Source organism: Halorubrum sp. GN11_10-6_MGM, from assembly GCF_005435165.1.
Classification (GTDB): domain Archaea; phylum Halobacteriota; class Halobacteria; order Halobacteriales; family Haloferacaceae; genus Halorubrum.
In genome coordinates this window covers 1-84,214 of sequence record NZ_SGUC01000014.1, presented here as the reverse complement: position 1 = coordinate 84,214, position 84,214 = coordinate 1, and the positions used below count along the sequence as shown (strand labels likewise).

Below are 84,214 nucleotides of genomic sequence, written 5' to 3'. Positions count from 1 at the left end.
TACTGTTTCGGTAGCCGCCGCATTCAAGAAGTCGTCTACCGAAGCCACATTTTGCAGGGTTGCGCTGGTGTTGGACACACTTTCCGCACCCTGCCGCTTCGTACGTGACGCTTTCTATGACACGCTCTTAATAGGATGCCACCACGATATACTACAGATAGGGCAATCGATATAGGGCGTGAGATTGACGCTAATCGATTCATTATTCACTACATGTATCCCCATGCGCCATATCCGCTGGCGGAAGAGGATTTACAATCCCCATTCGCGAAGGTCACCAACGGGGAGTTATCCCAAGAAACTATCTGGGAACTTTATGTCGAAAATCTCCGGTATGTGCTCGACGATGTGGAGCTTCTACTCGACAATATAGATGCAGAACGGGTTGTCATTACCGCTGACCACGGGGAAGCATTCGGAGAGTACGGATTCTATTGGCACAAAGTCGCTTGTCCATTACCGATTGTCCGCCAAGTGCCGTGGATCGAGACAACTGCAGAAGATACAGGCGGGTATGAGCCCGACGGGTGGGACAAATCTGAGAAAAAAAATGAAACTTGTATAAACGAACGCTTGAAGGCGCTTGGTTACGCTGAGTAATTATATATCGCTCTTGATGGGATGAAAGCCTGCTAAGTCCCCAGCGCATGGAGTAAGAATGGGGTGGTCAAAGGCCGATGCTACGCAAAGGTCTTCGAACGCGTGCTCTTGATTGGTCTACGTGCCAAGGAAGCCGCATCATGGGACGCCGCCCGTCTGTCGGACCGACAGACGGGCGGCAAGCCCGAATAGGTGTGTCTCTACTCCATGCACTCCCACTCCAGAGGTTGCCATGTACTACCTCGGAATCGACCTTCACAAGGACGAATCACACGTCGCTGTTTTGGACGACGATGCCGAGGTCGTCGAAGAGATTCACGTCCCAAACGCGAATCTCGACGAAGTCGCCGAAGAATACGCTGGAGCCAAAGCCGCGATCGAAGCAACCAGCAACTACTACACGGTCTACGACACCCTCGACGAACATCTCGACGTGGTTGTCGCAGATCCGAGCCAAACCAAGGCGATCGGCTATGCTGAGGTGAAAAACGACCGGCTCGACGCGAAGTTGCTCGCGCAACTTCGCCGAGCCGGCATGATCGCTGAGAGTTACGTTCCGCCCGAAGAATTGCGTGAGCGCCGCGCACTCGTGCGCGGCCGGAAACGACTAGTCGAAAAGCGGACAGACTTCAAAAATGAAGTCCACGCCGTTCTCGACCAACACGGGATCACCTACGACTGGGATCCGTTCAGCGTGAACGGGCGCGAAATCCTCGCCGGCGAGGATTTCTCGCTCGGTGTGGTCGGCGATCAGTTGATGGAGTCGTTCCTTTCGATCATTGACGAGCTCACTGCTCAGATCAAGGAACTCGAAGAGATGATCGAAGAGACCGCTGCGTCTCTCGAGGAGACGCAGCTGTTGATGACAATTCCTGGCGTGAGTTTCTACTCATCGTTGCTGATCACCTCGGAGATCAGTGAGATCGACCGGTTCGACGAGGCGGATCAGGTGGTAAGCTACGCGGGATTGGATCCGGTCGTCCGCGAGTCAGGCGACTCGCGGACTGAGGGATCGATCTCGAAGCGTGGGAAGGCAGACTTACGCTGGATCCTCGTCCAATGTGTCCAAACGGCGGTTCATCGGTGTAACGATCCGTATCTTGGACGCTTCTACGCTCGGTTGAAACAGCGGAAGAACCACCAGATAGCGATCGTCGCAACGGCGCGGAAACTGCTCGTGTCGATCTTCCACATGCTTGATCGCAAGGAGGTGTACGATCCACCAGAGGTGAGTGCCTGAGGGCCGCCGAGCCGGCGGCCCTCATCGGCGGATCGCAGCGGGCGTGAGCCACAGCTAACGCCTTCACGTTGTGACTGCCTGCCGGCTGGTTCCTGAGCAATCACCGTGACTGCTTGCGGTTTTCTCTCCGTGGAAAAGATCGGACCGATCCCGGCGAAAAATATAGTATCGCAGACGTGGTTTGTTGCGCTAGCAGGCTTTCATAGGTGTAGCACATTATTGGTTTCAGAGAGTCGCTTTGACAGCGTGTTTGGGCGCTTTTCGTCCGGGTTTGCGGTAAAGTTCTCGTCTGAGTTGGAACGCTCGGAGATACTGTGTGAGACAATCTTTTGAGATGCCTCGATGCGGCGAGAGCCACCGTTGCGCCAGCGACGCGTGGCTCTCGCAGGTGTTCACGTGGACCGTCTCGTCGGCGTACTCACCATCTCCGTGAACGACGTATTCGCGGTCGAAGCTCTCGGCTTCCTCAAGCGGATCGTACGCGCAAAATCCGTCGGTATAGACGGTGAGAGGCTCCTGCTGGCGGTCAGCCAGCAGGAGCCGGATCGTCGATTCGTTTGCGGATTTCGCCGGCACGACGTACCGCTGCTCGGTGCCGCGATCCACGAGGACGAACACCGGCGGTTTGTCCTGTTCATACGTCCCGCGCCCCCGTCCGGAGAGGCCGCGAGAGCGCGACCGCTGGTCGCGCTCGCGGCCTTTCAGGCCGGCAGAGACGTAGAACTCGTCGATTTCGACCGGGCCACGGAGATCGAGTGACGGCGCGTCGAGCGCTTCGACGAAGCGCTCGACACGCCTGTGGATCGTTTTGTAGGTGACTTCGATTTCACACTGTAACTGCCTGAGACTCGTGTTAAACCGCAAAAAGGCGTAGATCGAGAACAACCATTTGCAGAGCGCGATCTTCGAGTGAGCGAAGATTGTGCCGGTCTTATCGTTGAATGTGCGGCCGCAATCCTTACAGAGATACCGCTGAAAGTGCGCGTAGCTGCCGTTTCTGACCGTTCGGTCAGAATGGCAGCGAGGACAGGCAACACCGTCACGCCAGCGAACCTGTTGGAGCAGGTCCGCTGCGACCGATTCCGACCCAAACACATCGAGCGGAATCATTCGTGTCGGACACCGCTGACGCGGTGTCCTTGTCCTCTTCGACTCGATAGCGACAGCTCAGCAGTATCAACAATCTCCTACAGAAGAGCGTTATATATACTTACCAATCAGTTTGACACACTATCCGTGGAATAAAAATGGTAGCATTCTAAATTCAGTACCTCACAAAGCCGGTTAGTTAGAACGTCTGCTTGCTGTTGTTGTGCCTAAACACCAGCAGCAAGCAGACAGTGAAATCCACGAGGACCAACTCCTTAACTTCCTCGTCAATCAGCTTGACGAGGAAGTTCCTCTCAACCTCGCAAACAACGCTGAAATCGGTGCAGAGGACATTTACGAGGTCCTCGTCAGCGCGACCGCCGACAGGACCTCGATCTCCACGCTGTACAACTCCAGCGAAGACTCGCCATCGCCGAACACGATTCTCTATCACCTACGCACGAAGTTCGAGCCGGAACGGCTCGAACGAGTCGCTAACACGCTTCTTCGGCGAGATATCGTCGAACTGCTCCCCGAACAGGTGGAGGTCTGCGCAGACCTCCACCTGCGACCCTACTACGGTGACGAAGACGACACAGACGCTCTCTACCACTCGGAGGCGAAGCGTGGAACCACCGCATTCCACGCTTACGCGACACTCTACGTACGCGTGCGGGACAAACGGTATACGCTGGCGGTGCGCCGTCTCGAAGACGGCGACACTGCCAGCAGCGTCCTCGCCGAGTTCTTCGGAGTGCTCGACGGCCTTGACGTGGAGGTCAAGGCCGTCTACCTTGATCGCGGATTCTACGACAGCAAGTGTCTCACGCTACTACAGGCGCACAACTACGCCTACGTGGTACCGATCATTCAGTGGGGTGAGGCGATTCAGCAGGAACTCTCGGAAGGGTGGAGTCGCATCATTCAACACGACTTGACAGGGAAACTCGACGGTCACAGCTGGACCGTCGAGTTTCCCGTCTACATCGACTGTACGTACCTGAATGGACGATATGACGACCATGGCGTGGCGCGTCACGGCTACGCCGCTGACGCGCCGTTCATCGAGTGTCCACGCGACGCACGATACCACTACTCGAAACGGTTCGGTATCGAGTAGAGCTATCGGTTGTCCGAGCAAGCGATAGCGACGACAACGACACGAGACGCGACGGTGAGGCTGCTGTACGTCGTGGTGAGTCTCCTGTTGCAGAACACCTGGCGGTATCTGCACTACGAATACGTGGCGACGCCCCGCCGCGGGGGGCGTCGCCTCTGGTGGTGGCCGTACAAGCAGTTCGTCAATATGGTTCGGCGGGCTGCGTGGACGGCCCTCGCGGTGCGTCGGGCCGTCCCCGCGAACCGACCACCTGACGGCCGGTTCCACCGGTAGTCACCGACCGGGAACGCCGTTTCGTGAGTGGCTACGCTGTCGCGTCGGCGGCTGACCGCCGCCGACAGCGACAGCTCCGTCTCCGATCAGCGTTGCTCGACCGTTATCGACGACTCGTCACAACAGAACAGGTAGCTCAGATCAGGCTAACTGGCGATGCTTTGTGAGGTACTGAAATTGGTGCTCAGTATTCAACACGATGTTCTTGTCATGTACGGTAATTAGCGTTGATGTGTCGATCTCTGATTTTGTACGACCATTCTGAGACGCGATATGTGAAATCAGTGTTGAGGCTGGTCGTTCATCACGCCGGTCACACCGGGGATCTACCTGGACCCGTATTTATATACACGGGCGGTTTGAGCCACCAACTTAGACTCACTTATTAAATCCTGCTAGCGCAACAAATCACATCTTCGATACTACATTTTTCACCGGGATCGACCAGATCTTGTCCACAGAAAGAAAATCGTACGGAGTTACAGCGATAGCTCAGGAAACAGCTGGCGGGCAGTCACAACATGAAGACGCTAAGAAGATGGGTAAGCTCAACTGAGAGTTGAAATTTCATCGACTCCAGCTACAAGAAGCAGTATTGCGATCCAACACAGCCTGTTTGATTTAATACGACGAGTAAGTTCGTACTGTTCTTGAGTAATTTTAATGATCAACTAGTAAAGTGAATCCCGATATTTTTCGATGTCCGACTAATGAATCGTCCTCATTATTTTGTGTGTACTATTGACCAAACATTTTCTTAAATATTTTTGACACTATTGTGGAAAATCTCTCTTCCTGAATCAATCTCCGCAAGCGGAAAAATAGGCCTTCCCTGTGTGTGGTTACGGAGATCTTCTCACCTCGAATCTTCCAAATTCGATTATCTGCCTCACGATTCAATTGACTAGCAAACTTAGAATAAACGCCGGAATCGCGTCGACCGTGTAATATTTTTGCTTTGCCGCCAAGGTAGCCGACACTTACATCACCAAATCGAACATTATATTCGGGAGGTAGTACTGAATGTGAGATGTCTTCGGAAAAGAGTGCCTCTCTAAATGACGGCTGATCAAATTGAATACCGGCTTCTCTGTGCGCTAGGTACAGATCTTGCCACCGGTTGAACAACCGTTTCGTACCGTTCGTATCTTTGAACAACAGGATACCTGTGTTTAACTCAGGGAACCCGTCTGGGATCGGAGTTAGTGGCTCGTCAACCACGCGATTTGGGGCATATGGAGCGGCAAGCTCGTATGTGTCCAACAGCTCAAATATTCCGCTAATATCAGTACAGACATACGTATCTGTGTCAAGGAACAATGTTCGCTCAAAAGGTGTTTCTTGAATCCATCTGACCTTATCCCCTGAATCATTCCTCGGTTATGTGAGCATAATAACATGATCAAAATAGTCTGAATTGAGGTCACAGTCCGTGATTATCGCGGTAGCAAGATCCGTATGATCTGATACGCTTTCGGCTGACTGGACGGCCTCACGGCAATAATTCCGACCAGTAGCAATGTAGAGTATACCAGTATTCATGCTTGAATTGTATGAATTGGCTAATTTTGCTCTCTAAGGTGTCTGTGAAGATGCTAATACAGTGGGTAATACACCCCGGATTGTATAGGTGTGACCAGTTTCACCCACTGGGATTGAAGAGTCATATTCAGACAGTTTGGTATCTTCAATATCGACCCAACGTCCGCCTTTCTCTCGATGATCGCCAACTTGGAGAGTGTAGCCGGCCTCTGTGAGTCGAGAGATGAGTTCTTCAACCGAACTATCGAAAATTGGGAGATGTTGGGGATGTACCTCAATATAAATATCTGGCCCATCTTGATTGAGGACATCAACCATCCCGTCTAATACCGTGAGTTCTGCCCCCTCAACATCTATTTTTACGACCGAAGGTGAGAGGTGACGTTCAGCAAATTCATCAATTGTAATTATGTTTGATGAGGATACATCCCCGACACGCGCCGCAGTAGCCATGATTCCGTCGGTTTCGGGGATAGTATTAAATGTTGTGATCCTGTGTTCGTCCGCATCAAATGCAAAGATATTGTCTGTCGGAACGCCTGCTTGGCGGGCGAGCTGCGAGAAGTGTCCATAATAACAGCCGATGTCGTAAAAAGTATCTTCAGATGATAAGGAACGGTATAGTGATTCTGCGAGTAGTGGCTCATACGATCATAGTTGTTTGGAATTTTCGGTGCTGGTATGACTCTCGAGGAACAGTGATTGGTACCTTCTTTCCGTCGAACGTATAATTAACTTTGACGGTCGAGACAGCTTTCGCTTCTGCGTCTAAGATCCAATCATGAACGAATGTTGCTTTCACGAATTCTTTCACCGGTTGGGGGAGTATTTGCCTTGCCCAGTCAATTGAGCTTTGGAACAAGTCTAACTGCATTGAATACATAATTATGTATAAACTCATCTATATATGCCTGTTCATCGGTATCGAAAAACACTGAATGGTCCCTACGCCCCATATCTTGTTTCACGCTCTCATAGAGTAGTACCGTGTCCATCAAGTCAACAGAGCCAGAGATTATTCGAGATAGCCGAGATCTTTTAAATTTTCTTCTAATTCTTGAGCTTCATTGTTATTCCATTTGTGCTCGTCAGACTCAAAGTAACCATACTTATTTGTTCGGAGAATATCTTTTGAATCAAAATATTTTTGATCAAAAAGATTACTCGGGAGTGAACCGTCGATATGATTTGGTATAGGAGTATCATTGACAAACAACAATATTGGTAGAATATCTATAACTGTGAAATCCAATATATCAGAAACATTGTTATTAAATGCAGGTCCCTGAGCAATAAATATTCCTGCCATCCTATGATCACCAGATCGATCTCGTCCATGTTGGGTTGATTTGGTTAAGAGATGCTCACTTGGCCCACCAACAATCGCGTAACGGTCTGAAACATTAAGAATGATATCAGGCGCTTCAGATGTTGCCCAGCCATGATACATCTCATCAGCTCGAATAACGGTATCCAACAATTGCTTATCCGTATTTGGATGAGTCAGTGAACGGAATTTTTGAACGAGCTGGTCAACGATTGTATCATATTCTTCAGTTTCTACTGATCCTTCCTGAAATTTTGACTCTAGATTAATATAGATCGATTGTCCAGAGACAGTACTAAAGAACGCGATTGTGTTTTCCCAATCATAGTTTGACTTTTTAAATGAAGACAAATCTTTACCATACTTATATACATTATCAGGAGTAATGGATCTAACATACTCTTCAGCACCTGTCTTTTTTATAGCAGACCAGAGTATCCAAGTAATGTTCCCCACTATGGATCTCTTCTGAGATGATTCCTGAGATTTATCTTTCCACTCAAGATAGCCATTATTCGAAAGATAATACTCGACGTTTATATCTGATTCAAGAGGACCAAACCCATGATCGGAAATCAATACTATATTCGTGTTCTTTGAGGTTCTTTGAAGAATTCTTCCCAATTCACGATCAAATAATTCATAATATCTATAAATGGCATCTTGGAATTTCGAGGGATCATGACGTGAGTGAGATGAGTCCATATACTTCCAGAAGAAATGTTGAATCCGATCTGAGCCATCATAAACAGTCATGACAAAGTCTGTATCGTGAGATTCGAGGCAAGATAATAGCATATCAGTTTGGTATGTAACAATATGGTGGAGATTATCGCGTAGCCGTTCGAAATTTCCATCCGAGATCAAATGGCTATCTTCAAGAAGATCGGCTGGTCTTCCGACTGTTTTTCGTAAATCATCAGGATAAACAGATTCAGATCCCGATCCTGGAGCCGGGAATCCACTGATAAAGAATCCATCAACTTCTGGGACGGGATATGTAAATGGTAATTTGAATAATCCCGTAGAGATACCGTGATCGTTCAGTATCTTCCAAAAAGGAGTTGCTTTTCTATCACGTGAATTGATTGAACGACGACTATAATCTTCTTCGAACGTACTAAAATCAAATATCCCGTGTTTTCCGGGATTCACACCAGTATATATTGAGTTCCAGGCGAGCGGAGAAACTGGAGGCATCGTAGACTGGAGGTTCCCGCGACATCCATCTTTGATCAGTGAGGCTGTATTGGGCATACGCCCTTCCGATATCAGGTGATCGATAATGTTCCATTCGCCTCCGTCGAGACCAACTACTATCGTATCCATAGTGTATTCTTTAGTGTTATCTAAGAGTTATGTATTTCTTCCAAATACAGTTCAACATACTCGTACAAACCCTCCAGGAGTGACTAAAAAATTTCGATGTCTTCATGTTGCAGATCATTGTGAATGTCTGTGTGATCAGACCACGTATAGAACCCGTGTGCGACATAGTGCTTTTCGTTTCCGACATCGGAGGTACTGTAGAAATGTTCAAATGCTCCAAGCGATCGTCGTATCTCGATATCTAATCCGAGTTCCTCGTTTGCGATCCAATGAGTTGCTTCCTCTAGTTTCTCACCTTTCTGAACCCGCCCACCCGGAACGAACCACTCGCCTTTCGCCGGTTCGTTCGAGCGCTTCCCGAGTACGATTCCGTCCGGACATTCGACGACGAGGTCGACCGACACAATCGGCACGTTACGGACGATCGTCTCCCACTCGTCCTCCGGAATCGACTCACTCATGGAGCCCCCCCGGTTCGCTTCGTACGACTCGATAGTTTCTCGGAGGCTTTCCCAGAACTCGGACGAGGCCTCCCAGTCGAAACGCTCCTTCGCCCGAGAGGTATCCAATTTCCGTCGCGGTTGCCCGTCCGGCTTCGACGTGTCCCACTCGACATCACCTTCGAATCCCGTTTCCTCGACAATAACGTCGATCAACTCCCGGATGGAGATCTCCTCGCCGCTGCCGAGGTTGACCGGTTCCGAGGAATCGTATCGTTCGGTCGCGTCCAGAATACCTTCGGCGGCGTCTTTCACGTAGAGGAACTCCCGAGTGGGTTCCTCAGTTCCCCACGCAGTGATCAACTCGTCACCCCGTTCTCAAGCCTCGATACACTTCAGGATGATGGCCGGAATGACGTGGGCGGTCTACAGATCGAAATCGTCACGCGGCCCGTAGAGGTTCACTGGGAGAAGATAGATGTGTTGAACTCCTACTGCTTGCGATACGCGCGCGACTGCGTGAGCAACGCCTTCTTCGCGATCCCGTAAGGCGCGTTCGTCTCCTCGGGATACCCGTCGAAGAGGTTCTCCTCTTTGAACGGGATCGGGGTGTGATTGGGATAGGCACAGATCGTTCCGAGGATCGTGAACTTCCCGACGTCGAACTGCCTCGCCTGTTCGATCAGCTCGATACCCATGACCGCGTTGTCGTAGAAGTACGACCCAGGTTCTCGCGGTTCGCTCCAATACCGCCGACGGTCGCAGCGAGGTGGATGAGGATGTCCGCGTTCGAGTCCTCGAACGCTCGCTTGATGTCGTCTTTCTCTCGGAGGTCGTACTCGTCGCTTCGTGGGACAAAAACGTCGACGGTGTCGAATCGAGATTCGAGGTCCTCAACAAGATGGCTTCCAGGGAAGCCCGCACCGCCGGTCACCATCACGGTCGTGTCGTCCCAGTAGTCGTGTGTGCCGGCACTCATCGCCAGTCCACCCGTCCGTACCAACTGTCGGGATTGTTCGCGTACCAGTCGATGGTCCGTCGGATCCCCTCACGCCAGGGGACTTCGGGTTCCCATCCCGTCTCCTCGTGGAGCTTCTCGTATCCGACGAGTAGTTCTTCGACGTCGCTGTCTCCGGGACGGAAGCGATCGTCGTCCTGGACGATCTCGGGGGAGTCCCAGTACCCGTGTTCGGCACCGACGTCGAAGATCGTCTCCGTCCACTCGCGCATCAAGACGTTTTCGCCGTACCCATAGACGTACTGCTCGCCAGGGTTTCCTTCAAGGGCGACGTTAATGTGTCCACGGACGCTGTCGGTGACGTAACACATGTCTCGTTTGGGCGTGAGATTTCCGAGTTCGACGATGTCGCGTTCGAGTGCCTGCGTGATGATCGTCCCCGTGATGTACCGAGGGTTCTATCGTGGCCCGTAGTTGTTGAACATCCGCGTCGTGACGGTTGGCAGTCCGTACGCGTCGTGGAAATTCATCGTGAGGAAGTCCGCCGCGAGTTTGGACGTGGCGTAGACGCTTGTCGGGTTGACCGGTGACCGCTCACTGAGGAGCACGCGCTCGTCGCCGTCGAACTGGTGTTTCTCGATCATTTCCTCTTTGACGTTGCCGTACTCTTCGCTCGTGCCTGCGGTGTCGAACTTGGCGATGTCGAGATCGAGGTTGACAATGGACTGTAACAAGTTTAGTGTTCCAGTGATGTTGGTGTCAACCGTTTCGTACGGTCGTTCCCACGACTCGCCGACGTGCGCTTGCGCACCGAGATGAAATATCAGGGAATCACTATGTGGTTCGAGTGCTTTGAGGGCTGTTTCCACGGAGTGTTTATCACGGATATCGCCGCGGTGGAGGGTGATATCGTCGGCGTGTTGGCGAATGTTTTGAGTTCGACGCTGGAGGTCGCCCTGACGAACGCGTGGACATCCGCGTTCGCTTCGATCAGCCTATCAACGAGATGAGAACCAACGAATCCGTCAGCCCCAGTGATGAACACGGGGCGTTCGGCGAGTTTTAGACCGATATCCATAAAAGTAGATAAATTTTATTAGTTAATTTAATCTTTCTATCTATGAGTATCTATTATCTATATGAAGATATGTGGATCGTACTTGATAACCGAAATGCTTTTTATTATCAATAGTATTCCACAATTGTGTACAATCCGTTGCTGTCAATCATTACTCCATCATACAATCAATCTAACTTTATAGAGCAGAACATACGTTCTGTGAAACAACAAACCGAGGATCTAAATGAAGAAGTTGAGCATATCGTTGTGGATGGTGGTTCTACTGATAGTACCATCGACATCCTCGAACAGTATGAGGACGATTATAAACTTCGATGGGTATCTGAGCCAGATAATGGCCAATCCCACGCGATAAACAAAGGAATCAAGATGGCGCGTGGAGAATGGCTGGGCTGGCAAAATTCGGATGATTACTATCTGGAAGGATCTTTTGAAGCTTTGCGAAACGCTATACAGAGTTCACGACAGATTGATGTACTGTATGGTGATGTTCTGATCGTTGACGAGGATGGTGCGGTAATAGATAGACGCTACATGACTAAACCATCAAAATTTGTACAACGCTATTGGTCGTTGTTTGCTAGGAATCAGGCAACGTTTTTTCACAGAAATTGTTTCAAGAAACTTAATGGGCTCAATGAGACATTAGAATACACTATGGACGCTGAGTTATTCTGGCAGATACTCAATACCGATGTCGACGTGACGCATGTGCCACGATTCTTGGGAGCATTTCGGATTCAAGAAGATGCAAAAACAGCAGGGAAGCTCTCAAATGACCATATAGAGGAGCGAAAAAAAATATACGGCGAACCTTGGTACGAAGCAGTTGTCCCTCAGCGAGCTTTGCAGACGGCAGCACGTGGATTAAAGCTCTGGTACCTTCTGACCGAACAGAGGTGGGAGCCCATTAAATATAATTTGGTAAATTCGATCCAAGGATAATAAATGACACATAATTACCAGCACAGATCGGGGATATTCACTTCATGGATACGAAAACTCAGCCACATACTAATAGCGTTACTAGTGCTAAATACGTTCTTTTTGAGGGGATATAAGCTACCCGAGTATATTCCTTTTCTCACAACTACATCGTACGGAATTCCGATTCTGATACTTCTTCTCACCAGTGTTACTTTCTTTTCTGTAACACTGCAACAAGTAACAATACCGAGACATATAGCAGTCTGTACTTTTTTACTAATTTCATTACCAATAGCTTCACTAGCTCTAAATACAGTAGTGTATACTCGCCCCGATGCCGTTATTATTTTTTTCTTTGAATATTATCTAAATATTGTTTTGTTCCTATCAGTCGTCGTAGCCGCGAGACACATAGACGAAGATATTATTCTAAATATACTTTTAATACTCGGTATTGTTCAATCGCTGGTACTCATCGATATTGCACTTGGCATGGATGCTATTCGTCGAATAGGTAATACAGAACTGCCTATCGGTGTTAATCACCTCTCTCATGCGTTAGGTGCTGCGTTCGTGATCGGAATTACGAAATATCAATATAATAAACATCACAAAAAACTAATTATCTTGTCGCTTTTGATTCTTGCTCTCGGGATAGCATTAACCGGATCTCGTTCTAGCATTATAGGAGTCTCCCTTGCAATTGTTGCTCTGTTCAGTTTACAGAACAAATCCACAATCATCAAGAATATCCAAGTAGTCACTATAATCCTGTTTGGAGTAACTGTATTCGGGGTGGTTTTTGTCAACTTCAGTGGAGGCGGTATAAACCGCTTCACTGAAGGGATTTTATCGTCCCTACTCGGTCGCTTCGATTTATATTTGGAAGCGTTACGGGAACTATCCAGTGGACCCATAGCGTCACTAATAGGTATCGGAGTCTCTAATTACGGACACACACCTGGCGGATCACTAGTCGGAGATCCTCACAACTTTTGGATCAGTCTGACTCTCTATCTCGGAATCCCAGTTGGCTTGGCGTTTCTTTTTTTACACCTATTAATTGGGAGACAACTAATTCAAGTGATTATCAATCAAACAGATCAAAAAGAGACAGAGATCGCAATATTCCTTATGCTAATCGTCGTATCAACGTATATTTTTTTCTCGGGTCGTGTGACACGTATATATACAATTTGGATCGTACTCGGCCTAGCTGTCAGCCGTTATACCCAGTATCTGAACTGCTCGTGACTCCCAAGTATGGTTTTCAATTACGTATTTACGTCCACGCTCACCCATAGCTTTGCGCTGAGAAGAGGAAAGATCCTGTATATCAACTATGTTATCACATATCTCACTGGGAGTATGATCAGATAAAAGTACACCGCACTGAATCTTATTTATGAATTCAAACTCAGAGGATCTTGTGACAATAATTGGCTTTGCACAGGCCAAGTATTCGTAGCATTTTATTGGGTTGGACGGGCGTGCTGAATCTATACCAGCATAAAGAACATCACATATATTCATATATTCTTGTACTATCTCATGCTCTACATAGCCTGTGAAGGTGATTTTATCATTAATACCAAGGTTACGCGCTATGTTTTTCAGATGAGAGATTCTGGGTCCATCTCCAACTAATAATAAATGGACAGAATCCGAAGATTGTTGAACCAGATTAAATCCTTCTATCAACTGTGTAAGCTGATGTCGCTTTCGAAAGCTTCCAACAAAACCAATAACGAATGTAGAGTCAGAGATGTCGTACTGAGAGCGAATATCCACATTCGAGATTGGTTTGAATTTTGTTGGGTTGACAGCATTTGGGGCAAGAGACACATGTCGTGTCGATAGAAGTGGGAGGTTGTCTATACCTCTTTCAATTTCTGTATACGCTACTAAGACCTCCGTACTAGTCAATACGTTCATATATATATTTACAACTGCCATCGGTAAAATCCACGTGGGGATTCCTGTTTTAAAATGCCCACGTACTAAAAATACGTGGTCCGTTTGAACCAAATAGCTGAGAATTCCAGGAAATAATAATGTAGGATGATATCGTGTTACTACGAGATCTGGTCGATGAGTTAGTACTAGTGATAGGAAGTGGATGACGAGCAAAGGTTGTGCGATTATGTGAAATAGATAAGGATGTTCGGTTTTTGAAGGTAATTCTTTGTGTGATACTGCTTTCTCGTAAGTACTCGTTGGAGAAACAATCCTAAGATGAGAACGATCAGAGAGGGATTCCACTAAATTCCGGGTAGCAATATTAGCTCCAGAAGTCCCGTTCAAATCGACATGAGTTAACAATATAACAGATTTGTCATTCATGATAGGGCGTTAGGGAGTTTTCTACATCTATCGCAATCAGTATACCGATTACTACTTGAAACAGAAGAAGTTAAACTACACCAGCAATCAAAAAAGACCCAATGACCAAAACTATTATAATCGGACTTGACGGAGCGACTTGGGATATTATCCATACATTACTAGAAAACAATCGTTTGTCAGAGTTAGCGGCTATTATTGATCAAGGGAGGACAGGTACACTCGAAAGCACCTTTCCACCCATCACCGCCCCTGCCTGGCTCTCGATGGCGACGGGCCAAAATCCCGGAAAGACCGGCGTCTTCTATTTTCTCAACCGTGACGATCCGGACTCGTTCGACTTCGAACCCCTAGGCTCGGACAAGTTCCAAGGGCAGAGCTTCTGGGACGTGCTCGCCGCACGCGATCAATCGGTCGGGATCTTCAACTACCCGATGCTGTATCCCCCCTACGAGACGGATGGCTTCATGGTGAGCGGGCTCGGGTCGGATGCCGAGGACACGATCACGTATCCGGAGTCACTCGGAGCAGAACTCGACGAGGTGACGGACGGGTACCAGGTGAAAGTGCCATACGCCGATCCGAAGTATCAGGGACGACCCGACGAACTCGAACGAGACCTGCTTGACATCGTCGATAAGCGCGAACGGGCGATCGAGTACCTCTTGACCGAAAAGGATCCGGACCACTTCTTTGGAGTCATCAGCGCGACCGACTGGGCACAACACTACTTCTGGCGGTACCACGATGAGGATCACGTGCTCCACAAATCCGGAACCGAGTTCAGAGAAACACTCACTCGAGTGTGGAAACGCGTCGACGAGACGGTGGGAAAGATCGCCGAGCGAGCAAAGGAAGACGATGCCCGGCTCTTCCTCGTTTCCGACCACGGCTTCGGGCCGGTAAATCGGACGTTCAACTCAAATAACTGGCTGAGACGCGATGGATTCGTGCAGGAAGCGGACGAGTCCATGCTGACCAAAGCTCGAACCCAATACTTCCCGTATCTACGACGGGTCGGCGAGGGGATCGTCAGCGTCGTCCCGCAGCTCAACGACTTCGCGAAGTCGATTGGAGAATCGATACGAAAAACTCCAGGGGAGAACGTCGATTTCGATTCGAGCGTCGCGTTCGCTCCACGCCAGAACCTCACGTGCGGAATGATCTACATGCTCTCGGATCGAGAGGCGGACAAACGAGAGGTGATCTCGAAACTCGAGCAGGCCGTGGCAGAAGATTCCGTAGCAAAAGACATCCAGATATACGAGCCCGACGATCTCTATGAGGGCCCGAAAACCGATCTCGCCCCAGACCTGTTGTTCGAGATCGACGATTTCGAGTGTGCGGTCGATCCGCGATCCACCGCCGGTGACGAACTGTTCTCCACGGGACCTCCCTCAAAGGCACGAAACGGCGGGCACAACCGCGATGGGATATTCATCGCATCCGGGCCCGATATCGAGTCTGGATCGGATCTCGAGGCACGGATCTACGATATCGCGCCGACGCTTCTCTATCTCCACGATCAGCCGATCCCGGAAGAAATGGACGGAGACGTGCTGTTCGACGTCTTTGAGTCGGGCGAAATCGACGGGCAAACGGAGAGAGTTCCGATCGACACGCTCGTAGAGAAGGGAGACGACGTCGAACGTGATGACGACGAGGAAGTCCAACAGCGGCTCGAAGATCTTGGATATATATAAGCGACCGATAAAATCGAGACAGAGCCGATCCCTCGACCCATGACCAATATCGCCCTCATCGTGATGGACACCGCCCGGTACGACTCGATACTGGATACCCGGGCGGAGCTATCGACCTTCGAGACGCTCCGGGAGGAAGGTACGACGTACACCTCCGCGTTCGCGAGCGCCCCGTGGACGCTCCCCTCACACGGAGGGATCTTCTCCGGGCGGTACTCGTCGGGACACGGCGCGAGTGCGGCCGCGAAACGATTTCCAGAGAGCGTTCCCAGCGTCGTCGAATCGTTCGCGAACGCCTCCTACGAGACGGTCGCCGTCTCGAACAACACCTGGATCAGCGACGAGTTCGGGTTCGCCCGCGGCTTCGACACCTTCCGGAAGAACTGGCAGTACATCCAGTCGGACGTCGACTTGGGGAAGATCGCCCGGGAGGAGGAGGGCTTCGACAAGATACGAGGCGTTGCGAGACAATTGTTTGACGGGAATCCGATCGTCAACGCCGCGAACGCGGTGTACGGACAGTTCGTCAGGAAGCGCGCTGACGACGACGGAGCGAAAAGTACCAACCGATGGGTGGTGGATTGGCTCAAAGACCGCGACGACTCGAATCCATTCTTCCTGTTCATCAACTATCTTGAACCACATCTCGAATATCGGCCACCCGAGGAGTACGCGGAAGAGTACCTCCCCGAAGGTGTGAGCTATGCGGAGGCGATGGAGGTCAATCAGGACGCCTGGACGTACATCGTGAACGAGGTCGAGATGACCGAGCGGGATTTCGAGATCCTCGAAGGGCTCTACCACGCGGAGATCGCCTACCTTGACGAGCAGATCGGCGAGCTCCGCCGTCTCTTGGAGGACGCGAATGAGTGGGAGGACACCGTCTTCGTCGTCACTGGCGATCACGGGGAAAACATCGGCGATCACGGTCTCATGGACCACCAATACAGCCTCCACGACACGCTAATTCACGTGCCGCTAGTGATCCACGGTAGCGCGTTCACAGGTGGCGAGACGGTCGATGGTCTCGTTCAGTTGACCGATCTCGCACCGACTCTCCTCGATGCGGCCGGAATCGAGAACGACGAGTTCACTGAACAGTCGCAGGGACGGTCATTCCATCCGGACACTGAAACCGAACCACGTGAGTACGCATTTGCCGAGTACTTGGCTCCACAACCCTCGATGGAGGCGCTCGAAAAACGCGTCGGCGATCTCCCCGAGGAAGTGTACGAGTACGACCGATCGCTCCGAGCTATTCGGAGCGAAGACTGGAAACTGATCCGGGGTTCGGATGGATCAATCGAACTCTACCACGTCGCCGAGGATCCCGACGAACTTCAGAACCTCGCTCCGGATCGTCCTAAGAAAGTCTCCGAACTCGGATCAGAACTCGACACGTGGCTCGACTCTTTCGACCATGCCGACACCGCAGGCGACGTCGACATGAGCGACGAGACCAAAGATCGGCTGGAGGACCTCGGCTACCTTCAGTAGACGATCGACTCCAGATAGGCGGTCGTCTTCTCGACAGTCGATCGCCATCGATGGCTTCTGACTCCCTGTCCCCCATCAGTCACGGTCTCGTCGAGAGATTCCACGATCGCTCCCGTAAGTGCCCCGTCCGAGGTGGATTCCACCGTTCGACCACCAGCGTCCACGATGTCCTCGATCTGTTCGAGTTGACTCGTGACGGTTCGTGTCCCGCTCGCCATCGCCTCCAACACCGTCCGCGGCACCCCCTCCGCCCGACTCGGCAACACCAACACGTCCCCGCTCCGGTACACCTTCGGCATCTCGTCGTAGGGCACGTGCCCGAGGAATGTCACCGGCTCCCCGATTCCCAACTCGCTCACCTGCGTCTCCAGTTCTTCACGTAACCCACCCTCGCCACACAGATACAGCTCCGCGTTCGGGTACTCGTCTAACACCTCTGCAAACGCCTCGACAGCCAACCACGGCCGCTTCCCGTCCGTGAACCGCCCGACGAACAACACCACCGGGCCCTCGGCGTCGATCAGCTCGCTCTTTGGCCCCTCCGGCGTGAACCGCTCCGTGTCGATCCCGTTCGCGACGACCTCGATCCGCGAGCTCACGCCTAGGTCGCGCACGCGTTCCTTGTCCACGTCCGTATAACAGAACACCACGTCCGCCTGATTGAACGTCCACCGCCCGACCGTTTTCAGATACAGCGTGAACAGTCGCTCCGGCGCGTTCTGCGTGTACAAGCCGTGGTTCGTGATCGCCAACGGAATGTCCCCCAGACGCCGTTTCAACGCCGCAAGGTTCGTCACGAAGTAGCAGTGCGAGTGCGCGTGCATCACGTCGAATCCCTCGCGGTCGGCGTGCCACAGGAAGCGGGCCACCGCGGGCGAGACGTCGTTGCCCAGTAGGGTCACGCCGGGGTCGACCCGGTAGATCGTGTGCCCGTGCGTCTCCTCGACCCGCGGCAGCGAGTCGTCCTCGCGCGTCGTGAGTACCGTCACGTCGTGGCCCATCGCCGCCTGGTCGCGACTCATCGCGTGGACGTGATAGTCGCCGCCGCCCTTCGTGTCGGGGTAGATCCACGGTGTGACCCGGAGGATTCGCATTCGATCACGTGATTCCGCGTCGGGGTACAAGAACACCCCGACTTCCGGCCGGAGCCAGTCCGAATCGAACGTGACTGGTGGTGGATATACTGGTCGCTGACACAGACACTCCACTGTGTCGAGTGTTCTACCGACGGTACGATCGTACCTTGATCACGGAGTGCTATCTGTTTCCCACCCCACGCGTCGAGTGTTCGCTCGGTTTCAGAGCAGGTGTCGCACGCGCTGTGGCAGCGCGAGTCCTTCCGAGTCAGGACCTCTTGAACGGTCCGCAGATCAACGCTGAACTCGTGCCCGTAGTGCTGTCCGCCGCGTCTCCCCTCGTTGCGCGACTGTCGGTCGAGAATGCCGAGTATGGCGAGGTCGACAAGGTGGTCGTACATCCACCGCCGGACCAGTAGATCGATCGCCGAGTGACCGGCGATCGTCCGGTAGCGGGGGTATATGTCTGACCCGAGCGGGGGTCTCTTCTTCAGGCGCGATCTGAAGCGTGGCCACGAGCGCGAGATGCCCGTGCTGGGTCAGTTCGCTCATCCCGTGTTCGATCCGGCTCTGTTCGATTTCGTCGTGAGCGGCGTGAGCGTGCGACTCCGTGATCGTCGAGTCATCTCCCTGTCTAGCCAGTTCGCCCGCGTTGTACATGATGTTGAGCGCCTGCCTCGCGTTCCCGGTGTCCTGTGCGGCGAGCACCGCACAGAGTGATCTCATGCCCGTCTCGGCCGCGACATCGAACAACGTCCCGTCATCGCGATCGACGAACAGAACCTGACGGTGGTCACCGCTGCTCTGGGTATACTCGATACTGATCGTCTCCGGATTGAGATTGTGGCCGACCCCTCGGCACGGTGTGGTTGTGTTAGTGTCCTCATCCGTCTCGTCAGCGATCCGTGCGGGTCACTGCCGTCAGTAGCCGCCGCCGTGGGTGGCATCGCCTCGTCGGCAGCGCGTTCACTATCGTAGGTCGTCTTGGTTGGCTCGTCCATATGTCATACATTTTGACGTGATCTTGTCGTCACCGAAGAACTACTCTGTCTGTCAAGTAGCGCTGCGGTCAGACTTCTCGTGGATCAGTAACTAATTCATATAATCCGCCTCGATTCAATTGCGTTACCCACCCGGCGGTTTTCAGATTTCGAAGGGCATACTCTACCTGTCCCTTATCGAGATCTGAATGCTCTCGGAGGTAGAGTGGATTTACTCGACCCCATGGTCGATTGCCATCTCTTCCCTGCTTGAATAATTCAAGAATGACCTCCTCGCGCTCGTTCGGTTCATAGTTTTCGTTCACCATCTCTTGGTTCGGAGTTCTACATCGCGCAATATAATCCTCAGCAATACGATTTCCCAATGCCAACCGATTGCTAAGCATTTTGTTTAGCAAAATATTAAGTACCACCAAGTCATAGAGGAGAACAGGAAGTACGGGACACCGGTCGTAAGTTGGCCGGGACGTGTTGGAGCACGTCCGACCGTGCTGCCTGGAGCCAGACAGCATGTGTAACTCAACACGCAGTCCGATTGAACGCTGCGATCCCCTGCCAGCGGCAGTGGCGGGTGTACCAATATCGTGTGACACCTATCGTCGGTTGTTCACTCACGCCGAGTCCCTGAGGTTGTCACGACTCTCTACGTACAAGCAGCACATCCTCACAATAGCCCGTCGGCCACTGTCTTCGTGGCAAGTACGGCAATCCAATCACTCCGACGATACTACTGTCGGAGGCGACAGCTAATGCAGCGACATCGCAGCAGCAGATCGGTCGCACATCTTCAGCAACTCACACGCATCTCACTCAACACAGAACAACCAGCTTGCCAAGTGTGTAAGCAACCCTTCCGGGAAGGCGACGATATCACCGCCTACGCCTATCGGGCTGCGGGCGAGCCCACGTACGCGATCGGCTACATCATGTGCGGCTTCGACAGCCACGAACACCCGACAGTATTCACACGTGGCGTTCGTGAATACGTCCTCACAGGCCACATCGGAACGTGTGCTGACACCCGCGCACAATCGACGACATACGTCTTACTCGATCCGACGATCGTCGTCACCAGCCCCACGGCAACCTCAAGCGCACACGTCCACCCGAATGCCTCGACGGAGCGGCTACCAACCCACCAACACCAGCGGGAACCAATACCGCTGCTCACCGTTATCCAGCACCACGCCCGCCCGGATGACGACTCCGCATGCGAGACTGAGTGGGTGTCAAAACTGCCCACCGCCTCGGATCGCCCTAACGCGAGCAAATCGGACGCCGACTACCAGCAGACACACCGACACGATGATTGACGACATCAGCCGTGACGTGTTCGTTCGCATCCAGACTGACCTGTTGGTGGTCAATGACTCGATCATAACTGACCGCCATCACGCCTCAAACGGCAACTATAACGACGACGACCCACAGAACCAGATCGGCGGCATCATCCCTGCGTTCCCGCTTTCGGGCTGGCTCCGTCACGGGATGGAACGCATCGTCACCGAGTACGACGGCACCGCTTGCCACCCCGGCGAGGCCAACGCGAACTTCATGAAGGACGATGTCTACGAGCGCGATCTCGAAGATGGCTACCACGAGAAGGGCGCATGCATTGACGATCCGGAGGACGACCACGGCTGCGTGGTCTTCGACCTCTTCGGCGGCTTCGACAACCAGCCAGGGAAAGTGATGCGTCGGCCGATCAAGTTCAACCCCGTCCGCTCCAGCGTGGACTACACTCGCGGACAGGCCGAAGGCCACTACCGGCGACTCAACCGGAATATCGTCTCCCGCAATCGGGAAGACAACCGCGAACCGCTCCGGAACGCCGAGGTGGACGCTGTCGCCAATCTTGACGGCTGCTGGCACCTCTCCTTCCGGGAGGTGAAACCGGAGTTCATCGGCCTGCTCGCAGAAGGGATTGACTTCCTCGATGGACACAAGACGGACTTCATGCACCAGCTGGGCGGCGCGCGGAACTTCGGCGCGGGAATCGTCGATTGCTATCTCATCAATCCGCTCTACGAGGAACGCGAACTGAAGCGCGTCTTCGACCGCGGGAAGGGCAACACAAACGCGATGGACGAAAAGGACAACCAGTGGGCCGCAACGTACCGCCCGACGTTTGTGGAGGCACTGGAAGAACGCATCGAGGAGGGACCGTAGATGGGCAAGAACGCCACTCCCAGCAACTTCCAAGGCGACGGCAGTCAGGACGTGATGGTCGCGGCCTATCGACATGATGCCCACAAGCTGAACGGCAAGACGCATGACGCGGCACCAGACACCTTCCACGGTATCTCAGTGAACCAGACTGTCCCGCACGGCGCGGACGGCAACGCGGCGGCGCTCTCACGACCCACTGGGAAGCCCGAGCAGACGGTGGACACCCATGAGACGCACCACCGACTCTCGCTGCTGACGGGCGAGTCCTATTACCACTCCAAGAAATTCTCCCGCCCACGCCTCTCTGAGGCCATCACCGATCTGTTGACGGGCTCCGATCCTGAAACGATGCATCGGGCGTGGCTCATGTCAGACGTAGCGAGCGGCTTCAACGAGAGTATCTACTACCCCTACACGAGTCTGAAGTACCACACGCTGCTCGTGGCAGCGCTCTTGTACAACTACCGCGCCGGTCACGAGTTCGCCGATCTCCTCTTAGTCGTGGACGACGCCGAGGAGATCGTGTCCCACCGGACGGTCTACGCAGGCGACCGCTTCGCGCTCCGGATTGACGAGAACACGAACGGGCAACCGTGGGCCCGCCTTGGAAGCCGTCCGTGGCGGTCGTGGGCGTCGGCATGGAAGCGTCTCACCGCACACCCGCTCGACGTCAACCACGACAAGCATGACATGATGCTCGATGCGAACCTCCGGCGAATTTGGAGTTGGAGCACGGCGCTCCAGTATCTCGAAGATCTCGAAACTCGGAGGGCGAATGCGTGACCCGCATCCAGCAGGTTCATTGGGAACTCGATATGGACTACCTCGGGCATCCCTACTACGTCTCGGGGAACGCAATCTCCCACGCGCTTGGGATGTACTTAGAACACGACATCCACCAGCACATCAGCGCCAGCCACGGGATGTTCGTCCCCGGCCAGTTCGGGAGGTTTCCTGAGGAACACTCAACGAGCGGAACGCGCCCGTACATGGGATCGTCGCTTCCCGACGTGGAGAGCTACGACGACTTATTCCTCTTCCGACACCCCGACCATCCGTGGCTACTCGATACGCGTCCCCGTGACGGGCTGAACGCTCATGACATCCGGTTCCAGAGCGGAATGCCGGCGCTAGCTCACGAGACAGTCATGGGCCAGCCCGCTGACGCTCGGAAACAACAACAGACCACACGCTGGTACGTGAATGCCTACTTGCACGCCGATGATCCGGACGTTCTGCCCCTCGGTGAGGACGTGCTAGAGGGCCTCCAGTTCGGCGGCAAACGGAACTACGGCTACGGGACGACCACGCTGAAAGATACGCAGGTCGTTGACCTGGAGGCTTTGGACTACTCGCGTCTCGAAGACAGTGAGGCGCTCATCCTTGAACTCGTGACGCCATTCGTCCTTCGGTCGGAGTACCCGAATGCGAACAACGTGAACGTGCCTTGGTGGTGGAGCGTAGATGACGAAGCACACCTGCGCCACCGACTGGAGAAGGTCATCGAGGGTGACGATGTCTACGAGTTGGAGACGGTCGATCACGGCGTCGTCGTCGGCTATGGCGGTGATCGTCCGGTGGAGACCGCGATCTCCGGGGTCACCCGCGTCGGGACCCACTCGAAGTACGGCTTCGGAGAGCTTCGAGTGACACCAGTCACTCCGGATGAAACGAACGCTAAGAAACGCCTAGCAAAGCCGACATCGGAGTACTGACAACAGAACAATGACCGGCAAGGGCTCTGAAGTGTCTCGTTCGGTCAATTCATATAAAGTAGATCACATTGTAACAACAAGGAAACAGTCCGTCTACGGAATCCACTCGGGGTACCGCATGTTGTTCGAAGACCGGCCCGCTAAGCTGTGCCGGCGACTCCCCTACGAGGTCGAGTCCGACACACAACTCGATCTCACGATGTCGTGGGTCATCGCCGGCCCGACGGCGACGACACTCCGCGATGAGATCACCACGGCGCTGAGCGAGGAACTCGCTACCGTCCGCAACGCAATCGCCGACGGAACCGAAGCCGCACCCACACTCGAGATCCCCGTCGTCGACGGTACCACCTACCCGGCCATCCGACGGGTGATCGACGAGATCGCGACGGCCCACGACGTCCAGTGGACTCCCAAGCAAAAACACCGGCTCGTCCGGCTGTGTCTCAGGTCGTTCGGCCCGTCGGACACGCCACAACAAGCGTGTCCCTACGACGTCGTGGGAAGCCTCTTGCGGGCGCGAGCCGAATCCCGAACGCCAACCCCAGCCGACGTCGAACGCGCCGCAGCAACCCTCAAAGCGACACGCTTCCGGCCGGATCTCACGCCGACAGCGACCAAGCTGTACGCCACACTACTCAGAGCCGACAACCCGCTGGGCCGTACCGAAATACTCGAACGAGCCGACATTTCTGCGAGTAGCTACGATCGTCGACTCGAAGATGTCCGCGCGCTCGACCGTGTTCACGCCGTCCAGGTGAACGGCCACCGCCGGTGGACGACGACGGAGTCAGTCCACCCAGACATAAGGACACCACCGGTAACGGCGTGGCTCTCGGACCACAGCGACCAGCCCACACCATCGTCGTCGACGAACCGACACCCAGCCACCGCTACTGGACCGACGACTCCAGCCAGTGGCCACACCCGATGGCACTCTCACGCCGAGTGGGACAGACGCCCACCCATCTCACTCGCCACCAATCCCAGCGACACCATGTGTCCAATAAACACACCCACCGACAGCCGACAGCCGCACAGCCACCAGCAACGCCACCAGACCCACCCAATGTCACCAACTATCACCCCCACGACAGCAGCTACACCACCACAACCACCCCAACGTGACGGAGGCTCCCACCAATGAGCGAACCAGCCCTCGATCTGGAGACGGTCATCAGACGTGACCGCCCGCCAGAGGTGCTCGGCAGCATCCAAGTCGATACAGTCGCCGACGACACGCGGGTGACGCTCAGTTTCGGCGACGACCGTGATATCATCTACGCAGTGCTGTCCCCAACAGAAGCCAAGACGATCGCCACCGCTCTCAAAGAGACAGCCGTCGACGCTGAAGCAGCTGCCACTGTGGAGGAACAAACTGATGAGTGACAACACTCGCGATCTGACAGACAGAATCGACACTGTCGGCACGCCCGACGATACCAGCGATCCGGATCACGACCCGACAAACGGGCGCTGGTTCGAAGAGGAAGTCGCCGACACGCTCGAGGAGTGGGGGTACACCACGGCCCGCAACGAGCAGCTCTTCGGGCTCGAAACCGACGTGATCGCGCGCCGCGACGAGTTCCGTGGTGAGCCCACAGATTTCCTCGTCGTCGAGTGTAAAGACTGGCACACCACCCCCGTCCAGCGTGACGCTGTCGAAGCGATCGCCCTCCGGGCCGCCCTCGCGAGAGCGATGCCCGTGCTCGCGATCGCCTGCTACGTGACCGCCGGTGCGTGGGAGTTGGCCCAGCAACTTGATGTGCGAATCCTCACCGAACAGGATCTCTGGAACGACCGTCTCCGACCGCTGACCAAGCGCCGGCCCCCACGCGGGACCCTCTACGCACGGCGGGAACCGCTTATCCAAGATTTACGTGATCGGTTACCACTCTTGCTCCACCGGAAAACGCGGCTCGACATTGAGGCTCCAGTGTTCTACACCGCCGGCGACGGCCCGTGTTATGTCCCAGATCGCGAGGGGAACACGACGTACGTTAATGCCCGCGAGAGTGAGTACGACTTCAGATAGGGTAGAGTCACAACGAGGGTGTAAGCTAACCCACCGCTTTAGGTGTGGGTCCAAGCGACAATCCGTCACTCAAATTCGTCTCGAGCGGACTCGATCTGTGTGGTCAAGTTCGGAATCTCTTCTTGGATGGTTGCCCAGACGATCTGTAGTTCGACGGTTGCGTATCCGTGGATCAGCTTGTCGCGCATCCCAGCCATTTCTGACCATGGCACATCATCATACTCTTGACGGATATTATCAGGAACGTTCTTCGCTGCTTCGCCGATCACCTCAAAATTTCGGAGTACCGCGTCGACTGTCTTTTGATCCTCGGTGAACTCTTCGTAGGTCATCCCTCGTGTATATCGCTTGATCTTCTTGACGCTGTCAAGAATATCATCGAGATAATCCAGAACCTCAGTCATACCAAGACGAGATCGTCACTCACGCGAGTCTCAACCTGTGGCTTCAACGAATCTTTTGTCACAAGATCGACCTCGATACCAAGCTTGTCTGTCAATTCGTTTTCCAACCGAACGAGATCGAACAACGTTACTGGTTGCTCGAAGGCGACGAGTATATCGAGATCGCTGTCAGGCTGTTGTTCTCCACGCGCGTACGACCCAAAGATACCTAACTCGCTGATCGGATACTCCTGCTCAAGTTTCGGCTTAAGCTGTCCGAGTCGGGCGGAGATGTCTTCGGTTGCCATGGGACATCTACGATTGTGCTGGTTAATTACTTTGGGCGACAAGTGACACTTCAGGCTCACGTTATTATATCGGGGTTCGATGTCGTTGTGGTCCGGTGGCATCTCTATACCCCTCCTTGAGACTGAGCATAGATGTCTTGCCGCAGCTCCTGTAGTTGGGGCGACGTGGTGAGTACCAATCCCTCATCGAAGAGCTCTGAAAGTTCAGCTCCGTGTGAGATCGCTGTTTCCGGCGTTTCAACGAGAACCTCAAACTCGTAGCGATGACCGTCAAATGATTTGTCTTCAATCTCACGCGCGAGCGATGTACAGATGCGCCGTCCGTAGGTGAGATCCCCATCAACGATGACAAGCAGGTCAATATCACTTCGGCGGTCTGCTGTTCCGCGAGCGACACTCCCGAAGAGAATGGTCCCGAGGAGTTCATCAATCTCCTCATCGTCTTGAATGCGGCTCTCGAGATCATCAAGATAGGACCGGATTGGCGTCCGGAACTTCGGCTGTGGTATCGAAAAAACAGGATCTGATCGCTGAAGATGATCGGCATCAACTGTGATCTGAGCAGGTCGTTGATCACTCACAGCGATTACACCGAGCTTCTCAAGGAGCGTGACTGACCGGGAAACCGATGAGACATCCGACCCTGTAATCGATGCGAGTTCTTGCTGTGTAAACTCCTCGAATGGATTGTTCACGAGGTGATGAAGAATATCCTGCATTGCCTGATAGCGGAAAACCCGCTCTTCGGGAAATGGGAAGTCCAAAATCACTCCTGTTCTTTTCATGATACGCAATTATTTGTACAATGTGAAAACTTTTCGGGTAGGCTTTTGAGTTAGCTACGCAGAATTTTCAGTAACTCCACACAGACAAAAATAAAATCGATTCAACACTTACGAGACCGGTTGCCACTTTTGCTCCACCGGAAAACACGCCTCGACATTGAGGCTCCAGTGTTCCACACCGGCGGCAATGGCCCGTGTTACGTCCCTGATCGAGAGGGCAACACGACGTACGTCAACGCCCGCGAGAGCGGGTACGACTTCAGAGAGTAGGGTTCTAGAGAGTCCGTAAGAAGTGGTCGTAGCGTCTCGTCTCGGTACGTCCGACCGACTGGATGGTTTGGTGGGTAGCCCGCGTTTCACGCTGTTAGAGCGACCCGTGTCGCTTCTCGAACTCGTGGTGCCAGTGATTCAACTCCAATCCGTTCCAGAAGGTGCCTGTTGACGTGACGGCGGCATTTTCGATCCGGGGTCAACGCTGAGGACTGTGCTGTGTCCGCCGTTGCCTTCGTCGGCAGTCTCGAATTCCACGTCCGCCTTTGTTCGGACGTGAAGGTAGCACTCGCCGTCGCGGTAGTGGAATTCTGCGCCCGTCCCTTCGTAGTCGTCAGTACACAGATACTCTGAGTGGGGCGTCTCGCGGTTCCCGTCGGGGAAGACGTACTCGGCGGTGATGCGCCGTTCAACGGTTGGGAGTGTCGCGTGGTCATTGTTGAACGTCGCACACCGCTTGTCGTAGACGAGCGTCGGCGCGAAGAAGTACGGCTTTCCACCGCGCTCGCGTACTACCACGAACACTCCTCAGAAATGTGCACGCTTCGTCGCAACCGTGAGGAGACGAAACGAACGCTCGCGTCAGAAGCGCTTGTCCCGCTACACACTGTCTAGTGCGGTTTGTTTCTGTAGTGACAAACACTTCTACTCGTGTTCGTCACAGCACTGCTCGAAAGAGCGAGACATATGCTTCGGCGTTCCCGTCACTGATCGCGGAGTCGATCCCGGACAGCTGTGAAGCGAACAGGACCTGTTTCGCCCGCTGCGGCCAGCTCATTTGCCGACTGGAGTTGAGAGTTAATCAGCAGATTCTGTTGACGTGACCACTCTTCATCATCGTGGCTACGGACGTACTCGGCCCAGCGCTTGATCATCGCCCGCCGTTGCTCCCTGTTCTGACGGTAGGCGTCCTCAAACTTGTCTGAGTTCATCATAGTAGTCCTCAACTCCAAGTTCTGTAACGTATTGTTCGAGTGCTTCCATATTAAATCGTTCCTCGAAGGTGAGATATAGGTGGAGCGCATCCTCGAAATCCTTCCCGCTGAGACTGTTCGCCGTTTGTGCGAGTCGAAGTTTGTATGCGATCTGGAGTTCGAGTGGGCTAATCTCGATCTGACTGTCATCGAATTCGACGGTAAGTTGGTTCGAAAGTGCCTCACGCTCAACGTCGTTTGAGACGAACCACGTCTCGAAGTTCGGGTACATCTCCCCTTCCTCTGCAATCCGGATCCGATCTCCATCACGCAACATCGAATACATTTCAGCAAGTGGCATCGCCATTCCCCAGTATCCTCGGTCTTCAACTTCGGTGACCAGCTGTTCAGTCTCCGTTTCAGAAAGGGCCTCGAGAATGATGTCGATATCCTCTGTTGATCGGGAGCGACCATTGACATCCTCCCCGCGCTGAAGCGCGAGGATTCCCACGGCACCGCGCCGCTGGGTTGGGATATTGTGGTTTACGATGTTACCTGTTCTTGAGGCGCGAATGCGCCAGTTTCCTTGTCAAACAGGAACGTCGATGGCTGTGCCAACCAGCCGTTACTCCTATTCACCGACAAACTCGGTGAACTCGGAGATACTTTCTGTCGAATGTTCTCGGCTCCGTTCACGTCTGCGTTTGCCGTCGTTCCGCACTCGTCACAGACGTACAACCCGCGTTCAACACGGTTCGCATCACGCTTGCGACCGCAACACGAACACGACTTCGACGTGTTCTCCTCGGAGGCTTCTTCGACGGTGATTCCGTCCATCTCCGCCTTGTATTCGAGGAGGTCGGTAAACCGGTCGAATGCCCACGAGTGCAAGTCGAGGTTGCCGTGTCTTCCCCAGTTTTTCGACTCGTTAGTGTTATGGTCTTCGCGGATCCCCGAGAGATCTCCCACTACGATCGTTCCAACGCCTTCCTCAACACACCGTTCAACAATATGTTTCGAGAGCGTATGGAAATAGTGGGTGCGACGAGCCGACTTCTTTTGATTCAGCCGGCTAGCCTGCTCGGAGTTGGAGTCATCGCACTGGGCGATCTGCCTGCTGAAGTAGTAGTCGTCCTGCTTCAGACAGTTCAGCGGATACAGCGCGCTGTGGCCGTCTTCATAGGCAAGCGCGGCGAAGTTGTTGATCCCGAGGTCAACACCAACGGTCTTCTCACCGGGGGCTTCAGCCACGTCGAGTTCGACCTTACAGACGAAGTGTAGTTCCCATTCCTCACCCGTCCAAACTGTCCGAACCTGTTGGACGTTCTCGACGGTCGAGAGATCAACGTCGGGGCGAGTCTGGTACTCACAGAGGATGAAGTCCGACCAATATTCTTTGAGATTTGACCCTTTTGAGAGCCGAACACGGTTGTACTGAGTGTCGAGTTTGAAGCCAGCGGCTTTGAACGTCACCGTGCTTCGTGGGTGTTCGTCACCGTGTTTGCGGTAGCCGGGCGGGTTCGCTTTCGTGTCCCCATTGCGTCGTTTACCGTACCAACCGTTGAACGCTTCAGCAAGTTCTTGAATGACTCGCTGACTTGACTGCGAATGCAGGTCATCGTAGCGTTCGTGGGTTTTGAGGTACGTGGTGAGTTCGTTGTGGTTGGGGATGTGATCGATCTCATCCCAGATCCGACCACACGTCCACCGTCCGACGTTCCAGAGTTTCGAGGCGGCAAACCCGAGCGAATCGAGATCATCTCGCACCCGAGACTGGTTCCGTATGGAAGCAGAGTAGGTGCGGGTGACGACCTTTTTCGCCATACGTAACCTATATAAACAAACTAACTTGAAGGCTTGGATTCGAGGAGCGAGGAATATCCAACCGTATCACCGAACGGTGGACTACGAAGGGTGGTGTCGGATTCATCCCCGCGCTAAAGCGCGAGGCTTTCTCCTCATTCTCAGTAAGGATTGCAATGTATCCGCTGACGATGACGTACTCAACGTTACAATCCTTGAGAATCTGTGTGAACTTGATTACGTCTTTGTCGAGTTCTGAAAGCGCTCGAGAAACTGTGAGCGTATTCTCGGTGAGTTCCATCAGTTCCTCCCAAGAGCGATGTCCCTCCTCGCTATTGCCCGCCACGTGACCGCAGGTGTGTGGGAGTTGGCCCAACAACTTGACGTCCGAATCCTCACGGAACAGGATCTTTGGGAGGATAGCCTCCGACCGCTGACCAAGCGCCGGCCCCCACGCGGGACCCTCTACGCACGGCAGGAACCGTTCATCCAAGATCTGCGCGACCGGTTACCACTCTTGCTCCACCGGAAAACGCGCCTCGACATTGAGGCTCCCGTGTTCCACACCGCCGGCAATGGTCCGTGTTACGTCCCTGATCGCGAAGTGAACACGACGTACGTCAACGCGTACGACAGCGACTATGACTTCAAATAATAGTGTCTAATTTATTATAGTTGAAAATATAATAGTATATCCTATAACTTTGGTTGAGCAGAGAAGTGAGATCGTTTAAATCACCCTTCCCACGTAAGTCGGTCAACGGTTGGAAACTCAGCTTTCGCTGTCTGGGGCGGGTTGTAGTATCGGGACTTGATATCATAGTACCCGAATTCAGGAGGAATACGTACACACGCCGCTGCCAGATTTTCGTCCGCTGTGTGGGTGATCACACGAATTCGGGCATTTGTATCGAACAATCGAACTGCCAACGCGACTACCGCTGCATCCTGCCAGTTGTTCGTCTCTGGATACTTGCTCTGCTGGTTGAGAAACTCATCTGTAACAAACCGCGCTTTCTCAACCGGTCCAGCGCTACTACCGAACCCCTTCGTGCGATCACCCGGCAGCGGTGTGGCTACCCGAAGCCAGCCCTCTTCGATAGCCGTATCGAGGTACGGGTTCGTCGGCGAACCGGTACCTCCCAGTATCCGCCAGCTCGTGATAGACCGCTGTTGGCACCCAAATTTTAGTTTCGGCTTCCTCAACGGCACGTTTGAGCGACTGTATGCGTGGATTGGGATACTTCCCCAAATTCCGAAACATCACCGTGTCCGCAATATTCGCAGTATACATCCTCGTAATGCGGTCTAGCTGTCGGTGAATTCTTCGAGAAGATTGCTCTCGTCATCATCGAAATCAGCTGGTGTGTACGTCGTTGGACTTGAGTCGTCGTCTCCGAGATCAAGAATCGAGTAGAGTGCTTCGACGAGATCATACGCAGTTCCTGACGATAGATCCGTGAGACTCGCTATCTGTCGAATTGTGACTTCCCCCTCGCTGTGTGCTGTTACGAGATCGTATGCGAGTGCGAACGTGACGATTCCGTGGTCCTCGAGAACCCGCCCGATCGCTGGATACTCGTTTTTCTGTGCAATCACCGCGATAAGTTCGGGAGTGATCGAGACTTCCGTCTCGCGGACCGTCAGCGTCAGTTCGAACTCTTCAGCAGTGTATCGGGCGGTCCCGACACCGTCATTAACCGTGCTGATCAGGCCCGCCTGCTCCAGTTTATGGAGATAGTCGTATACGGTCTTTTTCGAGACGGTCGCTGTTTCAACGAGTTCAGGACCCGTGGCAGTTCCCGACTGGCTAATCGAAGTATAGAGACTCGCGAGAGACGGGTTCTCAAGTAATTCTGTGAATGTGGGGATTCCGGTGATCATCCCCGGAGTCTCTCCCGCGTTTCGCACGTGTTCTGTATCGTAGCTCATCTTGTATAGATTTACGAAACTAGAAACCATAAACGTTTGCCACGGTGATTCGGACTGTTTCGCGATAGTGACGACATTAGTGATTCGTTGTCGATGACGGCTCGAGCCTGACGAACTGCCGGATGCACTATTTACTGAGCATCGATGACGACGTACGCATCCTCACTATCGGTGACCTCACTAAGGGATCGCTTCCACCCCTGACCGAACACCGGCCGCCCACCGGAACCCTACACACCCGTAGAGAACCACGCGTGAGCGAGCTTCGAGACGGGATGCCGGATCTGTTGTACCGACTGAGTGGCCTCGACATCGAGTCGCCGGTGTTCATCGGTGCTGGGCGAGGGCCGTGTTACGTATCCGATAGGACGGGGAACGATGCGTACGTCAGTGCGTACGACAGCGACTACGACTTCGGGTGAATAGTTGCCAATAGTGTAGCCTGAACTACACACTGATGAAAATTTTCGCTCAAATGCCGAGGCTGTCTTTGATTGCCGAGTCGATTTTCGCCATATCTGATGACGGGACAGATCCAATGTTCTTTTTCACACGTTCGTCGATGTCGACAACCCGGATTTGACTGAGATCTGCCACTGAATCGTGATCGAGGGCAGTATCCGAAGCCAGCACTTCCACCTCAAACGGATACGTGTCTCCGGACGTGTACTGCTTTGTGACTGGAGCGATGATTGTTGTTGGAGAGTACTGATTCCCAATATCGTTCTGGATGACAATACAGGGCCGGTTCGTTCCTTGCTGCTCGCTCCCTTTCGTGGGATTCAGTTCAACAATGACAATGTCGCCGCGGCGTACCTGCACACTTGACTCCAGAATTCACTCGCTCCAACCGGGCGCGTCACCGAGATGCTCGGTTGTTTCTGCGGATGCTTCTTCCATTTCTTCAGCCAACTCACGGGACCGTTCGGCTCTCTTTCGATATCCTTCAGCAAGCCGTTCCTCATCTGTCGGCGGTTTGAGTATGATCTCGTCATTCACTTCAACGAATTCAACTTCGTCACCACCTTCGATGCCACGACGATCCCGCAGTTCCTTCGGAATCGTCACCTGGCCCCGATCTCCAACTTTTCGTTTGTGTTCGGGCATATCGATTCATACTTTTTTCATACTGATATAGATGTCGGTGGCATGGTCATTCAATTTGTAGGCTCATACGACCACAAGGCGGAAACCCGCGACTTTAGGCGCGGGAGGAAGCCGACAACATGGACACAAACCACGCTCGATGGCTGGCCGACTCCCCCACGCCAATCCAAACTAATATAAATACACAAAGATACACATGAGGTACAGATGGTGGAAGACTCAGCCACTCGAACCGTCCCCATCAAACTCGATGTGGACGAGAGTGCCGCTGGTCTCCTCCACCAGACAATCGACTATTTCCTCGACGCCGCCAACCATGTCGTAGACGTAGCGTGGGAACCGGACTGGAAAATCACCAGCAAGCAGACACTCCACGGTCTTACGTACTACGACGTTCGAGATGACTCACCGCTCCCGGCCAACCTCGTGCAAGCTGCACGAAACCGAGCCGCAGAAGCCGTCAAAGGTGTCGTTGAACGCTGGAAAGACGGCAAGAAAGCCTCGAAACCACACTTCACATCGCGGTTCGCCAGCTACGACGCACGAACCGTCACCGTCAACGACGACCACTGCACACTCGCCACCATCGACGGACGAGTGACCGCAGAGTTCGTTCTACCGGACGAACAGCGTGACACGCCACACTCGGCGTATCTGTTCAACGACAACTATGATGTGAAAGGAGCCACACTCCATTACGATACGGTTGAAGACTGCTTCTACCTCCATGTGCGGACAAAGCCCACCGTGGAGAATGATGACGCCGACACAGGCGATGCCAAGCACGTTTCCGTCCTTGGTGTTGACCCCGGCATCACAAACATCGCAACCACCTCAACCGGAACGTTCTGGAGCGGCGGCGAACTCAACCACTGGCATCGAGAATACGAAAAGCGCCGTGGCGATCTCCAACAAACTGGGACTCGATGGGCACACGAGAACGTCCAGCGAGTCGGTCGGAAGGAGACAGGACGTTTCGAACAACTGCTTCACACGGTCTCGAACGAACTGGTGGAGGAAGCCCTCGAAAACGACTGTACGCATATCGTGTTCGAGCAGCTCAAAGACATCCGCGAACGCCTCCCGCACGCGAAGGCGGTTCACAAGTGGGCGGTCCACCGACTCTACGAGTACGTCACGTACAAAGCCGAGTCGGAAGAGATTGTCGTGAGACAGATTAATCCGGCGTACACGAGTCAGCGGTGCTCAAAGTGTGGATTCACCCACGAGGACAATCGGCCACACAACAACGGTCAAGACGAGTTCAGTTGTCTGAAGTGCGGGTATACTGTTCACGCGGATTACAACGCGGCGAAGAATATCGGCCTGAAGTATCTCCGCGACCAGCAAAAGTCTGGACGTGGAGGCGCACCCGTAGGCGTGCGCTTGAACAGCGGGACGTTGAACGTGAATAGCGAATATTCGCCTACCGTGATTACCGGTTAGAACGGGAGTCCACGCTGAATGCCACGCCCTTCAGGGCGTGGTAGCTTACTCTGATGAACAGTGAGCCGGTCGTGTCGGTGGTGGCCACATCCGGTAGATACCCTAGTTGCTGTATAGTCCTGAGTGAGAACTGGTACGGGTCATTCTCACTTCCGAATCCCTCTCACTTCATTGGGGCGAGGGGTACAAACGGATCCACGAGCGAACTGCTATTCCACTATGGCCACGATAAAACGTCGGCTGATCGACGTTCTGTCGACGGCGCGTGGTGACGACAGAAATCCCAATCGGTGCCTCTAGTCTCGGCGGTCCTCTTCCAGACTGCTTCAGTTTGATGAACCAGCCAAGCCCAACAGCTATTATGAACAAGATAATATGATCGAACACATAATGATAAACCGAAAGAGAGAACTCGAGTGGCTCACGTCACACCTCTCTCAAGAAGAGCGACAGCTGCTCGTCGTTTACGGAAGACGACGCGTCGGCAAGACAACTCTCGTAACGACCGCGATTGAAGAGCTAGAGCTCACATCAATCTATTACCTCTGTGACGAGCGGGGATCAACCCATAACGCCCGACGATTTGCGTCGCAATGTGCTGACGCGTTCGATGATATCACACCCGATGTCGATGACTTCGTGGAGGCGTTTCGATATCTCACCGCCCGCGTTGACGGTCCGTGCGTGGTGGCACTCGACGAATTCTCGTATCTCGTGGATGACGATGAGACGATTCCGTCCGTCTTTCAGACAATCGTTGACAATGTGCTGGACGGGACGAATATCTCACTCGTACTGTTGGGGTCATCCATTTCGATGATGGAAGATGGTGTGTTGAGCTACGAGAGCCCTCTGTACGGTCGACGGACGGGACAATGGGAACTCGCGCCGCTCTCGTTCGCGGATGCCCGTGAGTTCTTCCCGAACACTGATCTGGAGACTCAAATCCAGCTGTACAGCGTTCTCGGAGGCGTCCCCGCGTATCTCGAACAGTTCGATCCGGAGCAATCTCTCTTTGAGAACATCGAGCGGGCGATCCTCTCGAAGGGTGCGTTCCTCTATGAGGAGCCGGAGTTTCTGTTGCGACAGGAACTCCGCGAACCCGCCACGTATCTGGCTATCTTGGAAGCGATCGCCGCTGGAGCGACTCGCGTCACCGAGATCGCCAACGAGGTCGGACGCGATGCCAGCAGCCTCTCCCGGTATCTCCAGAATTTGACCCAGCTGGCGATCCTCGAGCGAGAGCACCCAGTCACGGACCCGGACGGGCGTGGACTCTATCGGCTCACGGATGACTTCCTTCGATTTTGGTTCCGGTACGTGGCACCAAATCGGGGCACGCTCGAACAGGGACAGACCGCACCGGTTCGCGCGGCGATCGCCGAGACGCTCCCGACACACACCAGTCGGACCTTCGAAACCGTGTGTCAACAGGCAGTTCGCACGCCTGCGTTCCCCGTCTCTTGCTCGCGGGTCGGCCGCTGGTGGTACGGTGGTGATGAGATCGATATCGTCGGGATCAACCGAGATACGAACACGCTGCTCCTCGGTGAGTGTAAGTGGACCGCAACACCCGTTGGCCGCACGGTATTTGATGATCTCACCGCGCTGGAGCCGGAGGTCCGATGGCAGGGAGCTGATCGGGACGTGCGGTATGCGCTTTTCTCTCGGTCTGGGTTCACCGATGAGTTGCGTGGGGCCGCTGGCGACCGGTCCGATACGGCTCTCTACGGCTTGGACGAACTCACCACTCTGCTCTGTTGAATCCGATGACGGCATGGGGATCACGATCGCTGAAGGCGTGATTATTTCGCTCTTTGCTGTCGAAGAGTTGGATCAGCCCACCCAGTAATCTCGATCCTCTCTTTCTCTGCCAAGATTCCATTTTTGTATCCCTTCGGCAGTGCTCCTGAACCAACTACAGAGTGACCCGATCCCGACGCTTTCTGCGGATTCAACAGAGCAGAATGATACATAAGGCCCTGAATCCTCCCTACAAACTGTGAGCTATACAGCGATAACTCGAGGTCGTAGGCCGCAATCTCGTGAGAGCCACACTGTGGACATTCATCGTCGGTGCCTACACCGTGAGGAGCAAGCCTGCCTAGATGAGCCACCCTGAAGTGATTGCGACCGGCTTACAGATCAGACCCGTTCACTCGCCGCTGGCGTTCAGCGCACTATTCAACTCGAAAAGTTCCTGTACGACGTTGGTTTTGGCGACTCGGTACCGGCGTGGAGACGAGTTCGGGATCTCTTCGACAATATCGGTTTCCAGTAGGAGGTCGGTATACTTGCTTACCGTCTGCCGGGTCACGCCAGCGTGATCCGCGAGTTCCGTCTTGGTGAATTCTCGCCCCGGTGGAAGGGTGAGGATGGCGTCGATGAGGATCGGGACGCTCTCGTGCTGGAAGAGATAGAGGACGCCGCTCGGATTCTCTAAGCGGGCCTCTTTGGTGTCTTTCTCCACTGCTGGGTGCTTCGACGGCGACTCGCTCATGCTACTGGTTTACCGGTCAACATACAAAGTGGTTTCCCTAGACGTAAATGCGCGTTAACGCACGCTTATCAGACGGGCACGAAAAGAGAGCGATATGCGCAAGCCGTCAGTGAAATGTGCCCTCCTCGCAGCGATGGTTGCCGAGCATCGTTGGGGATCGCCCATTGTCGAAGAGAATCTCCTCTCTGTTGCGGCCATTGCGACGAGTGACTATCCTACCGCCAGCGATGTCTTCGACGATCTGCGTTCTGAGCCCTATATCACCAACTGCGGGAATCGAGGGATCGAACTCGACAACAGCGACTTCGGCCAGCTGGCTGATATTCTCTATCACGAATGCGAGTGGGAGCCGTTTGAGATAAAGAGCCGTTTAAAGCACTACGAGGGCTGGGAGAACCATGACTGGGTCTGATAGAGATACGCGCGCATACCCCCGCCTTCCCGTGAGTGACGAGTGTTCCGACACTCTGTCGGAACCGAGGAGCGAACAGGCGGGGGTCGAGCGGACAGCAGTGTGTTAACAATCCACCGTTCTATTGCAGTGCCGGATTTCCCACTGTTTCACTTCCACTCCGGATGGCTGAATTATATGCCGATCACAACCGACCGATAGTGCACGGCAACGATGGGAAAACTCACGAAGACGCTCGAACTGAAACTTGTGGACCCCAACGCCCACAAGCGACAGAAGCTTCGTGAGACACAAGATACCTACCAGCAGGCGCTTCAGGCCGCGTTCGCCGCTGGCTGTGACACACAGTCCCGAGCCAACGACGTGGTTGTCGAGTACGACCTGAGCGGCTACGCGAAAAACGCCCTCAAGCAGTACGTCCCACAACTCCACAACAGCTACGACGCCGACGAGCTTCACGACGACCACCCGGTGCGGTTCACCAACGAGGGACTGCAACTCGACCACCAGCCACAGAACGCAATCGAATGGTACGTCAAAATCCCGCACCACGAGGATTACCACCTCTGGATTCCGGCACGCGCCAATCCCGACCAACGGGATTGGCTCGAAGCGTTGTACGCAGACGACGCCAAGATGGGTGAAAGTCGGCTGTTCGAGCGCGATGGGACGTGGTATCTCCACGTCACCGCCACCCGCGACGTGGAGGACAAATCTGCAGCGTCCGCCGATGAGCGGACACCGATAGGTGTGGACATCGGAGAAGCGAGTCTCGTCACGGTGTGTCACCGCGACGAGTGCGATTCTCCGGTTCGCCCCCGCCTGTGGGCCGACGACGGCAAAGCCGTTCGTCGGCTCCGCAAAACCCACTTCACCGCCAAGAGACGCCTTCAGAAGCGCGGCAGTGAGCGAATCGCAGAGTCTTACGGTGACGCACTGTGGGACCAGATTGACGATGTGTTTCACCGTGTGACACGCGAGGTCGTGGAGTATGCCGAGTCTGTCGAGAACCCGGTACTGGTGCTGGAAGACTTGACGTACATCCGCGAGAACATGGACTACAGCGAATACATGAACCGGCGGTTGCACGGGTGGGGCTTTGCCAAACTCCACGCACAGATTCGGTACAAAGCCGCTGAGAAGGGGATTCCCATCGCAACGGTGAATCCCCGCAACACGTCGAAAGCGTGCCACGCTTGCGGTGAACACGGCTCCCGACCACGACAGGCAACGTTCAGCTGCTCGAACGACGACTGTTGGGTCGGTGAGTATCAAGCCGATGTGAACGGGGCGATAAACATTACAGACCGCTACTGTAGTGGAGAGAGTCACCGCCGAAGCGACCGGGCTTCCCGGCAGAAGGCCGGTGACGATGACTCGGCTACGGATGGGGCCTCTTTGACCGGGCCACAAGACAGTCAAGCCGATGCTGAAAACCAGCAGACGACGCTTGGAACGTATGCGTCTTGAAACCAACAGGCCGCTTCGCTTGGCCTGAAATCCCGTGGTGGGATTCCTCCGCGTTCACGCGGAGGAGGAGGTCAATATCTTGCCAGTTAGTGTACTGTACAGGAGAAAATACACTACTCACCCGTCAAGACACGCCACTTGATATACCCACTCCCAACGCCCTCGCCCCATTTGAGACTCTACTCCTCGTCTTCGTCCACACACTCGATGGTTCCGACCTGAGATACCCAATCAACGCTGGCGTACTCATCGTCAGGTGCGGCGTCAAACAGCTGTATAACTTGATCAAGCGACTTCAGCCGCCGTGCAATCGTTTCAGCCGCAGCCGTCTCGATCTGTATCCCATCCCCGAGCCGTTCGATAGCTCCGAGAGCTTCGAGCCGATCTATTACTGTCACGACGGCTGCCTCTGGACAGCCGGTTTGATCGGCAATTGCTGTCGGCGGTACTGTCGATTCACGGTGGGCACAAAGGAAGCCGAGGATCGTGTAAGTATCCGTCTCTGGTGTTATCTCGAGGAGATCACTGCGGCGAAGGGCTTCTTTAGGGGCCGCCATATCAATCAGGATGGAATGCCGTAGGAAAGTATGCTTTCTGGTCGTCGACGCCGACTGGACGAATCGTCCTTGTAGATCGCCTTGACAGTGAACCGAACAGACGTGCGTCCGGTCGTGTTAACTTAAGCATCGGTTCCAGCAGACGGCGAAGGCTCGGAGCCATGATTCTACTGCTGTCGGCTCCGCATTTCGGAACGTATTTGAAAACGAGGAGGTTCGTCGTTTTACTTCTCGAAAGACACGTTCGACAGCATTCCGATTTCCATGACGAGTGATTTGAAATCGGAGCGATGTTCGTGAGAGCGCAGCTGTGAGATGTCCGCCAGCATCAACGAGAAACAGCGCATCGTCAACGTGGTGTTTCTCTCTGAGATCGCGGAGAAACACCAGCGTAAATTGTTGGTTTTGGACGGGAAATACGTCAACGTGAAGGAATTCGTTTGTCCGAGGATCTACGGCAGCATACAGCCAGAATCTGTCCGAATCGATCTGAATCGCAGTCTCATCGACCGCAACGCGATTCGGGCTCACATCGTCAGCTGGCTGTAGATCAGCCTTTTGAATCCAGTTGTGAATTGCTGTTCGACTCCGATCGACACCCAAGCTTTCAAGATACTGTTTGGTATTCGAAAGTGATAGTCCGGCAAGGTGGAGTTGAATACCGGTTTCAATGATCTCGTGGGGTGTCCGCTCACGCTCCACAAACTCCAAGTCAATCCAATCGGTAGAGCCGCCGAGGCGGTTGGATTCGGACATAGACCATTCGAAACACCGACCGCCTCGTTCTTAACTTAACATCGCCCGTGCGTCCCCACCGAACGCTTTTATCTAAGATTGGTTTACAAACGTGTATGACTTCGCCGGACAGCGATGATACGACGCTCCGAGACAGGGTGGCCGCCACGCTGGCGGAGCATCCCGTTTGCGTCGGATTCCTGTTCGGCTCACAGGCACGTGGCGATTTCCACGACAAAAGTGACGTCGACGTGGCCGTCGTCTTTGAAGACACTGCCCCCGGTGACCCAAACCATATGGACAAACGTCTGGCACTCGGGAGTGACCTCGCACTCGCGCTTCAGACCGACGACGTTGACTTAGTGGACCTTCGGTCAGCGCCATCATCGCTCATCCGCGCAGTTTTCCGCGACGGTGACCGTCTCGTTGGTGGCGATCTCGACGCACGTCGACTTCGTGATGAGTTGCTCGCTGACACGGACGAGGATCCGCGTTCACCGGCCAAGCGGTTTGATGACGCACTCTCGGCCATCGACGACCACCTCGCATGACGCTGTCGGAAGACGATCTCGAACGGATCGTGAGTGCCGTCGAGACGATAGAGGAGAGTCTCTCGGTCCTTGTGGCGAAGCAGTCGCTCTCCCGTGAGACGTATCGGTCCGATCGAGAGCAACGCGACGTGGTTGAACGCCGCTTCGTCAAACTGACTGAAGCAACGCTCGACATCGCGAAGACACTCGTTGCTTTTGAACGGGGGGCACCGCCGGAAAGTAATCCAGCAGCGATGGTGAAACTAGACGCCGCAGGAGTTTTTGACAGGGCGACGACAGCAGAGATGGTCCAGGCCGCTCGTTTTCGGAACGTCCTCGCCCACACCTACGGTGACGCTATTGATCACGACGATGTATACGCCGCACTACAAGACCTCGAACGCTACCGGGACTTCCTACACGACGTACGTTCGTATCTCAACGAGATCGATGCGCTGTAGTTGATGAGCTATTCGGCGTCCCAATTGGCGAGTTCGGGAAAACACTCGGAGCAGTATTCGACCACGATCCCGCGCTCGATCACGTCTGAGGCGGTCTGGGCATCGCGCTGTAATTGGTCTCGCAGATCCTCGTCGGTCTCATCGAACATATCGAGTCCCAACTCACGTTCGTAGCCACAGAGGGGATTTTCCGCTCGGTGAACGATCGACGGTTCTGACTTCTGTGCCGCAGTATACTGGCTGTCGATCTCCACCGGTGTCGAAAGGATTTCTTCACCAACAGACTCACGTACGGCTGGTAGCTCCTCGGGCTGAATTTCACGAAGCTCCGAGACGTGGTCCATCGCAGGCTCGAAACCCATCGCGTCATCGAACGATCCGTAGTCACACCGCCGCACGGGCATATACGAGAGCCGAAGACGATCCGCCGCAGACCCGACCTGTTGACGAATAGCGCGTGCCCGATACAGCATCGACGTGTACGTCTCGTGGACGGAATCAACGCTCCAAGGCGCGCTCATATCGCGCCGTATCTGGACGAGAAACACCGCACCTTCGACACCGGATTCGGTCAACAGTCCACCGTCTCCCCGTTCTTTCGACAGGCGCATCTCTGTTGCGTACACTGGGAAACAGTCGGTACACGGAGACAGGTCCCGTTCAAGTGCTTCCTCGTGGGTCAGATAGAGGTACCGTGACTCCGTCGAGATGTCGGATTGCTGTGCTGTCGTCACTTGTGTCCCGGACTCGGTGACGAGTTCGCCCGTCTCTACGGCTGGCGGGTCTCCATCTGCGGTCTGGGTGGCATTGTGGAACCCATGGAACGTGTCCAACTCGGGAGATCCATCGTCATCGTACCTGTGCCACCACTCAACGGCTACAGGATCATCCGGTGCGGGCGTGTCCTCATTTAATGGGGGTAATTCAGCCGGTTCAGGGGTATTGTATGTCATTATTGTGGGCCTTGTTCGCGGGAATTGTAAACTAACACGGGTTCAGTGATTCGCAGCTGTTCTCGTTCCCCAGCCAGGTAGCATACGCTCGGTCTACTTGTTGCGTGAGATCTCGACGAGCTGGCCGTCAGTGAATTTCGCGTCGAGACTAACGTAGTCACCATCGATGGTCCTGTGGAATTCGAATGTGCCGTGATATGCCGTATCCGACCACCCGTGGTGGATCTTCCGCATACTTCCCCGGGCCCGTTCGATCTCGGTGTCAAATCCATCTGTCTCCTCGTTGTACCCGGGGCGGTCTTCCTCAGGGGCGTGCTCATACTCGGCGTCTTCCTTCAACAACCGTCCCGCTGACGTTACCTTGTAGTTCTCTAACATTGGCTGGTGACGTGTGAGCGATTTCGTCTGCCACGTGATCTCAAATGGATCGGCACCGATATTTGGGAATGCTACATCCAGACCGTCTTCGAACGTCAATCGATCGAATAGTCCCATTGGTACACTTCCGAGAACCTAGCGGTCGGGTCCACATTCAACCTACACACTACGATGCGAAATTGTCGAAGCGATACAGAGGACCTAACGAGGGCATACCACTTTGTTGTACCCTCTGCAGAGCTGTCGGATTCGGTGCTCCAGTTCAGTTTGTATCTCCCGATAGGGATGCGGGAGTTGGTAGTTCAAGCTCCTGTAAAATATGATGAGACGACGAGAGACATCCACAACGAGTGTGGATCTCGACAAGCTGTACCGTACGTATCCAACTCGACCGGACGCGGAATACCCTGAGTACGTTTTCGGGTTCGAGGTTCGGTTCACGATCCAGCGTGGGCCACGACGTCGCTTCCGGTTCGAGCCGAGACAGAGCGGGCCTGGTTGGTGGCGCTTCGAAGACGAGTGGACCGGCTGTCGCTGGCGGCCAGTCGGCCGTGAAGTCGTTGATCACGTTGATCTTCGAGTCACACTAGCCGATCAGGGAGGTCCCCATGAGCGGTGACAATCCGTACGATGGGCCGGGCGAGGCCGAAGACCTCCCGCTGTATCGCGAGACGGACCTGTTCTACCTGCTGAGCCACCACCGCAAGCGCGCCGTCGTGCTCACGCTCGCCGCAGCGCCCTGGAGTCGCGTCCACCTCCGACAACTCGCAGAGATGCTTACGCTCTTGGAAGCAGATGCCGAACATCCGACTCTCTCGACCGCACAAGTGCGGACAGTCAGAACGAACCTCAAGCGGTCGCATCTCCCACCGCTCATCCGAACTGGCGTTATTGCTTGGGACGGCGACCAGGCGGACGTCCTCGTCCCTGGTCCGGCGTTCGCGAGTGCTCTCCACACGCTCACAACAGCTGGGCATTCGCTGGCACGCTCGCCGTCCGATAGATAGGAACAAGAAGAAAATATATCAAATATTCAAAATAAGATAGTAACAAGTAGTTTTCCTAGGACGGTAACATTCAAACGAACAGAAGGTCTACCAACCCGCATGGCTTCTGATGCCGCTGATGGAGACGCGATCGACGACGAGGCGGTCCGTGGCGTCCTCCAGCGGTATCCGATTCGACTCGGTATCCTCTTCGGCTCGCAGGTGACTGGGAAGACGCATGCTGAAAGCGATGTAGATGTCGCCGTCGAGTTCGATGAGGAACTTTCGCCGGAGCATAGACGCCGCGCTCGCCTCAACGTGATCGCGGATCTGACACGTGAACTCGGGACAAATGATGTCGACGTGATCGATCTCGATGGAGTGCGACCAGAGATCGGAGTGGCGGCCCTCCAAGGTGGCGTCCTTCTCGTCGGGAACTCCCGGCGAGCCGATCAGCTACAACAGCGTTTCAGTGACCGAACACCGGAAGATACCCGAGACGACCAGCTCGCCCGGTTTGACGATCTGTTAACGGAGATGGAGGATACGGTTGGCGCATAACGGAGAGACGATCGACCGAATTGTCGACAAAGTCGAGTTTGTGACGGAAGCAACGAAGCTACTCGCTCAAAAACGGTCACTCGAACGCGAGGAGTATCTCGCCGATCGAGAACAGCAGGCGATCGTTGAACGAGAATTCCAGGTTGCCATCGAAGCTTGTATCGACATCGCCGAGCTGCTCATTCGGGATTCGACTGAAGAAATGCCTCCCACCAACGCCGAAAAGTTCGATCAGCTCGAACAACAGGACGTGCTCTCTGAGGAGACGGCGGCTCGAATGGGAGCAGCGGCCGGATTTCGTAATGTGCTCGCACACAACTACGGAGGTGATCTGGACGATGAACAGGTGTATGCCCATCTTCAACACGACCTCCAGTGGTTTCCGGTCTTCTGTCGTGAAGTCCGAACGTCTCTCGATCACTGAGCGACAGTACAGGTGATGATCACAACGGCCGCCTATCTACTAGCACGCTTGTCCGCTGATACATCGTAGTCCTCGACTTCGAGTTACGTGCCGTATCTCTCGAGTCTGTCCGTGGTAAGTCGTTCCTCGGAGGAGAGAGACAGGTGGAGCACATCTTCGAAATCTGTTCGCTTCGGACTGTCCACGGCTTGCGTATCCCCTGTACTCACGCTGGAGGGCAGATTACAGCCAGTTCGGCTGGGCGGAATTCTTTTGTGACGATACGCCGTCTGCTCGGATATGACCGCCGATGACGGAAGTACGGAGCCGTTGACCGTCCTCGAAGCGTCGGTGTGTGCCGTCGACGACGTTGAGTTCGCGGTGGTGTTTGGATCACGAATCACCGGTGAGTCGACTCAGGCATCCGATCTCGATCTCGCTGTGAAGTTTTCCGACGATCTCTCCGAAGCCGAACGGTTCGAGAAGCAATGTTTTTTGTCTGGAGATCTTCAGCAAGACGATCTACCGTTCGTTGACCTGTCCGATATCGAGTCGCTTCCCCTTGCCGTGGCCCATGATGCCGTGAAGGGGACGTTCGTCTGCGGCGATGCGGACGCTTTCGACCGGTTCAAAACGGAGATCGAAGCGCGGTTCGGTGATCAACGTGACGACCTTCGCCGCCGGCAGCATGCCGTGATCGACCGAATCGCGGAGGACGGCCTCCGTGGCTGATGAGCGAGTCGTCGCGATCAAACTTGAGCAGATCGAGCAGTACTACGGTGAACTAGTCGAGAAGCGGGAAACACTCTCTCGTGACGAGTTTCACCAGAGTACGACCGAACAGCGCGCCGTCGAGCGAATGTTCGAGAACGCGATTCAAGCGTGTTCGGATCTCGCCCAACACATCGCGACGCGGGATTTTGGATATGACGGAAGGACGACGAAGGAGGCGGTTCGTGTGTTACATCGCGAGGGAGTCATCGACGAGGCGACCGCGACGACGCTCGTCGCAGCGATCGGGTTCAGGAACGTCCTCGCCCACGAGTACGGGCATGTTGATGGTGACAAGGTGTATGAAACACTCCAAACCGGACTCGGCGTGTACGATACATACAGCCGCCAGATCGCAACGTGGGTCAAATCCGGAGATTGACATCCTCCCCGCCCGCATTGACATCCTCCCTGCGCTGAAGCGCGAGGCATTCTCCTTGTACTTCCGTAACCCTCCCCTCAAGAACGATGTGGTAGCCTGCGTCATCAAGGCAGACCCCGATCTTATCCGATTCGTTGGATCGACTCAAGGCCCGGAACCTCGGCAAGTCGGTCTCTGATCTCTCCTTGAGTCATTGTCGTCGTCCAACGAAGCGCGACTTCAACGGTAATGACCGTTGCCGACAGTTTCGGCTCAATGCTGTGGAGTTCGTCAATTAGTACGTCATCGACAGCTGCTGTCTGCGAGAGACGGTCTTCGGCGTCGGTGACGAGATTACCGTCTGCGCCACAAGGGATACGGATCGTCATGATAGCAGTTGTCGTCGAAGCTGAGACGTTGGGATTGATTACAGCCATTCTACCATCTCCGTGGAGGAGTACCGCATGGGCTGATTAGTCCAGAACTGTGCTCCGAGTGCGCGAGAGACGATTCGAACGCCCGTCTCGGTCGTGGCAGGACCGCGTGGTACCGAACGCCACCACTCGCGCCTGGTAAAAAATGAGAGAACCAGATTATTCAGGCTCGACTGCGTCGATGTCGTCGAGAACCTGTGACGGCTTCTCAGCGTGCTTGATGAACGTGAGCACGTTTTCCGTCCAGCCAGAGATATTGTAGACGTTCTCGTAGCCTTCCGGTGTTACCAGATCGCCGTAGGCGGCAAGGTCGACGAGATACAACGCCGTGTCTGTAGCGACCTCCGCTTGGTAGGCATCGAACGCCGACTTGACGGTCTGGGAATCGCGCGCCATGAACGGCGTGCTGTCCCAGATCTGCATGTCGGTAAAGACGACGATGCGCTCAACGGGCTCACCTCGCTCGCGGAGGTGATCGATTGCCTTCCAGCCGTTCGTCGAATTGCCGACACCCTCGTCGATGGCCAGCACTGCGTCTTGACGCTGGAGGACTGGCGTGTCGACGTGCATCGGAACGGTCTGGAAGTCGTCTCCGAACCCGCCGACTTGGGCACCTTGGTCGGCCAGAATCGCACCGAACAGCGCGCCAATCTCTTTGAGTCGCAGCGTGCTGTTCGTGGACAGCGGGTGGTCCATCGATCCCGACAGGTCCACGGCAACGAACGTGTCGCCGAAGCCGGCAGGGACAGTCTCGACTGCGACGTCGATAGCGGATTCCAGCCACTGTTCGACGGCGGGTGCGTGGATGTCCGCTTCCTGTAGCGCGGTGTACGCTTGGTAGTACCCGAACGGGTACAACGGCGCGTGTCGCACCGCCTCCAGATCGAGGTGGTCGACGATAGTGTCCTCGTCGACGCCAGCCTCGAGCATGTTCCGAAGGTTCCGGATCGACGCGAAGATCGGGAGCGTGTACGCATCGTCCTCGATGAGCGTCTCCCACGCGTCTCGGGTGTTGCCGCGCTCGGAAATGACCGTCTCCCACGTGTTTGGCGAGGCCACCGGATCGACGTCGGGGTAGTCGTCGAGGTCGCCGCGCATGAACCGCTCGAACAGGGCCTCCTGCTCGTCGTCCACGGGTGCTGGGTGGACCCGGTTGAACACGTCGTGGAGCGTCACCTCGCGGCGCGACAGCTCGTACTTGCCGAGCGTGTAGGCGTCAGCCATGGCCACGAGCGCGTCCTCGATCCCCCGGCGGAGTGGCCACGGGGCCGTGCCGCCGAACAACTGGTCGTGGACGGCAAGCGCCGTCGCCGTTTCGTCCATCCGCTGGATGATCGCCGGCGCCCATTCGCGGATAAGCGACTCCGGAGAGTCGTCCTTGAACCGCTCGTCGTTGGCTGCCAGTACGAGCAACACCTGTGGAATGTCCCGCAGGTAGAGTTCTTGCCGTGCGTACGCGGCGAGCTTCAAGACGAATTCTGGATCCTCGTCTGCCGCAGCGTCGAAGCGCTGTACGACTGCCGCGAGTTGTTCATCATCGCTTTCGTAGAACGAGCCTTCCAGCAGTTGGTTGATCGTGCGCTTGTACAGTGCGAGTCGAGGGTCGGCAGGCTCGAACGCTTCCCCACCCTCGTAGTTAGTGGTTCGCGTCGCTTCCGCGACCGTTTGCTGTGGCTTGTTGAATTCCATACTATCACCCGGAGCCGCAACAGGCGACTCCGATACCGATGCTGCTCACATGGAGTGTAAGCAGCGAACGTCTCCGACACGATTCGAACGTGCGACACCCGGCTTCGAAGGCCGGTGTCCTCATGAGGGTCGAAGACCCGAACGAGGGCTCGTCAGAGCAAGCTCTGACGGTGCTCTGTCCTGCCTGAGCTACGGAGACACGGACGTGGCCGGAAAACTACTGGAGCCAGAGCGGCGTGCTACCTGGTTACACCACGGTGGACCAGTGGGATTCCACCGCCGGGATTCGAACCCGGACTTCCGGCTCCTGAGGCGACGGATGACTCCAACTCGACGGCCACGAGATGAGTGATGGCGACCGGAAAACTGTCGGAGCGGGACCCGGTGTCGAGAGCACCCTCGTGCGCTCTTTGTCCGGGATGTTTTCGATGGATAGTACCACCGACAGGATTTGAACCTGCGTGTTCCTGGGCGAAGCAGCGCCCCGACTCGACGGTCGCCACGTGTGGTCGTGAAACGGATGGTGCAACGGGCTATGACTCCCGGTGTGATGCTTTGCAGGCTGAAGGAACGCACCACCTCGACGACCACACGCATGGGGGACTGACAGTGACAGCGTCGCTGACCCGTGTTTCCATCTTATTGCCTGCAAGCTAGTCAATAGTCACACGAGAGTTTGTCACTGTCAGCCCCGAGTGCTCCCGAGGGGGATCGAACCCCTGGCCTCCAGCTTGAAGGGCTGGCGTCTCTCGCCAACGGAGACTCCGGGAGCATGAACGCTATGGGACTCGTGGTTCCAAGCGCCTGGGAAGGACTCGAACGTCCCACAATCAGGGTTAAAGCCGCTTGCCTGTCCGCATAGGCTCTGGATCCGCATGCTCCAGCCCGGATTCGAACCGGGGGGTCGGCCGTGAGAGGGCCGTGAGTTTGGCCACTACTCCACTGGAGCGAATTGGCCTCGCCTGCGAAGAGGTCATCAGCCAGTGGGACGGGCAGGATTCGAACCTGCGTGTTCCCATTACAAGTGAGATGAAGGAGCTCTCCCCGTCGCACCGGATCCCCGGTGAAAACTCGGCGAGAGTGTGAATACCAGGCTCTTCCATCGTCCCGCAGTCTCCCCGACACGACTCGAACGTGCGTCTCCTCCTCTACAGGGAGGCATCGTAGCCGCTAGACCACAGAGAGAAATGTCGCCGCGAGGATTCGAACCTCGGAAGGACCTACGCCAGCGGGTCTGAACCGCTTCCCGTTGACCGCTTGGGTATGGCGACGCAACGTTTGATCGGGAACTGTCTCCCGACATAATGGCTGGATGCCGCCACCAGGATTCGAACCTGGGAAGGACTACCCACACGGTCCTCGACCGTGTCCGTTTGACCACTCTGGCATGGCGGCGTCCTTCGAAAATCACCAACGGCTCTGCGAATCACGTTGGCACGCAGCGGCGGGAGAGCGATTTGAACACTCGTGTCCTCGCGGACGCTGCGGTTCCAACGCAGTCCCTTGACCAAGCTAGGGAAACTCCGCCAACGGTGAGACGGAGAGTCGAACTCCGAAGCCTCGCGACCCTCGGTTTCTAACCGAGCGCGGTCGCTTACCGGCATGCCTCACCAGCACAAACTCCGATGAGCACGCTTCGCGTTACTCACAGGACGCCGGAAGATGCCCATTGCTCAGCTTTTGATCACTGTCCAGGCGAATGCGCTCACCAGCACCCAGTCAGGACAGGGACAAATGGCAATCACCTCGTTCCGTGGAAGTACGTGCCGTCATCGGTGACGCAGATTTTCACGCTTCCAATCGTGTCGATCGACGTTGTTTCACCGAGCTGGACGTGACGGAACGCTTCCTCCTCACAGGCAGGACAGACATTCGTTGTCATGACGCCACGACCCGGATTCGAACCGGGAGACCGATAGCAGACGGCCACGGCGTAGCAGGCCGCTGGGTTCCCTGATACCCAGTCGCGGCACACTGAGTCGACGAGGAGTCGAACCTCGGTCCTGTGCGTCCAAGGCACAGATGTCGTCCGCTGGACTTCGGCTCACGGAACTGCCGAGCGTTCGGCAGTTGATTCTCTCTCTGTACGACTGTTTCCAACTGCGCAACCCCGACCGAGTAGTCGTGATTGCGTTTCTCATCGCGGGGGCGTACTTCGGGTGATCCCGGGAATACCACACCGGCTCAGATAGGTCACAGACCCTGCTGGGCCCAGCACCGCGAGAACGATCCGGATGATCGCACCAACGGGCTGCCTACCTCGATGGGTATCCCCACGTGGCAACACCACGCACCACGCCGACGCCGGGAGTTGAACCCGGATCACGGCCGTGACAGGACCGTATGATCGCCGATTACACTACGTCGGCATGTCGCCCCGGCCGGAATCGAACCGGCGACCTCCGGATTCAAAGTCCGGCGTCTCTCGCCAGCGGAGACTCCGGGGCTTGTCGTAGCCGCAGCTATCGCTGCGGGAACGCGTACCAGCGACTCTTGGTGCGTTCAGCACGCACAGCATCGCTCGTTCGTCCCACAGTCAGGAACGAACGCAGACCAAACTGCCGCGAGCCTCAATCGTCGTACTCGTCTGTGGCTGTGAGCCAAGCGAGTACTAGACGAACGCAGGCGGCAATCCCGTGTTCCCCAGCCCCTGACGGGTAGTCCGCGTGGGAGCCGGGTTATGCGGGTGAGAGTGTCCGGAGATCGCCGGAGTGCGTCGCACTCTCGTATTCGATGGCGACGCAGACCCGGTGATTCTCGTTCGGTTTCTCCGGACGCTGGTCTTGTAGGGACTCGCCAAACACGCGACTCGCGGCTAAGCGAGAACGAGCACGCCGCGATTTGAGGCGAGTGTCGACCATGTTGGGGACTTCTCCGTTTATCGGGGTTGTTTCGGACGTCAATATTTGTTATCGTGGCAATTATATTAAACTTAGTTAGAGTGTGATGACCACACTCACAGTATATCACAGTTCATTCCCGCGAAGGTCGGCACTGCGGGCAATGGTTTCTCGGAGACTATGTTCTCCAGATCCCTCGAAAGCAACGTTGCCGACGATCCACTACTGGACGCCGGGCAGGCAGAGCCGTCGTTTCTCAGGTCAGCCACGCGTCCACTCGTGAGCACGCGGGCGATCGTGACTCGAATACGCGAAGCGATCGCGGACAGGAACAGTCTCGACTGGCTCAACGACTAAAAACGTATAGCGTTCACGAATACGCGTCGTTGAACTCGCGTTCACGACGCATGAGCTCTTCGACACCGTGATCGAGAATCCCGCGACCCATCCCTGTCGGTCGATAGTACGTGTAGAAACCCTGGCTATCCGCGGTCCGTCGCTGGCGCTTGTCGACGAGTCCGACGGCAACCAGTTCGTCGAGGTGGTAGTGGAAGTTGTGAGACTCGACGTCGACTGCGGCCTTGAGATCTGCGGCACTCAGTTCGTCGTTGGCGACGAGCGTTCGCAGGATCCGAAACCGCGTCGGATGGCCGATCGCCTGTTGCATCGAGAGGTATTCTGCGAGCGTCAGCCCGCTCTCGTCGGGAAGCAGCGGGTCCGGCTGCCGAATCTCCTCCGGTTGCTGGCGATCGGTTTCGGACATCTGGAGTGCCTCTGCTTGAACGATAGCACGCGCTGTACTTAGGTGTTCTCGACTAGAATATCTTTGAGAATCCCGATATTTATATACTATCACTTTGAATCACCGACTCGAATGCGGCAACGGATCATCGACAACCTTCCCCGTGCCGCCGGTGACTCGGATGCGCTTGCTCCGGTCCGGCGAGAACGGTTTCTCGTCTATCTAATGGGGCCGTATCGAACGTTCGACGTCGACGCGCTGCTCCCGACGGACGCCGACGTCGAAAACGATGTCCCGTCGTTTGCGACGTGGGACGACACCACCGGCGAGTACGCCGAGGACGCGGTCTTACGTCTCCTTCAGGAGACACGAGACTGTCTCCGTGACCGCGGCTTCAACGCGTTCCTCGCGATCGATGTCGGGATCTCACTCGACGAGATGGACGCCGCCACTCAGAGTATCGCCTTCGCAGAGGCGAGTAACGCGACGATCTTCATCGCCCCGCAGGTCGGCGACAACCTCGGCGTCGGGATCGAGATCGGGAGCGTCCTCGAGGATCTCCTGTCGACGGATGACATGCGAGGGCCGGCAAGTGACGCGACACCACCGGAACGCGCACGACGGGTGCTGGTCGCGACCGAACCATCAGTTCGCAGTGCGATGCTCGGAGCCGTCCACGCACGCTGGGACGCGAGCCTCCGGACGTTCACTGATGCGGAGGACTGCTGTCGACTTTGTGCACAGTTCTGTACGCATCTTCAGAACGAAGAACTGTATGGCTCACTCGATAGCGTCGAGTGAATCGCCAGATCTTCTCGACGCTTTCGAGAATGTCATCAAGGTAGTCGAGAACTTCTGTCATACAAAGACGAGATCGTCGGCAACTCGGGATTCGATCCGTGGTTTCAACGAATCCTTCGTCACGAGGTCGACTTCGACGCCGAGCTGATCCGTCAGCTCGTTTTCTAATCGCACGAGATCGAACAACGTCACTGGCTGCTCGAACCCGACGAGGACGTCGAAGTCGCTGTCTGACTGTTGTTCACCGCGGGCATACGACCCGAAGATACCCAACTCGCTGATCGGATACTCCTGCTCGAGCCGCGGCTTGAGCTGTGCGAGCCGAGTCGAGATACCCCCGGCTGATTCCATACCGTACCCTAGGGTACGATAGCTAATAGACTCTAGGTAGACAGTATTTCAACGGAGACGTATCGATGGGACACACCCAGTACCGAGTGAAGACGGGATCGGAGGGTCGATGTGACCGATTCGCTGTTATCGACACCCACACCCGATACCGAGTGAGATCGGTCCACGAGATACATGGTTCGTCGGTGGCCGACTGTGGCGAATGTCACTCGGATTGGGGTGTGTAGTGTATGGATATAACATATTTAAAAAGAACTGAATAGTACTTTGTAATCTTCTAAAACTATTTTAATGAATCTCACTCGGTATGAGGTCGATGGATATATCCCAGATGACGTTGACACACGAGTATGACGGAACGCGGTGACATCTTCGAGACGGGAGAGATCTTCAGGGAGCGAGAGCTGGTTCGCGTCGGCCACGTCCCCGATCTCGACCGTGTCGTCGGCCGCGACGGAGAGATCGAGTCGATGGGGAGCGCGCTCGCTCCCGCGATACGCGGCGGCCCGCCCGAGACGACGATCGTCTACGGAAAGACCGGGACCGGAAAATCACTCGTTACGAGGTGTGTCACCAGGGAGGCCAGACGTCGCGCAACGGCGAACGGAAACACGTTCGCGTACGCCTACATCGACTGCTCGGATTACGGGACCGAAGCGCAGGCGAGTCGGCAGATGGCGCGTGAACTTCACGAACGGCTCGGGGACGCCGTCGACGATCGCTCGATTCCCCGGCGCGGTATCGGGGCCGCGGACTACCGCGACATCACTTGGGAGCTACTCACCGAAGGCGACGTCGACGCGTTCGTGGTCGTCTTAGACGAGATCGACAAACTCGACGGCGACGCGCTCTTGCGGAGCCTCTCGCGCGCACAGGAAAGCGGAAAGGCGGACACGTTCGTCGGCGCGATCTGTATCAGCAACAAGATCGAGTACCGCGAACGACTCGGCGAGCGCGTCGATTCCTCGCTCCAGGACAACGAGCTCGTCTTCGATCCTTACGACGCCACACAGATCGAGGCGATCCTCTCCCGTCGCCGGGACGCCTTCGCGGATGGCGTACTCGACGACGGTGTCATTCCGAAGACCGCAGCGCTCGCCGCCCGTGAACACGGTGACGCCCGGAAGGCGATCGATATGCTGTACGAAGCGGGGCGGCTGGCCGAACAGGAACAGGCTGATCACGTCACGGAAGTTCACGTTGATGACGCTGTCGACCGTGCGGAAATAAACCGATTCCAGAAACTCGTGAGCGGACAGACGCCGCATGTGAAACACATCCTCCGGGCGCTCGCACTCCTCACCGAACAGGCCGATACACGGACGTTTCGCACGGCAGAAGTCTATGATGCCTATCAGAAGATCGCCGAGCAGGCCGGTACGACGCCGCTGAGCTACGACCGCGTCCAACGCCTCCTCAAAGAGCAGGCGTTTCTCGGTGTCACCGAGAGCAAACACACGGGTGGTGGCCACCGCGGCGGGAGCTATCGAGTCCACCGCCTGCTTCGATCGCCGGAGATCGTTACGAAAGGACTTGACGGCCAGTAGCAGGTGATCTAGTAACTGGTAACTCATCTCCAGCTCCGACTGGTCGGACTCACTCGGTACGAGGGGTGTCTCTGCCCGACCGTCACTCTCATTCGACGCGACCGTACCAGACTAGTGTACACTCGGTACGGGGTGTGTCCCGGTCTCAGAGGGAATCGATCAGTAGTAGTTGCTTATCTAATTGGTTACATCCCGTCTACTCGTCCGGTCGTTCGACGCCCTCCTGAAGATCGGCCAGATCCCGTTCGATTCGTTCGATATGCGTTTCCAGTTCTTCGACGCTCATCAGGGCGAGCCGGATGAACCCCTCGTCGTGCTCCGGCATCAACGGGAGCCGGCTCTCCGAGGGGGCCGGACTCTCAGATCGTCGCGCCCGTTTGCGGACGAGTTCTTCGCGAGCGCTGCGCAGTTCCTGATGGAGGAGTTCGTCGTGGGTATAGCCGCGATCCCGATCGATCCGAACAGCTATTATGAAGGCGATAATATTATCGTACACATAATGATAAACCGGAAGCGAGAACTCGAGTGGCTCACGTCACACCTCTCTCAAGAGGAGCGACAGCTACTCGTCGTCTACGGGAGACGACGCGTCGGCAAGACGACTCTCGTAACGACCGCACTTGAAGAAGTAAAGCGGACGTCGATCTACTATCTCTGTGACGAGCGGGGGTCAAAACACAACGCCCGACGATTTGCGTCGCAGTGTGCTGATGCGTTTGATGACATCACACCCGATGTCGACGACTTCGTGGAGGCGTTTCGATATCTCACCGCTCGCGTCGACGATCCATGCGTGGTGGCACTCGACGAGTTTTCGTATCTCGTGGACGGCGATGAGACGATCCCGTCCGTCTTTCAGACGATCGTCGACGATGTGCTAGACGGGACGCATATCTCACTCGTACTGTTGGGGTCATCGATTTCGATGATGGAAGACGGTGTGTTGAGCTACGAGAGCCCCTTGTACGGGCGACGGACGGGACAATGGGAACTCGCGCCGCTCTCGTTCGCGGATGTCCGCGCGTTTTTCCCGCAGACCGATCTGGAGACGCAGATCCAGCTGTACAGCGTTCTGGGAGGCGTTCCCGCGTATCTCGAACAGTTCGACCCGGAGCAATCTCTCTTCGAGAACATCGAGCAGGCGATCCTCTCGAAGGGTGCGTTCCTCTACGAGGAGCCGGAGTTTCTGTTACGGCAGGAACTCCGCGAGCCCGCCACGTATCTGGCTATCTTGGAAGCGATCGCCGCTGGAGCGACCCGTGTTACCGAGATCGCCAACGAGATCGGACGCGATGCCAGCAGCCTCTCCCGATATCTCCAGAATCTAACCCAGTTGGCGATCCTCGACCGGGAGCATCCAGTCACGGACCCGGACGGGCGTGGACTCTATCGACTCACAGACGACTTCCTTCGGTTCTGGTTTCGCTACGTGGCACCGAATCGGGGGCCCTCGAACAGGGACAGACGGCGCCGGTCCGAGCGGCGCTCGCCGAGACGCTCCCGACACACACGAGTCGGACCTTCGAAACCGTGTGTCAACAGGCGGTTCGCACGACTGGGTTCCCCGTCTCCTGCTCGCGGGTCGGCCGCTGGTGGTACGGCGGTGATGAGATCGATATCGTCGGAATCAACCGAGACACGAACACGCTGCTACTCGGTGAGTGTAAATGGACCGCAACGCCCGTTGGCCGTGCGGTGTTCGATGACCTCACCGCACTGGAGTCGGAGGTCCGGTGGCAGGGAGCTGATCGGGACGTGCGCTATGCGCTTTTCTCTCGGTCCGGATTTACCGACGAGTTGCGTGAAGCAGTTGACGACCGTCCCGATACATCTCTCTACGGACTGGACGAACTCGCTGCTTTGTTCAACTCTGCTCAGTAGGCTTCCTTATTGTGACTTGCCTGGGCCGACAGGCACGAGGCAAATCCTTCGAGAGTTCATGTTCGCCGCGCTGGCGTTTCGGATACTACTTCGCTACGTGATCTTGCTGTGACCATTTTGATTCAGAAAACGCATGTCTAGCCGCCAGTAACGTATTTACTGTCTATCTCTATAGTGTGTTAAATAGTCTATTACTATCTGGTATTCTTCATTTTATACTTCTCCATTCACTATAACTAGATCTGATTTACCATTGTCTCCTGGCATGTCTCGTTTATATACTATATCTGCCATCTTATAATCTCAACGCGAGCATACCATGCTATCGAGTCAGCAAACTGATATCGCCCGCACCAAAATCTACACCCTCACCGGCCGGTTCGGGAATCCTCATGATGTCATCTGCTCTCTGCCTACACGAGTATACGAAGAGTTCACTCGCGAGCGTGGTGTATTCCACTCGGAGTTTGAGCTACTCGTCCGGTCGCTCGACACCCTCCTGAAGATCGGCCAGATCGCGTTCGAGTCGTTCGATATGCGTTTCGAGCTCTTCGACGCTCATCAGGGCGAGCCGGATGAACGCCTCGTCGCGCTCCGGCATTAGCGGGAGCCGGCTCTCCGCGGAGGCCGTGTCCTCGGACGTGCGTTTGCGGACGAGTTCTTCGCGAGCGCTGCGCAGCTCTTGACGGAGGAGTTCGTCGTCGTTCATGGCGGTTCCACGCACTGGAACACAGCCCGCTACGGCCCCGGCGGGGCGGTCGCACGGACCGTCTACCGGGTGCGTGGTCGTCCGACCGTCGCTCGAACGTTCATATCTGATCGTATCCGAGGGAGAATAAGTACTTTCTGTGGGTGATGTCGTCGAGAGCCGATCGATACCGCCTACTCTGACTCCGACTCCTCCGAATCTCTCGACTCCTCCGACTACTCCGACTCCGACTCCCCGTCGCGACCCAGAGCGGTCTTCCACACGTCCGTCACGACCTTCCAGATCTGTCGCGAGACGATCTTCAGGTCGTACGGGAGCGACTGCTCGCGCACGTACCGGAGGTCGTACCGCAGTTTCGTCTCGGGCTCGACGCTGCTGGCGTCGTTGATCTGCGCCAGCCCGGTCAGCCCCGGCTTGATGAACCACCGCTTGCGCCACATGTCGGTCTCATCTTCCAGCAGGTGTTCCTCCTCGGTCCACACCGCCCGCGGGCCGACGACGCTCATGTCGCCGCGCAGGATCGACCACAGCTGCGGGATCTCGTCGAGATGCGTCGGCCGAATGGCCCGCCCGACGCGCGTGATGCGGTCGTTCTCCCCGTCGTCGACCGGTGTTGCGGACTCCCCCTCCGGCGCCATCGACCGGAACTTGAACACGTCGAACGTCTCGCCGAACACCGCGGTGCGCTCCTGTCGGTACAACACCGCACCGCCGTCATCCATCTTAATGGCGAGTGCGATCAGCACGATTACGGGCGACAATGCGATGAGCCCCACCGCGGCGAACGCCACGTCGAACGCGCGCTTGAACAGGTGGTCTTGGACGTCCCACGGTTCGATCTCGACGTCGACGAGCGACGCGCCCGGGTCGCCGTCCGCGGTCAACACGGTGTCTGCGTGGTCGCGGTGGACCTTCGCGGCCACGCCGTGCTCGTAACAGGCGTCGAGCGCGCCGAAGAACTCCGCGCGGTCGGCCTCCCCGAACGCCAACACGACGGTGTCGACGTCGTGCTCGACGAGGATATCCTCCAGCCGCGAGAGCCCCCCCAGCCGCGGCACGTCGACGAGCGACCGCCCGCCGTCGGAGACCGCCGGCGCGTCTGTCCAGTCTCGATCTGCTGACACCCCGTCCCATGGGCCGTCCGCCGTTGCCGCAGACGTGGGACAGAGATAGCCGAGCAGTTCCGGCTCAGCCCGGTCCGCGATCGCGGCGATCTGCTCAAGATCGTCGCCGACGACGATCGCTCGCTCGCTCCGCACCTCGGGGCGGCGGAGCCAGACGAACCACGCAGGTAATATGATAAAAAGTGCCGGCGTGATCAACACGAGCGTGAGCCGCGGCACCTTGTACGTGTAATCGAAGTAGCCGACCGTCGCCAGCGCGAACACAGCGACAAGCGTACGCTTGTGCGCGAGCGCAACGATATCAAGGATGCGCCGCGGGCGTGGCTTATAGAGGGGAACGAACGCGCCCGCAATCACCGCCGCCGTTAGCGCGACCTCGATCGCAAACTCCGCGCCGGCCGGGGGGTCGGTCGGCAGTCGCCCCAGGACGGGCAGCGATCCGGCGGCCGTCTGTACGGCGCCGTTGTTCACGAGGACGACCGCGAGTGCTGCCAGCCCGGCAACCCCGCAGACGCTCGCGATCCGGTAGCGCCAGCCGGTATCCATTATCATTCGGTTGATAGGCGAACGCTGTTAAATACACTGTTTCCGCGGACAGTGTGGTGGCCGGGGGTAGTCTCTGCCCATCACGTTCCTCGCCGTCTCGTTGCGAGTCGCGTTTCGGTGCGCGCCCAACCGAAACCGCTAATCGGCGCCCCCGACACAGACACGCTAATGCCCTCGCCCGAGGAGACGACCGCGGCCGCCCGCGCGTTCCTCGCGGCCCACCCGGACGCGGAGGAGGCCCTCGCCGCGCTCGCCGAGCGTGACGCCGACGGTGAACCGTGGACGTTCGCCGACATCGCGCTTGATTCCGGTCAGTTCGGCGACTTTGTCGCCCGCGACCTCGCGACCGACGCCGGGAACGGCTATCGGCTCCGCCACCCGGAGGCGGTCCGCGCCGCGATCGAGGCGGGCCCGGCCGACCCCGACGCGACGGATGAAACTGTCTCGGCCGACGAGACTGCCCCGCCCGGCGCTCCGAAGGCGGCCGCCGGGACGAACACTGCCACCTCCGGGGTGCCGCCCTCGCTCGCTGAGTCACTCCCTGACGGGCGTACTGCCCTCGCGCTTGTCGGCGCGCTGCTCGCCGTCGCCGCCGCCCGGCTTGTCGCGGCGCCGGCCGTCCTCCGCGACGGGTTCGTCGTCTCTCCGGCCAACGACACCTACTTCTTCCGGTACTGGCAAGAGCGGCTGGCCGCCCGCGCGGATGGCGTCTTCGATTTCGGCCTGTTTGCCGACATGGGCGGCGCCGCGGGCACGCGCCCGCTCGCGCACGCCATGAACTGGTGGGTGACCGTCCTCTTCGGCGGCGTCGACGCCGCGCCCGCAGTCGCCGCGTGGCTTCCGGTCGTCGCCTCGGTGTGTCTCGGCTACGTCGTCTACCGGATCGCGAAGTCGCTCACGGGCGACGTCCGCGTGGCGCTCGCCGCGGTCGTCTTCTACGGGCTCGCCCCGGTGAACGTCGTGTACACCTCGGTCGGCTTTCTCGATCACCAAGCCCATCAGTACCTGTGGATCGGCGTGCTCGTCCTCGCACTGACCGCCCTCGCGACCGACGTCACCGGACGGGTCACGGGAAGGCCACGGCGCGGCTCGGACGACGCGGGGTCGGACGCCGGAGACGATCTTCAAGCCGCGGCGCGAGCACACGCCCGCGACGCGAGGATGTGGGCCGCCGCGTTCGTCCTCGCGGTTGCCGTGTTCGCGTCCGCGCACGCTTACGGCGGCTCGCCGCTCACGTTCGTCCCTTTGGCGGGCGTCGTCGGCCTCCGGGTTGCGCTCGACGTGCGCCACGACATCGCTCCGGGCCTCGCCAACGCGCCGCTACTTGGGGGGCTCGCCCTCGGCGCCGGGCTGGCGCTCGCCGCACACCTTGCGCTCGGCTGGCACGAGTCGATCGCCGCGGGCACGCCCCTTCTCGTCGCCGGCGGCGCGTTCGTCGTCGTCGCCCTCGGTGAGCTGTGGCGTCGCCTCTCGCTGCCGCCGCTCGGACTCGTCGCGGTCGAGGCGCTCGTGGCCCTCACCGGCCTGTTCGGCTATGCGCGGCTTCGTCCGGACGATGTTGCCCGCCTCCAGTCGCGCGCCGGTGATCTGTTCTTCCGTGAAGGAATCTCGGAGACAGTATCACTGTTCTCACCGGACTTCGCGGTCGTGTTCGGGCCGCTGCTCCAACTTGGAGTGGGGTTCTACTTCGCCGTCGCCGTTCTCGGGGTCGCGACGTGGGCGGTCGCGCGGCGGTATGAGCCCGGTTGGCTCGTCCTCGTCTGTTTCGCGTGGTACTACACGCTGCTTGCGACGGTTCAGGTGCGGTTTGCGGGCCAGCTCGCGATCGTCATCGCCCCCTTTGCCGGGATTGGGCTTGTCTATCTCCTGTCGGCTATCGACATCGCGCGTCCCGTCGTGACTCTTGGGCCGAACAACGAGCGTAACACCACTTCCCGGCCGAATCGGCATCGAAGTGATGACACAGTAGCCGATGAACAGTCGATCACGTCACTAGCGCTGCCATCGGGGACTCGCCTGCGCGGGTACCTCGTCGCGACGGTTGCGCTCGTCCTCTTGTTCAACCTCCTCCTTGTACCGTCGCTTGTCGGACAGACCACCTATGACCGCGCGCAGTTCGACGCCGCCCAGACCGTCGACGCCCACGCAGAGCAGGTTGAGCGTGAGTATCCCCGCAACTTCGTGTTGAGTCAGTGGGGCGATAACCGCATGTACAACTACTTCGTGAGTGGTGAGGCCCAGAGCTACGGCTACGCACGAAGCAACCACGGTTCGTTCCTCGCATCTCCGGACCCCGACGCCGAATATGACCGGCTCCGCGATCGGGTCGGGTACGTCGTACTAACTGAGCGCGAGAACGCGCCGGCAACGAACACCACGTACGCAGCGCTTCATGAGGGGCTTGGTGTCGGCCGTAACGACACCGATCCGGTCGGCCATTACCAACTGCTCGCGGCCGATGATGGCGTCCGGACGTTTGCGGTCGTGTCAGGGGCCGTGATCGAAGTAGCCGAACCAACCGACGCGCAGGTGTCGGCGACGACAGCAGTGACGCTCGCGGAGGAGACGTACACGTACACTCGGACTGCTTCTGTCTCAGATGGTACCGCTGCCATTCGCGTTGCGCATCCCGGCAAGTACACCATCGGCAACCAGACCGTCACCGTGACCGGTGAAGCCGTACTCCAAGGCAACCAGACGCAGATCTCTCTTGGCTAGGTCTCTTCTGTCAGCGTTGCTTCGGATCATGGAAGGTGGCTGTCGCGGCCGCGTTCGAGGACACAGACGCATAGGTAACCGATCCCAGCCTACTTCGCTCACCCCTTACGGGGTTCGCTCGTTGAGGGTGGGGCTTTGATGTGGTTTTCGCCCTCGGTTGGCGCGACGGGGCGTCTTGTGCGCCCCGCCTACGGACGCCCTTCGGGGTCGACAAACCCACCATTCAGGGCCGGGCTACTGCGGCCCGTACTGCGCGCCACTTGTGGACACACAGCACTAACTGGCAGTAAGATATGGTGTAACATAGTGATTGCAAAAGCTCGTGTCGGCCTCCTCTCCGGCCTACTCGCGTCGCGCTTCCGACTGAGCGTCTGAACCCCTCGCTCCTTGAGGCCCGAGGCTCCGCCTCGAAAACGCTGAAGCTCTTTGGAGTATCAGCGTCTTGGGAACGCAGACGACTGGGCAGGTCCCCTACCCTGAAAATCAGCACCCAGTCGCCTGAGAGAGCTCGACCCCAATTAACATGAGGAACCCTGTATAGGTAGATGTTCCGGTCGACTGGCGTACGCGGCTCCGATGAGATTTTTCACACAGTGGCGATAGTGTGTAATTGTCTCTCTATATTTTAAAAACGACTGTCTGACGACCGCTATCTTCTGTGTGTCGCATCCACACACTGCCGAGAGGCACACAAAGCATTTATACTCGACGATGATTGTTACAGACGCAGTACCCCTACCGATGCGGACAATGCGATGCCACACCGCGAGTAATCCGACCCAAGTCCGGTCGCGCCCTCGATGTGATGTTGGTCGACGACGAACGGGCGAGTAAGGTACGGACAAAGCACAGGTGTCGCGACGCAGACCACAAGAACATACAATGACAAACGACAATACACGCACGAAGGCCAATGCGGTCTTCTTCAGCGCTCTCATGGTGATCTCCATGGTGGCCGTTGGATTCGCGGCTGCACCTGCTGCAGCGGTTAATGTAACGGATGGAGATCGTATGGACGTTGATGGTGGTACCGCAGTTGGAAATGGAAGTTCGGTTTACCAGGGCGAAGAGAATCTCTTCTTCTACGATGACACTGGACAGAAGTTCGAGGCCAGTGACTTAGAGGGGACCTCCGGTAACCGTGAGGGTACGCCCCTCCAGATGCCGATTCCGGAAGATCAAGAGACTGGAACCTACGCTGACAACGCCGACGGAAGTGGCTTCAGTGTAACGGTCGTCCAGCCTCGGATCACCACCGCGGAGGTACGCAACAACGGTAGTACTGACGACATTAGCCAGATTGCCACTTCGAATGCGGATGACCTCAAAATCTACGCGGAGTGGAACTTTGACGACGCTGAAAACGTTTCAGTAGAGGTTACTGATCCGAACGGTGACGAAATCACTGGTGAGGTCGTCGAGGGTCCCACGGAGCTCAACAACACCGGGGAGAATACTTCCCTCAATCTGCAAACCGAAGATGCAGGTGAGTACACCGTCACCTTCGAGGGTGCCAACAACCTTGACTACGACAGCGTGGTCCAGGAGTACACCATCGAGACCACTTCCCAGGACCAGCTTTCGATCGATACTGCTGAGGACTCTGTCACACGCGGTGACAACCTCCAGTACACCCTGAGCGGCGGAACGAATGGCGACGAACACGTTGTTGCCATTGACGCAGGCGACTTCCGCGACGGTGTCAGCTACGACAATGCGGAAGACATCTTCCGTAACGTTCAGGACGTCAACGCGACTGGCGTCTACAATGGGACTGATACGCCTAACGAGATGGAGTACGCGTACGCCACCGTCGAGATTGATGGTACGCAGGGCGTCGGCTCCATCGAGACGGCATATCTCGATGACTCCTCGATCGACGTTAATGTCTATGAGGAGAGCTCGGTTGACGATACTAGCAACCTGACGTCTGCAGATGATGTCAGCTTCGACGTCGAGGAGGGAGAGGTTTCCCTCAACAGCCCGACCGACACCTACACGGTCGGTTCTGAAGTCGACATCAATGGTACCGCCCAGAGTGCCGACGAAGTTGCGATATACGCTCGTGACAACAGCGACTGGGAACTGCTCAACATCTCCGGCGACGCTGGCGATGTTGACAAGGACTACATCTCCGTCGACTCGGACGACAGCTTCGAAGAGGAAGATGTCCGTCTCTCGTCGGCCAGCAACATCTTCTCCTTCGAGGGTCAGTACGACATCGGTGTCGTCGATACCTCCGACCTGAGCAGTGAAGATGTTGACGACCCCAGCGAACTCACCACATCGCAGTTCAGCAGCGCATCGAGTGCGCGGTACACGCTCAGTGTCCAGCCCGGTGACCTGACCGCGAACTTCGGCACGATCAACGGACAGATCGACAGCGTCGATGCGGAAATTGACGTTGAAGGTACCGCAGCTGGTCAGGACGAAGTGGTCATCGCATTCGTTGGTGAGCGTGGTGACACGGTTACCACGACCGCAACTGTCGACAGCGATGAGACGTTCGAAGAAGAAGATATCTCGCTGGACGACATCTCCCAGGGTTCGGTCTCTGGTCACGTGATCTCACCCGGCCGTGACGGTGAGTACGGTGACGAATTCGGATCTGATGCGCAGACCGTTGCGGGTGAAATTGAAAGCTTTGGCGACGGTAGCAGTACCGGCGACCAGATCCGCAGCCAGATCCTCTCGAACACGGTCGACGACACCGGGAGCGACGACCTGATCGTCAACCAGAACTTCCGGCTGAACGATCCGACGCTCTCGATCAACGACGTCTACCCTGAGCAGGCTGAGGCCTCGGGCATCAACCCGGTTGCGACCGGCGAGACGCTCGTTGTCGGCGGTGACACCAACCGTCAGCCCGACAACGCGGCGATCACGCTCGAACTCCTGACGCAGGAAGACGACTCTGTTGCGTCGGCTTCCACCGACGAGTGGGGAAGCGACGGTCAGTGGAACGCTTCCTTCGACACGTCTGACGTTGAGACCGGCACGTACATTCTCGAAGCTGACGACGGCGAAAGTACGGACCGTGTCAACGTTGAGATCGTCGAAGAACGCGAGGATCCGTCTGACGGCGACGACGACTCCAGTGGCGACGACAGCTCTGGTGACGACTCTAGCGGAGACGACTCCAGTGGCGACGACAGCTCTGGTGACGACTCCTCTGGTGACGACACCTCTGGTGACGACTCCAGTGGCGACGACAGCTCTGGTGACGACACCTCTGGTGACGACTCCAGTGGCGACGACTCCAGCGGTGACGGCTCCACCGAGGACGGCACGCCCGGCTTCGGTGCGCTCGTCGCGCTCGTCGCGCTCATCGCCGCTGCGTTGCTCGCGACCCGCCGCGACAACTAACGATCACTAATCACCGAACGGACAACCCGTTCGGCTCACGCAGTTTGCGGTTCCATTTTTTCACACTCATCTCACACTCGTAAGCGCCGTAGCTCGGTAGCTTTGTACGATGTGGTGTGGTAGATCTTGGCGGGTGAGTGCGAGTGGGATGTGGTCCTGACCGCTCTGTAAACTGTCGCGCCTCGTGTGACACGTTGTGCGAGAGATGGATATTAGTTTTCGCGTTCTCACCAGTCTGCCATGTAGTGAGACCGCCAAGGAGAGCCTTCAAAGCGTCCGATCACGACACTCGGTCACAGAAAGTATTTACCCGCGACGACGATAGTATGCTATATCCATGGATACACGTCTCGCCCTCGTCGCCGCCGTCCTCCTCGTCGGGTTCGGGGCGATCGCCGCACCGATCGCCGCCCCCGCAGCGGCACAGTCTGGGTCAGCAGTCGGCTTCAGCGAGGCCCAGACAACGGTCACCCAGGGCGATGTCGCCACTATCGAACTCCAGTTGCGTAACACCGATCAGGCCACACTCCAGATCGACTCGGCCAACCAGCAGTATCGAGCAACGCTCCGCGTCCGTGACGGCAACGGCGATGGAACTGTCTCTGTGCGGGCAAACACCATCAGGGGAGGAAGTATCGATGATGCCGACCGCTTTACCGCGGGGAGTGACGCGGACACTGTCGATCTCTTGACCGAGTCAGGCATGTCTGATACTTCGACGGTCACCGCGCTTGACCCTGGCCGTTACAATCTGATCGTCTCTACTAATAAGACGAGCGTTGCGGCGGTCCTCACTGTCGACGAGCCAGAGGCAGGTGGAAGCCATGTCAATGTGATCGCTCCCAACACACCTGTAATTGGAATGGAAAACGATCCGGTGACCAATACGAGTGAGATCGACGCGGATGAGTCAACGGTCTCGACAGATGCCACTGGGTCACCCCTGTCGGCTGCCCGTGGAGATCGCGTCCGGACACAGTTTGGGGTGAGTGGGATCGGTGGGCTCGCTGAATTGCCAGCGCCCGCGCGTAACCTCGTCTACGCCACCGATAGTGCGCCGACCGCAGACACAACGCATACCGTTCAGACAGTCCCGAACGAGACTGTCTCGATGCGGTCATTAACCATCGATTACGGCGTCGACGACAACGTGCCGCCGCGGGGCGTCCATCAGTTTTCCCCAAGCGACATCGACGTGCTCGGTGTTGATGAGACGGGTGATGGCTTTGTTGACCGCTCTGTCGGATTCGCGATTCAAAATATTCGAACAAGCACGGATGGGCGTATGACAATCACCTTTGACCGTCCAGTTACCGTGTCAAAGAACCATACGCTCCTTACAGCCTACGAGATGCGTAACCCCGACACAAGGGGTGCCGCAGACGTGAGTGTGACACTTCACGGTGACCGGTCAACGCACCGCGAACGTGGCACCGTGCTGTACGGTCCTGCTGGCAATGGGACACTCGGTTACGGCGTAGACCTTCGCCCGCAGACGGCAACTGGTGACGTACCGACCGCGCCGCTCGCCGCAGTTGACACAACATACGAGCCCGCGGCAGGTGGACTCGTTACAACTGTGGACACTGATGCGTTCGCAACTGGTGAGTACACACTGGACGTTACAGTCGGTGAGGCTGCTCCCCCGTCTGTCCCACGTGTCTCGTTTAGCGAGTCGTTCGTGATTGTCGAACCAGATGTCGAATTCACGAATCAGTCCGTGAGTGGTACATCACAGCTTCCTGTGACTGCTGACACCAATCTTGCGCCGGGTGGATCGGTTATCATTCGCGTGACAGCCGAAGCGCCCAACGGTGGTATCAGTCAGGTACTCAACTGTGTAGCTACCGTTGAGTCTGATGGATCTCTTGGGTGCGAATTCGATCTGTCCAGTTCTGCGGATAATTTCGATATTGAAGTTTCTATACTGCGTGGTGAGTCTACTATTGCTGGTCCGACGAAATATAACTGAAATTTCTAATTAACTCGCTCTTCAGTAAACTGGTGGTAATAGGAGTATTAGCTGAAAGTAGGCGCTAAGCCCCCTTCCTCAGCGAACGCCGACCGAACGGGAGGCGCGAGCAGGGAGGGGATACAGCGCCGCACAGTTCTCATACACGATTCAGTGGCAGGCCCACAGGTCCACGCACTCGCAACGTTTGTTGCAGTAGGGTAGCATAGTATCGACCGAACCCAATGGAGTACGACCTCGACTCGGGAGCGCACTCGATGTATTCCCTGCACTACCACCTGATACTCACCACGAAGTATCGGCGCGGAGTGCTAACCGAGGAGCGAACCCAATTCATTCACGAGGTCATCAGCGGGTTCACGGACAACTACGGCGTCGAACTGACGAACCTCGACGGCGAGGACGACCACGTACACATCCTGTTCCGAGCGAAACCAACCACAGACCTCGTGAAGTTCATCAACACGGTCAAAGGCGCGACCGCCCGCCGAATCCGCAACGAGTACGCGGACGAACTGAAGACCGAACTGTGGGGAGACTCGTTCTGGAACGACTCGTACTGCCTCATCTCGACGGGGCAGGTGTCGCTAGATGTGCTGAAACAGTACGTCGAGAACCAACGCGAGTAGAATGTACTACGCCTACAAGTACCGTCTCAAGCCGTCCGACGCCCACCGTGAGGAGTTGGACCGCCACCGTGACATTTGTAGGCAACTGTACATCCACACGCTCTACCGCCTCAACGAGTACCAAGACGGACACGGTGAACTGCCGTCCATGGCCACGCTGCGGTCGGAGCTACCCGACCTCAAGAAGTGGTGGGACGGCCTCTCGGACGTGTACTCGAAGGTTCTCCAAACCGTCGTGGAACGCCTGTTCGACAACCTCAAAGGACTCTCCAAACTCAAGGAGAACGGCTACGGCGTCGGTCAACTCAAGTGGAAGCCGCCACGGGAGTTCCGCAGTTTCACATATAGTCAGTCTGGCTTCAAGCTCGACAAGAAGGGCGGTCAGACTGTCCTGTCACTCTCGAAACTCGCGGACATCCCGATACGGCTTCACCGCGCCATCCCCGACGACGCGAAGATCAAACAGGTCACGGTCAAGAAGGAACCGACGGGCGAGTGGTTCGCCACGTTCGGTGTCGAAATGGACCGTGAGCCGCCCGAACCGCCTGAGAATCCCGAGAAGTGCGTCGGCATTGACGTGGGGATTCTCAAGTACGCCCACGACACCGACGGTACGGCGGTTGGGTCGCTTGACCTCTCCGACGAACGCGAACGCTTGGAACGCGAGCAACGGAAACTCTCGCGGAAGCAACACGGGTCGAACAACTACGAGAAGCAACGGCGGCGCGTTGCGGAGTGTCACGCCGACCTCCGTCGGAAGCGCGGCGACTTCTTGCACAAACTCTCAGCGTACTACGCACGGGAGTACGACCTCGTAGCAGTCGAAGACCTGAACGTGAAGGGAATGATGGAGTCGCCGTCGAACAGCCGCAACACTGCCTCTGCCGCGTGGCGGACGTTCCTCTCGTTGCTCGAATACAAGTGCAAGCGAGAGGGAACGCACTTCGTCGCGGTCAACCCGAGAGGGACGACCAAGGAGTGCGCGTCGTGCGGCGTCTCGACGGACAAACCGTTGTGGGTCCGTGAACATTCCTGTCCTGCCTGTGGGTTTGAGGCGGACAGGGACGCGAATGCGGCGTGGAACATTCTTTCTCGCGGCCTTGAAGACGTAGGAGTGGGATACTCCGAATCAACGCCTGTGGAGACTGCGCTCCCTGTGGATACACCTGTGTCTGCAAAGCGCGTCGTGGAAGCAGGAAGCCCTACCCTCACAGAGCGAACGGCGTCAGCCGTGAGCGAGTAGGGTAGGGTAGTTCACAAACGAATGTACACGAAAGACTACCCTACCTTCCGCTAAAGGCTAGCTGAGCACACCCCCAACGGATCCGACCGGACTTGGTGTGGCCACTGTGACTGGAAAACTACATACACACGAGGGACGCCGTCTTTATGAGTCGGAACTTACGGAGAACCAAGGAGAAAGTCTCGCGCTTCAGCGCGGGGAGGATGTCAATCAGGGCTGGGTCCCAACACGCTTCACACTGGCTCGGCGCGGCGAACAGCGATTTCGATGTCGAATTCGTCGGGATCAGTTGAGCCGTTTGCGTCGTCATCGTCGTACTGAATGACCACACCACGGAGCGTGCGTGTGCCCGAATCAAACGAGTCGTACGTCTGCTCAATATAGGTCCGGCCCACAGCGGTACGCTCAGAGACTCGTGGTGGATGATACGTTCGGTCGTCGGCTGGCGGCTCATAGTAGGCGTCGGCGCGTAGTTCAAGTGTCCCGTACTCTGTCGTTCCTGGGTTAGCGATGACAATGTCGGCGATGAGCTGTGATTGATTCGGGGATTCGATAATACGGGTAATGCGAATTGTCTCAACAGCGATACCGACGGTCTCAAGCGAGGTCGTATTCCCTGCTGACGTGTTGTCTGGCTGTGCGGACTCAGTTGATTCCGACGTGGAAGCTGTAGTTGATTGAGTATGAGATGGAGCTGTCTCCTCAGAACTATCAGCCACGGGTGTATCACTTTCAACGAGACAACCGGCAAGCGATAAAGAGCCAACAGCAGCGAGAAGTTGCCGCCGAGGACAAGGGAGGTTCATACATGAGAATTGGTGGCACACGAATTAAATCCTCGCCAAACGAGCTCAACCTGAGCGTTGGAGGAGCCAACTCTCAGTCAGTTGGCCCTGCCAGCGGGGTCGTTCTTCCCACGCATCACCAGAAAACCCAGTAGCAAAAACGAACGCACCAGCCTGAAGCAGATATCCGTACTGAACACCCGGGAAGTCATCAAGGTTAGTCCGATCACTGCCCGCCTCACGGTGGTAGTAGCGGTGCCATTCTGGCTGATCTGTTGTCCCCGCTGAACGGGGGGAAATTGTCGTCGTTCCTTCTGTAGCACCAGCTTCGAGAATTGCCGTGAGTTGCTCGCGTGCGGTCGCGCGATCCCTGTACTGTTGAATGTATAGTGGCGTACCGTCTAAATCACCGGGCGAGCCACGAAACGCGTTGCGCTCGCGATCGGCAGGGTCGGGGCGGCGCGAAAACGTCATGAACAGCTCTTCAGTTCGACCCGACGTCTGAACAACCGGACCAAGCCGTTGTTGTAGGGCTTCTCGGCGAGGTTTCGGAAGCGGGGACTCAGTAAACGTTGGCGGGTAGCTTCCCTCTGTATCGTACGGTTCATGGGCGAGTGTAGTGAATTCACGGCGAGTCGGAATCGCGAGTTCGACGAGTACATCGCTAGTAGCGAGCGGGACAATTCGGTCAAGTAACCGATTATGTATTGGATCTCGTGAAAAGCGTCTGCCGATGTACACCGGTGTTTGTATTTGGAAAAACGACAGACGCATCCGGTCTAGTTCCTCAACAAACCGATCAGCATCGTTGCGGCGAGCCGCACGGGTTAAGGCTGGAATATGCTGCTCTGTCCGCGATCGGAGGAGGTTGCGAGGAGAAAAGTGCGGCTCAAGTATTTCTGCTGTGCGATCCGCAGCATTGTATGCCACGGTTTCGAGACGATCAACCATGGTTGTTGTCGGCATTGTCGGTTGATGGATCGTGGCACGGACCGTGGCCACTGTCTCGAGTACACCGTCGATAGCAGCGTTGTATGACGAAATTGCGTTTTGATACGACACAGCAAACCAAACCACATCAGAAACAATCGCCCGCGTCTGTTCAGCGATCAGCCGCCTGGGGCCAGTAGGCACTCCGTCTTCGTCAGTTGAGTTGCTAGTAGGTTGGTTGTCTGTGTTCGAATCTGTGGTGGAATTCGACCCGTCTGTAGTTTCTATCTCATCTGGATATCTCACACCATCCACACTCAAACAGCCAGCAAGGCCGACGGCAGTGCCGAGACCAGCAAGCACGGTACGTCGTCTTCGAGACATATCTCTCGATCAGTAAGGGTGGGACTTAAATATCGGAGGTAGACGGGGGAGGGATTCCCGCCTCGAAGAAAGATAATAGTTAGTGCCCGGACAATGCTGGGTCCTGTGGTGGGTGAACTCCAAACAGCCATCGAGGCATGCCGGGCTGAGCGAGAATGTGTGGTTGTAGAGCGAGACGCATTTCAACAGTTTCTGACGCGTGTTCAACAAATTGAACCAGCGCGATTCGATCCATCTGAGACATCCCCGACAAATACAACTGATCGGTCACAAGCGATAGATTCTCCAGCAAATTCTGGCGACATAGCCCTGAGATCTGTCTTGTCCGCATACAAGGAGACGATTTTGTCGGTTCCACACTACCGTTCCGGGTATGAAGAGACACTTGCTGAAAACCTCACTGCGGAACTTGGAGAAGATATTGTGACCTCATTAGCAACAAACAAGCGTCTCACTTCTGCGATCCAACAAGCGATCGTTGATCGAAGTCAAAATGCAATTGATGTACGCACTGATCTTATTGGTGGGATTACAGACGAAATTGATCTACTCGGGGACTACCAGACAAAACTCTCAACTATCGAAACTCGACAGCAGAACCTCTGTACACATCTTGACGCCGTACAGACGCGTCGTAGTGAGGCCGCGTTTGATATCTGGTGTGGACTTCAAGAACTTGAATCAGAACTTGATGAGATAGTCAAGCAACGCCAAACTGATCTCCGTGATCCACCGGTCGCTGAGTCGCCAAGTGGGAACACGTCTGTTGAAAAGGTTGATTTTTACACGTACTTGTATTCAGAGAGTGACGCGCCACAGTATCCGGTTTTGTCAGCGATTGGTGACCTTGGAACGGCGCTCCGAAGGGACAAAAAACAGGTTAGCAGCCATCTTGGGTGAGTTCCGAGTCAATATAATGGAGAAGTGACGTATGTGCCGCCGCGACAGCATCCTCTCGATCTGTGGTGACCCGACCAGACATTACACCAGTGATTGTTGCGAGAATGTACTCTGTAACCTGTGAGGGATTAACCTCATCGAAGACGCCTTCAGCAATACCACGCTCAATCAGTTCTTGAATCGTGTTCGCCAGACGATCATGAGCCTGAGTGAACTGTGCGCGGATGCGGGTGTCCGTGATAGCTTGTGAGCGGAACCCAACAAGGACAGCTTGGTATTCGTAGTCATCCGCAACTGGCTGGGGCGAAAGCAACGTGGCAATTAGTCGTTTGAGATCTTCAGCCGGGTTCTGGTGTGAGTCGGTGGCAAGGGACGCTTCAAATTCATCGACAGTGAACTCAAGTAGTGCGACGAGCAAGTCATCTTTTGAATCATAATAATGGTAAATAGACGCTTTTGATCGGTCGAGTTCGTCGCCGATACGAGCAATCGAAAGGTCAGCGTACCCGTGTTTGAGCAGTGCCGTGTATGTTGCTTCCATAATCTCTTCTTCTGGGGCACTCCACGTCGAATCCGATGCGTCGTTTGTCATTGCTCGCTAGAGTCTGTCGTCTCAGAGGCAGTGTCAACATCATCGAAATCAAACTCAGCAGGCGTTGTATCGCCATCTGGTGGCGACTCGACAGACTGTATCTGTACATGATCTGTTGTCTCAGTCTGTTCTGTAGAATGTGGTGTCGACGCGGTATCCTGCGTCGAAACTGCGCGGCGCTGAAGCTGATCGATCTGCGGAACAGAGGTCACGTTTGCGAGAACGACAGTCGCCGTGAGCTCTGTCGTGTTTTGGATCGGTTCATCCCCGGCAAGCACCTCAACGGTCTCTGTCTCTTCTTCGAGGAGATACCGGCCTGTTTCAAACCCTTTCCGAGAAATTGTGTCCGGTGGCCCGGAAAGGATGAGTAGCACTCGGTCTGCAGAGGTAATATCACACGGGAGTGTCAGCTTTGATGTGACTGCGCGACTGATTAGTTTCTTTATTTTTGAGGCTGAAACAGACGTGGAGCCAGATGTTGGCGATCGGCCAAGTAGCCGAAGGATTCGGGCGAGCAGTCCGTGGGATTCAGTGTTCGTCTCGATAGTAGCACGACCGATAGTCGTCACACCACCGACGGCAAGCGTTCGTGAGATATCGGCGGGATCGATCCGAAGTTCAGACTCAAATGAGGTGCTGGCTTCGCCGGCGCCAAAGACCGCCAACAGCCGCTCGACGGTCATTGAATTAATCGACTGATAGCAATCAGCAATGGCATCTCTATCGTCACGCCAGGTATCATTATCGACAAGCACTGTCGAGTCAGCCCGCGGAACGAGTGTTCGAAGACCACGCGCAGCAGTCACCGCTCGCTGGTTCGATTCAGTGGAAGCAGGGAGAACACCGAGTGTGTAGACTGACGTCTCATAGATGTCGGTGAGTTCCTCAAGTAACACACTGCCAACACCAGATCCAGTGCCGCCACCGAGGCCACAAACAAGTAACGTTGCTGCAGCTTCTGTCTCATCGATTTTATCGAGAGCACGGCGGATTTCTGGCCGGTCCGCCTTGGCGACTTGGGCGCCGACGTCTGGGTCGCCACCGACGCCATACTCGTTGACGTCAAATACAGGTGTCTGCGAACGGCTGGAACCACCGTCTTGGTGATTTGAAGTTGCGGATTTTCCAGATGGGTGTTGTGGGTTGTCAGAAGCGTTTGGACGATCGGTGTGTGTGGGAGATGAGGTCGTGTCTCGTCGAAGCACTGCCGGATGTGTATCACCAAGAAGAACGCGCCGGTCAGTACTGAGCGCTGTTGTCTGGGTGAGTGGTTCTGATTCAGTGTGGAATGCGAGGACGTTTCCACCGGTCACCGACCGGCCTGTGCGGCGTTCGGCACGAACGAACTGATCAACGATCCGGGTTCCACACCCACCAACTCCAAGAAGTGCGATCTTCATTTGTTCACCAGCAAGCAGTGATGGTGGCCAACAGACTGGTGGCCCGTCTGTGGGGTAGGGGACTGGCCACGCAGAGGCTCAGACGATGGGGTCCAGATCATTGTCGTCATCGGTAATCAACGACTGAATCTCTTCTTCACGAACTGCGTCCTGTTCTTGAATTTTATTTTGTGCGTCAACAGCCTGGTCTTGGATCTCACTGATTCGTGGCGTATCAGTCACATTTGACAGTAACACGACAGCCGCAAGCGTAGAAGAGTCAGGCCGGGGGTCGTCACCAGCGAGGACATCAACAGTATCAGCCTCGTGTTCAAGCCATTCGCGTGCAGATTCAACACCTTTCCGAGAAATCACCTCTGGCGGCCCAGCAAACACGATCAACGCACGGTCAGCACTCGAGACATCACACGGAACAGTGAGCCGAGAATTCGTGGCGCGTCGAACCAGTCCTTTGATTTTTGCGGCATCTGTCGACTCACTTTGTGGTTCCTCAGTTTCCTTGAAATTGGCGAGCAGTCCTTCTTTTGCGGGCGTGACATCAGTAGAGGCGTAGCCGATTGAGGAGACTCCGCCGGTATCGAGTGTTCGCATAATGTCACTCGAGTCCATTGCGTTTTCACCAACCTCTGACTCATCGACTTCACCGGCGGCAAGCAGGGTGACAATCCGTGTTGCAAGCTCTTCGTTCATCTCTTCGTAACCCTGCTCAATTGTTTGCCCGCGAGAACGCCACGCGTCGTTGTCGAACGCGATGAAGTTGTCGACCTTATTGACGAATGACTGAAGCGACCGGGCAGCGTTGAGTGCCGGCCGGCCGCCCTCGTACGTGCCAGGTAACACTCCAAGTCCATACACTGGCTCATCGTACATTTTCTGTAGTTCGTCGATGACAACAGGGGCGGCGCCACTACCCGTTCCACCACCGAGCCCGGCTGCGACTAAGACGGCATCAACCTCGTGGATTTCGACATCGTCGAAGACACGTCGGATCTCATCAATATCCGTTTTGGCCACCTCAGCGCCGATTTCAGCATCGCCACCAACGCCGTGCCCACGAGCTTTCTGATGGGTATCGCCGATCAGTACTCGGCGATCTTCATCGAGATGTTGTGGTTTAGCGAGGTCTGTCCGAGCCGTATTGATAACGAGCGCGTGACGACACAGATTACGACCAGTCTCAAACTCAAACTCAATCATCTGGTCGATAAGCTTGCTGCCTGCGTTACCGACCCCGATCGTTGCAAGTTTCATTGGTTGTTTCTCCGCTGTGCCGTATGAAAGTGTGCTGGTTGCGGATGGACCTCATCGCACGCCGTGTCTGGTGCTATGTGACGAGACATTGAATACTGGCACGTGGAGTTCACGACGTATTAATCTGTGTCAGACGGGAGGCCGATAGCTCCCAAAGCAAGTAAGGTTGAAATAACAAAAATTATATTTCATAAGCTAGGTCACTAATTGTGAAGAACTTGCGAGTGGTTCTACTGGCGGTGGTTGTGGTGACAACAGCTGTTGGAGCCTCAGGAACCGCTGCTGGAGCACAACCGGCGGGGGTAGAGTTCGAACACGCAGAAGGTGAAAGCCTGTCCGTCAAACACACCGGTCAGGACCCGATGAATACAGGAGTGAATAATACGTGTCAGTTTCCGCTCAATCTGACAGATGCGACAGGGACAGAAATCACGCTTGAGGAACAACCGGACCGAATCACGACAACGAACCCGTCAGCAGCCCAGACACTCTGGGAGATCGGCGCCCAAGACCGGGTTGTCGGGGTGACCGAATTTGCTGAATATCTAAACAAAACTGACAGCAAAGCGAACGTTTCAGCAGGATTCGGAGTGAGTGTTGAAAAGGTTGTTGCGACCAATCCTGATCTCGTATTGGCACCTAACGCATCAGCTGGCCAAGTCGCAGACCTCCGCGCGCAGAACCTTACAGTCTACCACTTCCCGGCCGCTACAGATGTCGATGATATTGCGGCGAAAACAGAGCGCACAGGCCGTCTTGTCGGAAACTGCGAAGCAGCAGCAGAGGTGAATACTGAGATGAACCAAACTGTGGAAAATGTAGAAAATCAGACTGCTGACCTTGATCGTCTCAGTGCACTGTATCCGCTTGGAGGAGGATTCGTCGCCGCTGACAATACCTTCATCAACGAACTCATGGAGATTGGTGGGACTACCAACGTTGCCGCGTCAGAGGCAGATGGGTACCCACAACTCTCAGATGAGGTTATTCTCAAAACAGATCCTGAGGTCATACTCGTAACCAATACAGAGGGCGCAATTCTTGATGAGGAACCCTACGCCAGCACAACCGCTGGGGCTGAGGGTAATTATGTAGTCATGAATACGAATTATCTAAATCAGCCGGCGCCCAGGAGCGTAATTGAGTCGACAAAAACTCTCGCGGCTGCTGTTGAGCGTCTCCAAGCCGACAAGACAGAAGAGACGGCTAATAGTACTGGTACGTGTGGGTTCCCGCTTACTGTAACAGACGCGACAGGGGAAGAGATCACGCTTGATGAACAACCGGATCGGATCACGACAACAAACCCATCAGCCGCCCAGACCCTCTGGGAGTTAGGTGTACAAGACCGGGTTGTCGGTGTAACCGAATTTGCGGGGTACTTGAACGGGACTGCCAGCAGAACGAATGTCTCCGCAGAATTTGGCGTCAGCGTCGAGACAGTTGTTGCGACTGATCCCGATCTTGTATTAGCACCTAACGCATCAGCTGGCCAAGTCGCCGACCTTCGTAGACAGAATCTTACGGTCTACCACTTCCCGGCCGCTACGGATGTCGGAGATATTGCGACCAAAACAGAGCGCACAGGCCGTCTTGTCGGAAACTGCGAAGCAGCAGCGGAGGTGAATACTGAGATGAACCAAACTGTGGAAAATGTAGAAAATCAGACTGCTGACCTTGATCGTCTCAGTGCACTGTATCCGCTTGGAGGGGGGTTCGTTGCTGCTGACAATACCTTTATAAACGAAATTATGCAGATCGGCGGCACAAGCAACGTTGCTGCGTCAGAGGCAGATGGATATCCACAGCTCTCGGATGAGGTCATCCTTCAAGCCAACCCTGGATTGATAATTGTAACAGACTCTGAAGCGTCGATCCTTGAGCGGCAGCCGTATGCTAGCACAAACGCGGGTGAAAACAATAATTACGTCGTGTTGAACAATAATTATCTCAACCAGCCTGCGCCTCGTAGTGTTATCGAATCAACAACAACGCTCGCAAACGGCGTTGAAGAACTTCAATTAGAGAATGACAGAGACGAAAAAAGTGGAACTGATGGATCCGGTGGCTCAGGCAGTGACGAGGATGATGAGAATGGAGAATCCGAGCAAGACGAACCGGCAATAGATGAGAATGAAACGGCAATAGATGAGAATGAAACGGCAATAGATGAGAATGAAACGGCAATAGATGAGAATGAAACGGCTGTGAATACAAATAGAACAGCTGTAGACGAAAATCAAACGGCCACCGATACACCTAGTGAAGAGAATTCGACCTCTGGGGACACCAATGGGACCTCTAGCGAAGAGACTGATGAGACTGGGACATCCAATGATATTGCTAATCAAGAGACACAGCAAGATGGTGGACCTTCCAATACAACTGATGAGGGGACAGAGTCTGAAGTTCCTGGATTCGGGATCGTCGCAACCGTGGTTGTAATTCTTGCTTTTGGCTATCTGTCGACACGAGAATAGTGCGCTAGTTGCGCGTGACCGCCTCCTCGCGGTAACCGGCGAGGCTCCCCACGGCACTATACCGTTGACATCCGCCTTTAGTTAAGCGAGAAACAGCGTGATAGCGGCGGCTTATCGAGGCATCTTTCGGAAGGAATGAGGAAGCCGAGTCTGTGTATGACAACGAATCTTCATTTAGATTTCTTCGTCAGCTCTATACACTGTTTCGCTCTGAGTTTCTCAAAGAGTACACGGAGAAACTCGGCGTGGTATTCGTCTCTAGTTATATTTGAGAATAAAAGCTCTCTCAAAGTATGCTTGTCTGTATTAGAGACGAGAGAAACCACAGATGAGACACCAGTGCTGACGACATTGTCCGATAAGCAACTACCACAAATGGCGGTTCCTTGCCGTAGCTGGTGTGGATCGGCCGTATTTGAGCGAAAACCACGGCTATCGGATATTACTGAGGGTATTAATCAAAGACGAATGCCTACCCGGACAATCGGTCGGATGAGACGTTCAGCTGTCAGCAGTGCGGATACGAGAACGATGCTGACTATAACGCTACGAAGAACATCGACTTACAGCCAAGAGAGTGTCACACCCAGTGTCCAAACAGATAGACCCCTCCTACAATAACGATTCCACCGAAGGCTTCACGTGTCCGAATGGGGAGCAACGTCGGCGACGCTGATTCCTTATCTGTTTGTTTCTCTTTTTCGCCAGAAGAATCTGATTCGTTAGTAGTCTTGTTGCTTGAGCTATCTTCCGTCGTATCCTGAGTTGTATTCGCACTTTCGCTAGATTGGACTGAACTCACATTGCCGGACGGAGCAGTGTTATTTGTTTCTATGCTCTCATTTGTGTCTGGGACTTCGGCTGTAATACTTGTTGAGTACTGCCCAGAGCGGTAGACTACTAGTACATTCACTATTGTGCCCTGACGGGAAGCTGTAAGCTTTTGATCAAGGCTCACTTCGTCAGTAAATCCCCCTGCGTCGTACACTCTAACGATATCAAGCCGGTCTCCGGTCGCTGAATTGACTGTCTCAACGGTAACTCGACTAATCTCTGCTTCTGAGATTTTCCCGGTAACACGAACTGTCTCTGTATCTACGTCGGTTGTCGCGTCTGTAATTTGAATCTCTGGCTCCGGATCATATGTGATTGAGAGTGTTCGGTTACGGATATTGCCCGCTGTATCCTCAGCCGTAATCTGAAACACATTATCATCGTTGTCGTTATACAACTCAACGGTTGTATCAAATTCATAGCTGAGCCTGTCCGGATTGGGCTTTGCGTTGCCACTCAACATCAACACTTGTGACCCATTATTTGACGTGCGGTTTATTTCGACACGTTTCAATTTGGTCTGATCCTGAACAGTCCCACTAATTCTTACTGTATCGGTATAAGTCTCATTAACGACGTCAAATTCAATGACGGGGTCCGTCTTATCATCGACGATCAGCGTGAACCGGTCTGTATTGGTACGTCCTTGAGAGTCTGTGTACTCAGCCACGATCTCATTTTTTCCGTTAGCGAGCAGTAGATCCTGCGAAAAGGATTCACCTGGGTTTGAGATACGATGGAATCGCCGATCTGTTGTTGAATTACTGTTGTCCGGACCATAATTCGTCGTTCGTTCAATCCGAATCCGTTTAACATCTAACAGCGTATGAAGATCACCGGCTAGCGTAATCTGTCCACTAGTAACATTTATTGTGCTATTTGGGCCGCCACTGACCGTTGTGGAAAACGGAGAGGTGTATCGTACACTCGGTGCAGCTGTATACTTTGTTACGGCCGTTTGGAGCGTCGTTACTCCATCGGCCTTGGCGATAATCTCTACTGTATTATCATTTGGATCAAGTTCAAGCGGGAGTGATCGATCGAAATTCGTTGAGTTTGGACTATATGAGCGGTACGTATCTCCATTAACACGGAGTTCAATCAGATCGATTCGCGTTTCTGCTGAGATTGTAATATTTGCGTTTGGATCCTCTAACACAACGATCTCATCTCCATGTACGGCCTGTTCACCGTTCATGCTCATATTGATCGCCGTTCCCTGTGCGGCCGCAGGTCCGGCCCCAACATGTAAAAATAAGAGTAAGACACACACACCACACAACACACCGATCCACCGACCGGGTATTAACCTTGGAACTAGTTGAATAATATCTGATGTCATAATCTAACACGTGGGGTGTATACGTACTCTCACATTCTTGTCTCCCTATATGACCGTACCGTCCGAAATCTCATGTTTGATACTTCTCCTCGCTGAGAATGCTGTCTTGGTAGAACGTTGAGGGAGGGAGCTTAACGTCTGTATTCAGGGTAGCTCTTTGAACTCAGCACCACATTCTGGACAAGTACGCACAGCAAACACCTCCTCGGTGTCATTCTCTTTTTTTAGAACCATCTCACAGTGTGAGCAGTTCAGCCGGTCATATGTATCTTTGAACAGATCACTCTCACGAAGGCCTTTTCGTGTCGACTTCATACTCCTACACTGATTCAGGGGCAACATAAAATGTCTTGTTGGCCCTGTATTTCACCCAAGTGTGGATCTTGGAAGCCGGAGCAACATGCTGTGATAGCGCTCCCACAACAGCACTGCGGGAGGTAATGCGATGATGGTAAACACGAACGAATACACCACACTAATCGCCATCAGCAGGCCAAAGTCACCAAGAACTGGTGTAATTGCGAGGGCGAGCGCGCCTGTCCCGAGTGAGGTGGTGAGCATACTACCGAGTAGGGCACCACCGGTCCCGGAGAGTGTGATTATCATCGATTCTTGAGCGTCAGCACCCGCGTTGAACTCGTCGATGAATCGATGGGTCGCGTGAACGGAATACGCGATCCCGAGCCCGATAGAGATGGAAAGAATCGTAGCCGTCAGGGCGTTCAGCGACATGTCGAGGAATCTCATCGTTCCGAGCAGGAACGCGACCGCGATCAGGATCGGGAAGAGATTGACGATCCCAAGCAGCGGCTTGCTCTCCAAGACAGCATAGGAGACAATGAGGAATACTCCGGTCAACCCCATCGCGAGGATTAGCCCCTGTATCGCTGAGTCGAAGATGATGTCTGTCACGGCGTCAAAGACGACGAGCTGGCCAGTTGCGGTCGTCTCGTATCGGAACTTGTCTGCGAACTCACGAGAATCCGCTGCAGATTCAGCCTGTGAGGCGCCGGAATCGATCGCATAGTCGACTTGGGCGCTCCGCCGATCCGGTGTGAGGTACTGCTCAGCGCGATCGCCGGCCGACGAAGCGAACAACTCGTCATAGATCAGAGCAAGGTTACGGTCGGGGATTCCGTCACTGTCGATATCGTTGCGGGCAACTAACCTGCCAAACTCCGGATTCGAATCTGCCTGTGACTGAATCACAGTCACAATACTTGTCGGCTGTGCGGACCCACCGTCGCCGACTGCCAGTGCTCCTGGGGCGTCGTTGTTCGGGTCAGCGAGCGCCTCCAATGCGTGATCCTCCTCAAAATTCCCCTCGACGTACAATGTTACCGATTGATCTTGGTTGGTCGAGAAGCGATCTTCGAGGAGGTTGATTGTCTCTGTAACAGTGTACTCACTCGGTGCGAACGGCTCTGGCAGTTCGGTGACGTACTCCGGCTGTTCCTCTGGTGGAAGGAAATCCTCCGTCTCGAAAGAGGTGTCGACACCGCTGCCGTACGCCGCAGCCATTCCGCCGGTCACGAGCAACACGATAATAAATGCAGCCGGCGCGTACTTGCTGATTTGCGCTGGGAACGTCAGTAGCTTTCCTAACGTCGACTCCTCTGAGGAAATCGGTGCGGAGTTGAACTCAGGGACGCCGTAGCGCTCGCGAAGCTTGTCGACCTCCAGTTTCGCAGCGGGGAGGAACAGTCCGAAGATTAAGAACGTAAAGATGATTCCAACCCCGGACGCGATTCCCATGTTCCGGATCGGTGTGAGATCCGAGATTGCGTTTGCGCCGAACCCGAAGACAGTGGTGACAGTGACGATAATGAAGGCGATTATTAGTTGGTTGTTCGCCTCCCGCATCGCCTCCGTCGCCTCAAACCCAGCAACTGTCTCCTCGCGGTAGCGATTGATAATGTGGATCCCGAAGTCGACGCCAACCGCGAGCAGCAACACTGGCACCGAGATCATCTGCTGATTGAACGGGATCCCAGAGAAGCCGAGGAAGCCGAACGTCCAGACAACAGTCATTAAAAGCGATAACAGTCCGAGAGAGAGGTCGATCGGGTCGCGATACGCGACAACGAGGAACAACAGCAACAACAATACGACGACGGGCATAACGATGGTGAGTGAGTCGCCAATTACATTCGCCGTCTCTGCGTTCGTGACTCCAGTCCCGAAGGCCGTGATATCACCAGGCTGGTCGGCTGCGATCGACCGGATCGTCGTCTGAACCTCTTGAAGGTCACTTGAAGAGAAGCCAGCGGGCACGTCATGAGAAACCACTGTGATGGACGCCGATGCACTCGCACTCGTCGGGTTGAAGTCGGTCGCGAGTGTCCCAGTGAACCGCGGATTTTCCGACAGCTCACGGACGGTCTGGCGGACCTGAGTCGCGCTCATCGATTGGATTACGCGTCGCTGTTCGACTGCGGTGGTCGCCGACGGGTCGATCCGCTGCGCGATGACGGTCGCTGGGCCGTTCGCTGAGGCGACGCGTAGATCGTCTCGCGATTCCACTTCCTCGAGGATACGGAGGTCTCTAACAAGCGCCTCCTTCGTCAGAACATTACTCCCCGAGTGAATGAGCTGTGTCGATTCACCATCTGGTTCGAACGGGTCTTCGAATTCCTCGTTGACGGCGTCAAGCGCCTCCTGTTCGTCGAGGCCCTCGGTGAACGAGTCGGTGGCTTCAGTATCTGTGCTGACGAGAGCCATCCCACCGGCGAACACCACCGTGAGGACGAGAAATACGACGATAACACGTCGTGGGCGGTCGACGATGGTATCGTTGAGCCGCCGCGTCCACACCTCGATCTGCTCGCCGAGCGACATTGGCTACTGCCGCCTCCGGTAGATGACGAGTGCGCCCGTCCCGGCAACGAGGAGCGCAACGATAATAAGCGGAAGCGGTAGTCCGCCATCTTCGCTTTCGGTCACATCAATCGGGATACGGTAGGTATCGGTTAGTTGGCTGTCGCCGTCAGCGTCATCGTACCGGAAATCAAGCGAGATGGGGTAGGTGCTTCCGGGGGTTGCGGAGCCGGTAGTGGTCAGCTCGAGAGTCATCGTCGTGGTTTCGCCTGGGTCGAGCGATTGGACGTACCCTGTGTCGGTGTCACCAGTGTCGAGCGGGTCGTTGGCAAACAGTCTGGCCTCAACATCGCTTGTGGTCTCGTTCAGGTTGTTTGTCACAGCGACATCGACGGTGCGAGTGCCACCAGCCGAAATAGATCGGTTCTGGACTTCAACACCGAAGCGGTCGCGCTCAGAGGCAACCTCGGCGGTCACTACAAGGCTCTCGTCAGTGCGAATTTCACCCTCGTCGTTGCGGTACTGTACTGCCATGTCGAGCGATCGGAGACCGGCTTCGGCTTCGCTGCTAATTGAAATGGGGAGTGAGAAGTTTGTACGCTCGTCAGGATCGAGAGTACCGACAGCAGTCGAGCGTTCGGTCGGGAGTACGCTCTGATCCTCACCGGCGTACTGTACCACGACGTTGCGGGCCGGAACGGGGCCGTCGTTGCGGACCGTCCCGATCAGATCACCGTCCTCACCAACGCGGAGGCCAGAGTCTATGTTTGTGATCGCGAACTCCTGTTCGCCGAGCGGGAGGATGCCGAGTGAGAGCTCCCCGTCGGTGCGGGAGATTCCGTCGGGATCGTCGAATCGCACGCCTCCTGAGAGCATATACTGCTGAACAGGAAGGTCGCCGTCGACTTCCACGTCGTAGGCCACAGTGGCCGTTTCACCCGGAGCTATCTCTTCGACACGGACGCTTCCGGACTCGCCACCGTTCACCGTGATACTCTCGCTTCCGAAGGAGATGTCCGCGTTGCGAGCCGTCTCCGATCCGACGTTCTCGATCGTCGTCTCGAGAGTGCCACTGTCGCCGACCTGTGCGTCGCTCTCAACGCTGACAACCCGGAATCGGGCATCATCGCGGACGCGAACATCCACGTCGCGCGAAACAGTGACGGTTCGGCTTTCTCCGGAGGAAATGTAGCTGTACGTGAGATCGAGATTGAGCGTGTATGTCCCCTGCTCGACTCCTTCGGGAACGTTGAGGCTCACCGGAAGTTCTCCGAAGCTGCTCGTGGTCACACTGCCGATCGATTGTTCGCCGGATTCGACGGAGAGCGGGCCGCTCGCCTCGACGTCAGCGCGGACGTTTCGCGCTGTGGTAACAATTTCACTGTTAGCGGCATTTCCGAACCGTAAATCTCCGTCATTTGTGATCTGTAGCCGGATCTCGTTTGTTTGACCCGGAACGAGGTTCGGGTTCGGCGCGTACACGTCAAGGTCAGGTGAACCACCGATGTTCGAGGTCTGCGCCGGTACCGTTCCGACTGTGCTGCTGGTAAGCGACTCCGTCGCGTCACTGCCAGCCATGCTCGCGCCGGCGGCTCCAACGCCGACCCCGCTTGTGACAAGCAGGATGCTTACGAACAGAACTGAAAGGGTTCGAGTCTGCATCGCTTACTGTACCTCCGAGGCTGTTGTCGACTGATAAACTGTAGAATGATGAGACATTGATAGGTGTCTAAGTCGTTGCACACGCAAACCTTGAGCTCAAGAATCAATAAACGTTTCTTTCTTGGAATCGAAGAACCGTACATGACACAGATCGATTGCGGCAGTAGCGATCTCGAAGGGTCGCTGTGTTGGTGGTTATCATGACGCGATTTTCCAATGAGGATCGTGAGCGTATACGGGGAGATTTGGTCGAAGCGGGTCATGATTGTTTTGCGCGCTTCGGATTCGATCGCACCCGCGTGAGTGACGTGACGGACGTGGTGGGGATCGGGACGAGTACGTTCTACCAGTTTTTTAATTCGAAGGAGGAACTGTACCTCGCAGTGTTGCTCAATGAGCGTGAGCACATGTTCGAAACGCTTGAGTCGGCGGTAGCCGAGGCGGCGACACCACGTGAAGAGGCGGAGGCAATCTTACGGACAACATTTGGAGAGGTACGGTCGAATCCCCTGATCCGACGGCTATTCGTTGACGGCGAGATCCGCCGGATCAAGTCGCAACTGGACGAAACCGCCGCTGAGGAGAACGCAACCGGCAACTGCTCGGAATCGGCGACAGTGTACGGACCATCCGTTGTAGTTTAGCGGCGCGTCGAGGCGGTGTTTGTGCGGATAGTTGAGCAAGACGGTGTTGAGTCAAATCGCTGATGAAGCGTGATCGGAGAACTGAACAGAGGCTCTTCCGTCTCGGATGG

Annotated in this window: 75 protein-coding genes, 10 tRNA genes and 7 pseudogenes; 38 read left to right on the top strand and 54 right to left on the bottom strand. The window is 55.6% G+C overall.

All coding sequences use genetic code 11. The features are described from left to right. Positions 1-213 precede the first annotated feature (213 nt). Together EXE46_RS09090 and EXE46_RS09085 are read left to right on the top strand one after the other, a co-directional pair. Entirely contained in the window at positions 214-600 is a 387-nt protein-coding gene (locus EXE46_RS09090) for a hypothetical protein (RefSeq protein WP_158413940.1), read from the top strand. 232 nt (positions 601-832) lie between these two features. Then, positions 833-1,840, top strand: coding sequence for an IS110 family transposase (locus EXE46_RS09085; protein WP_137688081.1), 1,008 nt, complete (start codon positions 833-835; stop codon positions 1,838-1,840). A gap of 225 nt (positions 1,841-2,065) precedes the next feature. On the opposite strand, the gene EXE46_RS09080 is transcribed toward EXE46_RS09085, so the two are convergent. Beyond that, entirely contained in the window at positions 2,066-2,950 is an 885-nt protein-coding gene (locus EXE46_RS09080) for an IS1595 family transposase (RefSeq protein WP_137688080.1), read from the bottom strand. 202 nt (positions 2,951-3,152) lie between these two features. On the opposite strand from EXE46_RS09080, the pseudogene EXE46_RS09075 reads away from it, so the two are divergent. Next, positions 3,153-4,322: pseudogene (locus EXE46_RS09075) on the top strand (ISH3 family transposase). Between the two features lie 738 nt (positions 4,323-5,060). Here the strand turns inward: EXE46_RS09075 and EXE46_RS09070 are convergent. From EXE46_RS09070 to EXE46_RS17390, 6 genes and pseudogenes are all read right to left on the bottom strand, one after another. After that, positions 5,061-5,543, bottom strand: a complete 483-nt coding sequence (locus EXE46_RS09070; protein WP_137688079.1) for a glycosyltransferase family 77 protein — start codon at positions 5,541-5,543, stop codon at positions 5,061-5,063. A 354-nt stretch (positions 5,544-5,897) separates the two neighbouring features. Further along, complete coding sequence (locus EXE46_RS09065) at positions 5,898-6,356, bottom strand: FkbM family methyltransferase (protein ID WP_342765019.1); 459 nt, start codon at positions 6,354-6,356, stop codon at positions 5,898-5,900. Between the two features lie 523 nt (positions 6,357-6,879). Then, complete coding sequence (locus tag EXE46_RS09060; protein ID WP_137688077.1) at positions 6,880-8,520, bottom strand: alkaline phosphatase family protein; 1,641 nt, start codon at positions 8,518-8,520, stop codon at positions 6,880-6,882. Positions 8,521-8,603: 83 nt separating this feature from the next. Further along, positions 8,604-9,275, bottom strand: a complete 672-nt coding sequence (locus EXE46_RS17675; protein ID WP_306462188.1) for an NUDIX domain-containing protein — start codon at positions 9,273-9,275, stop codon at positions 8,604-8,606. Positions 9,276-9,451: 176 nt separating this feature from the next. Beyond that, positions 9,452-9,897 (bottom strand): annotated as a pseudogene (locus tag EXE46_RS17395) (NAD-dependent epimerase/dehydratase family protein). A 38-nt stretch (positions 9,898-9,935) separates the two neighbouring features. After that, positions 9,936-10,996: pseudogene (locus tag EXE46_RS17390) on the bottom strand (GDP-mannose 4,6-dehydratase). 126 nt (positions 10,997-11,122) lie between these two features. On the opposite strand from EXE46_RS17390, the gene EXE46_RS09040 reads away from it, so the two are divergent. Together EXE46_RS09040 and EXE46_RS09035 are read left to right on the top strand one after the other, a co-directional pair. Continuing rightward, entirely contained in the window at positions 11,123-11,944 is an 822-nt protein-coding gene (locus EXE46_RS09040) for a glycosyltransferase family 2 protein (RefSeq protein WP_158413939.1), read from the top strand. Positions 11,945-12,244: 300 nt separating this feature from the next. Then, positions 12,245-13,180, top strand: coding sequence for an O-antigen ligase (locus tag EXE46_RS09035; protein ID WP_137688075.1), 936 nt, complete (start codon positions 12,245-12,247; stop codon positions 13,178-13,180). Here EXE46_RS09035 and EXE46_RS09030 read toward each other — a convergent pair. Beyond that, positions 13,139-14,269, bottom strand: coding sequence for a glycosyltransferase family 4 protein (locus EXE46_RS09030; protein WP_137688074.1), 1,131 nt, complete (start codon positions 14,267-14,269; stop codon positions 13,139-13,141). The two genes, EXE46_RS09035 and EXE46_RS09030, sit on opposite strands and share 42 nt — an antisense overlap. Before the next feature lie 101 nt (positions 14,270-14,370). Here EXE46_RS09030 and EXE46_RS09025 point away from each other — a divergent pair, with 101 nt between their 5' ends. Both EXE46_RS09025 and EXE46_RS09020 read left to right on the top strand, forming a co-directional pair. Next, positions 14,371-15,972, top strand: a complete 1,602-nt coding sequence (locus tag EXE46_RS09025; protein WP_137688073.1) for an alkaline phosphatase family protein — start codon at positions 14,371-14,373, stop codon at positions 15,970-15,972. Positions 15,973-16,011: 39 nt separating this feature from the next. Further along, complete coding sequence (locus EXE46_RS09020) at positions 16,012-17,469, top strand: sulfatase (RefSeq protein ID WP_137688072.1); 1,458 nt, start codon at positions 16,012-16,014, stop codon at positions 17,467-17,469. On the opposite strand, the gene EXE46_RS09015 is transcribed toward EXE46_RS09020, so the two are convergent. The 3 genes and pseudogenes from EXE46_RS09015 to EXE46_RS17725 form a co-directional block, all read right to left on the bottom strand. Continuing rightward, the gene (locus tag EXE46_RS09015; RefSeq protein ID WP_137688071.1) at positions 17,463-18,563 is read right to left on the bottom strand and encodes a glycosyltransferase; all 1,101 of its coding nucleotides are present in this window, start codon (positions 18,561-18,563) and stop codon (positions 17,463-17,465) included. The two genes, EXE46_RS09020 and EXE46_RS09015, sit on opposite strands and share 7 nt — an antisense overlap. Continuing rightward, entirely contained in the window at positions 18,488-19,009 is a 522-nt protein-coding gene (locus EXE46_RS17730) for a hypothetical protein (RefSeq protein ID WP_394348191.1), read from the bottom strand. Before EXE46_RS17730 ends, EXE46_RS09015 begins: the two co-directional genes overlap by 76 nt. Positions 19,010-19,142: 133 nt before the next feature. Beyond that, positions 19,143-19,298, bottom strand: a pseudogene (locus EXE46_RS17725) (cell division control protein Cdc6); the annotation flags it as partial. A 997-nt stretch (positions 19,299-20,295) separates the two neighbouring features. Between EXE46_RS17725 and EXE46_RS09000 the strand changes: the two are divergent. From EXE46_RS09000 to EXE46_RS08970, 7 genes are all read left to right on the top strand, one after another. Beyond that, positions 20,296-20,859 carry a hypothetical protein gene (locus EXE46_RS09000; protein WP_199234135.1) on the top strand — a complete coding sequence of 188 codons (564 nt, stop codon included), beginning with the start codon at positions 20,296-20,298 and terminating at the stop codon, positions 20,857-20,859. Next, positions 20,852-21,715, top strand: coding sequence for a hypothetical protein (locus EXE46_RS08995; protein WP_137688069.1), 864 nt, complete (start codon positions 20,852-20,854; stop codon positions 21,713-21,715). Before EXE46_RS09000 ends, EXE46_RS08995 begins: the two co-directional genes overlap by 8 nt. Next, positions 21,716-22,498 carry a hypothetical protein gene (locus tag EXE46_RS08990; protein ID WP_137688068.1) on the top strand — a complete coding sequence of 261 codons (783 nt, stop codon included), beginning with the start codon at positions 21,716-21,718 and terminating at the stop codon, positions 22,496-22,498. After that, positions 22,495-23,430, top strand: a complete 936-nt coding sequence (locus EXE46_RS08985; protein WP_137688067.1) for a hypothetical protein — start codon at positions 22,495-22,497, stop codon at positions 23,428-23,430. The genes EXE46_RS08990 and EXE46_RS08985 overlap by 4 nt, the downstream gene beginning before the upstream one ends. A 118-nt stretch (positions 23,431-23,548) precedes the next feature. Further along, on the top strand, positions 23,549-24,577 hold the full coding sequence (locus EXE46_RS08980; RefSeq protein ID WP_394348189.1) for a hypothetical protein: 1,029 nt from the start codon (positions 23,549-23,551) through the stop codon (positions 24,575-24,577). Continuing rightward, positions 24,574-24,819, top strand: a complete 246-nt coding sequence (locus EXE46_RS08975) for a hypothetical protein (protein ID WP_137688066.1) — start codon at positions 24,574-24,576, stop codon at positions 24,817-24,819. The genes EXE46_RS08980 and EXE46_RS08975 overlap by 4 nt, the downstream gene beginning before the upstream one ends. Next, the gene (locus EXE46_RS08970) at positions 24,812-25,465 is read left to right on the top strand and encodes a restriction endonuclease (protein WP_137688065.1); all 654 of its coding nucleotides are present in this window, start codon (positions 24,812-24,814) and stop codon (positions 25,463-25,465) included. The genes EXE46_RS08975 and EXE46_RS08970 overlap by 8 nt, the downstream gene beginning before the upstream one ends. A 65-nt stretch (positions 25,466-25,530) precedes the next feature. Here EXE46_RS08970 and EXE46_RS08965 read toward each other — a convergent pair whose 3' ends face one another. The 11 genes from EXE46_RS08965 to EXE46_RS08900 all read right to left on the bottom strand — a co-directional run bounded on the left by EXE46_RS08965 (position 25,531) and on the right by EXE46_RS08900 (position 32,967). After that, a complete protein-coding gene (locus EXE46_RS08965) occupies positions 25,531-25,869 on the bottom strand; it encodes a DUF86 domain-containing protein (protein WP_137688064.1) in 339 nt (112 codons plus the stop codon). Next, positions 25,866-26,156, bottom strand: a complete 291-nt coding sequence (locus tag EXE46_RS08960) for a nucleotidyltransferase family protein (protein WP_137688063.1) — start codon at positions 26,154-26,156, stop codon at positions 25,866-25,868. Before EXE46_RS08960 ends, EXE46_RS08965 begins: the two co-directional genes overlap by 4 nt. 104 nt (positions 26,157-26,260) lie before the next feature. Beyond that, entirely contained in the window at positions 26,261-26,941 is a 681-nt protein-coding gene (locus tag EXE46_RS08955; RefSeq protein ID WP_137688062.1) for a nucleotidyltransferase domain-containing protein, read from the bottom strand. Positions 26,942-27,349: 408 nt separating this feature from the next. Then, positions 27,350-27,730: a hypothetical protein gene (locus tag EXE46_RS08950; protein WP_241981521.1), complete on the bottom strand. Its 381-nt coding sequence runs from the start codon at positions 27,728-27,730 to the stop codon at positions 27,350-27,352. Positions 27,731-27,915: 185 nt separating this feature from the next. After that, positions 27,916-28,143 carry a hypothetical protein gene (locus EXE46_RS08945; RefSeq protein WP_137688061.1) on the bottom strand — a complete coding sequence of 76 codons (228 nt, stop codon included), beginning with the start codon at positions 28,141-28,143 and terminating at the stop codon, positions 27,916-27,918. Then, a complete protein-coding gene (locus EXE46_RS08940) occupies positions 28,124-28,636 on the bottom strand; it encodes a hypothetical protein (protein ID WP_241981520.1) in 513 nt (170 codons plus the stop codon). Before EXE46_RS08940 ends, EXE46_RS08945 begins: the two co-directional genes overlap by 20 nt. A gap of 32 nt (positions 28,637-28,668) precedes the next feature. Beyond that, positions 28,669-29,949 carry an RNA-guided endonuclease TnpB family protein gene (locus tag EXE46_RS08935; RefSeq protein WP_137688060.1) on the bottom strand — a complete coding sequence of 427 codons (1,281 nt, stop codon included), beginning with the start codon at positions 29,947-29,949 and terminating at the stop codon, positions 28,669-28,671. Positions 29,950-29,956: 7 nt separating this feature from the next. Continuing rightward, positions 29,957-30,229, bottom strand: coding sequence for a hypothetical protein (locus EXE46_RS08930; protein WP_137688059.1), 273 nt, complete (start codon positions 30,227-30,229; stop codon positions 29,957-29,959). A 1,007-nt stretch (positions 30,230-31,236) separates the two neighbouring features. Then, positions 31,237-31,860, bottom strand: a complete 624-nt coding sequence (locus EXE46_RS08915; protein ID WP_241981519.1) for a helix-turn-helix domain-containing protein — start codon at positions 31,858-31,860, stop codon at positions 31,237-31,239. 471 nt (positions 31,861-32,331) lie between these two features. Beyond that, on the bottom strand, positions 32,332-32,682 hold the full coding sequence (locus EXE46_RS08905) for a type II toxin-antitoxin system PemK/MazF family toxin (protein WP_137688057.1): 351 nt from the start codon (positions 32,680-32,682) through the stop codon (positions 32,332-32,334). 15 nt (positions 32,683-32,697) lie between these two features. Then, positions 32,698-32,967, bottom strand: a complete 270-nt coding sequence (locus tag EXE46_RS08900) for an AbrB/MazE/SpoVT family DNA-binding domain-containing protein (protein ID WP_137688056.1) — start codon at positions 32,965-32,967, stop codon at positions 32,698-32,700. A 207-nt stretch (positions 32,968-33,174) separates the two neighbouring features. Between EXE46_RS08900 and EXE46_RS08895 the strand changes: the two genes are divergently transcribed. Beyond that, positions 33,175-34,413: an RNA-guided endonuclease TnpB family protein gene (locus EXE46_RS08895; protein ID WP_137688055.1), complete on the top strand. Its 1,239-nt coding sequence runs from the start codon at positions 33,175-33,177 to the stop codon at positions 34,411-34,413. A gap of 390 nt (positions 34,414-34,803) precedes the next feature. Then, the gene (locus EXE46_RS08890; RefSeq protein ID WP_137688087.1) at positions 34,804-36,177 is read left to right on the top strand and encodes an ATP-binding protein; all 1,374 of its coding nucleotides are present in this window, start codon (positions 34,804-34,806) and stop codon (positions 36,175-36,177) included. Between the two features lie 391 nt (positions 36,178-36,568). On the opposite strand, the gene EXE46_RS08885 is transcribed toward EXE46_RS08890, so the two are convergent. After that, on the bottom strand, positions 36,569-36,913 hold the full coding sequence (locus EXE46_RS08885) for a hypothetical protein (protein WP_137688054.1): 345 nt from the start codon (positions 36,911-36,913) through the stop codon (positions 36,569-36,571). 94 nt (positions 36,914-37,007) lie between these two features. Here EXE46_RS08885 and EXE46_RS08880 point away from each other — a divergent pair, with 94 nt between their 5' ends. Together EXE46_RS08880 and EXE46_RS08875 are read left to right on the top strand one after the other, a co-directional pair. Then, on the top strand, positions 37,008-37,325 hold the full coding sequence (locus EXE46_RS08880; RefSeq protein ID WP_137688053.1) for a hypothetical protein: 318 nt from the start codon (positions 37,008-37,010) through the stop codon (positions 37,323-37,325). A gap of 213 nt (positions 37,326-37,538) precedes the next feature. Then, positions 37,539-38,795 carry an RNA-guided endonuclease TnpB family protein gene (locus EXE46_RS08875; RefSeq protein ID WP_137688052.1) on the top strand — a complete coding sequence of 419 codons (1,257 nt, stop codon included), beginning with the start codon at positions 37,539-37,541 and terminating at the stop codon, positions 38,793-38,795. 179 nt (positions 38,796-38,974) lie between these two features. Here the strand turns inward: EXE46_RS08875 and EXE46_RS08870 are convergent, their stop codons facing one another. Both EXE46_RS08870 and EXE46_RS08865 read right to left on the bottom strand, forming a co-directional pair. Beyond that, positions 38,975-39,352: a helix-turn-helix domain-containing protein gene (locus EXE46_RS08870; protein ID WP_137688051.1), complete on the bottom strand. Its 378-nt coding sequence runs from the start codon at positions 39,350-39,352 to the stop codon at positions 38,975-38,977. A 117-nt stretch (positions 39,353-39,469) separates the two neighbouring features. Continuing rightward, positions 39,470-40,108 carry an IS6 family transposase gene (locus EXE46_RS08865; RefSeq protein WP_137688050.1) on the bottom strand — a complete coding sequence of 213 codons (639 nt, stop codon included), beginning with the start codon at positions 40,106-40,108 and terminating at the stop codon, positions 39,470-39,472. Positions 40,109-40,203: 95 nt separating this feature from the next. Here EXE46_RS08865 and EXE46_RS08860 point away from each other — a divergent pair, with 95 nt between their 5' ends. Further along, a complete protein-coding gene (locus EXE46_RS08860) occupies positions 40,204-40,638 on the top strand; it encodes a nucleotidyltransferase domain-containing protein (protein ID WP_137688049.1) in 435 nt (144 codons plus the stop codon). Then, positions 40,635-41,078, top strand: a complete 444-nt coding sequence (locus EXE46_RS08855) for a DUF86 domain-containing protein (protein ID WP_137688048.1) — start codon at positions 40,635-40,637, stop codon at positions 41,076-41,078. Before EXE46_RS08860 ends, EXE46_RS08855 begins: the two co-directional genes overlap by 4 nt. An 8-nt stretch (positions 41,079-41,086) precedes the next feature. Here EXE46_RS08855 and EXE46_RS08850 read toward each other — a convergent pair whose 3' ends face one another. Further along, positions 41,087-42,031, bottom strand: a complete 945-nt coding sequence (locus EXE46_RS08850; protein WP_137688047.1) for a hypothetical protein — start codon at positions 42,029-42,031, stop codon at positions 41,087-41,089. Between the two features lie 93 nt (positions 42,032-42,124). Then, positions 42,125-42,508, bottom strand: coding sequence for a hypothetical protein (locus tag EXE46_RS08845; RefSeq protein ID WP_137688046.1), 384 nt, complete (start codon positions 42,506-42,508; stop codon positions 42,125-42,127). Positions 42,509-43,017: 509 nt separating this feature from the next. Here EXE46_RS08845 and EXE46_RS08835 point away from each other — a divergent pair. The 5 genes from EXE46_RS08835 (at position 43,018) to EXE46_RS08815 (ending at position 45,512) form a co-directional block, all read left to right on the top strand. Next, positions 43,018-43,416, top strand: coding sequence for a hypothetical protein (locus EXE46_RS08835; protein WP_137688044.1), 399 nt, complete (start codon positions 43,018-43,020; stop codon positions 43,414-43,416). Between the two features lie 99 nt (positions 43,417-43,515). Continuing rightward, a complete protein-coding gene (locus EXE46_RS08830) occupies positions 43,516-43,956 on the top strand; it encodes a nucleotidyltransferase domain-containing protein (protein ID WP_137688043.1) in 441 nt (146 codons plus the stop codon). Next, entirely contained in the window at positions 43,946-44,380 is a 435-nt protein-coding gene (locus EXE46_RS08825; protein ID WP_158413938.1) for a DUF86 domain-containing protein, read from the top strand. Before EXE46_RS08830 ends, EXE46_RS08825 begins: the two co-directional genes overlap by 11 nt. Positions 44,381-44,659: 279 nt before the next feature. After that, positions 44,660-45,091 carry a nucleotidyltransferase domain-containing protein gene (locus tag EXE46_RS08820; protein ID WP_137688041.1) on the top strand — a complete coding sequence of 144 codons (432 nt, stop codon included), beginning with the start codon at positions 44,660-44,662 and terminating at the stop codon, positions 45,089-45,091. Continuing rightward, on the top strand, positions 45,084-45,512 hold the full coding sequence (locus tag EXE46_RS08815; protein ID WP_137688040.1) for a DUF86 domain-containing protein: 429 nt from the start codon (positions 45,084-45,086) through the stop codon (positions 45,510-45,512). The genes EXE46_RS08820 and EXE46_RS08815 overlap by 8 nt, the downstream gene beginning before the upstream one ends. A 122-nt stretch (positions 45,513-45,634) precedes the next feature. Here EXE46_RS08815 and EXE46_RS08810 read toward each other — a convergent pair whose 3' ends face one another. The 14 genes from EXE46_RS08810 to EXE46_RS08755 form a co-directional block, all read right to left on the bottom strand. Beyond that, positions 45,635-45,928 carry a hypothetical protein gene (locus tag EXE46_RS08810; RefSeq protein ID WP_137688039.1) on the bottom strand — a complete coding sequence of 98 codons (294 nt, stop codon included), beginning with the start codon at positions 45,926-45,928 and terminating at the stop codon, positions 45,635-45,637. Between the two features lie 156 nt (positions 45,929-46,084). Beyond that, the gene (locus tag EXE46_RS08800) at positions 46,085-47,614 is read right to left on the bottom strand and encodes a TROVE domain-containing protein (protein WP_137688038.1); all 1,530 of its coding nucleotides are present in this window, start codon (positions 47,612-47,614) and stop codon (positions 46,085-46,087) included. Between the two features lie 68 nt (positions 47,615-47,682). Next, positions 47,683-47,813: transfer RNA gene (locus EXE46_RS16835), tRNA-Arg, on the bottom strand. A 497-nt stretch (positions 47,814-48,310) separates the two neighbouring features. Then, positions 48,311-48,386 (bottom strand) — tRNA-Glu (locus tag EXE46_RS08795). A 104-nt stretch (positions 48,387-48,490) separates the two neighbouring features. After that, positions 48,491-48,563, bottom strand: a tRNA-Glu gene (locus EXE46_RS08790). Between the two features lie 35 nt (positions 48,564-48,598). Beyond that, positions 48,599-48,723: transfer RNA gene (locus tag EXE46_RS16830), tRNA-Thr, on the bottom strand. Positions 48,724-48,802: 79 nt separating this feature from the next. Continuing rightward, a tRNA-Leu gene (locus tag EXE46_RS08780) sits at positions 48,803-48,885 on the bottom strand. Positions 48,886-48,927: 42 nt separating this feature from the next. Next, positions 48,928-49,009 (bottom strand) — tRNA-Leu (locus tag EXE46_RS08775). Positions 49,010-49,056: 47 nt separating this feature from the next. Continuing rightward, positions 49,057-49,142: transfer RNA gene (locus tag EXE46_RS08770), tRNA-Ser, on the bottom strand. 213 nt (positions 49,143-49,355) lie between these two features. Next, positions 49,356-49,496 carry a hypothetical protein gene (locus tag EXE46_RS16825; protein ID WP_158413937.1) on the bottom strand — a complete coding sequence of 47 codons (141 nt, stop codon included), beginning with the start codon at positions 49,494-49,496 and terminating at the stop codon, positions 49,356-49,358. Between the two features lie 2 nt (positions 49,497-49,498). Next, positions 49,499-49,585, bottom strand: a tRNA-Ser gene (locus EXE46_RS16820). A gap of 325 nt (positions 49,586-49,910) precedes the next feature. Beyond that, positions 49,911-49,983, bottom strand: a tRNA-Asp gene (locus EXE46_RS08765). Between the two features lie 3 nt (positions 49,984-49,986). Beyond that, positions 49,987-50,062 (bottom strand) — tRNA-Gln (locus tag EXE46_RS08760). Between the two features lie 762 nt (positions 50,063-50,824). Further along, on the bottom strand, positions 50,825-51,217 hold the full coding sequence (locus EXE46_RS08755; protein WP_137688037.1) for a helix-turn-helix domain-containing protein: 393 nt from the start codon (positions 51,215-51,217) through the stop codon (positions 50,825-50,827). A 111-nt stretch (positions 51,218-51,328) separates the two neighbouring features. Between EXE46_RS08755 and EXE46_RS08750 the strand changes: the two genes are divergently transcribed. Beyond that, the gene (locus EXE46_RS08750; RefSeq protein WP_137688036.1) at positions 51,329-51,997 is read left to right on the top strand and encodes a hypothetical protein; all 669 of its coding nucleotides are present in this window, start codon (positions 51,329-51,331) and stop codon (positions 51,995-51,997) included. Positions 51,998-52,054: 57 nt separating this feature from the next. Here EXE46_RS08750 and EXE46_RS08745 read toward each other — a convergent pair whose 3' ends face one another. Then, positions 52,055-52,348: a nucleotidyltransferase family protein gene (locus tag EXE46_RS08745; RefSeq protein WP_137688035.1), complete on the bottom strand. Its 294-nt coding sequence runs from the start codon at positions 52,346-52,348 to the stop codon at positions 52,055-52,057. A 350-nt stretch (positions 52,349-52,698) separates the two neighbouring features. Here EXE46_RS08745 and EXE46_RS08740 point away from each other — a divergent pair, with 350 nt between their 5' ends. Next, the gene (locus EXE46_RS08740; protein WP_137688034.1) at positions 52,699-53,895 is read left to right on the top strand and encodes a Cdc6/Cdc18 family protein; all 1,197 of its coding nucleotides are present in this window, start codon (positions 52,699-52,701) and stop codon (positions 53,893-53,895) included. Between the two features lie 196 nt (positions 53,896-54,091). Here the strand turns inward: EXE46_RS08740 and EXE46_RS17610 are convergent, their stop codons facing one another. After that, complete coding sequence (locus EXE46_RS17610; RefSeq protein WP_255509516.1) at positions 54,092-54,220, bottom strand: hypothetical protein; 129 nt, start codon at positions 54,218-54,220, stop codon at positions 54,092-54,094. A gap of 174 nt (positions 54,221-54,394) precedes the next feature. Between EXE46_RS17610 and EXE46_RS08730 the strand changes: the two are divergent. Beyond that, a pseudogene (locus EXE46_RS08730) lies at positions 54,395-55,776 on the top strand (ATP-binding protein). 472 nt (positions 55,777-56,248) lie between these two features. Here EXE46_RS08730 and EXE46_RS08725 read toward each other — a convergent pair. Together EXE46_RS08725 and EXE46_RS08720 are read right to left on the bottom strand one after the other, a co-directional pair. Continuing rightward, positions 56,249-56,485 carry a hypothetical protein gene (locus EXE46_RS08725; protein WP_137688033.1) on the bottom strand — a complete coding sequence of 79 codons (237 nt, stop codon included), beginning with the start codon at positions 56,483-56,485 and terminating at the stop codon, positions 56,249-56,251. A gap of 215 nt (positions 56,486-56,700) precedes the next feature. After that, positions 56,701-58,155 carry a sugar transferase gene (locus tag EXE46_RS08720; protein WP_137688085.1) on the bottom strand — a complete coding sequence of 485 codons (1,455 nt, stop codon included), beginning with the start codon at positions 58,153-58,155 and terminating at the stop codon, positions 56,701-56,703. A 168-nt stretch (positions 58,156-58,323) separates the two neighbouring features. Between EXE46_RS08720 and EXE46_RS08715 the strand changes: the two genes are divergently transcribed. The 6 genes and pseudogenes from EXE46_RS08715 to EXE46_RS17720 form a co-directional block, all read left to right on the top strand. Next, on the top strand, positions 58,324-60,873 hold the full coding sequence (locus tag EXE46_RS08715; protein WP_137688032.1) for a hypothetical protein: 2,550 nt from the start codon (positions 58,324-58,326) through the stop codon (positions 60,871-60,873). 882 nt (positions 60,874-61,755) lie between these two features. Next, on the top strand, positions 61,756-64,239 hold the full coding sequence (gene csg, locus EXE46_RS08710) for an HVO_2072 family ArtA-dependent S-layer glycoprotein (RefSeq protein WP_137688031.1): 2,484 nt from the start codon (positions 61,756-61,758) through the stop codon (positions 64,237-64,239). Between the two features lie 337 nt (positions 64,240-64,576). Continuing rightward, complete coding sequence (locus EXE46_RS08705; protein WP_137688030.1) at positions 64,577-66,211, top strand: hypothetical protein; 1,635 nt, start codon at positions 64,577-64,579, stop codon at positions 66,209-66,211. Between the two features lie 224 nt (positions 66,212-66,435). Beyond that, entirely contained in the window at positions 66,436-66,840 is a 405-nt protein-coding gene (gene tnpA / locus EXE46_RS08700) for an IS200/IS605 family transposase (RefSeq protein ID WP_137688029.1), read from the top strand. Position 66,841: 1 nt separating this feature from the next. Beyond that, on the top strand, positions 66,842-68,083 hold the full coding sequence (locus EXE46_RS08695; RefSeq protein WP_137688028.1) for an RNA-guided endonuclease TnpB family protein: 1,242 nt from the start codon (positions 66,842-66,844) through the stop codon (positions 68,081-68,083). Between the two features lie 66 nt (positions 68,084-68,149). Continuing rightward, positions 68,150-68,255 (top strand): annotated as a pseudogene (locus EXE46_RS17720) (IS1595 family transposase); the annotation flags it as partial. A 61-nt stretch (positions 68,256-68,316) separates the two neighbouring features. Here EXE46_RS17720 and EXE46_RS08690 read toward each other — a convergent pair. Together EXE46_RS08690 and EXE46_RS08685 are read right to left on the bottom strand one after the other, a co-directional pair. Beyond that, entirely contained in the window at positions 68,317-68,889 is a 573-nt protein-coding gene (locus EXE46_RS08690) for a hypothetical protein (RefSeq protein ID WP_137688027.1), read from the bottom strand. Positions 68,890-68,934: 45 nt separating this feature from the next. Then, positions 68,935-70,182: a hypothetical protein gene (locus EXE46_RS08685; RefSeq protein ID WP_137688026.1), complete on the bottom strand. Its 1,248-nt coding sequence runs from the start codon at positions 70,180-70,182 to the stop codon at positions 68,935-68,937. Between the two features lie 108 nt (positions 70,183-70,290). On the opposite strand from EXE46_RS08685, the gene EXE46_RS08680 reads away from it, so the two are divergent. Further along, the gene (locus EXE46_RS08680) at positions 70,291-71,082 is read left to right on the top strand and encodes a hypothetical protein (protein ID WP_137688025.1); all 792 of its coding nucleotides are present in this window, start codon (positions 70,291-70,293) and stop codon (positions 71,080-71,082) included. Here the strand turns inward: EXE46_RS08680 and EXE46_RS08675 are convergent. The 3 genes from EXE46_RS08675 to EXE46_RS08665 all read right to left on the bottom strand — a co-directional run bounded on the left by EXE46_RS08675 (position 71,063) and on the right by EXE46_RS08665 (position 74,325). Continuing rightward, entirely contained in the window at positions 71,063-71,674 is a 612-nt protein-coding gene (locus tag EXE46_RS08675; protein WP_137688024.1) for a TetR/AcrR family transcriptional regulator, read from the bottom strand. The genes EXE46_RS08680 and EXE46_RS08675 overlap by 20 nt on opposite strands. After that, a complete protein-coding gene (locus EXE46_RS08670; protein ID WP_137688023.1) occupies positions 71,671-73,074 on the bottom strand; it encodes a tubulin/FtsZ family protein in 1,404 nt (467 codons plus the stop codon). Before EXE46_RS08670 ends, EXE46_RS08675 begins: the two co-directional genes overlap by 4 nt. Before the next feature lie 78 nt (positions 73,075-73,152). After that, on the bottom strand, positions 73,153-74,325 hold the full coding sequence (locus EXE46_RS08665) for a tubulin/FtsZ family protein (RefSeq protein ID WP_137688022.1): 1,173 nt from the start codon (positions 74,323-74,325) through the stop codon (positions 73,153-73,155). 209 nt (positions 74,326-74,534) lie between these two features. Between EXE46_RS08665 and EXE46_RS08660 the strand changes: the two genes are divergently transcribed. Beyond that, the gene (locus EXE46_RS08660; protein WP_199234134.1) at positions 74,535-76,805 is read left to right on the top strand and encodes a PGF-CTERM-anchored ABC transporter substrate-binding protein; all 2,271 of its coding nucleotides are present in this window, start codon (positions 74,535-74,537) and stop codon (positions 76,803-76,805) included. 473 nt (positions 76,806-77,278) lie between these two features. After that, positions 77,279-77,374: pseudogene (locus tag EXE46_RS08655) on the top strand (zinc ribbon domain-containing protein); the annotation flags it as partial. 11 nt (positions 77,375-77,385) lie between these two features. Here the strand turns inward: EXE46_RS08655 and EXE46_RS08650 are convergent. From EXE46_RS08650 to EXE46_RS08640, 4 genes are all read right to left on the bottom strand, one after another. After that, positions 77,386-78,912, bottom strand: coding sequence for a hypothetical protein (locus tag EXE46_RS08650; protein ID WP_158413936.1), 1,527 nt, complete (start codon positions 78,910-78,912; stop codon positions 77,386-77,388). 213 nt (positions 78,913-79,125) lie between these two features. After that, positions 79,126-79,296, bottom strand: coding sequence for an HVO_0758 family zinc finger protein (locus EXE46_RS17110; protein ID WP_199234133.1), 171 nt, complete (start codon positions 79,294-79,296; stop codon positions 79,126-79,128). 51 nt (positions 79,297-79,347) lie between these two features. Beyond that, entirely contained in the window at positions 79,348-81,819 is a 2,472-nt protein-coding gene (locus EXE46_RS08645; RefSeq protein WP_137688020.1) for an RND family transporter, read from the bottom strand. A 3-nt stretch (positions 81,820-81,822) separates the two neighbouring features. Continuing rightward, positions 81,823-83,460, bottom strand: coding sequence for a COG1361 S-layer family protein (locus EXE46_RS08640; RefSeq protein WP_241981517.1), 1,638 nt, complete (start codon positions 83,458-83,460; stop codon positions 81,823-81,825). 200 nt (positions 83,461-83,660) lie between these two features. Here EXE46_RS08640 and EXE46_RS08635 point away from each other — a divergent pair, with 200 nt between their 5' ends. Beyond that, on the top strand, positions 83,661-84,104 hold the full coding sequence (locus EXE46_RS08635; protein WP_137688019.1) for a TetR/AcrR family transcriptional regulator: 444 nt from the start codon (positions 83,661-83,663) through the stop codon (positions 84,102-84,104). Positions 84,105-84,214: the final 110 nt, after the last annotated feature.

Bases quoted from the DNA above. Each gene is read 5' to 3' on its own strand.
- EXE46_RS09090 (WP_158413940.1), top strand. From the start codon at position 214: ATGTATCCCCATGCGCCATATCCGCTGGCGGAAGAGGATTTACAATCC.
- EXE46_RS09085 (WP_137688081.1), top strand. From the start codon at position 833: ATGTACTACCTCGGAATCGACCTTCACAAGGACGAATCACACGTCGCT.
- EXE46_RS09080 (WP_137688080.1), bottom strand. From the start codon at position 2,950: ATGATTCCGCTCGATGTGTTTGGGTCGGAATCGGTCGCAGCGGACCTG.
- EXE46_RS09060 (WP_137688077.1), bottom strand. From the start codon at position 8,520: ATGGATACGATAGTAGTTGGTCTCGACGGAGGCGAATGGAACATTATC.
- EXE46_RS09030 (WP_137688074.1), bottom strand. From the start codon at position 14,269: ATGAATGACAAATCTGTTATATTGTTAACTCATGTCGATTTGAACGGG.
- EXE46_RS09025 (WP_137688073.1), top strand. From the start codon at position 14,371: ATGACCAAAACTATTATAATCGGACTTGACGGAGCGACTTGGGATATT.
- EXE46_RS09020 (WP_137688072.1), top strand. From the start codon at position 16,012: ATGACCAATATCGCCCTCATCGTGATGGACACCGCCCGGTACGACTCG.
- EXE46_RS09015 (WP_137688071.1), bottom strand. From the start codon at position 18,563: ATGCGAATCCTCCGGGTCACACCGTGGATCTACCCCGACACGAAGGGC.
- EXE46_RS09000 (WP_199234135.1), top strand. From the start codon at position 20,296: ATGCAGCGACATCGCAGCAGCAGATCGGTCGCACATCTTCAGCAACTC.
- EXE46_RS08995 (WP_137688069.1), top strand. From the start codon at position 20,852: ATGATTGACGACATCAGCCGTGACGTGTTCGTTCGCATCCAGACTGAC.
- EXE46_RS08990 (WP_137688068.1), top strand. From the start codon at position 21,716: ATGGGCAAGAACGCCACTCCCAGCAACTTCCAAGGCGACGGCAGTCAG.
- EXE46_RS08980 (WP_394348189.1), top strand. From the start codon at position 23,549: ATGTTGTTCGAAGACCGGCCCGCTAAGCTGTGCCGGCGACTCCCCTAC.
- EXE46_RS08975 (WP_137688066.1), top strand. From the start codon at position 24,574: ATGAGCGAACCAGCCCTCGATCTGGAGACGGTCATCAGACGTGACCGC.
- EXE46_RS08970 (WP_137688065.1), top strand. From the start codon at position 24,812: ATGAGTGACAACACTCGCGATCTGACAGACAGAATCGACACTGTCGGC.
- EXE46_RS08965 (WP_137688064.1), bottom strand. From the start codon at position 25,869: ATGACTGAGGTTCTGGATTATCTCGATGATATTCTTGACAGCGTCAAG.
- EXE46_RS08960 (WP_137688063.1), bottom strand. From the start codon at position 26,156: ATGGCAACCGAAGACATCTCCGCCCGACTCGGACAGCTTAAGCCGAAA.
- EXE46_RS08955 (WP_137688062.1), bottom strand. From the start codon at position 26,941: ATGAAAAGAACAGGAGTGATTTTGGACTTCCCATTTCCCGAAGAGCGG.
- EXE46_RS08945 (WP_137688061.1), bottom strand. From the start codon at position 28,143: ATGAACTCAGACAAGTTTGAGGACGCCTACCGTCAGAACAGGGAGCAA.
- EXE46_RS08935 (WP_137688060.1), bottom strand. From the start codon at position 29,949: ATGGCGAAAAAGGTCGTCACCCGCACCTACTCTGCTTCCATACGGAAC.
- EXE46_RS08930 (WP_137688059.1), bottom strand. From the start codon at position 30,229: ATGGAACTCACCGAGAATACGCTCACAGTTTCTCGAGCGCTTTCAGAA.
- EXE46_RS08915 (WP_241981519.1), bottom strand. From the start codon at position 31,860: ATGAGCTACGATACAGAACACGTGCGAAACGCGGGAGAGACTCCGGGG.
- EXE46_RS08900 (WP_137688056.1), bottom strand. From the start codon at position 32,967: ATGCCCGAACACAAACGAAAAGTTGGAGATCGGGGCCAGGTGACGATT.
- EXE46_RS08895 (WP_137688055.1), top strand. From the start codon at position 33,175: ATGGTGGAAGACTCAGCCACTCGAACCGTCCCCATCAAACTCGATGTG.
- EXE46_RS08890 (WP_137688087.1), top strand. From the start codon at position 34,804: ATGATAAACCGAAAGAGAGAACTCGAGTGGCTCACGTCACACCTCTCT.
- EXE46_RS08885 (WP_137688054.1), bottom strand. From the start codon at position 36,913: ATGAGCGAGTCGCCGTCGAAGCACCCAGCAGTGGAGAAAGACACCAAA.
- EXE46_RS08880 (WP_137688053.1), top strand. From the start codon at position 37,008: ATGCGCAAGCCGTCAGTGAAATGTGCCCTCCTCGCAGCGATGGTTGCC.
- EXE46_RS08875 (WP_137688052.1), top strand. From the start codon at position 37,539: ATGGGAAAACTCACGAAGACGCTCGAACTGAAACTTGTGGACCCCAAC.
- EXE46_RS08870 (WP_137688051.1), bottom strand. From the start codon at position 39,352: ATGGCGGCCCCTAAAGAAGCCCTTCGCCGCAGTGATCTCCTCGAGATA.
- EXE46_RS08865 (WP_137688050.1), bottom strand. From the start codon at position 40,108: ATGTCCGAATCCAACCGCCTCGGCGGCTCTACCGATTGGATTGACTTG.
- EXE46_RS08860 (WP_137688049.1), top strand. From the start codon at position 40,204: ATGACTTCGCCGGACAGCGATGATACGACGCTCCGAGACAGGGTGGCC.
- EXE46_RS08855 (WP_137688048.1), top strand. From the start codon at position 40,635: ATGACGCTGTCGGAAGACGATCTCGAACGGATCGTGAGTGCCGTCGAG.
- EXE46_RS08850 (WP_137688047.1), bottom strand. From the start codon at position 42,031: ATGACATACAATACCCCTGAACCGGCTGAATTACCCCCATTAAATGAG.
- EXE46_RS08835 (WP_137688044.1), top strand. From the start codon at position 43,018: ATGAGCGGTGACAATCCGTACGATGGGCCGGGCGAGGCCGAAGACCTC.
- EXE46_RS08830 (WP_137688043.1), top strand. From the start codon at position 43,516: ATGGCTTCTGATGCCGCTGATGGAGACGCGATCGACGACGAGGCGGTC.
- EXE46_RS08820 (WP_137688041.1), top strand. From the start codon at position 44,660: ATGACCGCCGATGACGGAAGTACGGAGCCGTTGACCGTCCTCGAAGCG.
- EXE46_RS08810 (WP_137688039.1), bottom strand. From the start codon at position 45,928: ATGGCTGTAATCAATCCCAACGTCTCAGCTTCGACGACAACTGCTATC.
- EXE46_RS08800 (WP_137688038.1), bottom strand. From the start codon at position 47,614: ATGGAATTCAACAAGCCACAGCAAACGGTCGCGGAAGCGACGCGAACC.
- EXE46_RS16825 (WP_158413937.1), bottom strand. From the start codon at position 49,496: ATGACAACGAATGTCTGTCCTGCCTGTGAGGAGGAAGCGTTCCGTCAC.
- EXE46_RS08755 (WP_137688037.1), bottom strand. From the start codon at position 51,217: ATGTCCGAAACCGATCGCCAGCAACCGGAGGAGATTCGGCAGCCGGAC.
- EXE46_RS08750 (WP_137688036.1), top strand. From the start codon at position 51,329: ATGCGGCAACGGATCATCGACAACCTTCCCCGTGCCGCCGGTGACTCG.
- EXE46_RS08745 (WP_137688035.1), bottom strand. From the start codon at position 52,348: ATGGAATCAGCCGGGGGTATCTCGACTCGGCTCGCACAGCTCAAGCCG.
- EXE46_RS08740 (WP_137688034.1), top strand. From the start codon at position 52,699: ATGACGGAACGCGGTGACATCTTCGAGACGGGAGAGATCTTCAGGGAG.
- EXE46_RS17610 (WP_255509516.1), bottom strand. From the start codon at position 54,220: ATGCCGGAGCACGACGAGGGGTTCATCCGGCTCGCCCTGATGAGCGTC.
- EXE46_RS08725 (WP_137688033.1), bottom strand. From the start codon at position 56,485: ATGAACGACGACGAACTCCTCCGTCAAGAGCTGCGCAGCGCTCGCGAA.
- EXE46_RS08720 (WP_137688085.1), bottom strand. From the start codon at position 58,155: ATGGATACCGGCTGGCGCTACCGGATCGCGAGCGTCTGCGGGGTTGCC.
- EXE46_RS08715 (WP_137688032.1), top strand. From the start codon at position 58,324: ATGCCCTCGCCCGAGGAGACGACCGCGGCCGCCCGCGCGTTCCTCGCG.
- csg (WP_137688031.1), top strand. From the start codon at position 61,756: ATGACAAACGACAATACACGCACGAAGGCCAATGCGGTCTTCTTCAGC.
- EXE46_RS08705 (WP_137688030.1), top strand. From the start codon at position 64,577: ATGGATACACGTCTCGCCCTCGTCGCCGCCGTCCTCCTCGTCGGGTTC.
- tnpA (WP_137688029.1), top strand. From the start codon at position 66,436: ATGGAGTACGACCTCGACTCGGGAGCGCACTCGATGTATTCCCTGCAC.
- EXE46_RS08695 (WP_137688028.1), top strand. From the start codon at position 66,842: ATGTACTACGCCTACAAGTACCGTCTCAAGCCGTCCGACGCCCACCGT.
- EXE46_RS08690 (WP_137688027.1), bottom strand. From the start codon at position 68,889: ATGAACCTCCCTTGTCCTCGGCGGCAACTTCTCGCTGCTGTTGGCTCT.
- EXE46_RS08685 (WP_137688026.1), bottom strand. From the start codon at position 70,182: ATGTCTCGAAGACGACGTACCGTGCTTGCTGGTCTCGGCACTGCCGTC.
- EXE46_RS08675 (WP_137688024.1), bottom strand. From the start codon at position 71,674: ATGACAAACGACGCATCGGATTCGACGTGGAGTGCCCCAGAAGAAGAG.
- EXE46_RS08670 (WP_137688023.1), bottom strand. From the start codon at position 73,074: ATGAAGATCGCACTTCTTGGAGTTGGTGGGTGTGGAACCCGGATCGTT.
- EXE46_RS08665 (WP_137688022.1), bottom strand. From the start codon at position 74,325: ATGAAACTTGCAACGATCGGGGTCGGTAACGCAGGCAGCAAGCTTATC.
- EXE46_RS17110 (WP_199234133.1), bottom strand. From the start codon at position 79,296: ATGAAGTCGACACGAAAAGGCCTTCGTGAGAGTGATCTGTTCAAAGAT.
- EXE46_RS08645 (WP_137688020.1), bottom strand. From the start codon at position 81,819: ATGTCGCTCGGCGAGCAGATCGAGGTGTGGACGCGGCGGCTCAACGAT.
- EXE46_RS08640 (WP_241981517.1), bottom strand. From the start codon at position 83,460: ATGCAGACTCGAACCCTTTCAGTTCTGTTCGTAAGCATCCTGCTTGTC.
- EXE46_RS08635 (WP_137688019.1), top strand. From the start codon at position 83,661: ATGACGCGATTTTCCAATGAGGATCGTGAGCGTATACGGGGAGATTTG.